The organism is Methylovulum sp. (assembly GCF_028687615.1).
Classification (GTDB): Bacteria; Pseudomonadota; Gammaproteobacteria; order Methylococcales; family Methylomonadaceae; genus Methylovulum.
Genome location: NZ_JAQTZU010000005.1, coordinates 1 through 115,343 on the forward strand (window position 1 = coordinate 1; position 115,343 = coordinate 115,343).

The 115,343-nt window shown below is 49.7% G+C and carries 84 protein-coding genes (1 of these 84 running past the window's edge); 42 read left to right on the forward strand and 42 right to left on the reverse strand.

Going from position 1 to position 115,343, the window contains the following annotated elements:
- Nucleotides 1–81: 81 nt before the first annotated feature.
- Both PHH59_RS03995 and PHH59_RS04000 read right to left on the reverse strand, forming a co-directional pair.
- Nucleotides 82–744: an ABC transporter ATP-binding protein gene (locus tag PHH59_RS03995; protein ID WP_300011589.1), complete on the reverse strand. Its 663-nt coding sequence runs from the start codon at nt 742–744 to the stop codon at nt 82–84.
- On the reverse strand, nt 741–1,544 hold the full coding sequence (locus tag PHH59_RS04000) for an ABC transporter permease (protein ID WP_300011592.1): 804 nt from the start codon (nt 1,542–1,544) through the stop codon (nt 741–743). The genes PHH59_RS03995 and PHH59_RS04000 overlap by 4 nt, the downstream gene beginning before the upstream one ends.
- 1,583 nt (nt 1,545–3,127) lie before the next feature.
- Here PHH59_RS04000 and PHH59_RS04005 point away from each other — a divergent pair.
- From PHH59_RS04005 to rnr, 6 genes are all read left to right on the forward strand, one after another.
- Complete coding sequence (locus tag PHH59_RS04005) at nt 3,128–4,036, forward strand: response regulator (protein WP_300011595.1); 909 nt, start codon at nt 3,128–3,130, stop codon at nt 4,034–4,036.
- A gap of 73 nt (nt 4,037–4,109) precedes the next feature.
- Nucleotides 4,110–4,472 (forward strand): response regulator, encoded by a 363-nt coding sequence (locus PHH59_RS04010; protein ID WP_300011598.1) that lies wholly within the window; start codon nt 4,110–4,112, stop codon nt 4,470–4,472.
- 60 nt (nt 4,473–4,532) lie between these two features.
- Nucleotides 4,533–5,039 (forward strand): chemotaxis protein CheW, encoded by a 507-nt coding sequence (locus PHH59_RS04015; protein ID WP_300011601.1) that lies wholly within the window; start codon nt 4,533–4,535, stop codon nt 5,037–5,039.
- The gene (locus tag PHH59_RS04020) at nt 5,036–8,710 is read left to right on the forward strand and encodes a response regulator (protein WP_300011604.1); all 3,675 of its coding nucleotides are present in this window, start codon (nt 5,036–5,038) and stop codon (nt 8,708–8,710) included. The genes PHH59_RS04015 and PHH59_RS04020 overlap by 4 nt, the downstream gene beginning before the upstream one ends.
- Before the next feature lie 117 nt (nt 8,711–8,827).
- Nucleotides 8,828–11,038, forward strand: coding sequence for a methyl-accepting chemotaxis protein (locus PHH59_RS04025; RefSeq protein WP_300011607.1), 2,211 nt, complete (start codon nt 8,828–8,830; stop codon nt 11,036–11,038).
- 370 nt (nt 11,039–11,408) lie between these two features.
- Nucleotides 11,409–13,694, forward strand: coding sequence for a ribonuclease R (rnr, locus tag PHH59_RS04030; protein WP_300011610.1), 2,286 nt, complete (start codon nt 11,409–11,411; stop codon nt 13,692–13,694).
- 332 nt (nt 13,695–14,026) lie between these two features.
- Here the strand turns inward: rnr and PHH59_RS04035 are convergent, their stop codons facing one another.
- The 5 genes from PHH59_RS04035 to PHH59_RS04055 form a co-directional block, all read right to left on the reverse strand.
- Nucleotides 14,027–14,452 carry a desulfoferrodoxin family protein gene (locus PHH59_RS04035; protein WP_300011613.1) on the reverse strand — a complete coding sequence of 142 codons (426 nt, stop codon included), beginning with the start codon at nt 14,450–14,452 and terminating at the stop codon, nt 14,027–14,029.
- A 115-nt stretch (nt 14,453–14,567) separates the two neighbouring features.
- Nucleotides 14,568–15,350 carry a hypothetical protein gene (locus PHH59_RS04040; protein WP_300011616.1) on the reverse strand — a complete coding sequence of 261 codons (783 nt, stop codon included), beginning with the start codon at nt 15,348–15,350 and terminating at the stop codon, nt 14,568–14,570.
- A gap of 20 nt (nt 15,351–15,370) precedes the next feature.
- Nucleotides 15,371–15,796, reverse strand: coding sequence for a YqaA family protein (locus tag PHH59_RS04045; protein WP_300011619.1), 426 nt, complete (start codon nt 15,794–15,796; stop codon nt 15,371–15,373).
- Nucleotides 15,797–15,877: 81 nt separating this feature from the next.
- Complete coding sequence (locus PHH59_RS04050) at nt 15,878–16,792, reverse strand: copper oxidase (RefSeq protein ID WP_300011622.1); 915 nt, start codon at nt 16,790–16,792, stop codon at nt 15,878–15,880.
- A 102-nt stretch (nt 16,793–16,894) separates the two neighbouring features.
- Nucleotides 16,895–17,485 carry a hypothetical protein gene (locus PHH59_RS04055; protein WP_300011625.1) on the reverse strand — a complete coding sequence of 197 codons (591 nt, stop codon included), beginning with the start codon at nt 17,483–17,485 and terminating at the stop codon, nt 16,895–16,897.
- 277 nt (nt 17,486–17,762) lie between these two features.
- Here PHH59_RS04055 and pgi point away from each other — a divergent pair, with 277 nt between their 5' ends.
- Nucleotides 17,763–19,400: a glucose-6-phosphate isomerase gene (pgi, locus tag PHH59_RS04060; protein ID WP_300011628.1), complete on the forward strand. Its 1,638-nt coding sequence runs from the start codon at nt 17,763–17,765 to the stop codon at nt 19,398–19,400.
- A 37-nt stretch (nt 19,401–19,437) separates the two neighbouring features.
- Here the strand turns inward: pgi and tadA are convergent, their stop codons facing one another.
- The 7 genes from tadA to PHH59_RS04095 all read right to left on the reverse strand — a co-directional run bounded on the left by tadA (nt 19,438) and on the right by PHH59_RS04095 (nt 25,821).
- Entirely contained in the window at nt 19,438–19,941 is a 504-nt protein-coding gene (gene tadA / locus PHH59_RS04065) for a tRNA adenosine(34) deaminase TadA (protein ID WP_300011631.1), read from the reverse strand.
- A 192-nt stretch (nt 19,942–20,133) separates the two neighbouring features.
- Nucleotides 20,134–21,717, reverse strand: a complete 1,584-nt coding sequence (gene guaA / locus PHH59_RS04070) for a glutamine-hydrolyzing GMP synthase (protein WP_300011634.1) — start codon at nt 21,715–21,717, stop codon at nt 20,134–20,136.
- A 159-nt stretch (nt 21,718–21,876) separates the two neighbouring features.
- Nucleotides 21,877–22,272, reverse strand: a complete 396-nt coding sequence (locus tag PHH59_RS04075; RefSeq protein WP_300011637.1) for a glycine zipper family protein — start codon at nt 22,270–22,272, stop codon at nt 21,877–21,879.
- A 393-nt stretch (nt 22,273–22,665) separates the two neighbouring features.
- Nucleotides 22,666–23,394 carry a DUF2914 domain-containing protein gene (locus PHH59_RS04080; RefSeq protein ID WP_300011639.1) on the reverse strand — a complete coding sequence of 243 codons (729 nt, stop codon included), beginning with the start codon at nt 23,392–23,394 and terminating at the stop codon, nt 22,666–22,668.
- Between the two features lie 47 nt (nt 23,395–23,441).
- Nucleotides 23,442–24,242: an indole-3-glycerol phosphate synthase TrpC gene (trpC, locus tag PHH59_RS04085; protein WP_300011642.1), complete on the reverse strand. Its 801-nt coding sequence runs from the start codon at nt 24,240–24,242 to the stop codon at nt 23,442–23,444.
- Nucleotides 24,243–24,300: 58 nt separating this feature from the next.
- Nucleotides 24,301–25,332 carry an anthranilate phosphoribosyltransferase gene (gene trpD, locus PHH59_RS04090; RefSeq protein ID WP_300011645.1) on the reverse strand — a complete coding sequence of 344 codons (1,032 nt, stop codon included), beginning with the start codon at nt 25,330–25,332 and terminating at the stop codon, nt 24,301–24,303.
- A gap of 12 nt (nt 25,333–25,344) precedes the next feature.
- The gene (locus PHH59_RS04095) at nt 25,345–25,821 is read right to left on the reverse strand and encodes a hypothetical protein (protein ID WP_300011648.1); all 477 of its coding nucleotides are present in this window, start codon (nt 25,819–25,821) and stop codon (nt 25,345–25,347) included.
- Nucleotides 25,822–26,047: 226 nt separating this feature from the next.
- Here PHH59_RS04095 and guaB point away from each other — a divergent pair, with 226 nt between their 5' ends.
- From guaB to PHH59_RS04135, 8 genes are all read left to right on the forward strand, one after another.
- On the forward strand, nt 26,048–27,511 hold the full coding sequence (gene guaB, locus PHH59_RS04100) for an IMP dehydrogenase (RefSeq protein WP_300011651.1): 1,464 nt from the start codon (nt 26,048–26,050) through the stop codon (nt 27,509–27,511).
- 497 nt (nt 27,512–28,008) lie between these two features.
- A complete protein-coding gene (locus PHH59_RS04105; protein WP_300011654.1) occupies nt 28,009–29,481 on the forward strand; it encodes an NADH-quinone oxidoreductase subunit M in 1,473 nt (490 codons plus the stop codon).
- An 8-nt stretch (nt 29,482–29,489) separates the two neighbouring features.
- On the forward strand, nt 29,490–31,322 hold the full coding sequence (locus PHH59_RS04110) for a putative inorganic carbon transporter subunit DabA (protein ID WP_300011657.1): 1,833 nt from the start codon (nt 29,490–29,492) through the stop codon (nt 31,320–31,322).
- A gap of 470 nt (nt 31,323–31,792) precedes the next feature.
- Complete coding sequence (gene msrB / locus PHH59_RS04115) at nt 31,793–32,209, forward strand: peptide-methionine (R)-S-oxide reductase MsrB (protein WP_300011660.1); 417 nt, start codon at nt 31,793–31,795, stop codon at nt 32,207–32,209.
- On the forward strand, nt 32,206–33,507 hold the full coding sequence (locus PHH59_RS04120) for a M18 family aminopeptidase (RefSeq protein ID WP_300011663.1): 1,302 nt from the start codon (nt 32,206–32,208) through the stop codon (nt 33,505–33,507). Before msrB ends, PHH59_RS04120 begins: the two co-directional genes overlap by 4 nt.
- A 121-nt stretch (nt 33,508–33,628) precedes the next feature.
- Nucleotides 33,629–34,153 carry a YfiR family protein gene (locus tag PHH59_RS04125; protein ID WP_300011666.1) on the forward strand — a complete coding sequence of 175 codons (525 nt, stop codon included), beginning with the start codon at nt 33,629–33,631 and terminating at the stop codon, nt 34,151–34,153.
- Nucleotides 34,146–36,551, forward strand: coding sequence for an EAL domain-containing protein (locus tag PHH59_RS04130; RefSeq protein WP_300011669.1), 2,406 nt, complete (start codon nt 34,146–34,148; stop codon nt 36,549–36,551). Before PHH59_RS04125 ends, PHH59_RS04130 begins: the two co-directional genes overlap by 8 nt.
- Nucleotides 36,548–38,683 (forward strand): TonB-dependent receptor, encoded by a 2,136-nt coding sequence (locus tag PHH59_RS04135; RefSeq protein ID WP_300011672.1) that lies wholly within the window; start codon nt 36,548–36,550, stop codon nt 38,681–38,683. The genes PHH59_RS04130 and PHH59_RS04135 overlap by 4 nt, the downstream gene beginning before the upstream one ends.
- Nucleotides 38,684–38,700: 17 nt before the next feature.
- On the opposite strand, the gene PHH59_RS04140 is transcribed toward PHH59_RS04135, so the two are convergent.
- Nucleotides 38,701–39,420 carry a PEP-CTERM/exosortase system-associated acyltransferase gene (locus PHH59_RS04140; RefSeq protein ID WP_300011674.1) on the reverse strand — a complete coding sequence of 240 codons (720 nt, stop codon included), beginning with the start codon at nt 39,418–39,420 and terminating at the stop codon, nt 38,701–38,703.
- 7 nt (nt 39,421–39,427) lie between these two features.
- On the reverse strand, nt 39,428–40,060 hold the full coding sequence (locus PHH59_RS04145) for an iron-containing redox enzyme family protein (RefSeq protein ID WP_300011677.1): 633 nt from the start codon (nt 40,058–40,060) through the stop codon (nt 39,428–39,430).
- Between the two features lie 344 nt (nt 40,061–40,404).
- On the opposite strand from PHH59_RS04145, the gene PHH59_RS04150 reads away from it, so the two are divergent.
- Nucleotides 40,405–41,190, forward strand: coding sequence for a methyltransferase domain-containing protein (locus tag PHH59_RS04150; RefSeq protein ID WP_300011681.1), 786 nt, complete (start codon nt 40,405–40,407; stop codon nt 41,188–41,190).
- 192 nt (nt 41,191–41,382) lie between these two features.
- Here the strand turns inward: PHH59_RS04150 and PHH59_RS04155 are convergent, their stop codons facing one another.
- The 3 genes from PHH59_RS04155 to PHH59_RS04165 form a co-directional block, all read right to left on the reverse strand.
- Entirely contained in the window at nt 41,383–41,574 is a 192-nt protein-coding gene (locus PHH59_RS04155; protein WP_300011684.1) for a hypothetical protein, read from the reverse strand.
- Between the two features lie 490 nt (nt 41,575–42,064).
- On the reverse strand, nt 42,065–43,213 hold the full coding sequence (locus PHH59_RS04160) for a hypothetical protein (RefSeq protein ID WP_300011687.1): 1,149 nt from the start codon (nt 43,211–43,213) through the stop codon (nt 42,065–42,067).
- 127 nt (nt 43,214–43,340) lie between these two features.
- Complete coding sequence (locus tag PHH59_RS04165) at nt 43,341–43,733, reverse strand: hypothetical protein (protein ID WP_300011690.1); 393 nt, start codon at nt 43,731–43,733, stop codon at nt 43,341–43,343.
- Nucleotides 43,734–44,094: 361 nt separating this feature from the next.
- Here PHH59_RS04165 and PHH59_RS04170 point away from each other — a divergent pair, with 361 nt between their 5' ends.
- From PHH59_RS04170 to PHH59_RS04200, 7 genes are all read left to right on the forward strand, one after another.
- Nucleotides 44,095–44,397 (forward strand): SMR family transporter, encoded by a 303-nt coding sequence (locus PHH59_RS04170; protein WP_300011998.1) that lies wholly within the window; start codon nt 44,095–44,097, stop codon nt 44,395–44,397.
- 469 nt (nt 44,398–44,866) lie between these two features.
- On the forward strand, nt 44,867–45,400 hold the full coding sequence (locus PHH59_RS04175; protein WP_300011693.1) for a DsbE family thiol:disulfide interchange protein: 534 nt from the start codon (nt 44,867–44,869) through the stop codon (nt 45,398–45,400).
- Nucleotides 45,397–45,909 carry a cytochrome c-type biogenesis protein gene (locus tag PHH59_RS04180; RefSeq protein ID WP_300011695.1) on the forward strand — a complete coding sequence of 171 codons (513 nt, stop codon included), beginning with the start codon at nt 45,397–45,399 and terminating at the stop codon, nt 45,907–45,909. Before PHH59_RS04175 ends, PHH59_RS04180 begins: the two co-directional genes overlap by 4 nt.
- Complete coding sequence (ccmI, locus tag PHH59_RS04185) at nt 45,906–47,147, forward strand: c-type cytochrome biogenesis protein CcmI (protein WP_300011698.1); 1,242 nt, start codon at nt 45,906–45,908, stop codon at nt 47,145–47,147. The genes PHH59_RS04180 and ccmI overlap by 4 nt, the downstream gene beginning before the upstream one ends.
- Entirely contained in the window at nt 47,144–47,362 is a 219-nt protein-coding gene (locus PHH59_RS04190; RefSeq protein WP_300011702.1) for a SlyX family protein, read from the forward strand. Before ccmI ends, PHH59_RS04190 begins: the two co-directional genes overlap by 4 nt.
- 220 nt (nt 47,363–47,582) lie before the next feature.
- Nucleotides 47,583–48,518, forward strand: a complete 936-nt coding sequence (locus PHH59_RS04195; protein WP_300011705.1) for a DUF523 and DUF1722 domain-containing protein — start codon at nt 47,583–47,585, stop codon at nt 48,516–48,518.
- 134 nt (nt 48,519–48,652) lie between these two features.
- Nucleotides 48,653–49,303, forward strand: a complete 651-nt coding sequence (locus tag PHH59_RS04200) for an inorganic pyrophosphatase (RefSeq protein ID WP_300011707.1) — start codon at nt 48,653–48,655, stop codon at nt 49,301–49,303.
- 97 nt (nt 49,304–49,400) lie between these two features.
- Here PHH59_RS04200 and PHH59_RS04205 read toward each other — a convergent pair whose 3' ends face one another.
- From PHH59_RS04205 to nifJ, 15 genes are all read right to left on the reverse strand, one after another.
- Nucleotides 49,401–50,351: a ZIP family metal transporter gene (locus tag PHH59_RS04205; protein ID WP_300011710.1), complete on the reverse strand. Its 951-nt coding sequence runs from the start codon at nt 50,349–50,351 to the stop codon at nt 49,401–49,403.
- 251 nt (nt 50,352–50,602) lie between these two features.
- Nucleotides 50,603–53,284, reverse strand: a complete 2,682-nt coding sequence (locus PHH59_RS04210; RefSeq protein ID WP_300011713.1) for a bifunctional acetyl coenzyme A synthetase (ADP forming), alpha domain/GNAT family N-acetyltransferase — start codon at nt 53,282–53,284, stop codon at nt 50,603–50,605.
- 62 nt (nt 53,285–53,346) lie between these two features.
- Nucleotides 53,347–53,844 (reverse strand): hydrogenase maturation protease, encoded by a 498-nt coding sequence (locus PHH59_RS04215; protein ID WP_300011715.1) that lies wholly within the window; start codon nt 53,842–53,844, stop codon nt 53,347–53,349.
- Nucleotides 53,837–55,330: a Ni/Fe hydrogenase subunit alpha gene (locus PHH59_RS04220; protein WP_300011718.1), complete on the reverse strand. Its 1,494-nt coding sequence runs from the start codon at nt 55,328–55,330 to the stop codon at nt 53,837–53,839. Before PHH59_RS04220 ends, PHH59_RS04215 begins: the two co-directional genes overlap by 8 nt.
- Nucleotides 55,331–55,495: 165 nt before the next feature.
- On the reverse strand, nt 55,496–56,278 hold the full coding sequence (locus tag PHH59_RS04225; protein WP_300011720.1) for a hypothetical protein: 783 nt from the start codon (nt 56,276–56,278) through the stop codon (nt 55,496–55,498).
- Between the two features lie 78 nt (nt 56,279–56,356).
- Nucleotides 56,357–56,896: an NADP oxidoreductase gene (locus PHH59_RS04230; RefSeq protein WP_300011722.1), complete on the reverse strand. Its 540-nt coding sequence runs from the start codon at nt 56,894–56,896 to the stop codon at nt 56,357–56,359.
- Complete coding sequence (locus tag PHH59_RS04235; protein WP_300011725.1) at nt 56,886–57,704, reverse strand: 2Fe-2S iron-sulfur cluster-binding protein; 819 nt, start codon at nt 57,702–57,704, stop codon at nt 56,886–56,888. Before PHH59_RS04235 ends, PHH59_RS04230 begins: the two co-directional genes overlap by 11 nt.
- On the reverse strand, nt 57,697–58,185 hold the full coding sequence (locus tag PHH59_RS04240; RefSeq protein ID WP_300011728.1) for a hypothetical protein: 489 nt from the start codon (nt 58,183–58,185) through the stop codon (nt 57,697–57,699). Before PHH59_RS04240 ends, PHH59_RS04235 begins: the two co-directional genes overlap by 8 nt.
- A gap of 38 nt (nt 58,186–58,223) precedes the next feature.
- Nucleotides 58,224–58,634, reverse strand: coding sequence for a type II toxin-antitoxin system VapC family toxin (locus PHH59_RS04245; RefSeq protein ID WP_300011731.1), 411 nt, complete (start codon nt 58,632–58,634; stop codon nt 58,224–58,226).
- Complete coding sequence (locus tag PHH59_RS04250; RefSeq protein ID WP_300011734.1) at nt 58,619–58,858, reverse strand: hypothetical protein; 240 nt, start codon at nt 58,856–58,858, stop codon at nt 58,619–58,621. Before PHH59_RS04250 ends, PHH59_RS04245 begins: the two co-directional genes overlap by 16 nt.
- Nucleotides 58,859–58,878: 20 nt before the next feature.
- Nucleotides 58,879–60,693 carry an NAD(P)H-dependent oxidoreductase subunit E gene (locus PHH59_RS04255; protein ID WP_300011737.1) on the reverse strand — a complete coding sequence of 605 codons (1,815 nt, stop codon included), beginning with the start codon at nt 60,691–60,693 and terminating at the stop codon, nt 58,879–58,881.
- Nucleotides 60,694–60,826: 133 nt separating this feature from the next.
- A complete protein-coding gene (locus PHH59_RS04260) occupies nt 60,827–61,696 on the reverse strand; it encodes a class I SAM-dependent methyltransferase (RefSeq protein ID WP_300011740.1) in 870 nt (289 codons plus the stop codon).
- Between the two features lie 211 nt (nt 61,697–61,907).
- Nucleotides 61,908–64,322, reverse strand: coding sequence for a phosphoenolpyruvate synthase (gene ppsA, locus PHH59_RS04265; RefSeq protein WP_300011743.1), 2,415 nt, complete (start codon nt 64,320–64,322; stop codon nt 61,908–61,910).
- 81 nt (nt 64,323–64,403) lie between these two features.
- A complete protein-coding gene (locus PHH59_RS04270) occupies nt 64,404–65,432 on the reverse strand; it encodes a dihydroorotate dehydrogenase-like protein (RefSeq protein ID WP_300011746.1) in 1,029 nt (342 codons plus the stop codon).
- A gap of 225 nt (nt 65,433–65,657) precedes the next feature.
- Nucleotides 65,658–69,305: a pyruvate:ferredoxin (flavodoxin) oxidoreductase gene (gene nifJ / locus PHH59_RS04275; RefSeq protein ID WP_300011749.1), complete on the reverse strand. Its 3,648-nt coding sequence runs from the start codon at nt 69,303–69,305 to the stop codon at nt 65,658–65,660.
- A gap of 472 nt (nt 69,306–69,777) precedes the next feature.
- Between nifJ and PHH59_RS04280 the strand changes: the two genes are divergently transcribed.
- Nucleotides 69,778–73,527 (forward strand): HAD-IC family P-type ATPase, encoded by a 3,750-nt coding sequence (locus PHH59_RS04280; protein ID WP_300011752.1) that lies wholly within the window; start codon nt 69,778–69,780, stop codon nt 73,525–73,527.
- Between the two features lie 149 nt (nt 73,528–73,676).
- On the forward strand, nt 73,677–75,263 hold the full coding sequence (locus PHH59_RS04285) for an ABC-F family ATPase (protein WP_300011755.1): 1,587 nt from the start codon (nt 73,677–73,679) through the stop codon (nt 75,261–75,263).
- A gap of 88 nt (nt 75,264–75,351) precedes the next feature.
- Here PHH59_RS04285 and PHH59_RS04290 read toward each other — a convergent pair whose 3' ends face one another.
- A complete protein-coding gene (locus PHH59_RS04290; protein WP_300011757.1) occupies nt 75,352–76,089 on the reverse strand; it encodes a hypothetical protein in 738 nt (245 codons plus the stop codon).
- A 109-nt stretch (nt 76,090–76,198) separates the two neighbouring features.
- A complete protein-coding gene (gene pdxJ / locus PHH59_RS04295; RefSeq protein ID WP_300011760.1) occupies nt 76,199–76,942 on the reverse strand; it encodes a pyridoxine 5'-phosphate synthase in 744 nt (247 codons plus the stop codon).
- A gap of 1,633 nt (nt 76,943–78,575) precedes the next feature.
- Here pdxJ and PHH59_RS04300 point away from each other — a divergent pair.
- From PHH59_RS04300 to PHH59_RS04335, 8 genes are all read left to right on the forward strand, one after another.
- Nucleotides 78,576–84,611 (forward strand): Ig-like domain-containing alpha-2-macroglobulin family protein, encoded by a 6,036-nt coding sequence (locus tag PHH59_RS04300; RefSeq protein WP_300011763.1) that lies wholly within the window; start codon nt 78,576–78,578, stop codon nt 84,609–84,611.
- A 223-nt stretch (nt 84,612–84,834) separates the two neighbouring features.
- A complete protein-coding gene (locus PHH59_RS04305; RefSeq protein ID WP_300011766.1) occupies nt 84,835–87,033 on the forward strand; it encodes a transglycosylase domain-containing protein in 2,199 nt (732 codons plus the stop codon).
- A gap of 129 nt (nt 87,034–87,162) precedes the next feature.
- On the forward strand, nt 87,163–87,351 hold the full coding sequence (locus PHH59_RS04310; protein ID WP_300011769.1) for an IS3 family transposase: 189 nt from the start codon (nt 87,163–87,165) through the stop codon (nt 87,349–87,351).
- 283 nt (nt 87,352–87,634) lie between these two features.
- Nucleotides 87,635–88,681: a hypothetical protein gene (locus tag PHH59_RS04315; RefSeq protein WP_300011772.1), complete on the forward strand. Its 1,047-nt coding sequence runs from the start codon at nt 87,635–87,637 to the stop codon at nt 88,679–88,681.
- 179 nt (nt 88,682–88,860) lie between these two features.
- Complete coding sequence (locus tag PHH59_RS04320) at nt 88,861–89,493, forward strand: transposase (protein WP_366904548.1); 633 nt, start codon at nt 88,861–88,863, stop codon at nt 89,491–89,493.
- Between the two features lie 403 nt (nt 89,494–89,896).
- Entirely contained in the window at nt 89,897–90,583 is a 687-nt protein-coding gene (locus PHH59_RS04325; RefSeq protein ID WP_300011774.1) for a hypothetical protein, read from the forward strand.
- Between the two features lie 8 nt (nt 90,584–90,591).
- Entirely contained in the window at nt 90,592–91,671 is a 1,080-nt protein-coding gene (locus PHH59_RS04330) for a GSCFA domain-containing protein (RefSeq protein ID WP_300011777.1), read from the forward strand.
- A gap of 205 nt (nt 91,672–91,876) precedes the next feature.
- The gene (locus PHH59_RS04335; RefSeq protein ID WP_300011780.1) at nt 91,877–92,383 is read left to right on the forward strand and encodes a transposase; all 507 of its coding nucleotides are present in this window, start codon (nt 91,877–91,879) and stop codon (nt 92,381–92,383) included.
- Between the two features lie 154 nt (nt 92,384–92,537).
- Here PHH59_RS04335 and PHH59_RS04340 read toward each other — a convergent pair whose 3' ends face one another.
- The 4 genes from PHH59_RS04340 to uvrD all read right to left on the reverse strand — a co-directional run bounded on the left by PHH59_RS04340 (nt 92,538) and on the right by uvrD (nt 97,716).
- The gene (locus PHH59_RS04340; RefSeq protein ID WP_300011783.1) at nt 92,538–93,509 is read right to left on the reverse strand and encodes a polysaccharide deacetylase family protein; all 972 of its coding nucleotides are present in this window, start codon (nt 93,507–93,509) and stop codon (nt 92,538–92,540) included.
- A 194-nt stretch (nt 93,510–93,703) separates the two neighbouring features.
- Nucleotides 93,704–94,903 (reverse strand): tetratricopeptide repeat protein, encoded by a 1,200-nt coding sequence (locus tag PHH59_RS04345; protein ID WP_300011786.1) that lies wholly within the window; start codon nt 94,901–94,903, stop codon nt 93,704–93,706.
- A gap of 267 nt (nt 94,904–95,170) precedes the next feature.
- Nucleotides 95,171–95,548: a hypothetical protein gene (locus tag PHH59_RS04350; protein ID WP_300011789.1), complete on the reverse strand. Its 378-nt coding sequence runs from the start codon at nt 95,546–95,548 to the stop codon at nt 95,171–95,173.
- Nucleotides 95,545–97,716 carry a DNA helicase II gene (gene uvrD, locus PHH59_RS04355; RefSeq protein ID WP_300011792.1) on the reverse strand — a complete coding sequence of 724 codons (2,172 nt, stop codon included), beginning with the start codon at nt 97,714–97,716 and terminating at the stop codon, nt 95,545–95,547. Before uvrD ends, PHH59_RS04350 begins: the two co-directional genes overlap by 4 nt.
- Before the next feature lie 116 nt (nt 97,717–97,832).
- On the opposite strand from uvrD, the gene PHH59_RS04360 reads away from it, so the two are divergent.
- Nucleotides 97,833–98,096 (forward strand): DUF2892 domain-containing protein, encoded by a 264-nt coding sequence (locus PHH59_RS04360; protein ID WP_300011795.1) that lies wholly within the window; start codon nt 97,833–97,835, stop codon nt 98,094–98,096.
- A 39-nt stretch (nt 98,097–98,135) separates the two neighbouring features.
- On the opposite strand, the gene PHH59_RS04365 is transcribed toward PHH59_RS04360, so the two are convergent.
- A complete protein-coding gene (locus PHH59_RS04365; protein ID WP_300011798.1) occupies nt 98,136–98,576 on the reverse strand; it encodes an FxsA family protein in 441 nt (146 codons plus the stop codon).
- Nucleotides 98,577–98,687: 111 nt separating this feature from the next.
- Here PHH59_RS04365 and cutA point away from each other — a divergent pair, with 111 nt between their 5' ends.
- From cutA to PHH59_RS04405, 8 genes are all read left to right on the forward strand, one after another.
- Nucleotides 98,688–99,014: a divalent-cation tolerance protein CutA gene (gene cutA / locus PHH59_RS04370; protein WP_300011801.1), complete on the forward strand. Its 327-nt coding sequence runs from the start codon at nt 98,688–98,690 to the stop codon at nt 99,012–99,014.
- Nucleotides 98,996–101,224, forward strand: coding sequence for a protein-disulfide reductase DsbD (locus PHH59_RS04375; protein WP_300011804.1), 2,229 nt, complete (start codon nt 98,996–98,998; stop codon nt 101,222–101,224). The genes cutA and PHH59_RS04375 overlap by 19 nt, the downstream gene beginning before the upstream one ends.
- Nucleotides 101,225–101,237: 13 nt before the next feature.
- On the forward strand, nt 101,238–101,762 hold the full coding sequence (locus PHH59_RS04380) for a TlpA disulfide reductase family protein (RefSeq protein WP_300011807.1): 525 nt from the start codon (nt 101,238–101,240) through the stop codon (nt 101,760–101,762).
- Nucleotides 101,763–102,472: 710 nt separating this feature from the next.
- On the forward strand, nt 102,473–110,101 hold the full coding sequence (locus tag PHH59_RS04385; protein ID WP_300011810.1) for a type I polyketide synthase: 7,629 nt from the start codon (nt 102,473–102,475) through the stop codon (nt 110,099–110,101).
- A 2-nt stretch (nt 110,102–110,103) separates the two neighbouring features.
- Nucleotides 110,104–111,432, forward strand: a complete 1,329-nt coding sequence (locus PHH59_RS04390; protein WP_300011813.1) for an aminotransferase class I/II-fold pyridoxal phosphate-dependent enzyme — start codon at nt 110,104–110,106, stop codon at nt 111,430–111,432.
- Nucleotides 111,429–112,700: a capsular biosynthesis protein gene (locus PHH59_RS04395; RefSeq protein WP_300011816.1), complete on the forward strand. Its 1,272-nt coding sequence runs from the start codon at nt 111,429–111,431 to the stop codon at nt 112,698–112,700. The genes PHH59_RS04390 and PHH59_RS04395 overlap by 4 nt, the downstream gene beginning before the upstream one ends.
- Entirely contained in the window at nt 112,700–113,467 is a 768-nt protein-coding gene (locus tag PHH59_RS04400; protein ID WP_300011819.1) for an SDR family NAD(P)-dependent oxidoreductase, read from the forward strand. Before PHH59_RS04395 ends, PHH59_RS04400 begins: the two co-directional genes overlap by 1 nt.
- An 82-nt stretch (nt 113,468–113,549) precedes the next feature.
- Nucleotides 113,550–115,067, forward strand: coding sequence for an LTA synthase family protein (locus PHH59_RS04405; protein WP_300011822.1), 1,518 nt, complete (start codon nt 113,550–113,552; stop codon nt 115,065–115,067).
- A 9-nt stretch (nt 115,068–115,076) separates the two neighbouring features.
- Here the strand turns inward: PHH59_RS04405 and PHH59_RS04410 are convergent, their stop codons facing one another.
- On the reverse strand, nt 115,077–115,343 hold the final stretch of the coding sequence (locus PHH59_RS04410) for a sugar kinase (protein ID WP_300011825.1). It continues 660 nt past the right edge of the window; 267 of the gene's 927 nt are visible here — the last part of the coding sequence; its start codon lies beyond the right edge, outside the window — the gene reads right to left on this strand; it ends in the stop codon at nt 115,077–115,079.

Consider the following 115,343-nt stretch of genomic DNA (forward strand, 5'->3'; position numbering starts at 1 on the left):
ACAGGGACATGCCCAGCAGGGCCGTCGCCATCACCGGGCGTTTCTTGATCGGCCCCAGCAGGCCGGGCTTGTGCTTTAGTTTCATTTCTTGATGCTGTCTTTGTAGGCGCTCAGCGCGTCGTCTAGGGCGTCAAACCAAACCGCCCGTCCTTTGTTTATAAAAATTCCTGAAGTGCAAAATTCTTTTAAAGCACCTTCACCGTGCGCAGCCATAATCAAGCTGGCTTGGCCGACCATGTTTTTAAACGCATCGGAAGCCTTTTGCCTGAAACTGGCATCACCGGCTGAAGTCGCTTCATCAGAAATATAGACTTCGAATTTAAAGGCCAAGGAAATCCCAAATTGGAGACGTGATTTCATGCCAGGTGAATAAGTCCTTACCGGTTCGTCAAAAAGACTTCCAATTTCAGCAAAATCCTGGATAAAAGCCAGCCGCTCAGGAATATCGTCTTCATGGCCGTGGATACGACAGAGAAATTTAGCATTTTGCCGTCCAGTAAGTGACGGTTGCATATTGGCAGAGCCAATAGGCCAGGACATTCGGCAATGGCGTTCAATACGCCCGCGACTGGGTTGGTCAACCCCCCCAATAATCCGTAATAAAGTGCTTTTTCCGGCCCCATTGCCACCGACGATGCCAACACTGACATTGCGGGGAATGACAAAAGACACATCTTCCAATACCCATTTGCCTGGCCCGTGGTCTGTTTGATAGCGTTTAGAGATATTTTCAACAATTATCATTTGATTAGGATTCTTCGCGCAAAATGAATTTGTAAGGCCAAACCAAAAAAAATGGAAACAAGTGCGCATTGATACAAATACGTCAGATTCGTTCCATTGACCACGTGATAGTAAGATGACACCCCCAAGCGGGCAACTTCCAATCCATGCGCGAGAGGATTGTAAAGCACCCAGCCAAGATAAGGCTGAGGGATACTGTGTAAAGGGAATATGGCCCCCGAGGTAAAATAAATAGGCATCCCTAACAAACCAATGACCTTACCAAATTCAGGAACCAATTCAACGGTCACAGAACAAATCATCCCATATCCTAAGCCCATAAGCCAAAGCCCGAAAAATGCCGACAACATCATGCCGGCATCATCAGGTATCAAGTCAACATTGATCAGAAAGATGGCGCCGGCAGAAGTGATAATTATGACAAGCAACGCTATAAAACCTTCAAGAAAAGCGCGTGTCAGCAAGGTGTCGATGGGCTTGACTTGCCGATAACCAAACAGGGTCTTGTTGGCACTGATGGCGTTCTGCACTTGTGAGGATGTCCGCTTATAAACCGAGATGAAGGTTAAACCCACGATCAACCAAGCCAGTACGTCTATGCCGCTGACGACTTTCATACGAATGACCGTGAAAATAACCAGCATGACGGCTACATTAAGGATCGGTTCGCCGAGCAGCCACACCGCAGCTCCACGCCCAGATGATAATCGGGTTACCGCTTCCCGCAAGAATAGCGCATTCCATACTGACAAGGTGACAGCCAGAGGTGTTCTTAAACGCTCATTAGAGGGGGTTGTCATAATGGATAGGTTGTTTGGACAAAATTAATTATGGGGGTAAATCTTTTTGATATTGAAAAACCGGAATCGCCAGATGCTATGGATGCTATGGCTACAAACGGATTCTAACTTGGTGACCGCAGATGGCGAAATATCAATATATAACAAACGGGCGTTAGTTATTATGTTGGAAATAACGGCTTACTACTTCGGTTACGAGTCTATCACGCCGTGAGCAACGTGATCAATAGCCAGCCCTGCAAACCCAATAGCCCAGCTCATTTAAAGCCGATCTTATATACCAGCAGCTATCTTTTGATGGTAGTTCCGCAATCGGAATGATAATAGATTTGTCAATAAAATATTGCGATGACTGTACGCCTTGAAGTACGGGCATTCGACCCAATAAATCGGTAGGCTTGACTTTTTACAAATCATTCCGATTGCAGGACTACCCTTTTGATAACATGACAAAAATAATGTCGCAGGAGTTATTCCACATAAATCCCAATTCTTGTTTAGGGTTCGGTAAAAAACAACTTTCCGATTTGAATTAGGATACAGGAAGCCAGTAGGGGCGAATCCATTCGCCCTAGGGATTAAAATCACCCCTACAAAATGTACCCGTCAAAATTTAAGGAAGCTATTTTTAGCCAAATCCTTATCAAGATGTTGCGTTTATGATTGTTATTTCTGGTTAATGGTACTGTTTAAAATTAATTTTGTTTGTGAAAAATTACCCAAATTTTAAATACGCCAAAATCTTTAGGAACGGACAAATATCGCTAGCGGTTAAATTCGGGCTGTTTTTTAAACAAATTCAACTTACAAGGATGGGAAAAAGATTGTTAATCCGCCCCTACCTAGAAGGTCACTGCCAATAAGTTAAGAACGTGTTTTAAAAGCTGCTACACGGTTCGATTGCTGCGTTGCGCGGTGCTCGAAATCCTCATGTACTCCAGTACACTCCGATTTCTCCGCTCCGTGCGCCTTGCACTCGAACCGCTCGCTACGCTTTTAAAACACGTTCTAAGAAAAACTTCTAACAATTATAGTGTTATAAATAATTGATTGAGCCTGGATAGTAGGATGTGCTGTATCCGGGCATAAAAGGTACGAAGCGCATCTATCGAGTTTTCCCGCGATGGACGCCCCTCCTGTCATCGGCACATCCTATAGCTATCTCATTGAAATATAATGAGAAAACATTAACTTAATGGCAGTGGCCTAGAAGATGGCAATTGACTATTATCCATCATCTGGACACATAGAATTAACATATCTTTTTCTTTATGCGTCGACCCAATAATTTATAATTTTTTAGTGCTAATCGTATTTTTTGCAAGATTTAACCTAATCGTGCAAAAGCATTGCAAATTTTGTATAGTTATAACTGTTTGACGTTGACAAGTTGTTAATATTATTTAAAATCGAGTTCAGCCTCAAACATCCGTTCCTAATGTCATTTATGGTATATTGATTTTGCCAAATCTTTAGGAGCCGCAAAATCCACTGCATAATCAGCACCCCCCCATCCCAAAAGCTAAAACGCACCCACCTCCGTTTCAGGATTAGAAACACATAAAATCGCAATGGTTGACTCTATGATGGCACAAAATATTTCACCCTCTGAAAATAAAGAAAAACATGACGATCAGCAACTTCGGGTGGTCATTTTAGGATTTGAATCCGCAGATGAAGAAAGGCTTATCCGTACATTTCAATGTGACCGGACTGAAGGGCGAAGATACTTCCCTAGCAAATCTTTAGAAGAAAAAAGCAACGGCATTGTTATTGTCAATTATGACAACCCCTTAGCCCTACGGGAAAAAGATGCGATTCTGGAAGCCTATCCTCAATCCCAAGTGATGGCGGTAAGCCGTGGCCCCCTGAAGGAAGCGCCTGCCCATCACCTACGCGGAATGTTAATTGCCGCCAGAGTGTTTAGTGTGCTCGACAAAGTGCCAGTAGAGCCCTCTTGTGGCGACACCTTAGCCCCACAACCAATAATTGCCGGCACGCCATTGCAAGTGGTTGCCATAAAGCCACTGGCATCCACACCAACGGCCCCTATCGAAAAGCCAGTAGCACCAGTCATTTCAACATCGCCCAACAACGCTGGCTTCCGTGCCTTAGTGGTGGATGACAGCCTTGCCATCCAAAAGTCTTTGGAACTTAATCTTGCCACCTTGCCGCAAATCCAAGGCATTGATTTTGCCAATAACGGCGAAATTGCCATAGAGAAAGCTGAAGCCCAACAATATGACCTCATTTTCTTGGATATTATGATGCCGGGCATTGACGGTTACGAAACCTGTGGTCTTTTACGAAAAAAACCGGAGTACAAAAAAACGCCCATTATTATGGTGTCAGGAAAAAACTCACCTTTGGACGAGGTTAAAGGCGTGGTAGCCGGCTGTACGACTTATTTGACAAAACCGATACAGCCGGAGGCGTTTCAAAAACTCGGCACCAGGTTGATTTCTTGGCTAGAAAAGCAAAAAAAACCGTAACCATCATCTTGTCTTGCTGAGGCAACGGTTTCGGCAATCTTTAAATTCCAACCTAATTTAGGTAAAGCCCCCCATGCCCATACAAAAAATTTTAATCTGTGACGATTCCCAAACCGATTTAATGAACCTGAGAAACTCGTTAGCAGACGCCAATTGCCTGTTTATTACGGCAAGTAATGGTGATGAAGCGGTTAAAAAGGCAAAATCTGAACAACCTGATGTCATTTTTTTGGACATTGTCATGCCAGGTATGGATGGTTATGCCGCTTGCCGCACCTTGCGGGATGACCCTGAAACCAAGCACATCCCTGTTATTTTCGTCAGCAGTAAAAGCCAAAAAGCGGATCGTGTTTGGGCGCAAATGCAGGGGGCAAAAGATTTAATCGCTAAACCATATAATGCAAAAGAAATTGCCGATAAATTAGCCAATCTCTAAGTAATTATTTTATATACCTTAATTTTGGAGCATCACTCAATGGAAATAGCAGGGTTTAAGATGTCCGGCCTAGTCGACACTGGATTTCCGTTAGTGCCGCAAGCAGAAACCCAAATAGAAAGCGTTTTTGGCATTCGCATCGGAAGCCTGGGCTTTTTAATATCTACGGCGGTTTATTGTGAAGTGCTCGATAAAGTTCAAGTCAGCGCGATGCCTAATGTGCATCCTTGGATAAGCGGGTTATTAAATTTGCGCGGCAATTTGGTGCCGGTTTTCGATTTGCACAGGGTATTGGAAGAAAAAGCGGCTGATCCCAAAAAACGCCGTCTATTTGCCATTGACCGTGGCGATAAAGCGGCTGCACTGTGGATAGATAGTTTTCCTGAGATCAAAAACAGCGCGTCCTTGCTGCCTCTTGAAGAGCTTCCCTTGCTAGCGCCTATTTTGCAAGCATTTGTCACCGGTGCTTATGAACAAGACGGGCAAGTTTGGCTTAAGCCCCAGTTTGAAGATTTTTTTAAAGTGCTAGGGCATCACCAGCATAAAACAGAGGAAACGGTGACATGACAGAAATAGCCCAGATCACGCCGGAATCAAAAAAAGATGGGGATCCTGCCTCTGTTCTTGGGCAGCTTGCCGACTTGTCGGCGCAGGAAGGCTATTATGGGCTACAGGATGCCAACCTGGTGCTCGTCGATGTGATAAGCGGGCTTCCGGCAGCAACGGATTTAAACTCATTGCTTACCGCTTGGACTTTACTGGCGGAACAATATCTGGCCCAACCGACAACCCAATCGGCAAAAGCAATAATCGCTTATCTTCGTCGTCCAGAATTGGGCATCCCGATGGAAGACGAAGAATTTGCCATGCTCGAACAACAGCTTTGTTTTGACGCAAATGCTCCCGATGCGGAAGAAACAGCCGCCGAAATCCAACCAGATCCGCAAGCTACCGAAACACCCTCCATCCTGGATACTTCCAGCATCGCACTAACCCGGCAATCTTTGGATGCACACATCGCCAACATGGAAATGCTTGCCGATCAAGCCGCTGCTGATGGGTTTTATGGTCTCCAGGATGCCAATCTTTTATTGGCAGAAGCCCTGCGGGAAACAGACCTGGAAGCCGTCGGCGCAGATGTGGTGTCCATGCTTGCCTATTGGTCCGAACTGAACAAGCTTTACAACAAGCAGCCCAACGAAGCCATAAATGCGATCATTGCTTTCCTTCGCCAACCCACATTGAATATCCCTATGGGCGAGGATGAATTTGCCTTGTTGGAAGAGCAAATGACTATCGCCGCCGATGGTAACGGGCCTGATCAAGCCGCCAACGAAAACCGGGATGATTTGCCATCGGCCTTTATCCCAAGCCGTGCCGATGACGACACTTTTTCAGAAGCTTTTTCAGAAGATTTTTCAGAAGCTTTGTCACCCGTGACGCAGGAACTGGTCGGCTTATTGCTGCTGGAAACCCGGCAAGTCTGTTCCTGCCTAGAAAATATAACCATCGGCAACAGCAGCTCGGTGTTGGAGAGCTTGCAGCAAACCTCAGAGGAACTGGAACGTTTCGCCAATGCCGCCAAGACAGCGGGATTTACCGGGCTAGGGCAAATTTGCCTCCATATCAATCAAAACTTGCATCGTTTTCTTAAACAAATCGATTTGTTCACCGCCGAAAATTTAGAATTGTTGCTGGAATGGCTTGCTCAAGTCCAAGACTATTTACCGTCATTCAATGACCGTAGTGCGGCGCAACTGATCGTCAGTGGCTTGGCTGATGAGCAATGGCCCGTGCCAATGGCACTCGAAGAATTGTCGGGCATCCTGATGCAAATTCGCGCGGAAAGTTCTTCCGTAGAGGATCAATCCGAAGCTGAACGTGAGCAAGCGGCGCGTAGCGGTACCGCAACCGATGAAGATGTGTCGCTCGCCTTGCCAGGCGATGTCAATCAGGAACTATTGGAAATTTTACTGCAAGAATTGCCAATACAGACCCAGCAATTCTCCGAAGCCGTGCAACGTATGCAAACTGGCAGCAGCGAGGCTCTGGAAATTGCCCAGCGGGTCGCCCATACCCTCAAAGGTTCGGCAAACACCGTTGGCATTAAAGGCATTGCCGTATTGACGCACAATTTGGAAGATATTTTGACCGTCTGCGCCAATGGGCAAAAATTGCCAGGACGTACCTTGAGCAACGCCTTGGTCAATGCCGCAGATTGTTTGGAAGCCATGAGCGAGGCCCTCATGGGCTTTAGTCCGCCGCCTGATGACGCCAAGGCGGTATTGCAGGAAATCCTCGATTGGGCCAACCGGATTGATAAGGATGGCATACCGGATTCCGACACAGAAGGAAACGAAATAACAGCCACCATTGATTCCGGTGCTGGGCTTGAGTCGGTCGAAAAACCCGTTCCGGCAGCCGCCCCAATCACCATGATGCGGGTTCCTGCCAATCAAATTGAAAACTTGTTCAGGCTTTCAGGCGAAAACATCATCCTTAACAGCCAGGCGAACGAAACCCTGCGCCGCATGAAAAAGCAGTTACAGACCATACAGTTACAATTCTCGCACTTACAACAATTGAGTGCTGAATTGGAACAATTGGTTGATCTTAAGGATTTGTCCGGCCAGGCCGTAACGTCAACAGGCCCGGATTTTGATGCCTTGGAAATGGATCAGTATAACGAACTGCATACCGCCAGCCGCCGTTTGATCGAAGCGGCGGTCGATGCCCGGGAGATGAGCCTTGATGTCCAAAAAGAACTGGAACAAATGGACGAGGTTCTGGATTATCAGCAACGCTTGATGCTTGAAACCCAAGAATCCATCATGAAGACCCGCTTGGTCTCGGTGGCGACCATCAGCCCGCGTTTGCAGCGGGCGTTACGGCAAACTTGCCGACTGACCGGCAAGCAAAGCGATTTGAGCCTATCCGGTGAAGAGCTGTTGATTGACAGCGATATGCTACATTCTATGGTTGATCCGCTGATGCACTTGTTGCGTAATGCCGTCGACCACGGCATTGAAAACGAAGCGGACCGCCTACAACTCGGCAAAGCTGCTCAGGGCCACATATCCATCCGCTTTGAGCGGGAAGGCAATAATATCTTGGTGAGCTGCCAAGACGATGGCCAGGGCCTGGATTTCAACGCCATCCGTGCCGCCGCCGAAAGGCGCGGTGTGCTGGCACCCGATCAAGAAGCCTCAGAAGATGACTTAAAGCGTTTTATCCTGCGCCCCAATTTTTCCACCCGCACCCAATCTACCCAGACCTCAGGACGCGGAGTCGGTATGGATGTCGTGTATTTCCAGGTTGTAAACCTTGGCGGGACGCTCGGCTTGCATTCCCGTAGAGGCCAGGGCTTGACCGTTGAACTGCGGATGCCTTTGCCATTAAGCCGGTCACACGCACTCTTGGCGAATGCCGGCCCGTATCGGGTGGCAATTGCCAGCAAAGGCATCAAGCAAGTTTTATATTCTGGACCCGATGACTTTGCCACCAGCGATGGACAAGCCATGCTCCGCCTGGAAGATAAGGCTTATCCGGTACTATCGCTGAACACGCTGTTGCATGTCCCGCAAAATCCCCGGCAAATGCACACGAATGGTGTTGTCCTGCTGGTGCAAAACGGTGATGACATCACGGCTGTCTTGCTGGATAGCGTTACTGACAGCCTGGATATCGTCATAAAAAACTTTGGCTATTACCTCAAGAAAATACCAGGTTACCTGGGCGCGGCAATTATGGGCGATGGTCTAGTCGCTCCCGTGTTGGACGTACCTGAACTGCTCAGGACTTCCGTTGCGGCTTGGAATTTGGACACGATTGAAGCCATCGAAATAGAGGAGCCAAAATCGCTGTTGCCAACTATCCTGCTAGTGGATGATTCCCTCAGCCAGCGTCGCGCCCTTGAGCAACTGCTGGAAGACGCGGGCTTCAACACCATCTCGGCGCGTGACGGTATCGAAGCCGTCAACCTGCTGCAACAGATCAAACCGGATTTGGTGCTCACCGATTTGGAAATGCCCAGAATGAACGGCATAGAACTCACCGCGCATATCCGCTCGAAAGCCGCGATAAAAACCTTGCCGGTCATCATGATCACGTCACGGACCACGCAAAAACACCGCATGATGGCTGAAGGTGCCGGGATCAATTTTTATCTCGTCAAACCGGTACGGGAAGACGAGCTGCTCGCGAAGATGCAAATGTTGATGGAAGCAAGCGTATCGTAGCAAGCGCACTGGCATCCAATTTAGAAACACACAAAATTTTAGCCCATGATTTCGGAGCTAAATCCGAAATTGGCTTGCAGATGATCTTTGATGATCTTTAATTAAGGGAAACATAAAATGAAACAAAACAAGGCAAGTCTGTTTAGTCGGCTACTGCTGTGGCAAAAGTTTGCGATATTGGGTGTCATCGCCATTGTTTTGGTGGTTTTGCCGTTTGGCTTTTATCTTGTCGGTGCGCAAAATGGCATTACGGTGACGCAAAAAGAAATCGACGGCATAAAGCCATCGGGCAATATGATAAAAATTGTCCAAATGACGCAGGAATACCGTAGCTTGGCGTCACGGGCCTTAGGAGGCGACAAGTCCAATATCGCTAATCTTGAGCTTAAGGCCAAAGAAATTGATGATGCTATTGCGGCGATGGACAACTTGCTCAAAAAAAGCGTCAGGGACCAAGCCACGGTCAAAAATTGGGGTATTGCCAAAGAACACTGGCAAACGTTGGCTGAGCAAGTAAAAAGCCATAAGCTCACCGCTTTGCAAGCATTAAAGGCACAAACCGATTTAATCGCGGAATACTTTGTGATCATTGATAAATTGGCCGACTTTTATTTGCTATCGTTTGATCCTGAAGCCGGTTCCTATTTCATGATCCGCTCGGCGTTATACGCCATGCCGCAATTGACGGAAACACTGGATAAAATACGCAGCTTAGGTACCGGCATATTGATGGGCAATAAAACCGATACCGCCGGGACCGCGTTCCTTAGCTCGTTTATTTCGGAGGCTAAAAGCCATCAACAAGAATCATCGTCCCAATTACAAAAAACGATGGCTCTCGTACCGAACGTGAAAACTAAATTGCAAACGCCGATGCAAGCCGCCTTCACCGCAGTCGACAACGTCTTTAAGCTAACTGAAACTGAAATAATTGCTAAAGAATCAATTGATTATGACCACAAGGATTTTTTTAATGCCTATACAACGGCAATCAACGGTGTTTTCGACTTGAACACCCAGTCCATCGTTGCATTGAAACAATTGCTTGAAGACCGGAAAAACCGTTTGCTGACAGAATTGTTCACCGTGAGCAGCGGCATTTTCTTCCTGTTTGTCGTCGGTGCGGTCATTGCTTTTTATGTCTCGCGTAGCATTACCGTGCCTGTCAAACATTTGGTAAGCGTTATGCGCAAACTTTCTGAAGGAGATAGCAGCGTTCGCTCCAATTTAGGAAACCTCGATGAAATTGGCGTGATGGGCCGCCAATTCGATGCCTTGGTTGACCAACGCGAAATGATTAGCGTCACCATCCAAAAAGAAAATGAAAACCTCAATAACTCCATCATTGAATTGCTTTATGCGGTGGCAAAACTGTCGCAAAGGGATCTGACTGCCAAAGCGACGGTGGCCGAAGACGTGACCGGCCCGGTGGCGGATGCCTTGAACCTGCTCGCCAATGAAATGGCAAAAGTATTAAACCGTGTCGTGCAAATCGCACATGACGTTGCGGACGTGTCCGGTCAGGTGCAAACCCAAGCAGCCACGGTCATTAATCTGGCGGCGGATGAAAAGCAAGATGTCGAACAAGCGGCCCTTGAACTTAACGAAGCCTCGGTTGCCATGAAAGATATTGCCAAATTGGCATTTTCATGCAACGAAGCGGCACAGAAAGCCATTGAGAACACCAACAAGGCGCAAGAGTCGGTAATCGACACGGTACAAGGCATCACGACCATCCGCGACACCATCCGCGAAACTGAAAAACGGATCAAACGCCTCGGTGAACGCTCACAAGAAATCGGCGGCGTCGTGAACTTGATCAACGAAATTTCTGAACGCACCCACATCCTCGCGCTCAACGCCTCCATGCACGCCGCCTCGGCCGGTGAAGCCGGACGTGGCTTCGCGGTGGTTGCCAACGAAGTGCAAAAACTGGCGGAAAACTCGCGTGAAGCGACATCAAAAATCGCCGCGCTAGTCAACAATATCCAGGTGGAAACGGCAGATACGGTAATCACGATGAACGATGCGATCAGCCAAGTGGTACGCGGGACTGACCTCGCCCAACAAGCCGGTAATGAAATGCGCGAAACCCGCGACACTACCTCGGAGTTGGTGCAATTGGTCAAACGGATTGCCGAAAGCTCGACCACCCAGTCGGAAACCTCGTTACGTCTGGTGGAACGCGCCCAACAAATCCAAAAAAGCACTAACCAAACTTATGACCAATTGCAGGAGCAAGGCCGGCAAACTGACCTTTTGGTGGATTTGTCCAATAACCTGGTGTCATCGGTTGGAGTATTCACTTTGCCTAAAACGGTCGGCTAGCATCGCTAACTGGACAGGTTCTAAGGCTCAAACGGAACTTAGAACCTGCGGGGGCTTGGACACCAACTAAAACGTACCCGCACCGGCGAATCCCCCACTTCCACCCCACCTTTGACTTAAATACACTTATCCAGACAAAGCCGCCGTTACATACCCTATTCTTTGTAGCCCCAAAGCCCACTAAATCAGAGTCCATCAAACCTTCTGCTTGGACGAAAATATTCCCCTAACTAGCCATAAGCCTTTTATTGGCTAAAGATATTCGACCAACAAGCTTTTTATGGATGATTTTAAATTCTAATCAATAGCCTAAGCATGTATCATATAAACATCAGCTTTATTATAGCCATTACCATTATTTCATTATTAAATGCCCTTGAAGTCTAAAAAAGACGTTGATTTCAGTTCAACAAAAGACCCATACGCCCAGCGCGAAGCTGAGAAGTATGAAAAACCCATCCCCAGCCGCGAACTTATCCTCCAGTTAATCGAACATGCCGGCAAGCCCTTGTTACGCAAGGAAATTGCCGAAGCGTTCACAATGGAGAGCGAAGACGAGCTGGAAGCTTTGCGCCGCCGCCTACGCGCGATGGAGCGCGACGGGCAATTGCTGTTCAACCGCGAACAACGCTACTGCCTAGTCAACAACAAAGATTTGCTTGTCGGGCGCATCATCGGCCATGCCGACGGCTTTGGCTTTATCCGCCCCGATGATGGCTCGGACGATTTGTTCCTGTCGCCACGCGAAATGAACCCGCTGCTACACAATGACCGCGCGATGGTGCGTATCGTCGGCATCGACAAGAAAGGCCGCCGCGAAGGCGCAGTTGTGGAGATACTGGAGCGTAACACCCACCAAATCGTCGGACGGCTCTACAAAGAAGACGGCTTCACCTACGTCATCCCCGACAACAAAAACATTTCGCAAACTGTTTTGCTGCAAAAAGACGGCGTCGGCAAGGCCAAGCAAGGCCAGATCGTCGTCGCCGAAATTGTCGAACAACCCACCAAACTGCGCCAACCGATAGGCCGCATCATTGAAGTGCTAGGTGACCATCTTGCGCCAGGCATGGAAATTGAAATGGCGTTGCGCTCACACGATTTGCCGCATCGTTGGCCTGACGAGGTATTGGAAGAAATCAAACCGCTGACACCGGAAGTGCCGGAAGCCGCCAAAGCAGGCCGCGTCGATTTGCGTAGCATTCCGCTAGTCACCATCGACGGCGAAGATGCCCGCGATTTTGACGATGCCGTCTACGCCAAAAAAACCCCTACTGGCTGGAAGTTGTTGGTCGCCATCGCCGATGTTTCGCATTATGTGCAGATCAACACGGCATTGGATAACGAAGCCAAAAACCGTAGCACGTCGGTGTATTTCCCCGAAAACGTCATCCCGATGTTGCCGGAAATTTTGTCCAACGGCCTGTGTTCGTTAAACCCGCATGTTGACCGCTTGTGCATGGTCTGCGAAATGCTCATCGACCACGACGGCAACGTCACCCGCGCCAAATTTATGGAAGCGGTGATGAATTCCCACGCCCGCATGACTTACACCGAAGTGGCGAAAATCTTGGTGGAAGATGATGCGGCATTGAAAGAAAAATACAAACCGCTACTCAAGCATTTAAAAGAGCTGTACGCGCTCTACCAAGTGCTGCGCATGAAACGCGAACAACGCGGCGCGATGGATTTTGACACCCAAGAGACGCGCATCGTGTTTGGCGACAACCGTAAGATCAGCAAAATCGTCCCCGTCACCCGCAACGATGCCCACAAGCTGATTGAAGAGTGCATGATCACCGCCAACAGCGTTGCGGCGAAGTATCTGAACGGCAAAAAAATGCCTAAGTTGTTGCGTATCCACGAAGGGCCCAGCGCGGACAAGTTGTTTAATCTGAAAACCTTTTTGGGCGAGTTGGGCTTACGGCTGGGCGGCGACTCAGAACCAAAACCCTTGGACTACATGCACTTGGTCAACAGCATCAAAGGCCGCCCTGACGCACATCTGATCCAAACCGTGTTGTTACGCTCGCTCTCGCAAGCCGTCTACAGCCCTGAATTAAAAGGCCATTTCGGCTTGGCGCTGGAAGCTTACGCGCATTTCACTTCGCCTATCCGCCGCTATCCCGACTTGCTTGTCCATCGCGCCATCCGCCACTGTCTGCAAGGCAAAAAAGCTGACAGCTTTTACTACGGCGTGCCCGATATGGTCATGCTGGGCGAACATTGCTCCGCCAACGAACGCCGCGCCGACGATGCTACCCGCGATGTCGTCAGTTGGCTGAAATGCGAATACATGATGGATAAAATCGGCGACGAATTCAGCGGCATCATCTCCGCCGTCACCTCGTTCGGTTTCTTCGTCGAACTGGCGGAAATTTACGTCGAAGGTTTGGTGCATATCAGCAACCTAGGTCAAGACTATTTCCACTTCGACCCCACCAGCCACCGCCTCTTAGGTGAGCGCACCAACACCACCTACCGTTTGGGCGATAGTGTCAAAATAAAAGTCGTGCGTGTGGATTTGGATGAAAAGAAAATGGATTTTGAGCTGGTGTTGAAAGAGGCTTCGGTTAAGAAAGCGGGAGATGCGCCAGCCAAATCGGCTAAGCCTAAGAAGAAGCGGAAGAGAAAACCGAAGTCCAAAAATGATTGATTTTAGTCGTGGTTTGCAAAGTATAACGAGAGCCTAAACGGGTTTGTTCCAACAATAGGTGCCTTAAGCGAGCCGTTCCGTAACGTTTTCAGTACCTATAGCGATTTTGAAACCTGGTCCCGCCCTATTACCCATGTTAAAAATTTTTGCATCGCTACTTAGGAACGGGCATGAAATAATTTCCGCACCAGCCCGTCAGACCAGTCAGGTTTTGATACCCTCCGGGGCACAAGAAACCTGACAGGTCTTGATCCGCGAATTTATTCCATGCTCATTTCTTAGTTGCCAATTGTTGTGCTGGGAGACGCATGGGAAAGTCGTGTAAGAACGGGTTAAACTTCTACCGAACTCAACCACAAGTCGTGTTTGTTGCATAAACTCAACGCATACAAGGTGCCGCTATAGCTGTCGAGTGTAAATGTAGATATGGGGGCTTTGTCTTCCATAGGGTTGAACATTTTTTCGGCGATGAATTGATGGTTTTTATCTAACAACACATGTTTGACGATGTAATGTTCGTAGCCTTTCATTTCATGGGCGGTGACGACTTTAACAACCACTTTACCATCGGCTTTGCCCACTTCAATGTTTGGCAAATGCGTTGCAGCTTTACCGCTCCAGCGGCCAGACGATTCTTTGGTGTAATAAATGTCCGCAGTGGCAACGGTTTGGCTGCTTTCGGCTTGTGCCATTGTTGGTGCAATCAGGCTGGTTGCCAGACCTGTTGCGCTTAATTGGATAAAATCACGACGTTTCATAGTGCTCCTCGTTTATTGGTAATTGCGTCATTGGCTTGCCACTTAAGCGGCGACGTGTTTAGCCACGCCCGTATCCTAGCTTAAGCAGGCATCGGAATTGCTTTTTTGTGCCGGTTTAATCATTGGCACCTTGATAAACATTTTTTCGGAGTTTTTGTGATTTGACATAGCCTCGCACCGTAGCAGCGAACCCCATGACCCAGGGAGATCCGCCGATGGCGACGGCATCGACCAGACAATACCACGCTGCGACACCGCTAGGCGGGTTGCCCTGGGGCAGGTGCAGGACAGGGTCGATAGCCGCCCATTTCCAGGTACCGGCCGCCGTGCCAATCAGCTCCAGCCAAGTGGTGATAAAAAACGCCGCCAAATAGACCATAGGCGAGCGGCCTTTAAACAAGTAGGCCAAAAATACGGCAAACAACAATGCGCCAACATAGTCGCCTTGTGCAGGTATGCCGCTGACACCCCATAATGACCACAACCCGCAAACAAGCACCACAAAAGCGGCAATTTGTCTGGCATAAGCTAAAAAGAATCCTGAACGCGCCAATGCGACCGCAGTTAAATAGACCATGCCGTGACCAGGTGGTACATAAGCCGGCACATTGCCAAAGCGGTAGGTGTAGCCGCCCATGTAAGGGGAGGCGAAATGTTCGCCGATGGTGGCAAACATCACGGCGATCAAGACTTGCACCCTGACGTCTTTACTTTCGCCCAGCAACAGGCCGGTCAAAAACACCCAACCACAAACGCCCAAGGCATTTTGCTTTGCCATATCGGCGTTGGCATCGCTTATCAAACAAACGGCGACGCAAAAAAAGGTAAATGCCGCGATGAAATAATCTCTTTTTTTGTGGAGATAATCTGAATTTATTTCAGGAAAATGCCGTAGCACAAGCACCTCATTTCTTATTATTAATTAAAAACCCAGGCTATTGCGGCATATCTGCCCAGTTTACCCAACATGATCATTAAACAGGCGGGCCAAAAAGACAGTCTTAACCAGCCACCAGCAAAACAAAGGGCATCACCCAAAACCGGTAGCCACGAAAACAAAAGTATCCACACGCCCGCTTTTCTGATGATAACCAGGGCTTTTTGTTGGTTTGCCGGTAAAAGTCCAGCAACAGAAACTTTTGTAGCCGCCAACGCACCTAATCCCCATGTCGTCATTGCCCCTAGGGTATTGCCCAGTGTTGCAACTATGAGCAATTGTCCAATCGGGTAATGCCTTTGGTTGACCAGTAAAGCCAAAACGACCTCGGAACCGCCAGGTGCGACGGTTGATGAAATAAAGGCGCTGATAAACAATCCTGACAATCCGGCAATGCTTTCCTGCATCAATAAAACTCCCTCTGGGCCTGACCATCGTTTCCATAGAAAAACCTGTGTTTGAAAACACAGGTTTTTTATCCTTCAGCTTTATGACTTTGGCAACATTTTGTTTTTACCACTTAAAATCAGTTTTAACAGGGAAGAGCAAAGCTTGGTTACACGATCAATTGCCAAAGCCAGCCATTCGAAAATGGTGGCAATAATTTCTGATGCGCTCATGCCTTTAAACTTACGAGCTAAAAACGGTGCGGCTACTAAGCCCAAGGCCAAACCGATAACCGTCATACCAGTAAAAAAACCTTCCTGTTGCGGCGGAAGCGTTTTTGTCACCGATTTGGCTGCTGCCAATGCCACAACCGGTGTTTGGGCGGCTATTTTCGCTTCTGCTTCAGCCGTGGCAATTAATTCGGGTAAGCTGACTTTATAATCATCGACCACAACATTGGCGGTAACGCCCGGAATACTTGGCAAATCTCCGTCGCCTTCTCCTACCTTGAGCTGGGCTTTCATGCCTTTTTCCATGTGCTGGGCAATATCGCAATGGACAAGATAAGTTTTATCTCCCGGAGGTAAAATCAAGGTGCCGGATATTTTTGCAGGCCCTGATATTTCCAGATGGAACATGCCCTTAGGATATAGATATTTGGGCAGGCCATGCATCATCCATTGATGGCGGATTTTGTCTTCATTGACAAAATGAACAGTCAGTTTAGTACAAGGTTTGAAGCGGAATTCTTGGGTGTCAAAAGCAAACATCCGTCCAGGAAACTTTTCGGCATATTTATGGCCCGCGTGGACAGTAATTTCCTTGGTTTCAGAAATGCTATCGCAACCGCCGGGCAGGACATCGGCATTTTGCCCCATGACCATTCCACCTGCCATGTCCATCAAGTGCCCATCACCGTGGTTCATGAGTATGCCATCATGTTCCATATAATCCACTGCTACCACAGGTGCAGAAAAAACAACTGCCAGCAGACCCACCGATAAGAACTTCACCATTCTTTGCCTCCTCATTTGGTTAAAACCAATCGGCTAAAGCAGGACTGGCTGAACATTTCGCGGACGATATGTTCAGCCAGCCACTCTTAGCCAAGTTATCGACTATTTTTTAATTGCTGCAATGGCATTGTCAATTGTCTTTTTAAACCCTGCATGGGAAAGATAGAACACATATAAACCAGCGAATACAAAGAATACATACAACAAGATATTGCTTTTGCCAATTGCCGGGCCTGTACCCGCTTTAAAGCTCATGTGGGCATCCAATCTTTCGCCTTGGTCAGGTACCAGGGTGATGTGGATTAAATATTTACCGGCTTCGGGAACGCCATTTGGCAATTCAAGATTGACCGAGCCGGCTTTATGTTTTGCCGCTGGCAGGAAGAATACGCGGGTGCCTTCCGGCTCCTTGGTGACTTCAAATTCTATTGTCATGTTTCTATAGCGCATGTCCTGATAATCGAACACTAATTGGGTTCTGGTGTTGTAGCCTGGCAGACTGCCGCAAAATTCTTGGGCTGAATAGGCTACGGGCTGATAAGCCGTATAATGGATCCAATGCGATGGCTCCAGTTCGAATTTACATTGATCCGTATCTGTACCGGCGGCGCCACCGTGGGCCCATAAAGAAGCGGAAAAAAACAATCCCAACAGAAACCAACAAGCTTTTCTAAAAATATGTGCGGTTTTCATAATACCTTCCCGTCTTGATAAATAATAATTATTATATAAACATTAATTGCCCTTTTTAAGGTGTGGGCCAACCGGAAACAACCTTTCTTCGCCATAGATTGACTGATAGCAATTGTCAACTCTAGCATATCAAGCCCACCAAATAAAGGTCTCAATGAAAGCAAGCTTACCACTAAATATAGCATTAGCAAATTCTCATACTATTACTGTTCTATTGCTATACTTTCTGTCATTTCGTAGACTTAAGCCATTATCACAATAACGGAGCCTCCCCAACATGTCATCTTTGACTACTTCAAAAGCGTGGACTGCATTGCAAGACCATTACCATCAGATTAAAAATTTTGCCTTACGCGACGCTTTTGAACAGGATCCCCAACGCCACGCCAAATTATCACTGACTTTCAACGACATTCTGTTCGATTACTCAAAAAACCGAATTACCGAAGCGACCTTGCCCTTATTAATAGAGCTGGCAAAAGAGGTGAAGCTTGAAGAAAAAATCGAAGCCATGTTTTCAGGTGCCATGATCAACACCACTGAACAACGTGCGGTTTTGCATACCGCCTTACGCAACCGCAGCAATAAACCTGTTTATGTTGACGGCAAAGACGTGATGCCGGACATCAATCGGGTGTTGGCCAAAATGCGCATGTTTTGCGATTCAGTGCGTTCCGGTAATTGGAAAGGTTACACTGGCAAGGCCATTACCGACGTGGTCAATATCGGCATAGGCGGCTCCGGCCTGGGTCCGAAAATGGTGTCTATGGCCTTGACTCCTTACAGCACAGAGGCTTTAAAAGTCCATTATGTTTCAAATGTTGATCAAACCGATGTTGTTGAAAAACTGAAGCCGCTCAATCCTGAAACCACCTTGTTCATTATTGCTTCGAAAATATTCAACACCCAAGAAACCATGATGAACGCCAAATCCGCGAAAAACTGGTTTCTGGCGAAAGCACAAGACCCTAACGCCGTCGCCAAGCACTTCGTCGCCATTTCCACCCATGCGGAAAATGTTGCCGCCTTCGGCATCGATACCGACAACATGTTTGAATTCTGGGATTGGGTCGGCGGACGATTCTCGTTGTGGTCAGCCGTGGGTTTGTCCATCGCCTTGTACATTGGCATGGACAATTTCGAAGAGTTGCTGCAAGGCGCACATGAGGTGGATGGACATTTCCGCTCCACGCCGTTTGAAAAAAATATCCCCGTCATCATGGCCTTATTAGGCGTTTGGTATAACAACTTTTTCGACGCTGATTCCCACGCTTTACTGCCGTATGACCAGTCCATGCGCTATTTTGCCGATTATTTCCAGCAAGGCGATATGGAAAGCAACGGCAAAAGCATCACCATGACAGGTGAAAAAGTCAACTACAGCACCGGCCCGATTATCTGGGGCCAGCCCGGCACGAACGGGCAACATGCGTTTTTCCAGCTTATCCACCAAGGCACCAAACTGATACCCTGTGATTTTCTGGTTGCCGCCAACAGCCATTATAATTTGCCGGAACACCACGATATTCTGGTTTCCAACTTCCTTGCCCAACCGGAAGCGTTGATGAAAGGCCGGACGCTTGAAGAGGTCAAACAGGAATTGACACCTGCCGAATGTGAAGACCCTGTCTTGGTTGCGTCCAAAGTCTTTGAAGGCAACAAACCCTCGAATTCATTTTTGTGCAAAAAAATGACCCCGAAAACATTAGGTTCATTGTTAGCATTTTATGAGCATAAGATTTTTGTCCAAGGCGTGATTTGGAATATCAACTCGTTTGACCAAATGGGCGTGGAATTGGGTAAAGTGTTGGCGAAAGTCATTTTGCCGGAATTGCAAAATGACGAAGTCATCAGCAGCCATGACAGTTCCACCAATGGGTTGATTAATGCCTATAAACGTTTGAAATCTTCGTAATTGACCCGGAACTGGCGCATTGCCGAAATGTTATGCGTCAGCGTCTGGCCCGAAAAAAATCCCGCAATAATTCCCCGCAAGCCTCCTCCAGCACCCCGCCATGCCATTCCACGCTATGGTTTAAAAATGGCGCATCCGTTAAATGCAAGGCATGGCAGACCGCCCCGCGTTTCGGATCAAACGCGCCAAACACCAGCCGTTTAACCCGCGCATGACTGATCGCGCCCATGCACATCACGCAGGGTTCCAGCGTGACGTACAAGCTTGCGTCAATGAGCCGGTAGTTTTGTAAAGACAACCCTGCCTGGCGCAGGGCGATGATTTCCGCGTGGGCGGTGGGGTCGTGATTGGCTATCGGCATGTTCCAGCCTTCGGCGATGCAACGGTCATTTTTGACAACAAGTGCGCCAACCGGCACTTCACCTTGGGCTTCGGCGCGTTGTGCCAAGCGGATGGCGTGACGCATCCAGGCTTCGTCAGCCAATACGGTTTGCCGGTCTACAGGGTCATCAGAATGAGGGTTACATGTCAAGTTACGCATGATTTTTTTGTCCACGAACGGCGCGAACAGCACGAAAAAGCAGGGCAAAGGTAGTTGGATGGGGCTTATCCGACATTTACCTATCCCTGGACGGGCAGTCGTGCTTCAGGCCCAACAACCCCGCCATCGCTCTGATCGTAGAACCCCCGTGTCGTTTCAAAATCAATTTTTCGTGCTTTTCGTGGACACCTTTTATTCCCATTCAATCGTCGCAGGCGGTTTGCCGGAAATGTCGTAAGTGACACGGGAAATGCCCGCCACTTCGTTGATGATGCGGCGGGAAATCAAATCCAAAAACTCGTAAGGCAGATGCGCCCAACGGGCGGTCATAAAATCAATGGTTTCGACAGCGCGGATGGCGATGACATAATCGTACCGCCGCCCATCGCCCATGACACCGACAGATTTGACGGGCAGGAACACGGCAAATGCCTGGCTGACTTTATCGTACAAATCATGACGGTACAGCTCTTCGATAAAAATTGCATCGGCAAGTCTTAACAAATCAGCGTATTCCTTTTTGACTTCACCTAAAATCCGCACGCCCAAACCAGGGCCGGGGAAGGGGTGGCGGAACACCATTTCGGCGGGCAGGCCCAATTCCAAACCAATTTTGCGCACTTCGTCCTTAAACAATTCACGCAATGGCTCGACCAGTTTCAATGTCATATTGTCCGGCAAACCGCCGACATTATGGTGGGATTTGATCAAATGCGCCTTGCCGCTTTTCGCGCCCGCCGATTCAATTACGTCAGGATAAATCGTGCCTTGTGCCAGCCAACGGGCATCGGTCAGTTTGGCGGCTTCTTGGTCGAAAATTTCGATGAACAAGTTACCGATGATTTTGCGTTTTTGCTCCGGGTCGCAGACACCCGCCAAGGCCGCCAAATAGCGCGCTTCGGCATTGACGCGGATGACTTTCACGCCCAGATGTTCGGCAAACACGACCATGACCTGGTCGCCTTCGTGCAGGCGCAACAGCCCGGTATCGACAAACACGCAAGTCAATTGAGTGCCAATCGCTTTGTGTAACAAGGCCGCGACAACGGACGAATCGACGCCGCCCGACAAACCTAAAATCACATGGTCGCTACCGACTTTGGTACGCACGGTCTGGATGCTGCCTTCAATGATGTGGCCTGCCGTCCATAACGCTTCGCAGCCGCAAATGTCCAAGACAAAACGCGACAAGATACGTCCGCCTTGTTGGGTGTGCGTCACTTCGGGATGGAATTGCAGGGCGTAAAAACGGTTGGTTTCGTCGGCGATACCGGCAATCGGCGCACCCTCGGAACTGGCGATGAGCATGAATCCTTCGGGGAGAACCGTCACGCGGTCGCCGTGGCTCATCCAGACATCCAGCAAGCCATAGCCTTCGGGCGACAAATGGTCTTCAATACCGTTCAGTAATTTGGAATGCCCACGGGCGCGGATTTGCGCGTAGCCAAATTCGCGGTGGCTGGAGCTTTCGACTTTGCCGCCCAGTTGTTCCGCCATCGTCTGCATTCCGTAGCATATCCCCAGCACGGGTACGCCCAGTTCAAACACGATCTGCGGGACGCGGGGCGTGTCATTGCTGGTGACGGTTTCCGGCCCACCGGAGAGGATGATGCCGTTGGGCGCGAAATTTTGCACTTCGTCGGCAGGGCATTCGCAGGAATAAATTTCGCAATAAACGCCAATTTCGCGGATGCGGCGGGCGATGAGCTGCGTATATTGGGAGCCAAAATCCAGGATCAGGATTTTGTGTGCGTGGATGTCGGTTGTTTGCGTCACGGTTGCACTCGGTTCGATGGGTGTGGTTTGTCCAAAAATAAAAAGGGGTTCACAAAGAACCCCTCGAATCAATCTATCATATCGTTACCGCTTTAACATTCCAAGGCCAAGAAAATGGCTTTTTTGAAAATTAACGGCTCGATATTGAACAAGGCAAGATTAACGGATGACATGGTGTCCACGTCCGCTCATGCAGTTGTTATAAGCATTTTTATAGCGTTCTTCGGCTGTAAAGCCCTGTTTGGCTGCGCCACCCAAACCGCCAGCCGCCGCACCTATCGCAGCACCCATGCCCGGATTGCCGGTGAATGCACCGACCACGGCCCCGCTAGCACCGCCGACTAAGCCACCTACGCCGGCACCGATAGCCGTTTCTTTTGCCGTGCCACCTGAGGCTTGCGAGGCCAGTTGTTTGCATTCCGCCATATCCTGGTTAATACGGAAGGCATTAGGGTCATTATAGCTATCAACGGTAGGCGTCCATCCCGTTTGGCTCGCACATCCAGAAAGCGCCAATATTCCTACAACAGCCAGCTTGATCGATAATTTTTTCATGTAAATTTCCTTTATTGTTAATGTAACAGGCATTCCAGTTTATTTAAGGCATTCTGAATCAATCCTGAATTTCAGTTTATCTAACATACACCCTAAAACTAAAAATCTTGGGACGTAATTATACTTAGGATTTGGCTAAAAATAACTTCCCGGAACCATTCTTGAAACCCTAGACCTGACAGGTTTCAAAAACCTGTCAGGTCTTAATATCGGGAAGTTATTAATGGTCAAACCCTTAACAGGTTCAATCATGTTTTTGGTTTTTGGAGCGCGGTCATCTTGACCGCAACTGGCGGGCAGGATGCCCGCGCTCCCCCCAGTTTGCAACGTCCCACTAAAAACCGAAAACTTGACCGCTTGAAGTATACCTAACAGGTTCAATCATGTTTTGGCTTATTCTTGTTCTGTGATGAGTTCCAAATATTTTTCATCCAACAAATTGCCGTGGTCATCAACCAGCCTGACCGTCCAGTTGCCGCCGGCTTGCCCATCCAACGTGCGATGCGTGGTCACGCGCCAACGGTCGGCACTGACTAGTAGCGGCTCTTTGGCGACCTGGATGCCATCACGCAGCCATTCATGGTAAAGGGTTTTTCCGTTCATCCCCCTCAACTCAGTGAAATAATACACCGTGACCGGCTTGTCAGGTTTTACGCGTAAGGCCTGGGGTGCTTCATTGGCCGGCTCCTTATTTAGGACCCGCATGGTCAGCAAGGCCCGGCGTACCCGTGGTGATTCTTTTGATGACGGTGCAACTTGAGAAATACCAACCTGTTTGTTGATGCTTAACGGTTCCTTTTCGTTGCTCATTCTGGAATCGACAGGCGCGGCATTATGGTTTTCAGGGCTTGCCACGGCTTGCGTTTTAGCAGGGCTTGCCACCGAAGTTTGCGAAATGCCCCCACTCTCCCTAGCTTTGGCAACAACGGCAACCGGTTTTCCATCGCCTCCGCTAAAAATATAAACCAGCAACACTAGCAAACCAAGCAACAGCCCTGCCGCCAAGCCAATTCGCCGGACATTCCAAACCGTTATGACTTGGGCGGTCGGCTGTGATCCGTCACCTGCCTTTGTAGCAGTCGGATACTTAACTTTAATCACCAGATTTCTTTTCTCAGCCATAACGATCACTCAAAGTCGGTTTAACTAGCAATAGCCTGTTTATTTTTTTACAGCATAAACAATTCACGCATTTTTTGGCCAGGACTGTCCGCACGCATAAATGCCTCGCCAACCAAAAAACTGTAAATGCCGTTGTCCAGCATCAACCTGACATCTTCCGGCGTATGGATACCGCTTTCGGTGATGATGATGCGTCCCGCCGGGACTTGTGCCTGTAAATCCAGAGTCGTTTGCAAAGCCGTATCAAATGTACGCAAATTTCGGTTATTGATGCCCAGCAACGGGGTGTCCAAGACCAGGGCGCGGGCCAGTTCTTCGGTATTATGCACTTCCACTAGCACATCCATGCTTAATTGCTTGGCGATAGCTTCCAGTTCGTGCATCAGGCTATCTTCCAACGCGGCGACAATCAGCAAGATGCAGTCGGCCCCTAAAGCACGGGCTTCGTAGATTTGGTAAGGATCGACCATAAAATCTTTCCTCAGTACGGGTAGCGGGCAACGTTCCCTAACCATTTGCAGATACACTTCGGAACCTTGGAAAAATTCCTTATCGGTCAATACCGACAAACACGTCGCGCCATTCATCGCATAATCTTGGGCGATGCTGACGGGTTCAAAGTTTTCGCGGATCACGCCTTTGCTAGGAGAGGCTTTTTTGATTTCGGCAATAATTGCCGCTTGTTTGGCGGCGACTTTTCTTTGCAAAGCCTCGGCAAAACCGCGCGGCTTAGTGACGGTTTCGGCAATGTCTTCCAGGTTGGCAATCGACCTTGATTGTTTGCGCTTGGCGACTTCGAGCGTTTTTTGGTCAAGGATTTTTTGTAAAATATCAGGGGGATTGGTCATATTGCAGTCAACAAATGGCGGTGGTTATGGGGATTGGGTGGCGGCATCATTGCAACAGTCAAGCACCCGGCGCAGTGAACTGTTGGCTAAATTCAATCAAGGCGGTCATTTTGCCACGGGCAGCGCCGCTGGCTATGGCTTGCCGCGCCTTTGCCACGCCGGTTGCAATTGAATCGGCGAGATTGGCTGCGTACAGGGCGGCCCCTGCGTTCAGCAAGACAATATCCCGTGCCGCCCCAGGCTGGTCGTCCAGCACACTTTTAACCATAGCCAAACTGGATGCCGCATCGGTGACGGCCAATCCGGCAAGGCTGGCCCGTTCCAAGCCGAATTGTTCCGGGGTGAGCGTGTAGGTGAAAATTTGACCATCGCGTAATTCGGCAACACTTGATGCCGAGGCAATGCTGAGTTCATCCAAACCATCATCGGCATGGACGACCAAAACATGCCGGCTACCGAGTTTTTTCAACACTTCCGCCAAGGGCACCAGCCATTCTTTGCCAAACACGCCGATTAACTGGTTGGGCGCGGCGGCTGGATTAACCAGCGGCCCCAGGACATTAAACAGCGTCCTAACGCCCATTTCTTTGCGTACCTGGCGGGTATGCCTCATCGCGCCGTGATGGTTGGGCGCGAACAAGAAGCCTACGCCTAGGTTATTGACGCATGAGGCGACTTGCGCGGCGGTCAAGTTGAGGTTGACCCCCGCCGCTTCCAGCACGTCGGCACTGCCACAAGTGCTGGAGACCGAGCGGTTGCCGTGTTTGGCGACTTGCCCGCCCGCCGCCGCGACGACAAACGCGCAAGTCGTGGAAATATTGAAGGTGTTGGCGCCATCGCCGCCGGTACCGCAGGTGTCGATAACATGTTCGCCGTTGACCGTGATTTTGTCCGCTAATTCGCGCATCACTTCGGCGGCGGCGGTGATTTCATCAACACTTTCGCCCTTGCAACGTAAAGCGACCAAAAAACCACCTAGTTGTGCGTCGGTGGCTTTGCCTGCCATGATCTCGCGCATCACGCCGCGCATGGCTTCAAGACAGAGGTCTTGCCGCTCCAATACCGCTTGTAGCGCGTTTCTAATGTCCATCGTGCCTATTAATTAAGGCGCGGCCGCAGGTGCTGGGTGCGAGAAATTTGGCTCTTTGGGCGGTACGTTTTCTTGCAAACAATGGTAGGCGGCGTTTTCGTATTTGATTCGTAAGGATTGCGGGTTTTCATGTTCATCCAAAAACTTTTCCGCTTCTTGCGCGGTTAGGTCTTTCATCAAAAACGTGGCGATACAGGTGCAGGGACGTTCAAAACGCTTTTTGTCTTCATCTTTATTGTCCGAGTTTTTTGTTTCCCGCTCAACACATTGCGCCGCAAATACTTGCTCAAATTTTTGCTTTTCATTCTCAGTGACTTTAGCCTCGCCGGAATGGTCAAACGGGTTGGGGTTATGGGTGGGTTTGCTTTTAGTTGCCACCGGTTTTTCTTTCTTATCTGAATTATCTGAACAGCCACTGACCGACAAGGCCAAGACACCACACACCATCGCTGCAAAAATAATTTTTGAGGTCAATTGTAAAGTTTTCATAAGGTTTGGACGCATGAATAATGTTAAGAAGACGCACAGTTTGCTTATATTCCAAGCCTGTGGCTTATGCAGGAAAGTTTCAGACTTTATCATTTTATTCAACGGCATTCTACTTTCTTGCATGTCCTCGGACGGCTCATGACCGTAAGTCCATCATTTAAGGTTACTAAATACTCAGGCTCACCGTATAATAGAGAGTTATTTTATTGCCTGTAAGGTGTGGTTTATGCAAATTATTCAGGAAGCCCTCACGTTTGATGATGTTTTATTGGTCCCTGCACACTCTACCGTGTTGCCGCGCGACGTAGAACTAAAAACCCAACTGACCCGTGGAATCACGCTCAATATTCCGCTAGTTTCCGCCGCTATGGACACGGTGACTGAAGCGCGGCTCGCCATCGCCATCGCCCAGGAAGGCGGGATCGGCATTATTCACAAAAATATGACTATCGAGCAACAGGCGCGTGAAGTCCGTCATGTCAAAAAATATGAAAGCGGCGTCATTAAAGACCCGATCACGGTATCGCCCGACACCAGCATCCGTGATGTCATTAATTTGACCCGCGCCAAAAATATTTCCGGCGTACCGGTTGTCATTGGCGACGAATTGGTCGGCATTGTCACCAGCCGCGATTTACGCTTTGAGACCCGCTTTGATGAAGCCGTCTCTAAAGTGATGACGCCCAAGGAACGCTTGATTACCGTCAGTGAACACGCCGACCCTAAAGAAGCCGTGGCTTTGCTGCATGAACACCGCATTGAAAAAGTGCTGGTCATCGACGATGCGTTTCACTTGCGGGGCATGATTACCGTCAAAGACATCCAAAAAGCCAAAGATTACCCGCAAGCTTGCAAAGACAGCCAGGAACGTCTGCGCGTCGGCGCGGCAGTCGGCACCGGCCCGGACACGAACGAGAGGGTTGGCGCGTTGGTTGCTGCGGGGGTCGATGTCATTATTGTCGATACCGCCCACGGGCATTCGCAAGGCGTATTGGATAAAGTCCGGTGGGTCAAACAGAACTACCCTGGTGTGCAAGTGATCGGTGGCAATATCGCCACTGCGTCCGCCGCGTTGGCACTGGTCGAGGCCGGTGCGGATGGCGTTAAAGTCGGCATCGGCCCTGGTTCGATCTGCACTACGCGCATCATTGCGGGGGTCGGTGTGCCACAAATCACCGCCGTCAGCGATGTTGCCGACGCGCTGAAAGGCACGGGCGTGCCACTGATTGCCGATGGCGGTATCCGCTATTCGGGGGACGTTGCCAAAGCCTTGGCGGCAGGGGCATACTCGGTGATGCTGGGCAGTTTGTTTGCCGGTACGGAAGAAGCGCCAGGTGAAGTGGAGTTGTTCCAGGGGCGTTCCTACAAATCTTACCGGGGCATGGGTTCATTGGGTGCTATGTCACAACAGCAAGGTTCCAGTGACCGTTATTTCCAGGAATCCAATGCGGTCGAAAAATTGGTGCCGGAAGGCATTGAAGGCCGTGTGCCGTACAAAGGCAGTTTGCTGGCGGTCATCCATCAATTGCTGGGCGGCATCCGGGCCAGCATGGGTTATACGGGTAGCAGCAACATCCAGATCATGCACGAAAAAGCCCAGTTTGTGCGTGTGACCAGTGCCGGAATGCGCGAAAGCCATGTCCATGATGTCACGATCACCAAAGAAGCGCCTAACTACCGGACGGAATAATTTCCTCGGGATTGTTAAGACCGATTGCCTTCACGCAAACTGTTTGGCAATGAATTAATGGCTTTGCTCGCCCAATAACCAACCGGCCGCCAATGTGTATGCCCCTAATTTATTGTAAGTGGCGGGCTATTAAGATAATGTACTTAAGAATAGGCATGAAATAACTTGAACATTTGATTTCCCTCACCCTAGCCCTCTCCCGGTGGGAGAGGGAACAAGTTGTCGATGTTATTTCATGCCCGTTCCTTAGGTGGTTTTCGATAAAGAACATACCATCAAAAATACTTTTTCGTAGAAAAACTAAAGTCCACGAAAATCACGAAAAAGATAACTTGGAGACGTTTTTTTCGTGTTTTTTGTGTCGCCTAATGCGCCTACTGTTGGCTTTCGTGGACAGATTTTTTGGTAAATTCATTGCAGGAAATCGCCTTAGCTTGACGAAAACCCTCCTGCCTTCATACATCGGCTGACCATATCAGACTTAAGGGTACAACATCATGGGGATGCTCAGCCTATTGCTCTGGACTCCGGCTATTGGCAGCTTGCTGCTGATATGGATTCCCGGACAAAATATCAGCCAAGTGCGTCTGGTTGCCAACCTGTCCACAACGGCAACCTTATTGCTCAGTGCTTGGCTGCTTAGCCAATATGCCCCCCATGACCCCGCCTTGCAATTCACCGAGTTTTTTGCCATCAACCCGGCTTTGGGCAGTGCTTATTCACTGGGTGTTGATGGTTTGTCCATGCCCTTGCTAATGCTTTGCACCTTGCTTTCATCAGCCGCCATGTTGGCTTCGCTAAACCTGGGCATACATGCCAAAGCCTTTCATCTCTGCTTGCTGGTTTTGGAATTCGGTATGCTGGGCGTATTGCTCGCCCAAGATTGGGTGTTGTTTTATATTTTTTGGGAAATCAGTTTAATTCCGCTGTTCTTTTTGATTGGTCGTTGGGGCGGCAACCGTAGCCATGCCGCCAGCCTCAATTTTGTCTTCTACGCGCTAGTAGGCTCCGTGTCCATGTTGATCAGTTTGCTGGCCCTTAGCCAGTACCATCTTGAACATAGCGGTTCGTTAATGACATCGATCCAGAACTCGGCGAAAGCGATGCCAGTCCAGCAACAAGTTTGGGTGCTGCTGGGCTTTTTGCTTGGTTTTGGCATCAAATTGCCGATTTTCCCTTTACACGGCTGGCTACCGCTGGCGTTTGTCAAAGCTCCAGTGGCGGTCAGTTTGTTATTGTCAGGCGTGTTATTCAAAATGGCGGCTTATGGCTTGCTCAGGGTCTTGGTCATCCTGCCGGACGCGGCGCATATCCTGCAACCCTTGCTGGTGTTGCTGGCACTGACCGGTATGTTGTATGGCTGCTTGCTGGCTTGGCGGCAAAGCCATCTGAAAGCCATGATCGCTTATGCTTCCATCAGCCAAATGGGAGTGGTGCTTTTGGGCATCAGCAACCTGAATCAAGCGGGCATTCAGAGTGCGGTACTGCAAATGACCGCCCACAGCTTGACTGCCGGGGCGTTGTTGTTGTTGACCGAGCAACTGTACCAACGCACCCATAGCCGCTTAGTCCAAGATTATGGCGGCCTGATACCCTTGATGCCGCGCTGGTCTGGCCTGATGATTATCAGCCTGTTCGCCGCAATGAATTTGCCAGGGACTATCGGTTTTATTGCCGAATTGCAAACCCTGGCGGCTTTTTATCCGCAATGGGGATGGCTATGGGTTTTTATCGCATTTAGCCTATTGATTACCGCCGCTTACCTCATCCGCACCCTTAGCCTGTTGTTTATTGGCGAAATTCCACCGCCCCGCCAAGCACTGGAGGATTCGCGTCCGTTAGAAGCGCTGGTGGCGGGGATCATGGTCACGGCTATCGTGGCCTTGGGCTTGTTACCTGAATCATTGCTTGATTTGTCAGCCAGCACGATTTCGCACCTGCATCATTTGCTCAATCCCCTGGCTTTATAGGTTCAAGCATGTCCATACCTGCCGAAAAACTCGCCTTCTTCCGCTCCCAGGTTATTGGGATTGTCGATGGTTTGGTCAACGACCCGTCCTGGCGGAATAGTCAGGCATTGCCCGTTTCTGAAGGGCATTGCCGCCAACTTTATCAGCAAGGACGGATTAACGATGCCAATTTGTCCGCCGCATTCGATGAGCTTGCCGATTTACAGGCAAAACAGCCCGTTTGTAGTATTGGTGGTAGCATTGGTGGCCGCATCATCACCCGTGGGGATATTTACCGTATCGCCCTGTTGTTTGATATGTCCGCCGTCAACGCTGGCCCGTTGGCCTGGTGGCGTGATGAAATGTCCGCCTTCAGCAAAATGCAGCCCGATTTGCCTGATCCTGTGCGCCAAAAGTTACTCGCAGATGCCAAGGAGTCCGATGTTATACAGGATTTGTGGATGGCGTTGCTTGGCATCCTGGATTTGCCTGATGATGCGTCTGAGTACATCGCGCCTAGCATGTCTGGCTCAAATACGGAGCCAGAAAACACGGGTTTGGGTTGCGCCCCTTTTAATTTGAGGAACGTAGCCGCAACGGATCTGCCAAAAAGCTGGCTGGATGGCAACGATGTCCATAACGCGCTCAGACACCTAGCGGGTGCAGAACTTGACCGCCTATTGGCGTTGTTGGGCGTAACGCTTAGCCTGCGGGATTTGCTGCGATCCTTAAGCGGCGTTGATATTCTCGAGGCGATCAACCAGCAATTGCAGCGCATTGATGGGCTACAGGTGGATGCCGGGGTTTCCGCATGGTCTACCGCCGCACATCAAAACCCCGGTTTATATGGATTATGGCGTACATTGGCAGGTCATGATGCCGGTCTTTTTTTACATCAACTCCCTGATTGGCAAAATATAATCACCGAATTGCCTGAAGATGCGGTATCGACAATCATCCTGCAACTGCAACGCTTTGATATTCCACCTAGCCAATGGCAAGCGTATTTGCACCGCTTGGCCTTGGAATCACCCCATTGGCTACAAGCCCACCATCCATCCCGCCACGCGCCAACACCGGCACTGGCTGATTTGCTGGCAATACGCCTGACGCTGGACAGGCTCTGGCTGAACCAGGTTTGTCATGAGCTGTGGAAAATCGAAGCCAAAATCAGCTCCTTGCAAGCGTATTTCCGTAAAAATTTATCCGAATTCTGGGTACGCCTACAGCTTTATCAGGGCAATTTGCCGGAACATCTCACCCAGCAAGCCGAAGCCCTGATCATCCGCTCAGGCTCCGAACGCCAGTGCCGGACAGACTGGCAACATCTGGCGGATATGGCATTGTTAGTTCAGTTCCAGCCATGCACCCAGCCCACTCGGCAAAGCCAGGAAAATAACAGCGGTTGGCGATTGTTCCGGCTGTTCCAACATTTAGGATGTGATGCCGGACATGTCCAAACTTTAGACAAAACGGACTTACATGCGCTACTATCCGTGCTGGATGGTTTTAATTTGACAGAACGCCAAAAGATTTGGCGTCATGCCGTGTGGCATCATGATCAGGAAGCGACGCTTGCAAGCAGCCATAGCGAACAGGAAACGACTGGGGCAAAGTCTGGAGTAAAGCCTCTATTCGGCTTGCTTGATCGTGGTGAAAATCCTACGGATGCAAGCGGGCGGCTTGCGCATCCTGCGAGCCATCGTTTCAATCTGGACAATAGGTTTGGGGACAGTTTACGCGGCTCCCTTTTGTTGGCTTATCTGTGGGTTTTCATCAGTGCGCCGTTGCTGCTAGGCAATATCCTAATCAAAACTTTCTTGCCGCAACTGCATCGCCGGCTGCATTCAACAAGCAATTGAGCCATTCTATCTTTAGGTTAGCTTAGGTGATTTTAGAAGCAACAATCTAAAACAATCTAGGCTCTATATGGGTTTCAGGGTCTTTTGTCCATTAATCAATATAGCGACCATAAATACATCCGTCATTCCGGCAGGGATTGCCGGAATCCAGTTCACAGGGAGGTGAACGGTTACAATTATGCCCAAAAATAGATATTCGACTATTTTTAAACGCTTGTTGTGACACAGATGCCATCCCTAGCATCTGGATTCCGGCAATCCCTGCCGGAATGACGCATATTTTGGAGGTTGCCATGCTTATTGACAGTTTAGCTTACGCCTTTAGTAAAAAGACCCCAAAACCCATATAGAGCCACAATCTAAATAGTAGTCCGCCTGAAAATCCAATGACTTGTCAAACACCTCTTTTGCCCTATATCGTAAGGTCAGCGTACTGGTTTCCAGCCGCCCTTACTCCCAGGAATATGCACATGACCGAAAAACCACACCCAAACGAAAAACCAAGCCCCGGCGTCCAGGAAGAGATCGACAGGCTCACGCCTGAACAATTCAGCATTTGCCGTTTAAAAGCCACGGAACCGCCGTTTACCGGCAAATATGTCGATTGCAAAAAAGTCGGGACTTATCATTGTGTTTGCTGCGGCAACGCCTTATTTGCATCGGCAACTAAATTTGATTCTGGCTCAGGCTGGCCAAGTTTTTGGGATGTGCTGTCCGGCACCAGCGTCGCCGAACACGCGGACAGCAGTTATGGTATGCGCCGTGTTGAAGTCACCTGCAAAAGCTGTGCAGCCCATTTGGGCCATGTTTTTACTGACGGCCCCGCACCGACAGGCTTGCGTTACTGCATCAATTCCGCCGCCCTTGATCTGCACGAAACCTTATGAACGGACACTTGCACACCCAACAATTGCTGGATTTTATCGATGCCAGCCCCAGTCCCTGGCATGTGGTGGCAAACATGGTCGAACGCCTCGGCCATCATGGCTTCCAGGCCCTGGATGAAACCGAGCATTGGCAATTACAGGCAGGTGGACGCTATTATGTTGTCAGGGGGGATTCCTCCCTCATCGCCTTTAGGTTGGGGCAAAAGCCGTTGTCTAGCACGGGCTTTAAAATTATCGGCGCCCATACCGATTCGCCCGGGCTACGCATCAGGCCAAATGCCGGCAGTTGTTTGGACGGATTTGTACGTTTGGGCGTGGAAATTTATGGCGGCCCAATCCTCGCAACCTTTACCGACCGTGATTTAGGTTTGGCTGGACGACTCAGCTATAAAACCTCGCAAGGTTCCATCGCCAATACGCTGGTGTGCTTTGACCGCCCCTTGCTTAGATTGCCGAATCTGGCCATCCACTTGAACCGGGGTGTCAATGATGATGGTCTCAAATTGCAAAAACAAAACGAGCTGCCTTTGCTGTTGGCGCGATGGACGCAGGAACAACTGCCGCCCGATTATTTCCAGTCACTTTTGGCACAACAGGCCGGGATAACGGGCGAGCGGATTTTGGCTTGGGATTTGGCGGTTTATGACACCCAGCCCGGCGCGTTCTGGGGGGCAAACCAAGAATTTTATGCCGACAGCCAATTGGATAATCTGGCATCTTGCCATGCCGGGCTGACCGCCTTGCTTGATGATGCGGTGCTGGAAAATGATGGCACACAGGTTTGTGCGTTTTTTGATCATGAGGAAATCGGCAGTGAAAGCCATAAAGGCGCGGCGGGCAGTTTTCTCCCCGATATTCTCCAGCGCATCGCCATCGCCACGGACACTGGATTGCAGGCATATCACCAAACCCTGGCAAAAAGCGTCATGATCAGTGCTGATATGGCCCATGCGTATCAACCGAATTTTCCTTTGGCTTACGAGCCCGAACACAAGGCCATTGTCAATAACGGCCCGGTCATTAAAGTCAATGCCAGCCGCCGTTACAGCAGCGAAAGTGGTTCAGAAGCCTTATTTGCCCATTATTGCCAAGAAGCGGGCGTCCCTTACCAATATTATTCGCACCGTTGTGACTTGCCTTGCGGCAGCACCATAGGCCCGATAGTGTCCGCAAAATTGGGCATAGCTTGCGTGGATGTCGGCAACCCACTATGGGCGATGCACAGTATCCGTGAAAGCGCGGGGGTACTAGACCACAATTATATGATCCTGGTACTTAAAAGGTTTTTTTGTGGTTAGCAATGTGTCTATACTAGGCCATCACCATTTTTATAGTTAATTATCCAGGGCAGGCCGATTGCATCCGCTATTCTTGTATTACCTGCGCTCCTCTCAGGTTACGAAAATAAACTTTATAAAATTGCCTTGGGTTTTAGTGGGCTTTTGTTGCCTGCTATTTTCGCAACCGCTTTATGCAGATGCCGTTGAATATAAAATTAAAGCGGGGTATCTTTATAATTTCACTAAATTTATCACCTGGCCCGAAGATAAATCGGCAAGCTTTAATCTGTGCATTTTGGGGGATGACCCGTTTGGCGCATTGATCGAACCCATTGAGCAGCGCACGGCCTTTGGCAAACCGATTAAACTGTTCAGGCTTGATAATATCAACACACTGCTCCGCATCAGCAAAACAACCCTTTGCCATATTCTCTTCGTCAGTTCGTCTATCCCCATCCCGCCATCAATCCATAAAGACAAAAACATTTTGATGGTCGGCGAAAGTGAAAATTTTGCCCGCAATGGCGGCATGGTCGGCTTTATCACCGAGGACAGCCGGATAAAATTACAAATCAACCGAAAAGCATTTCAAGAAAGTGAACTAAAAGTCAGTGCGAAATTAATGGAAGTTTCCGAACTAATTGATGGTGATAGCCATGATTGACAAAATCCGCCGTCTTTCCATTCGTGGCAAACTGTTGTCGACGATCTTGTTTCCCAGCCTAATTTCTTTGTTATTTGCGGGCATCGTTTTGATTGCGCTGGAAACGGTCGAATTTAAAAAAGTTGTCGAGAACGACCTGACCACACTGGCGACCGTGATAGGCAACCGTAGCACCGCCGCACTGATGTTCGGCGACCCTGATTTAGCCAAGGAGAATTTGGCGGCGCTAAATATCCAGCCGGCAGTGCAAGCGGCCTGTGTCTACAATAAACCAGGCCAGCTTTTCGCGCAGTTCCTAAAAGCCCCCCTAAACGCCGTCTGGATCTGTCCGCCTAACATTGCCGGACAGTCCAGCCATTTTGAAAACAATCTGTTTTGGGTCGTGGTACCCATTGTTGATAAAGGGGAGCATGAGGGTTCCATCCTCGTACACGCCGATTTTTCCGACGCTTACGGACGCAAGATACAGTTCACCCTGATGGTGTTTTTGGTGATTGCCGCTTGTTCAATCATCGCTTTCTTTTTAACGGCACCGTTTATTAAACTGATCGCCTTGCCGGTAAAAAAACTGGTGGCAACGGTTAAGGCCATTTCTGATACCAAAGATTTTTCATTACGCGCCGAAAAACATTATAACGACGAACTAGGCGTCTTGGTCGATGCCTTCAATGGCTTGATAGAGCGCGTGGAAAACCAAAACCGGGCATTGACTCGTGCCAAAGACCGCTATCTGGCCTTGTACGATGACAACCCAACGATGATTTTTAACCTGGGCGAAACCGGACTGATTATGTCAGCCAACCTGACAGGGGCAAATCACTTAGGCTTAAGCGTCAATGCCCTGGAAGATTGCTCGATCTTGGATTTTGTACATCCTGCCGATTTGGCGTTGATGAGCGAATTAATCGTGGAATGCCTTGCCAGCCCATCGACTGTCCACAAGCAGGAGCTGCGGCAAGTCTGCGATAACGGCCGCATTATTTGGGTCAGGGCCACCGCCCGGATGGCCGGTTATGATGGGCAACAAAACAATTTGTTGCTGGTCTGTGAGGATGTCACGGAGACCCACAAGCTCAGCCAACAAATTGCCTATCAAGCCAGCCATGATGCCTTGACCGGCCTGGCTAACCGCAGTGAATTTGATAAAGCGGTAAAAAACGCCATTGCCCTGGCGAATACCGACAATTCTGAACACGCCTTGTGTTATCTGGATTTGGACCAGTTTAAAATCGTCAATGACACCTCCGGGCATTTGGCCGGCGATGAATTGCTCCGGCAATTGGGCGATTTGCTGAAAAAACATTTGCGCCGCAATGATTTCATCGCCCGTCTAGGAGGGGACGAATTTGGTGTGCTGATGTATCACTGCACACTCGATGAAGCGGTTGTCGCCAGTGAAAAAATACGCGATGCCATCAGGGATTTTCATTTTGCCTGGGAAGGACGGCGTTTTTCAGTCGGCGTCAGTATCGGGATTGCCTCCATTAAGGACACTAGCGGCAATGCCGTCAACCTGCTCAAAGAAGCCGATGCCGCCTGCTATGCCGCCAAAGACAAAGGCCGCAACCGCGTCCATGTGTTTCGGCCTGATGATGAAGAACTGGCAATTCGGCATGGTGAAATGCAATGGGTGCAAAAAATCCAGCAAGGTTTGGAACAGGATTTATTTTGTTTGTATGGACAACCCATAGCAGGCATAGCCAAACCAGATGAAAAACTGCATTTTGAAACCCTGGTGCGTTATAAAGAGGCCAAAGGCACCATCATCCCGCCAGGCGCTTTTTTGCCGGCCGCCGAGCGTTACAATCTGGCTCCGGCGATGGATAGATGGGTGATAAAGAATCTGTTTGCATGGATCGCCGAAACCCCTAACTTTCTTGAACAGCTCGAACTCTGTTCAATCAATCTATCAGGTTTGTCGCTCTCTGATGATGACCTGTTCAATTTTATCCTTGAGCAGTTTACGTTTTGGAATATTCCTACCCAGAAAATCTGTTTCGAGATTACCGAAACCGCCGCGATTGGCAATCTGACCAGCGCCACCCGTTTTATTCATAAACTCAGGGACAAGGGCTGTTCGTTTTCGCTGGATGATTTTGGCAGTGGCTTGTCGTCGTTTGCCTATTTAAAAAACCTGCCAGTGGATTTTTTAAAGATTGATGGCTTGTTCGTCAAAGATATTCTCGATGATAAAATCGACCTTGCTATGGTTAAGGCCATTAATGAAGTCGGGCAAATGATGGGCAAAAAAACCATTGCCGAATTTGTAGAAAACGAAAAAATATTTAACTTGCTTAAAGAGTTAGGCGTGGATTACGCTCAAGGCTACGGTATTGGCAAACCCGTGCCCTTGCAGGATCTCAAGTTGATAATACCTTTTAAACGTGACACGCAATGAATATCAAAGCCATAACGTCTGTTAGCTTTCTACTTTTTACTTTCTGCCCTGGCAAGGTCTTGGCTGAAGCCGAAGTGGAAATGGAAGATTATTTTGCGATGTCACCTGCTGAACTCGCCAATATCCCGGTCACCATAGCCACCGGCACCCCAAAACCCGTGTTCCAGTCCGCCGCCATCACCAGTGTCATCACCGCTGACCAGATCAAATCTATGGGCGCGACCGAGCTGCATGAAGTCCTGGAAACTGTTCCTGGTGTTCATGCCAGTATTAAAGAAGGGGATTATGACTATAGTTACAGTATGCGGGGCATTAGCAATAACGCCAATTCACAAGTTCTGATTTTGCTAAACGGCACCCGCATTACCACGCCTTTTGGTGGCACATTGATGACGGGCACAGAAATGCCATTGGAAGCTATCCAGCGCGTAGAGGTGATCCGTGGCCCTGGTTCCGCATTATACGGTGCCGATGCTTTTGCTGGCGTCATTAATATAATCACTAAAAAAGCGGGTGACATTAATGGTACCCGGGCAGGTGTGCGTGCCGGCAACTGGGATACCCAAAGCACTTGGGGGCAGCATAGCACCGAACTGGCAGGCTGGAATATTGGCACTAGCCTGCAATATCAACATACCCAAGGTGATGACGGGCGTGTTATGGATGCCGACGCCCAAACAGCATTCGACAATGCACTTCAAACTCATGCCTCACATGCACCAGGGGCTTTAAACTCACGCTATGAAACCTTGAACGGGCATCTTAACTTACAGCGCAAGCACTGGAATATTGGCTTCTGGGGGTTTAATTCAATGGATGCCGGGACACGTGCAGGTATTGCTGGCGCCTTAGACCCTAAGGGCATCGCTAACGGCGAACAATATTTAGGTGATGTGCGGTTTTCCACAGAAGATTGGCTGGATGATTGGGAATTGACCGCCCACGCAAGTTATCTACGCACTAATTTTCTCGCGCAACTGCAACTATTTCCTGATAAAACCAGATTACCTATAGGCCCTGATGGCAATATCAATACTTCGGATTTTTCATTGATAAACTTTCCTGATGGTGTGAATGCCAATGTCGGACGTTTAGAAAAAATCCCCTCCTTTGAATTAACGTCAATTTTCCGTGGTTTAAATCAGCATGTCGTGCGCTTGAACACGGGGTTTCGCCATGAAGCAATTTCAACTACGGAAAGTATAAATATAGGCACGGGGGTGATAACGGACAATACCCAAACCGTAGTAAACGGGCAGCTAACCAACCTTACCGGAACGCCTTTTGTCTACTTGGCTGATACCAATCGCTCAATTTGGTCATTAGTCGCCCAAGATGAATGGCAAATCGCCAAAAACTGGCAACTGGCTTCAGGTGTGCGTTATGACAATTATTCTGATTTTGGCGGCACATTAAATCCGCGTTTGGCTCTGGTTTGGGATATTAATAAGCGGTTAACCGGAAAACTGTTATATGGCAGGGCGTTCAGGGCGCCCAATTTTTCAGAACAAGGCACACAAAACAATCCTGTCGTACTGGGCAATAAATACCTGAAACCTGAAACCATCAACACCACTGAGCTGGCCTTTGATTATCGTCCCTTATTGTCACTGCATACGACACTAAACATATATTATTATGAGATTAGCAACCTTATATCCACTGTGCCAATGACCGATGGCTTAAGCCAATATCAAAACAACGGCAATCAAAACGGTTATGGTTCTGAATTTGAGTGGGACTGGCAATGGGGCCAACAGTGGAATATAAAAGGCAATTATGCTTGGCAGAATGCAACCAACGCGGCAACCGATAAGCGGATATCAGGCGTACCGGAACACCATATTTATGTCGCTTTAGGCTGGCATTTTTCGCCTCAATGGAACATACAACCCCAACTTAACTGGATAGGAGGAAGGACTCGCGCATTAGGCGACCAACGCCAGCTAGACGATTATGAGACCGTTGATCTCACACTGCGCGGTAAAAAATTATTTAAACATTTAAATCTTGCCGCTTCTTTACGAAATGCTTTTGATGGGCATCCTCTTGAACCTGCGGCTTTGCAATTACCACAAAATTTGCCTTTGGCTGGCAGAAGTTTTTATTTTGAAGCCTCCATCGATTTTTGACCCCACGACTTGATTAATTAATAATTTCCTTTTTCAGTCAACATACCCCATAACTGCTGGTTTTCATTCGCTATGTTCTCAACTAACTCCTCGATTTTAATGATACACGGCCATCTCTCCCCGTGATAATCCAGCAACGGGCCTATTTTTATAAAATGAACCCCCGCCGATGACAAAAAACGGAACCACGCAGGTTCCAACGTTCCAAAAAGATATTCAATATTATGTTCATAACAACTTTTTATTAAGCAGGTTATCAACGCAAAACTCATATGAGGAAGCGCCCGACGTTCTAGCAAAGAGAAATACTCCCGGTTTTCACAAACACCTTCGTTTATTGCCACCAAGGTGTTTGATTCATTCTTTCTTCTTTTAAACGCTTTGGATATGCAAAATCGGGACGCTTCTGCCAAGTTAGCCCGGTTAATTTGTTGCATCAGAGCGGTATTGTCGATTTCACAATTGACTTCAATTGGAAATAACTCTTCTGGGAACGTAACATTAGGCAAGACAAGCCGGGTAGTGGCGGCATAGTCCCCAGAGCTCCGATGGCGGATTAAATAATGCACGGAGTGTTGGTCAAATTCATCATATTCCATCTTGTCAGGATAATCATCAGGACTAAAAACGCCCATTTCGAAACAATAAACTTGATAACGGAGCTTATATACTTCATTTTTAAGCTCTTTTGAAATGGCAGGGACCATTTCAAAATACTGATTAAAAGCGTCAATCATACTAAACCTAATGGCTATTAAAATCAGTAAAAACACTTATCCAGGAACCACACATCATCTTTCCCCCTTCGAGACAAGCAACCGGGTTATTATCAAAATAGCGTGAGCATAAGTCGATAATTTCTTCACCATGTATCAGATCAGCTTCTAAATGAATGGCAACCCAGCGTTTTTGTTTTTTATTTAACCCTAAGCGTTCAAAAAAAACGTTACCTTCCATCTGTAAATGTTTGGCTATATTTTCAAAAACATAAACTGCGCCTAAGTAAGGATAGATGTTGTCACCTAAATTAAACCATCTGGCATGAAAGTTTTTAACTGATTGGGGTATTGCTTCAGAAACATCATCCCCTAACTCCCTTAGATCTTCCCTGGCTAAAATATAATGTGCCTGTTCCTCACTAACCATGTGGTTAAAATATTTCTTTAACTCTTCGTTATGGGCAATATTGCCCGCATGTCTTATCATCTCACCGCTTCTGGCCGTGTAATGATACATGGTGTTTAAAAACTGTTTGTATTGCTCCAAATCGAAACCATTAGCTCCTAAAAACGGCTTAAAGGTATTTGCCGCTTTTTCAGCAAGCACTTCAAGCTCTTGGATAGCGTACACTTCATCAGATATTGAGGGATTTTTCATTGATCAACCTATGTGTTTACTATCGAAATTTATTGACTATTTTTAGCCGTCATTTTTGAGTGAAGCAGAAGATTTTGTGAAAAAATAGCTTGGGAGTTTCATTTTTAGTCAATAATGTGGTTTAACTCCATTTTCAGAACCCTCCCCAACACACCATTGTCCAGAATTAAACTGAATGCCTCACATTTGGCAAATATATGGGAATTATTGCCTAATTCTTTACAAACGCGTTGAGATTAACCCACCATTCCGCTTTTTGGCAATTATTTTGATAACAACAGACCTTTTTACAGTCAATTCTAACCGGTCAATAAGCCACCCATACCACAGGCTAAGGATAATTCATGTCACTCCCTAAAGGCTATTTAGATACCGAAGCCCTCGATATTTTTGCCAAACTGCTCAATAACATCAAACAGCGTAGCTACGATGCCATGTCCATTAAAAAAGGCCATAAGGTATTAGACTTGGGCTGTGGCCCAGGTACTGACACCGTCCCTCTAGGGTTATTGGTCGGCAACCAGGGCCAAGTCATCGGTGTGGATTACGATTTGGCGATGCTGGCCGAAGCCAATCAACGCGCGGAGCAAGCGGGTGTAAGCGCGTGGGTCAAGCATCAGCAAACCGATGCCGCATCCCTGCCTTTTGATAGCAATTATTTCGATGCCTGCCGCAGTGACCGGCTCTTTCAACATTTGCCTAATCCGGTACAATCCTTGTCAGAAATGGTCAGGGCAACAAAATCCGCTGGCAGGGTAGTTATCGTGGATACTGACTGGGGATCCTTATCCATTGATACTGACGAAATTGACATTGAGCGGCGATATGCACGGTTTGTCGCCTGTTCCGCCTTGCATAACGGTTATTCAGGACGCACATTATGCCGGCTCTTCAAACAACAAAACTTAACGGATATTAGCTTTGAAGTTTTTCCGGTTGCAGTTACCCGAAGCATGTTGATCCGCCAGGCAACACAAGCGGACAGGACGGAACAAGATGCCGTTGCCGCCGGAGTCCTCTCTACTGAAGAGGTGCAACGCTGGCGTGGCAGCCAAGCACAGGCGGATGCCGAAGGCGTGTATTTTGCCAGTGTCAATATTTTCCTAGTTACTGGCCGCAAACCCGAATGATTTGGCTAAACAATCGCCTTGCGGCCAAGTTTTTGCCACGCCCGAACTCTTAACGGTCATGGGTAGTCCTGCAATCGGAATGATTTGTAAAAAGTCAAGCCTACCGATTTATTGGGTCGAATGCCCGTACTTCAAGGCGTACGGTCATCGCAATATTTTATTGACAAATCTATTATCATTCCGATTGCAGGACTACCAAAAATTGTAGAGGATGATGTTTTCATATTCCAAACCCTTGGCTTCCTGAATGGTGAACACCAGTGGCGTACGGAAATGCTGTTGCGCGGCGGGTTTTTGCTCGACGGTCATGACGATGACCGCAAACAGTGTTGACGCACGGGTTTTGGAGTCCAGTTCCTCGCGGATGGCGGCGGTGTCCTGCAAAAACAGCACTTCGCCTTGGTTATGACCGTTGCTTTCGACCAGATAATGGCTTTCCTTGTCTATCGAGCCGAAGCGTTGGTTTTTGATTTTTAAAATGGCTCTATATGGGTTTTAAGGTCTTTTGCTAAAAATATACGTTAAGTCATTAATAAGCGTGGTTATCTCCAAAATACCCGTCATTCCGGCATACCCTCTGGGGCATAAAGGGATTGCCGGAATCCAGATGCCAAGGATGGCATCTGGGTCACAACGGGCATTTAAAAACAGTCAACCATCTATTTTTTGTCCTAATTGTAACCGTTCACGTCCTTGTGAACTGGATTCCGGCAATCCCTTTATGCCCCAGAGGGTATGCCGGAATGACGGGGGTATTTATGGCCGCTATATTTATTAACGGACAAAAGACCTTAAAACCCATATAGAGCCAAAATTAATTGGTGATCTGAATGAAGCAACGCGAAACTCAGGAAAATCCGTATGGCGGTTCCTGTTACTTGTTCTGTGTTGTTGGCCGGGGATGGCTGCGCACATAGTCGATGCACCTTAGGATTTCTGGCGCACCGTTATGTTGATACCTCCCTGTTTGTTCCTGGGCCCACTGGTAAAAGCCTTCGCATAACGCTTCCAAACCCGGATTCCCCGCCAGGTAGGCAGCAATGATTTTCACCATTCCATATCCGAACTTGCCAATCTCAAAGAGAGAAGAAGCTTCTTCGAGGGTATTAAAATGGTATTCAAAGCTTGATAAGGTTTTGTATTGCGCCAGCGCTGGCAATAGATAAGCCTGTAATTTCATGGTTAGCTGCGCCACGACCGCATCAATTTGTTCAAACCGTTTAATATAATATCGCCCTCCCATTCCCCCCACTTCAAATTCATCAGTCCCTTCAATCCACTTATCCGAGTTCAAAGAAAGCGTGGACATTTTCGCCACATCTTCTAGAGATTTGTCTGGATAGGCATGTTCACAAATTAGGTCTGAAATGGCATGGCAACGTAGTGTCGTTACAATGCCGAGCTCGGCAAAAAGCGGCAAACCATAACACCCTGGAGACCAAAGCATAATTTCACACCAGCTTTCTGGATGGATTTGTTTGAACAGGTGTTTATTTTTGTAAGCTGTGTAACCGTGTTCGAGCATAAGCGGAGCCAGGCGCTCAAAAACGATGTCCAGCACTTCTTCGTTTGTCGGTTGCTTTATTGTGGATGAAGCAGGGGTGGTTTTGCCCGGCATCCTCAATACGTTGCCGTCTGGCAAATACACCTCTCCCGCTTGCTCATCCATCACGCAAAGCCCTAACTCAGCGGCTTCCTGCATCACAAACGGGCGGACTTCGTCAAACAAATCATTTAGGTTAAGCCCTAAACCATAAACCGCATCAAAGGTTTTACCATTGAGTGGCGAATCAGTCCAAGCCAATTCGGACAAATCAAAATCATCATCCCCGTCTTCATCAAACGGCACCGAATCCATATCTGGATAGCGTTGTTTAAGCCGCTCGGCCAGGGCGATGAATTTCGGGTTAAACTCACTTAACTGACAAGACTGCAAAGTTTCAAGAAGCTGCAAAGCAGCATCAATGCTCACGGGAAAAGGTTTATTTACGGGATTATCCCAAATTTGTACGACATAGCTCATAGGTATTTTTCTCTGTTAAGGTTTGGTCGGCTAATGACACTGATTTTATTAAAATGGATGACGGCAATTAGGGTTGCTTTCCGTGCCGACTCTATCTTTAGCGCGGGCACATCCGGTTAGGGTCAATTCAAACTTTATTAAAAATTTCAATGCTGGCTAGGAAAAATAAACCGGCCGTTATCGCCGCTAAAATCTTCAATTGCTGAAGAAGCTTGGCCATATCGGCATCCTTAATAACCATGATTGAAAACACCAATGTCATTGGGATTAACAGGATAAGCCTAGTAATCAAAATCGTATCGTATAATTCATCGATATGGGGGCCGATACACGCATCGGTTGTTGCTGACGCTCTGGCTGGACAACTAAAAAAATATAGTCTGGAATAAAATTCCCAGTGGGCAAAACCACGAGAAATACCATGATGCCGATAAAAATACGCAGAAAGAAGTGTTTTGTATTCATTTTTGGTTTTTTCCTTAACTGAACGCTTTAAGTTGAGTGAGCTTGCAACATCCATCGCAAGCCTAATTTCCAAGCTCTTAGATGATGGAGTATCGCTATGGCTTAATCATTTATGCACTTAACCGATTCAAAACGATGAACTCGACAAAACACACTCGGAGAAATTATGCCACGGGTATAGCCTTCTTTCCTGCACTTATCGGTTGCGCTTTCAACTCCCTGCCGGCCAATAGGATCCGCGTAGTTCCTGTCAAAAACAGTTTCAATACTAGCCACATAGAGCCATTTTTTTAATGCGTAACTTCATATAATTGATAACCTATGCCCCATCCCATTTTATGGGCATTACAAACTAAGCAACTACTGGCCCTAGCTTAGTATAATGCGTCTTTTTTATGATGACGAAAGAGGTGCATGTGGCGAGGTTATTGTTGTTTCCTGCAGGGTTTGTGGAAATAATTTTTGCGTTAAGCCTTAAGTATAACGAAGGATTCACCAAGCTTTGGCCTAGTGTGGCAACGATGATCTCAGGCGTCGGTAGTTTTTATTTGCTGATGTTGGCAATTAAAACCTTAATTGGCAACGGAGCTTTCTGCTCCCGTCCCACTTTGAAAACGTACAACCTTGAAATAAGGAAACATCTTCTAAATCAAAGCTTATCTCTCTATAAAGGTATGCGGTTTTTCAGTCAGATGGGAGTAGATACAAACAATAAATAGACGAAATATTTCAGTTTTGAGCTGGACGGCGAAGTGATTCCGCATCCAAGCCTGAATCAGCCAGATGTCGGGAAAGCCGCGCACACTGTAAGTTTTAAATCTCAATTGCTTGCGCCTTAAGCGGTTGCGTGAGGACAGCATCACCCAGCTTTACCAAATTACCAGCGAATTGCAACATGACACCGAAGCCTTGAGGCAATTTTTACTGCTGGAACTTCAAGAAACTAAAAGTTTCATTAATGCGCGTAAACAATAGTTTGGTTAATTTGAAAGTGGGCTTGGTATGGGTAAATATTTTGAACCCTTTAGGAAGCCAAAATGAAAACGCTATGGCAAACGTAACTATTGAAGATATTAAGTGTCCAATTTTTTCGGCTGTATCCAAATCCGTTTATACTTTTTTAAACGATGATATCTGGGAAGGCGACGATCATGACCATTATTTGTAAGCCATTAAAAAATAACCACAATGCTTAAATACCTCATCCCCCTAATCCTGTTCATCGTCATGGCGGTTTTCCTCGCTATCGGTTTGAACTTAAAGCCTAACGAAATCCCTTCGCCATTGCTAAACAAGCCATCGCCCGCTTTCGCCGCGCCTAAGCTGCAAGCACCAAACGAAAAACTGGCGACCGCCGACCTAAAAGGCCAAGTCTGGTTGTTCAATGTCTGGGCTTCGTGGTGTGTGTCCTGCCGTGAAGAGCATCCGGTGTTAAATGAATTTGCTAAACAAAAAGCAGTGACGATTATCGGCTTGAATTACAAAGACGACCCCGCCGCCGCGAAAACTTGGCTGGATACCTTGGGCAATCCGTACAATGTCAGCATTATGGATCAGGACGGGCGCATCGGTTTGGATTGGGGCGTTTATGGTGTACCGGAAACCTTTGTAATGGATAAAAAAGGCATTGTGCGTTACAAACACACGGGGCCGGTGATGCCGGACGATGTCCAAAACGTTTTCCTGCCCCTGATCGCCCAACTGCAAGCGGAGGCTCCATGAAACCCGGCATACTGATGTTATTACTGCTATTATCGCCATTCGCCGCCGATGCCATTGACTCGCGGCAGTTCGCCAATCCTGAGCAACAGGAAGCTTACGAAACGCTGACTTCGGAACTGCGTTGCTTGGTTTGCCAAAATCAAACCATCGCCGATTCCAACGCCGAACTGGCTGCGGATTTGCGTAGGCAAGTCCAAGAAATGTTGGAGCAAGGCAAATCGCGCGAGGAGATTGTGCGGTTTATGACCGACCGCTACGGGGATTTTGTGTTGTACAAACCGCCGTTTAAATTAAAAACGGGCTTGCTCTGGTTGGGGCCGATAGTGTTTTTGCTGCTAGGTTTAGTGGCGGTATTTTTTGTCATCCGCCAGCGCCAGCCCCGTTCCCAACGGGACTTTGGCATACACACCCTCCCTGGCGATAAAAAAAGGGATGCTGATGTAGAAAATACACAAACCGAAAAATTGGCGAAAATCCGCCGTTTGTTAGATGAAGGGGATGCTTCTTGATTACCTTGTTTTGGCTGCTGGTCGGCCTACTGATACTCATCGCCTTGGCGATTATTTTGCCACCGCTGTGGCGGCAACGCACGGTGCTTGCCGCCGATATGGACACGCGTAATATCGTGATTGCCAAAACGCGGCTGGCGGAATTAAAAGATCAATTACAATCCGGCGCACTGACGCAAGCGCAATACGAAGATCAACGCACCGAGCTGGAATTGGCTTTGGCAGATGATTTGGACATCACCACTGCAAACGCTACGCCCGCGCAGGGCCGCTGGTTGGCTTATGTGTTGGCGATGTTGCTGCCGTTGTCGGCATTGGCTTTATACGCAGGCTTAGGCACTTATCAAGCCATTACGCCCACACCGGAAATGCTAGGCGCTGCCCAACCTGCCACGCCGAACGTCGAAGACATCAACAAAATGGTCGCCAAACTCGCCGGGCGTATGAAGACCAACCCCACCGATGCCGAAGGCTGGACGATGCTGGGCAAGTCTTACAAATACCTGCAACAATTCCCCAAAGCCGCCGATGCGTTTGCGAAGGCTTATGCCTTATTGGGCGAGCAATCGGAGATTATGTTGTTATACGCCGACGCGCTCGCCTTTGCCAATAACGAGCAAATGGCGGGCAAGCCGGCGGAACTGGTGTTTAAAGTCCTGGCTCATGAGCCGGACAACATCACCGCCTTGTGGTACGGCGGCATGGCGAAAGCGCAAACGGGCGAAGCGGCGGAAGGCGTAAAATTATGGCGTAAGTTATTGACTTTATTGCCACCGGATTCACCAGCACAACAGGAAGTGAAGACATTGTTAAGCAAATTGGAGGCGGCTGCGCCAGGTGGTGTTGCTGGCGGTGCGCCAACTGAAACGGTAACCGCCGCGCAAGCTCCCCCTATCGCGCTGGAAATCCAAGTCAGCCTTGCACCTGAATTGCAAGCGTCGGTTACGCCTAATGATACGGTGTTCATTTACGCCCAAGCCCTAACGGGTTCCCGTGTGCCGCTGGCGATCATCCGCAAGCAAGTCTCGGATTTGCCATTGACCGTGACCTTGACCGATGCGCTGGCGATGATGCCAAACATGAAGCTGTCAAACTTTGCCGACGTGAAATTATTGGCGCGGGTGTCCAAATCCGGCAATGCCATGTCGCAGCCAGGGGATTTGATTGGCACGGTGGAATCGGCGGCAACGTCCGACAAAAATAACCACGCCATCGTCATCAATTCTCAGGTCAAATGACGGTGGAAGAGCGGATTATCGAGCTGGAAATCAAAGCCGCGTATCAGGAAGATTTGTTACAGGCATTGAACCATATCGTCAGCCAGCAACAGCAGCAAATTGACCGTTTGGAAATGACTTGTACATTGCTTAATGAGCGCATCAAAAGTATTTCAACCCAGCGGCAAGAGGATGAAAATCTGAGCAATGCCCATGAAATACCGCCGCATTATTAATTGATGATGCACACGACCAGCCGCTGTCCACGACCCGTAAGAGCGCGAAGCGAAAAACCCGAAAGGCGCGAAAAATAAGTTTTGGATCAATGGCATGAAGGGTAAGGAAGCGGTTCCGTAACGTTTTTTTGCGTGCCTTTCGTGATTTTTGTGGGCAAGTCCGCCACATAACATTCAAACCTGAAAATAGCGTCCTTTACTCATAACACTGTAAACGTTAATGAAAAAAATCCCCGTCGGTATCAGCAGTTGCCTCTTGGGTGAAAATGTCCGTTTTGATGGCGGCCATAAGCGTGATTCCTATATCGTTGGGACATTGGGCGAATATTTTGATTTCCGCCCGTTTTGCCCCGAAGTGGCGATTGGCTTAGGCATACCCCGGCCAACAGTGCATCTGGTGAAAATCAACCGGCAAATCCGGTGCGTAGGCGGTAAAGATACGGATAATGACGTGACGGAGCGTTTACAGGTTTACGCCTCGCAAGAACAAGCTGCATTTGCGGATTTATGTGGTTATATTTTAAAAAAAGATTCGCCTAGCTGCGGTATGGAGCGCGTAAAAGTGTTCACTGGCGGACAGCCGCGCAAAGAAGGCGTGGGCATTTATGCGGCGGAGATGATGCGTAATAATCCGCTTTTGCCCGTGGAAGAAGAAGGCCGCCTAGGCGATGCCAATTTGCGCGGGAACTTTATCCAGCGCGTAACTATTTTTTACCGCTGGAAACAATTGTTGGCAAAAGGCCTCACGGTGAATAGTTTGATGACCTTTCATACCCGGCATAAATTGATTATCATGAGCCACGCCGACGACCGTGAGTTAGGCCACAAACTGGCAGGTATTACGAAAGACAATCTCGCCGCCGTAGCGGGGCAATACATCTCCCAGGTAATGGCATTGCTGAAAATTGTGGTTAATCGCGGCAATCATGTCAATGTCTTGCAGCATATCCAGGGTTATCTGAAAAAGGAGCTGTCCGCTGATGACAAAGCCGAATTGTGTGGACTCATCGAGCGTTACCGCAACGGTGAAGTGCCTCTGATCGTGCCGCTAACTTTACTCAAGCACAATTTCCGCAAGTCGCCAGACCCGTATATTGAAAATTCTTATTACCTGTCGCCCTATCCACAGGAATTACGTTTGCTTAACCCATTATGAGCCAACCTACACTTTAAAGCTTGCGTGAACTCCATCACAAAAACCTCATTAGCTGCTTTTTACACCGCCGGTTGGCATACCGGCATGATACATTTCATTTTTCTCTCCTCTCTAGTTGAAAGTCTTTAAATATTATGAATATACAACAAAAAGCACACCCTTGGCATGGTATCAGTTCAGGCGATAATCCACCGGTGATTGTGACCGCCTTTATCGAAATAGTCCCTTCAGATACCGTCAAGTATGAAATTGACAAAATCAGTGGTTATTTGAAAATTGACCGACCACAAAAATTTTCCAACACCGTCCCTACCCTTTACGGCTTTATCCCACAAACCTATTGTGCGGAAGAAGTTGCCGAATTCGCCGAATTAAAATCCGGCAAGCAGGTGGCTAAAGGTGACGGCGATCCCTTGGATATTTGCGTCCTCAGCGAGCGCACGGTCACGCATGGCAATATCATTTTGCAGGCGATCCCTATCGGCGGTTTCCGGTTGCTGGATAAAGGCGAAGCGGACGACAAAATCATCGCCGTCATGAAAGGCGATGAATTTTATCGCCAATGGAGCGATGTTTCAGACTGTCCTGAATCGTATATCAACCGTTTGAAACATTATTTTTTGACCTATAAAAACCTGCCAGGCGAACATAGCTCCTGTGAAATCACCAATGTCTATGGTCGTGAAGAAGCGCATGAAGTGATACGCCGTTCTATGCAGGATTATCAAAACCACTATGGTTGCAGCCCTTGGATTAAAAGGCGTTCTTCAGATAGCGTCGCTTAAGGGGATACAAAACCGGAACTTGGTTGGCAAATTGTAGAGGGCATCCACTCAAAACAGGATACCCGCTCAATTGCCATCCAGGAAACACTGGTTGACATTAACCCAGCGCGTTATCTAGAAGCATCATGATGATAAAGCCGATCATCAGGGCAAAGGTCGCATAACGCGAACGTCCATTGGCATGGGTTTCGGGGATGATTTCTTCACTGATGACAAACAACATGGCCCCGGCGGCAAAGCCCATTGCGATGGGCAATATCGGTTCAAAAATAGTCACCATCGTTATGCCCAGCAAACCGCCAACGGGTTCGACCAAGCCGGTCAACGTGGCAATCCCTACCGCCCGCCAGCGGTTATAGCCCAATCCCACTAGCGGCAAAGCCACCGCCAAACCTTCGGGAATGTTTTGCAAGGCAATCGCCACGGCTAAAACCACGCCGTTGTTCATTTCCCCAGAACCAAAGCTGACCCCGACTGACATGCCTTCAGGGAAATTGTGGATGGTGATGGCGATAATGAACAGCCAGATTTTTTGCAATGAATTCACTTGCGTGTCAGAAACGCTGTCAAAATGCACATGCGGTAATTGACGGTCGGCATAATGCAGAAATAACGCCCCGACCAACATGCCAATGGAAACCACATAAATGCCATTGCCGGGCCAAATCAAATTACCGTAATTCATGCCCGGGACCAGCAACGAAAACGCCGTTGCCGCCAACATGACCCCCGCCGCCGCCCCCAACATCGTGTTGAAAAGATTGTTGGAGATATTTTTAAAAAACAGCGCGGGCAATGCCCCTACACCCGTTGCCAAACCAGCGAGTATGCTGGCAAAAAAACCTATCACGACAATTCTGCCGAACATCAGGTAAAGGCTGCCGAACACCACTATTTGCGATAGCAAAAACAAGCCCGCCACCGTCGCCCAACGCTTTATGGGCGGCATAGCCAGCAGTTGTTGGTAATACGCAGTGGCTTGCAGCCGGACGATTTGGGTTTGCAGATAGCGTTGGCAATGGCTTGCCGTGTCGGTTATGAATGTCATGGTATTACCTGTGTGGACGTGGGTTGGGCTAACGGGGCATTATATCCAAATACCTGGGTTTGATGCGGTTATTGATGTCCAGGACGGCAAGCGTGGGATTACAACGCTGGGACGCGGTAAATGTTGCTCTGAGCAGGACAGGGTTTTGTAACCCCGTCCTAAACTTTTTAAGGTGCCGGTACCCCATTGAAACCTTAATGGAACGGGTAACAAACCCGTTCCAGCGTGGGGCATATAGTTTTACATCTGATCTAAACCCGCAAATCCTTCACCACCCGCACCACCTCGACCGTATCAGCCACGGTTTCGACACTAAAGCCCAGTTTTTTCAGCAGCGACAACATGCCTGCGTTAGTCGCCAAGACTTCCGCTTCAAAAAACGTGATGCCTTTGTTTTTGGCGGTCTGCATCAAGGCGTTCATGAGTTTTGTGCCTATGCCTAAGCAATGGCAATCGTCCGCCACCACCAAGGCAAATTCGACCGAATGCCCGTCAGGATTTTTGATATAACGCCCCACGCCCAGTTCGTTGGGCATATTGGCATCTTCGGTCACGGCGACAAACGCCATTTCGCGGTCATAATCAATTTGCGTGAAGCGCACGATCATTTCCGGTGTCAATTCATGCAAGGCTTGGCGGAAACGGAAGTGTTTGGTTTTTTCCGACAAACGGCTGACAAAATCCTTTTCCATCACGGCGTCTTCGGGGCGGATGGGGCGGATGGTGATGTTGGTGCCGTTGGTCAGTTGGTGATGCTGGGCCAGTTCATGCGGATAAGGATGTATCGCCATGTGCGCGTAACGGGTCAGTTGGTGCGAGACTTCGGCTTTGATACGCGCATCGACGGCAACCGCGCCGTGTTCGTCAACAATCAGCGGGTTGATGTCCAGCTCCAAGATCTCCGGCAATTCGCTGACCATCGTTGAGACATTCAGCAACACGTCGACCAAGGCTTGGGGGTTAGCGGGCGGCAGTTGCCGGAAAGCTTGCAAATATTTTGCGGCTTTGGTTTTCGCCAGCATTTGCTCGACCATGTAAGCGTTCAACGGCGGCAACGCGACCGCGCTGTCTTTTAAGATTTCCACCATCGTGCCGCCCAGACCGACGCTGATGGCCGGGCCGAACACCGGATCCCTGACCACGCCTATCATGATTTCCCGTCCGCTAGTCGATTTGAACATCGGCTCGACCGTCATGCCGACTTCTGTGATTTCAGGATGCTTTTGTTTGATGGCGGCTTCCATTTCGACGAAGTGGCGCGATATGTCCAGCACGCTGCCGATGTTCAGGCGCACACCGCCAATATCGGATTTATGGCTGAATTCCGCCATATTGACTTTCAGCACCACCGGAAAACCCATCGTTTCGGCGGCGATCATCGCGTCTTTGGCACTGGAGACTTTGATAGTTTGCGTCACTTTGATATGGAACGCCGCCAATACCGCTTTCGCTTCCTGTGCGGTCAGCACTTGGCGGCCTTCTGACAACACGCGCTCGATGATCAACCTCGCCCCTGCCACATCCGGCGTTGCCAGATCGTCGCCCGGCATAGGGATTTGTTTCAAGAGGATTTGGTTTTGCATGTAATGCGCCAGAAAAGAAAACGCATCCACCGCCACTTCCGGCGTACTGAAGTGCGCGACATTGCTGTTGGCGAACAGGTTGCGGCCTTCCTGCACCCGCGCCCCGCCTGTCCAGGTCGCCAATACCGGTTTTGTGCTGGCTTTCGCGCCGTCGATAATGCTGTGCGCGACTTGGGTGGGGTTGGTCATCGCTTGCGGGGTCAGTATCACCAGAATGCCGTCGATGTTGTCATCGGCGAGGCACACGTCCAAGGCTTGTTGGTAACGTTCGGACGTGGCGTCGCCCAGAATATCGACCGGATTGGCGTGTGACCAATGCGGCGGCAACACGGCGTTTAGGGCGGTGATGCTGGCTTCGCCCAGTTCCGCCATTTTCACGCCGACATCTTCGGCGCGGTCGGTCGCCATCACGCCGGGGCCGCCCGCGTTGGTGATGATGGCGAGACGGTTGTCCTTCACGACATAGTTGTTCGCCAAAATCCGCGCCGCCGAAAACAGTTCGGTGATGCTATAGGCCCGCACCACGCCGGCCCTTGCAATCGCCGCATCGAACACATGGTCGCCGCCGACCATCGCCCCCGTATGTGACATCGCCGCCTTGCAACCCGCTTCGTGGCGGCCGGATTTGATCAGGATCACGGGCTTCAAACGCGCCGCCGCTTTAAGGCCGCTCAAGAAGCGGCGGGCATCGCGTATGCCTTCGACGTACATCAAAATCCCTGTGGTTTTGCTGTCGGTCGCCAGATAATCCAACACCTCGCCAAAATCAATATCCGCCGCCCCACCCATGGACACCACGGTGGAAAAGCCGATGTCCTGGGATTTGGCCCAATCCAAAATTGCCGTACATACCGCACCGGATTGCGATAACAGGGCCAAACTACCGTCTTTAACAACGCCGTCGCCAAACGTGGCGTTCAGGTGCCCGCTAGGACGGACAACCCCCAAACAGTTAGGGCCGATGAGGCGGATGCTGTAACGGTGGGCAATATCCAGCACTTCCTGTTGCAGGCGTTTGCCTTCGTCGCCCAGTTCGCCAAAGCCGGCGGTGATGATGATGATGGAGGTGACGTTTTTTTCGCCGCATTGGCGGACTATGCCGGGTACGCTGGGCGCGGGTGTGGCGATTACGACCAAATCCAAGTCTTCGGGGACGGACATCAAGTCAGGATAGGCTTTTAAACCCAACAACGTCTCGCGTTTATTGTTGACCGGATACAGCCCGCCTTTGAATTCGGCTTCCAGCATATTCAGCAACAGCCGATAGCCCACGCTGTCTTCGCGCTCGGATGCACCAACGATGGCGACAGTTTTAGGGGTAAAGAAACGGCTTAAATAATGTGGGCCCATGGTTGCTCCGTAATAAAAAGGGTAAATGAATTAAGGGTAGCATTTTTGTGGTTTTTGCCGGATTAAATTTTAACGTTTGTATATTGCCGCCACACCGAAACATCCAAATCAGCCAACAATTTTTCGACAAACGTGCAAGCCGCCGCCAAATGCCGCGCCGCCGCCACGCTCAATCCCTCACCCAACTCAAACGACTCACCTTTGATGCTCAACAAAAAACACGGCGGGGGAGCTTGTTTTTTTATGTTTTGGTAAACATCCAATACGGCCGCCGGATTCATGGCATGAGTGGTATAACTGTCGTCCCTGGCAGGTGCAAGTTCAGTAAAATCAAAGGCATTGGTGCAAGCCACCGACGCATCGACAAACAATACCAACCCACGATGTTCCAAATCCAATGCGTGTTCAATCTGCAATTGAAAATCTGACAAAATATCCACGAAGCGCGAAACCTGTTGTGCATTTTCTTCAAGATATTCCAACAACAACGGCCCTAAGGCATCATCGCCACGGCTGAGGTTGCCGTAGCCAAAAATTAAAACCGGCTTGGTTTCAGACACGCTCAATGTCGCCGTTGCCGTGTTTGACCAATTTGTCGATTAACGCGCCACCCGCATCTATCAATTCCAATTGCAAGGGCATTTTGCCAACCGCATGGGTGGCGCAAGACAAGCACGGGTCATAGGCCCGTATCGCCACTTCCAGATTGTTCAGCAGCGGCTCGGTCAATTCCCGCCCGGACAGATATTCCGCCGCGACCTGGCGCACAGATTCGTTCATGCCCATATTGTTGCTGGTCGTCGAGACAATCAGGTTGGCTTTAGTGACGATGTCGTTTTCATCGACTTGGTAATGGTGGAACAAGGTGCCGCGCGGGGCTTCGATCACGCCTATGCCTTCGTAACGTTTTTCGCCGTGAGCCACCAGTTCGCCGCCCAACAGATCGGCATCGTGCAACAGTCCCTTGATGCTTTCCGCGCAATGCAGGAGTTCAATCAAGCGCGCCCAATGGAAGGCCAAGGTACTGTGTACCATCGCCTCGGGGCTATGGGCTTTAAATTCCATCCGCGCCGCTTCCGCCAATGGTGTATTGATATAATCGCAGTTGTTCACCCGAGCCAAGGGCCCGACGCGGTACCAACCTTCTTCCTTGCCCAGCGACAACAGGTAAGGGAATTTCATATACGTCCACGAACGCACTTCCTCGTGTATCAAGTCGTTATAACGGCAATAATCGAAATGGTCGGTGATGGTTCCGCCAGCGGCATTTTTGGCGCGGATACCGCCGTGGTACAGTTCCAACGCACCGTCTGGCTTGACCAATCCCAGGTAATTGCTGCGGATGGTCGCAAAATCATCGTAATACGGCAGATTGGCACAGTGGACTTTTTTGATCAAAGCCACCGAATCAACAGCCCATTGGATGATTTGATCAATATCCGCCAGCAGATAATCGCGCTCTTCTTTGCTCAAGGCCTTGTTCATGCCGCCCGCAATCGCGCCCGTGCCATGCACCCGTTTGCCGGACACCATACGGATCACTTCCTGCCCGTATTTGCGCATCTTCACGCCTTGTACGCCAATATCGGGATAATCCGCCAACACCGCGATGATGTTGCGCTTGCCGATGTCGCTTTCAAACCCGAACAATAAATCCGGGCTGGACAAATGGAAAAAATGCAGCGCGTGCGATTGCAACACTTGCCCGAAATGCAGCAAACGGCGCAGTTTGTCGGCGGATACGGGCAGGTTTTCCGGGTCAACGCCGACCAATTGGTCGATGGCTTTTGCCGCAGCCAAATGATGGCTGACCGGGCAAATCCCGCATAAACGCTGGACTAAAACCGGCAATTCCCAATACGGGCGGCCCTGGATAAAACGCTCGAAGCCACGGAATTCCACAATATGCAGACGGGCTTGCTGGACTTTGTTGTTTTCGTCCAGCAACAAGCTGACTTTGCCATGCCCTTCCACGCGCGAGACAGGATCAACAACGACACGTTTCAAATTGTCACGGTTTGGGGCGGTTTCTAAATGTTCGTACATGGTTGTTTCTTCCGGTTAGTGGTCGCAACCCAATATCTTATAGTTAAGATTTAATTGGATTTAAATTCATTTTCAATAGGATAATTAGTTATCCAGTGCCATTTGGATCAAAACTTATACTTTATATAAAAGCATTATGGCTTCTCATAGCCGACAATGTAACTGTCATAGCAATTCTGAAAAAATTCCAAGCATCCTATCCATTAAAGGCCTTGCCCATTCCAATGACCCATCAATTTCCAAATCAATCTGTTTACAACGGTGCACATAACATTCGACGCCACTGCTTAATTTTTGCTGTGATGAAAAATCACCCTTCAGAAGTTGTTCCAAAAATATAGTCGATGTTGGATTTTTATTAGTTACCGACCAGTATTCGTTAATGATTTTTTTTGAATTTCGACTCTCCAAAAAACCATCGGCACCGCCGTGTTGTGATACGGTAATAAAATTCTCAGGCGTTTTAGCAAGATACTGCCCGGTAATTGCGTAATTGTTGGTGAAGCAATAGCCATCAATATTACGCCGCACTATGATTTTTTCTCTATGCGTACCAAAGGCGACAGATCCCCAAACAATGCCACCAACTTGATCGCTATGGTCAACATTTGCTAAAAGGCTGGTGATTTTTGGGTGGACCCAATCATCATCATCGGTAAAAAAATAAAAACTTTTCTCAGAAACCAAAGACTCAGGTGGTTCAAGGCCATTGAACAACTCAGCATCTTCAACCATAGCGAAGTTGGATAAAGCAATTTCTTTTATTTCTTGACGGATATCGATAAAAGAACGTTTGAAGGTTTTATTCCAAAGGTCTGCCGACAGGTTCACCTGTTCAGGCGGACGCCCCATGAGAGCACAAAACTCCCGTGATTGTTTTCTAAATTCGCTATCTGAAATAGATTTCCAATCTGGACTTTGGCGCAAAAAAATATAGGTTTTTGACATGAAAATGGCCTATTTTATTTTTTGTTCAAGCCCTTCTCCTTGAAAAAAGGGAAGGGCTTGAGAGTTGCCACTAAAACCTCAATCATAATGCACCAACTCATAATCCAATTCCGGCTCCCTGCCTTCCAACAAATCGGTCAAAAACTTCCAGAACACATCGGCAGATGGCGGACAGCCGGGCAGGTAGTAGTCAATTTTCACCACTTCATGAATCGGGCGCACTTTGTCCAACAATAAGGGCAATTCCACATCGCTGGGGATTTGCGGGTTTTCGACACCTATGCCGTCCAGATAAGCTTCGTTCAGGCATTCTTCCAGCGGGATGAAATTGCGCATCGCAGGCAGGCCGCCGTTGATGGCGCACGCCCCCACCGCAACCAGAATTTTGCAGTTTTTGCGGAATTCGCGCAGGGTATGGACGTTTTCGGAATTGCACACGCCGCCTTCAATCAGGCCGATGTCGCAATTACTGGCGTGTTCAATGTCGGTGATCGGCGAGCGGTCGAATTCGACCAATTCGGCGAGGGCGACCAGGCGTTCGTCCAAATCCAGAAACGACATGTGGCAGCCGAAGCAGCCCGCCAGTGAGGTGGTTGCGACGCGGATTTTATTCGCCATGATGTTGCTCCGAGACGACTGCCAAGGATGGTGGCCGCGACTGCTCCCGGCAGTCGTCGGCATTTCCTTCATCCATGAAGGTCAGAAGTGCCTCATCCGGTCGGGAACCGGATGAGGCCAGGCTGATTTCGTCAATTTGCTGATGGTCGTACAGACGCTGGCCTATCGGCACTTGGTAGCCGGTACGTTTGATTAAAATCGCGCCGGTCGGGCAGACATGCGCGGCTTGGTCGTTCTTGTCCAAATTGGTGTCTTTCAAGTGGCCGCTTATCGAGTTGACGATCAGGTGCTTGTTGATGCCGCGCCCTGCAATAGCGAACACGTCTTTGCCGTCGTGCTCGCGGCTGGCACGCACGCACAGGGTGCAAAAGATGCAGCGGTTGTGGTCGATGAGCACATCGGGATGCGATGCGTCCACTTCGCGGTGCGGATAAAACAGCGGGAAATGGTCATCGAGCATGTTCAAATGATAGGCCACGGCTTGCAGTTGGCAGTTGCCGGATTTTTCACAGGACGGGCAAAAATGGTTGCCTTCAACGAACAACATTTGGGTGATTTTTTTGCGGTCATCGGTCAGTTCTTTGGTGTTGTTCAACACGTCCTGGCCTTCGGCGGCGGGGAAGGTGCAGGCGGAACAGTTGCGTCCGTTGACTTTGACGGTGCAGAGTTTGCAACTGCCATGCGGCGTGAATTCGGGATGGTGGCAAAGATGCGGGATGTACACGCCCGCCGCCGTTGCCGCCTGCATGATGGTTTGCCCGTCTTCAAACGGGATGGTTTTGCCGTCTAGGGTGATGGTTTTAGTCATGTTCTGCCTCTGTTGGCTGTAAATACGCTGGGGTTTGGGAATATTTCCGCAGGGCGGTTGCAAATTGCGCTAAAACGGGTCCGCATTTCTCACGGCTGCCTTCTGCCAATTCGATGTCCCGACCATCCGCCATTGTGATCCGCGTGGTGAAATGCGGGTCGCCTTCGGAATCTTTTGATTCGACAAGGCGCATATCCCGGACTTGGTCGTGGCGATAATCAAGCCGTAAGATCTTTAACGGGTAGCGCAAGACTAGCCTGATGCCCGTGGCTTCCAGCCATAAGGACACGCAAGGCTTGCTGTACGCATAGCTACCGATCATGGCGGCCAGTGTCAGCAAAGCCAGCGCGGAAACCGCTTTAAACATCGGGTCGATATTGGGATCGCCGCCAAAGCTGAGCGAGGCTATCGCTAATGCCACCGTTATCATAAAAGTCGCCAAAACCCAGATGGCAATCGGTAAATTGTGTTTGAATTCCATGATGCTTGCTCTCACGATAAAATCAGCAATCCCGCCAATCAGATAAAAGGATTCAGCAAACGGACACCGCTACGCTCAACGTCACGGACATTGCGGGTGACTAAGGTCAAATCGTGTTCCAAGGCGGTAGCTGCCAACAGGCCATCAATGGCGGGTAAAAGATTAGGGACATTCAATCTTCCCCAGCGGTCGGCAATCGTTTTATTGACTGGCAAAACCTGTTGGGTGACGTTATTTTCAATTTGTTGTAGCCATTGTTCAAGTGACTGTCCGGCAATCGGGTCACGCAAGCGAATTTGTTCCACTCCACGACGAATTTCTCCTAAAATCAAAACGGAGACATAAAGTTCATCACTATTAGTTTGCGAAAACCAAGCGGATACGCCGCCGTTGCATTTGTTGCCTTTGCGTAATTCGGACAGGATGTTGGTATCTAACAAATATCCCATGATTCGTCCCTACCCTGATCCAAAGGCCGCAAGAAATCTTCGTCTTCGCCGACATTGGGCATTGCCGACAACAGGCTTTTCCAGTCTTTTTCATTCACGTCTTGATTGCTGGTGTGCTGGTTATCCAGCAAAAGCAACACGCGGACGGGGGTTCCGTCAGTCAAATGTTCGGGGATATGAATTTGTTGCTGCTGGATGGTAGTTTCAAATTCTATGGCTTGCATGATTGTTGTTTCCTATGGATTTATTCCTCAACCTGTGCCAAATGCGCCGCCGCATCATTACGGCCCGCCATGCGCCGCGCCGTTTCCAGGGCGGCATCCAAATCAAACCCCGGCTCGTAACTGATTTTTTTCAGTTGCGCTTGGTACAGCTCCGGGTAACGCTCCAAGGTCGTGATGATGGGATTGGCGGCGGTTTGCCCCAAGCCGCAATGGCTATGGTTTTTGACCAAACGGCACAGCTCTTCCAAAGCCACCACATCACCCGCCGAGCCGTGGCCTTCGATGATTTTATCGAGTTGTTTTTTCAATAAGGACGTGCCGACACGGCAAGGCGTACAAAATCCGCAGCTTTCATGGGCGAAAAAGTGCGTGAAATTATTGACTATGGCTAGGATATTGCGGCTGTTGTTGAAGATGATGAACGAGCCGCCGGTGGCCAGGTCTTCAAAGGCCAGTTTGCGGTGGAATTCCTGATTGGAAATAAATGTGCCGGATGGCCCGCCAATTTGTACGCCCAGCACGTCGTCAGCACCGCAGCCATCCAAGATGGTCTGTATGCTTGTGCCGAACGGATATTCATAAACGCCGGGACGGGCGCAATCGCCGCTGATGCTGAGGATTTTTGTGCCTTTGGATTTTTCCGTGCCAATGTTGGCGAACCACGCGCCGCCGTGCACGGCAATCGCCGCCGCCGCCAAAAACGTCTCGACATTGTTGACCACCGTGGGTTTGCCCAGATAACCCTGGGTGACCGGATACGGCGGGCGGTTGCGCGGGATGCCCATTTTGCCTTCCAGCGATTCGATCAAGGCCGATTCTTCGCCGCATATATACGCCCCTGCGCCCAAGCAGATTTCAATATCGAAATCAAAGCCTTTGCCCAAAATGTTGGTGCCCAGCAAACCGGTGTCGCGCCGTTGTTGCAACACCGCTTGTAGTTTGTCGAACAGGAACAGATATTCACCACGCAGATATAAAAAGCCTTGCTCCGCGCCGATGATGGACGCGCACACCGTCATGCCTTCAAACACTTGGTCGGCGTAACTGTTCAGCAACACGCGGTCTTTAAATGTGCCGGGCTCCCCTTCGTCGGCGTTGCAAATCACATAGCGTTGGGGCTTTTTTTGTGCGCCCACATCGCAGAATGCATCTTCTTCCGGTACTTCATAACACAAATGCCATTTCCAGCCCGTGGTGTAGCCTGCCCCACCTCTGCCGCGCAAACCGGATTGGGTGATTTCCGCCAACGTTTCCTGCAAGCCGCGTTTAAATGTCGCCGCCAAGGCGGCACCCTGAGTGATGGGCTGGCCCAGCAATAAGCCGGGCTGATAAATGTTATCGGCCACCTGAAATAATTCGGCGGGCCATTGCTCCAGCGGTTTTTGCTGGTCAATCAACCCGGCAATCAAGTCAATTTTCGTGACATCCAGCCGCGTCAACGCATAGCCATTGACCAAACCTGCCGGCCCTTGGTCGCACAGGCCGGTGCATGAGGTGTTGTCCAGGCTGACCACGCCATCGCCACGCACCCCGCCGACTGTAAGCTTTAATTTTTCAGCCAGATAGCCCATTAACTGATGCTTGCCTAGGATATGGTCGGTAATCGAATCACTAATCAGCAATTCATACTGGCCTCTGGGCTGCAAATGGAAAAAGCTGTAAAACTCCACCACACCGATAACTTGGGTACGGGGGATATGCAAGCATTCAGCCAATTGCCCTATCGCCTCTTCAGGCACATGGCGATAACGGGATTGAACCGCCCTTAGCATGGCTAGCAAATGCGTGGACTGATAGCCATGTTTTGCTGCGAGATCCTGGATAAATTGTCTCATGGGGTACGCTGCCTTAAATTTATAAAGTTACAAATTATTTCTAATGAGGGGGCCGCTGGCTGCTATGGTTTAATCTTACCTGCTTGAATGCCCATTAGTATGGTGATGATAACTCGATACTATTATCGGACGATTAAATAGTTTTTTGCATCCAAAAACTCCCTCCGCCAAGCAATTGACCATCAAAGCGTTGTTTTACCTGGGCCGGAAAAACATAATGCATATAGGCACAGCCAAAAACCACGCGAAAAGCCGATGAAAACATCAGCAAAGCCCGGAGCACGTATTGCTCATTCCAGCTACGGTTATGTTTTATAACCCATTCCCTTGGATAATCGCGGGGGAAAAAAATGTCGTGGATATGGATAAACACACCGGCTTTTAAGCGTGGCAAGATATTAAAATAAAGATAATTGACATCGCTGCCGGTTTTGGCGACATGGGAAGAATCAATGAATAAAATATCGCCGCCCTCTAATTGATCAAAAAATTCCAAGTCAATCTGCTCTACTTTTGATTCAATCACTTGATGCAGCCCGGCAATTTTCTCTTTTAAAAACGGACGGGGAAAAGGCTCAATGCAGGTGAAGGTTAATTGCCCGTCTAAAAAACGGCGGTTCACGTCGGCGGTCAATAAAGATGAAAATCCTGAGCCAACTTCAATCATGCGCTTAGGTTTTAATTTACGTAACATCGCAAATAAAGCCACCGCATCCAGGCCGCTAAATAAACCGTTGGCAAGAAAAAACTGGTCTTCAGGCAAACCGTCTTGAGCCGACGGATAATCAAAATCTTTCAAGACCTTGGCAATATCCGTTTGGAGGAACTCCAGTTGTTGGCTTTCATTAAAATCAATGCCCAGTAACGTAGGCAATTCTCTAGGCCAAATCTCATCAGCCCGTGCTTCCAACTCAATATTGTTCACAATAGGCGAATAAAAATGCCCTAGAGGAAATGAAGTCGTGATGGGTTGCCGCTTTGGATTTACATTTTCAGTCGCCATCTTATTGCCTGTCAGTTTTATGTATAAGTCTCTATGTAAATTAAAATTTTTTTGGTGCCTGCAATAGCCCAAGCAATTCCATTGCCCTACAGACTCCCATCCCAGTCTACAATATTTCGGCTACAAAGCCTCTCATTTCAATTTCTCGTGGCCTTAGACTTTCGATATTCCAACCGAAATGACGCTATTTTCAATAAAGCTTTCGATAAAACTAAACTTTCCCCAAACGTTGCTCGGTATCCAACACCAACTGCGTGGTCTGCAACACGGTGTCAGGATTCAGGCTCATCGAATCAATGCCGATTTCGACCAGATATTCCGCCATTTCAGGATAATCCGACGGGGCTTGTCCGCATAATCCGCAATGTCTATGGTTGCGGTGCGCCCCGGTCACGGCCAGGCGGATCATTTCCTTAACGCCTGCATCGCGCTCGTCAAAATCAGCGGCGACGATGGCCGAATCGCGGTCCACACCCAAGGTCAATTGCGTCAAATCGTTGGAGCCGATAGAAAAGCCGTCGAAATGTTCGGAAAACGCGTCAATCAGGATGACGTTGTTCGGAATTTCGCACATGACGTAGATTTCCAAGCCGTTGTCGCCGCGCTTTAAACCGAGTTCCGCCATGTAAGCCAACACGCGTTTAGCTTCGTCGATACGGCGGCAGAACGGGATCATCAGGGTCACGTTGGTCAATCCCATATCCTCCCGCACCCGCTTCATCGCGGCGCATTCCAAGGCGAAGCCTTCGGCATACGCCGGATGGCTGTAGCGGGATGCGCCACGGAAGCCGATCATGGGGTTTTCTTCGTTGAATTCAAACCATTTTCCGCCCAACAAGGTGGCGTATTCATTGGTTTTGAAGTCGGACATCCGCACCACCACCGGCTTGGGATAAAACGCGGCGGCAATCGTCGCGACGCCCTCGGACAATCGCTGGATGAAAAAATCGGCGGCGGTGGCATGGTTGCGCGTCAGTTCGGTCAGTTGCTCCAGTTCATCGGCATCTTGCACCCGCTCAGGATGCAGCAGGGCCATTGGATGCGCCTTGATGTATTCAGTGATGATAAACTCCATACGCGCCAGCCCCACGCCGTCATTGGGCAGGAAGCTGGTCTTGAACGCCAGCTCGGGGTTGCCGATGTTGAGCATGATCTTGGTTTTGGGGCGTTGCAGGCCGGACAAATCCGTGGTTTGGATTTCAAAAGCCAGCGTGCCTTCGTACACTTTGCCGTTATCGCCTTCGGCACAGGACACGGTCACGGGCGTGTTGTTTTTGATGGTGGTCGTGGCGTTGTCACAGCCGATGACCGCTGGAACACCCAATTCGCGCGAAATGATCGCCGCATGGCACGTCCTACCGCCACGGTTGGTGACGATAGCCGAGGCGATTTTCATGATCGGCTCCCAGTCCGGCGTGGTCATGTCGGCGACCAGCACATCGCCCGCCTTAAAACTGCCCAATTGCCCGACATGCTCGATAATCCGCGCATTGCCCGTGGCAATTTTGCTGCCCACGGCATGACCGGTGACGATGGCAGTGCCTTTGTCTTTTAGCACATATTGCTCCAAGATCATGCCGCTCAATTGCGACACCACCGTCTCAGGCCGCGCTTGCACGATGTAGAGCTTGCCGTCGATGCCGTCTTTCGCCCATTCCATATCCATCGGTTTGGCGTGTCCGGCCTTGTCGCTGTAATGCTTTTCGATTTTTAAAGCGTAATCGGCGAGGGTCAGGACATCGGCATCATCCAGGCAAAAGCGTTGGCGTTCTTCTTCAGACGTGACGATATTGCGGGTGGGTTCGCGGGTGCGCCCGTCGCTGTACACCATCTTGATTTTTTTCGCACCCAAGGTGCGCTTCAACACGGCGCGGTGGCCTTGGCGGAAGGTGGGTTTGTGGACATAAAATTCATCGGGGTCCACCGCGCCTTGCACGACGTTTTCGCCCAAACCATAAGCCCCGGTGATGAACACGACATCGCTGAAACCGGATTCGGTGTCCAACGAGAACATCACGCCGCTGGCATCCAAATCCGAACGCACCATTTTCATGATGCCGATGGACAGGGCCAGTTTGAAGTGGTCGAAGCCTTGGTCGATGCGGTAGTGGATGGCACGGTCGGTGAACAGGCTGGCAAAACAGCGTTTGCAGGCTTCCAGCAGGGCTTGCTCGCCGCGTATGTTCAGGTAAGTGTCTTGCTGGCCTGCGAAACTGGCGGTCGGTAAATCCTCGGCGGTGGCCGAACTACGCACGGCAACGCTTAAATCTTCGCCGTATTGTTGTTGCAATTGCGCGTAAGCCGCGAGGATTTGTTTTACCAGATCGTCGGGCAACGGCGCGGCGTAGATAATCTCGCGGGCTTTCAGGGCGCGTTTGGCGAGGTCGTTGACATCGCCGGGGTTTAAATCATCCAAGGCCTGATGCAAACCTGTCCAGCCATCGGCCTTGTCCAGCACATAACGGTAAGCCTCGGCGGTGATGGCAAAACCGTTAGGGATGAGGATGCCTTGTGGCGTCAGTTCTTGGTACATTTCCCCTAGCGAAGCGTTTTTGCCGCCGACTAATGGAACGTCATCTATGTTCAGTTCGTTGAACCAGCGGATGTAGTTGTTATTATTGGGCATTTTGGTTCTCCTGTTTATTTTTTAAAGACTGGGGGATAAAAAACCTTGTCCACCGGACTTATGCCATTCGGATGGGATGACTTATCTCAAAACACCCGCCGGACAAGAATAGTTATCCAGCACCTGCACATAATTCGCCCGTTCATAGGCACTAGGGTCTATCGCATGTTGTTGGCTGACACTGCCTTTTAGCTGGCTGATGGATTCGTATTCATGCTCGACCAGCCAATTTTCCAGCTCGACCAGCAGCTCGCGCAAGCGTTCCGGGCCGTGCGCCAGCAAGACGCTGCATAGTTGCACAATGTCCGCCCCTGCCAGCAAGGCTTTGACAATCTCCGGCGTGTTGTGGAAGCCGCCCGTGACCGCCAGCGACAGCTTGACGCGCCCATACATCAACGCCGTCCAGCGTATGCGTAGCAAGGCTTCGGTAGGCGTGGACAATTCCAGTTTCGGCACGACTTGCAGGGTTTCCAGATCAATATCGGGTTGGTAAAAACGGTTGAACAGCACGATGCCGTCGGCTCCGGCTTGTTCCAGGCGTTTGGCAAAATGTATGGGCGAGCTGAATTGTGCGGATAGTTTCAGCGTCACGGGGATGCACAAATTGCTTTTGAGGGTTTGCAATAGATCCAAATAACGTTGCTCGACCGCCGCGCTGTCCTCGTCGCCATTCGCTGCGATGTAATAGGCGTTTACTTCCAGCGCATCTGCACCAGCTTGTTGCAACGCCAGTCCGTAATCCAGCCAGCCATTTAACGAGGTGCCGTTCAGGCTGGCAATCACCGGAATGTCCAGACGGCTTTTCAGCTTGTCCAGTAGGGCCAAATACTGCTCCTGGTACGATTTCACCGTATCCGGGACTGGATGGAAAGAATCCGCCTCGCCGTGACCAATCGCCTGCTGGAAAAAAAACCTCGCCATGTTCAAGTTTTCGGCGGTAATTTTTTCCTCGAACAGCGAGTGCATGACGATGGCGGCCGCCCCCGCTTCTTCCAGCCGTAATGCGCTAGTCAGGTCTTTGCTTAATGGCGAGGCGGACGGCACCAGGGGATTGGCCAGTTTTAGGCCCAGGTAGTGGGTGCTTAAATCAACACTTGTTAAATCAATCATGGTTGGCCTTCTTATTTTGTTGCGCTTGGGGTTGGCGATAAGGTCTATGCGGGACGGGGTTTTCAGCCCCGTCTTTAAGATTTCAATTTGCTGGTTCCCAAGCTCCGGCTTGGAAACCCAAGTCTCAGAAGCTCTAGCTTCGAGAATGACAGGAAGCTAGAGCTTCCGCATTCCTAAGCAGGAGCTTGGGAACGGGCAGAAACCCGTTCCGGTGCAGTTTTTACATCACCCATTGCTTGCCTCCGCCTTAACCTGCGCCTTCACCGCCGAAACCGAGGTGTTTTCATCCCAAGCCAATTCAGACAGTTGTTTATAGTAGTGATAGCGGTGTTTGACATCCTGCTGCGCCTGTTTCAAAAACGCTTCCGCCGCTTCCGGTTGGCTTTGCCATAACATGCTGAAACGGGTTTCGCTCATGACAAATTCGCGGTAGGGGATGGACGGTTCGGCGGAATCTAGGTGCATGGGATTTTTACCTTGCTGGATTTTGCCGGGGTCAAACCGGAATAACGGCCAATGCCCGCTTTTCACCGCCAGATTTTGCTGGCGATGGTTGTTGGACAAATCCACGCCATGCGCGATACACGGCGCGTAGGCGATGATGATGGACGGCCCGTCGTGGGCTTCGGCTTCCAAAAATGCGCTTAAAGTTTGTGTGTCTTTGCCTGCATAGGCGACATGGGCGACGTAGACGTTCGGGTAATCCATCGCCAACAAGGCCAAATCTTTTTTCGCCGTAGCTTTGCCACCTGCGGAAAATTTCGCCACCGCACCCAGCGGCGTGGATTTGGAGGTTTGCCCGCCGGTATTGGAATAGACTTCGGTGTCCAGCACCAAAATATTGACATTGCGCCCGCTCGCCAGAACGTGGTCGAGACCACCAAAGCCGATGTCGTAAGCCCAGCCATCGCCACCGATGATCCAGACGCTTTTTTTGCAGAGATTGTCGGCAAGTTCCAGTAAAGTAAGGGCTTTGCTGTCGGTCAGTGCCGCCAAGCGTTGTTTCAAGTCGGCGACCCGTTCGCGTTGTTCGTAGATTCCCGCTTCATCGGATTGGTCGGCATTCAGGATGGCATCAACAACATCTGCACCTAAAGCTTCGCGCAACGCTTCGAGCAATTCCTGGGTGTATTCGGTTTTTTTGTCGATGGCGACGCGGATACCTAAGCCGAATTCAGCATTGTCTTCAAACAGCGAGTTGTTCCAAGCCGGGCCGCGTCCTTCGGCGTTTTTCGTCCACGGCGTGGTCGGTAAATTGCCGCCATAAATTGACGAACAGCCCGTGGCGTTGGCGATGACCATGCGGTCGCCGAACAATTGCGAGGCCAGTTTCAGGTACGGTGTCTCGCCGCAACCGACACACGCACCGGAAAATTCAAATAAGGGCTGCAACACCATCGAACCTTTGATGGTGTTGGTTTTCAGCAAGCGGCGGTCATATTCGGGGATGTTTAAAAAGAACTCCCAATTGACTTTCTCGGCCTCGCGCAACGGAGCTTGCGGCAACATGTTCAGGGCTTTGCGGCTGGCGTTGGATTTGTCGCGGATCGGGCATATATCCACACACAGCGTACAGCCGGTGCAATCTTCCGGCGATACCTGATAGCTCATCGCCAAGCCTGCGGGAAAATCCTTGCCCAGCATCGCCGCGTGTTTGAAGCTGTCCGGCGCGTTGTCCAGCACCTCGGTTTCGTAGATTTTGCTACGGATCACGCCGTGCGGGCAAACCATCACGCATTTTCCGCATTGGGTGCATAAGTCGGTTTCCCAAACGGGGATTTCCAGCGCGAGATTGCGTTTTTCGTAAGCCGCTGTGCCGGTGGGGTAAGTGCCGTCTATCGGCATGACGCTGACGGGCAGCAGGTCGCCGTGTCCGGCGATAATTTCGGCGGTGACGCGCTGGACAAAATCGGGGGCGGTGGCGGGGATGCGTGAAGGGATTTTTATGGCTGCGGATGTGATGGTACGCGCAGTGTACCTTACTTCATACAGATTGGCTAAAGTCTCATCTATCGCCTTGAAATTCAGGTCAACTATGCGTTGGCCTTTTTTGCCGTAGGTTTTTTCCACCGCGTGTTTGATCGCGGCAATCGCGTCTTTTTTCGGCAACACGCCGGAGATGGCGAAAAAGCAGGTCTGCATGATGGTGTTGATATGTTTGCCCATGCCGCATAATCCGGCGACTTTGTAACCATCAATCACATAAAACCGGATATTTTTGGCGAGCATTTGCGCTTGCATCCGTGCGGGCAGCGACTCCCAAACCGTATCAGCGGCTTGCGGCGTATTCAGCAAAAACACGGCCTTGTCCGCCGCGTTTTTGAGCATATCGTAGCGTTCCAGGAAAATCGTCTGATGGCAGCCGATAAACTGGGCGTCGTTGTCGGCGATCAAGTAAGTGGAGCGAATCGGCTTGGAACCAAAACGTAGATGGGAAACCGTGATGGCACCGGATTTTTTCGAGTCGTAGACAAAATAGCCTTGCGCGTATAAATCCGTTTCTTCGCCGATGATTTTGATGGTGTTTTTGTTCGCGCCCACGGTACCGTCACTGCCCAAACCGTAAAACATCGCTTGAAACGTGTCGCTGTGGACATCGGTGCGGTAATTGTCATCCCACGCCAAACTGGTGTTCGTGACATCATCGTGGATGCCGATGGTGAACTGGTCTTTCGGTTGGGTTTGTTTCAATTCGTCAAAAACCGCCTTGATCATGCCGGGCGTGAATTCTTTCGATGACAAGCCATAGCGTCCGCCAACGATGACCGGGAATTTTGCAAACTTAGCAAACTTGGCAGACTTGGCAAACTTAGCATGGTTTTGGGCGATTGCCGTCACAATGTCTTTATACAATGGTTCGCCATCCGCGCCAGGTTCTTTAGTGCGGTCCAGCACGGCTAATTTTTTGCAGCTCTCAGGTAAGGCAGCCAGCAAGCTTGCAGAATCAAAAGGCCGGAACAAGCGCACTTTCAGCACACCGACGGCTTCACCGTTACGGTTCAGATAATCAACGGTTTCATGCACGGCTTCCGCGCCAGAACCCATCAGCACGATGACCCGTTCGGCATTTGCCGCGCCGACATACTCAAATAACCGATATTGGCGGCCCGTCAAGCCAGCAAACTTATCCATCGCATCCTGGACGATCTGTGGCAGGGCTTGGTAGTAACCATTCACCGCTTCCCGCGCCTGGAAATAGACATCAGGATTTTGTGCCGTACCCCGCAAAACAGGGTTATCAGGCGACAAACCGCGCTGACGGTGTGCGTGCAAGCATTCATCATCAATCATGGCTTTCAACACGCTATCATCCAGCATCTGGATTTTGGCGATTTCGTGCGAGGTACGGAAGCCATCAAAAAAGTGCATCACCGGAATGCGGCCAACTAAGGTGGCCGCTTGGGCAATCAGCGCAAAATCTTGCACTTCCTGCGGCGAGTTGGAGCACAGCATTGCAAACCCCGTCATCCGTGCCGACATCACATCGCTATGGTCGCCGAAAATCGACAAGGCCTGGCAGGCCAGCGAGCGGGCGGCGATATGGAACACGGTGGGCGTCAGTTCGCCGGCGATTTTGTACATATTCGGCAACATCAGCAACAAGCCTTGCGAGGCCGTGAACGTCGTCGCCATCGCCCCCGCCTGCAAAGCTCCGTGTATCGCGCCTGCCGCGCCCGCTTCGCTTTGCATTTCGATGACTTGCGGCACCGTTCCCCATAAATTGAGTTGCCCCTTTGCCGACCATTCATCAGCCCATTCGCCCATCGGTGAGGCGGGCGTGATCGGGTAAATGGCAATCACTTCATTGAGTTTGTGGGCGATGGTCGCGGCGGCTTGATTGCCGTCGATAGTCGCTGTAGGTTGATGTTGCATAAGACACCTCTGGAAATGAGCAAAAATACAGTGCTATAAATCTATACTTTAAGCGGTCATATTTTCGGTTTTTTTCAGTAAGGTATGCTGTACCCTACAGGGAATTGAAAAATCGAAAACTTGACCGTCCAAAGCATACCTATCAAAAAATACAATCCTATTAACCGCCTCACACGCCTTGTGCATATTGCCATCAAGCTAGGCGTTGTGTATTAGACAACGCACACGCCAAGCTAAACACCCTGAGTGACGTTTTCGCTAAAATTGGTTTGGTGATAAGGTAAGTAAATCCTAATGATCTTAATCCTAATAAGGGATTTATTCGAGCATAATTTTTCGCCTTGTGCTTCATAACCGGCTATGCTTGGATAATGAAGAACGTCAACGGAACCGTGTGCAAAAAAGCCCTCCACTTTATGAAAATATTACCCCCACAGTGACGGTTATGAATCATTTCTTAGGCACAAGCCCCATGCGCTATCTCATTCCCAGTGTTTTCTTAACTGGACTTTTGCTGTTGAGTTACCGCGTGTTAAGCGGTTTTTTGATCAGCATTATCTGGGCGTTTATTATTGCTTACGTCACATGGCCTTTGTATAACCGCTTGCGGCGACAAATCAAAATCAATGCCACGCTCAGCGCCGCGCTGATGACGGCGATCATTACCGTCGCCATCTCCTTGATTATTTTCTGGCTGGTGGCGATGCTCCAAGATGAGGTCAAATTTGCCTACCAGGGATTGGCTGCCAACTTTAACCAACAACATTACCAACTACCCGATGGCATCAGGAAAATCCGCTGGTTGGCGGATTATGCCCAACCTTGGGTTGACCGCTTAAATACTGACCGTAGCGGCTTAATCGCCCAAATCATCGAATCGGCAAAACAGTGGCTGGGGCATTTTGCCCAGTTCCTTGGCGGTATCGGGCATTATGTGATGAACCTGGGCTTTACCTTGGTGACGGTTTTCTTTTGTTTCCGTGACGGTGATGCGGCGATACGGCAATTGCGGCGGGGATTGATCCATTTTCTCGGCGAATACCAAAATGTCTATCTGCAAGCGGCGGGCGACACCACCCGTGCCGTGGTTTATGGTCTGGTGCTGGCGGCAATGGGGCAAGGCTTTGTCGCCGGCTTGGGGTATGTGGTTGCTGGCGTGGACGCACCGGTACTGTTTGGCGTGATCACCGCCTTGCTGGCGATGGTGCCTATGGGTGCGATGATGGTTTGGATACCGATAGGCATCTCGCTCTTGCTCAACGACCAGTTAATTGCCGGAACGGGTTTGTTGCTGTGGGGCTTTCTTGCCATCAGCACCATCGACAATGTCATCCGCCCGCTAGTCATCAGCGGCACCGGCCAGGTGCCTTTTCTGGTGGTGATGTTTGGCGTGTTTGGGGGCTTGACCGCATTCGGGCCGATAGGCTTGTTTTTAGGGCCGGTGATTTTGTCGGTGTTGCTGTCGGTGTGGGAAGCCTGGCTGAAATTGCAACCCGATGAATTGGCGGCAACAGCCGGGTCGGTAAAAATCCATGACTGGCATAACTTGACTGCCGATGAAGCCTTGCATAGACAGCTTTCGAATTTGGCAGAGGGCTTAAGCCAATGCGAAGCGGACCAGCGTCTACAGCACCACGGACTCAATAAATTGACGGAAAAACCACCGCGTTCCGCCTGGTATTTGTTGTTTTCCCAATTCAAGAGTTTCCTGATTTTAGTCTTAGTCGCCGCCGCCGCCATTGCCGCGACTATCGGCGACGTCGTTGATGGCATCGTCATCATGGTGGTGGTCATCATCAACGCCCTGCTGGGCTTTTATCAAGAATTCCAAGCCGAACAATCCCTGTCGGCATTAAAAAAGATGCTGGCGTTACAGGCCAAAGTCCGCCGCGACGGGCGCACGCTTGAAATTCCTGCCGAGCACCTCGTGCCTGGCGATATTGTGGTTTTGGAAGCGGGCAATAAAATTCCCGCCGACGGGCGAATTATCATTGCCCGAAGTGTGGAAGCGGACGAATCGTCGTTGACGGGCGAATCGCTTCCGACCGGCAAACAGGAACAGGCCCTCCACACCAAAGCCGTACCGCTCGCCGAACGTAGCAATATGCTGTACATGAACAACGCCGTGACCCGTGGACGCGCGGAAATGGTCGTCACGGCAACGGGCATGGACACGGAAATCGGCAAACTGGCGGACTTGTTGTCGCAAACCGAAGACGGGGAAACGCCTTTGCAAATCCAACTGGCAAGCGTCGGCAAACGCCTCGCCTTGCTTGCCCTGGTGGTGGTGGCCATTGTGTTTGCCGGCGCTTTATGGCGCGGCGAAGCCCTTGCCGAAGCCGCTTTCACCGCCATCGCCCTGGCGGTTGCCGCCATCCCCGAAGGTTTGCCCGCCGTGGTGACGGTCACGCTGGCTTTGGGTATGCACCGCATGGCTAAACAACAGGCGCTGGTCAAACGTCTGGCGGCAGTGGAAACCTTGGGCTGCACGTCGGTGATTTGCACCGACAAAACCGGCACCTTGACCGTCAATCAAATGACGGCCAGGGCTTTGTTTTATAAAGGCCAGCGTTATCAAATCAGCGGCGAAGGCTACCAAACGCATGGCATTATCAAACCCGAAGCGGGTGGAAACGCATCTGCCGATTTGACGGAGGCCTTGTTGCCATTGGCGTTGTGCAATGACAGTGAATTGCAAGGGACTAAAGTCATCGGCGACCCGATGGAAGGCGCGTTGCTGGTACTGGCGGCTAAAGGCGGCCTCAGCAAGCAACAGGCGAGTGCACAATACCCACGCATCGCCGAAATTCCTTTCGATGCGGAGCATAAATTCATGGCGACCTTCCATCGCCAAGAGGATGGGATCACCGTGTTTGTCAAAGGTGCGCCGGAAGTGTTGTTGACGTTATGCACATTTACCTTGGATGCTCAAGGTGCCACCGTCGCCATCCCAGCAGAAACCATCCTGCAACAAAACGCCGATATGGCAAGCACCGGACAGCGGGTGTTGGGGGTTGCCGTCACGCACATCAAATTATCCGGCGACACCGATACTCAAGGACAAGACGGCCTTGCATTGGCAGAAGATTTATTTGGCTACTTGCAAAACCTGACTTTTGTCGCGCTAGTCGGCTTGATGGACCCACCCAGGGCCGAAGCCAAATTAGCCATCGCGCTTTGCCAACAAGCCGGTATTGCCGTGAAAATGATCACCGGCGACCAAACCATCACGGCAGCCGCCATTGCCAAAGAGTTGGGCTTGCTGGGTGAAGTCATCAACGGCGCGGAATTGGCGGCGATGGACGATGATGTGTTGGCAACCTGCATCAATGACATCGCCGTGTTCGCCCGCACCGCGCCAGAACAAAAAGTCAGGATCATCAAAGCCTTAAAGTTATCCGGGCATATAGTCGCAATGACCGGCGATGGCGTGAACGACGCCCCCGCGTTAAAAACGGCGGATATGGGCATAGCGATGGGCATCACCGGCACCCATGTCGCCCAAGAAGCCGCCGCAATGATCCTGACCGACGACAATTTCGCCACGATAGTCAAAGCCGTCAAGGAAGGCCGCGGCATTTACGAAAACATGGTCAAATTCATCCGCTTCCAACTATCCACCAACATCGGCGCGATTTTGACCGTCACCTGCGCCCCGTTACTGGGCCTGCCCGTGCCCTTCACCGCCGTGCAATTGCTCTGGATCAACATCATCATGGACGGCCCGCCCGCCATGTCGCTAGGCGTTGATCCCATCCATGCCAACAGCATGAAAGCCCCGCCACGCGATCCCGAAGCACGGATATTGTCCTGGCAACGGCTAGGCAATCTGTTCAGCTATGGCCTGACGATGGCTATCGGAACCCTGGGTGTATTGTTTTACGGCTTGCAGACCGGCACGGCGGCACATGCCAGCACCTGGGCATTCAATACCTTTGTGCTGTTCCAAGTGTTCAACGTTTTTAATGCCCGTGCGGAAAAAGGCAGCGCGTTCAATTGCCATTTTTTTGCCAACTACTGGTTTTGGCTGGCACTGGTCTCGGTGCTGTTATTGCAAATAGTGATCATCCAGTGGTCGCCCGCCGAAGCCATCTTCCATACCACGGCATTGACCAGCACCGATTGGCTGATTGCCACTGGCATTGCGGCATCGGTGTTGGTTTTTGAAGAATTACGCAAATTGTTGAATAGGTTGTTGAATAGGTTGTTGAAGTGGAAATAAGTTGACATTGGAATGTTTTAAATACGGATGTTACACATCTGTCCACGAAAAACACAAAAAACACGAAACAGCTACGATTACAACAATGCCCACTTAACAATACGCTAAACTATACCATTAAATTTCAACCAACCCTTTGGGACACACTTTTGATCTCTACAGCAAACATCACCATGCAATTTGGGGCCAAGCCCTTGTTTGAAAACGTCTCTGTCAAATTCGGCGACGGCAACCGTTACGGCTTGATAGGCGCGAACGGTTGCGGCAAATCCACGTTTATGAAAATTCTCAGCGGCGATTTGGAGCCGTCGGCGGGCAACGTCAGCGTCACGCCGAATGAGCGGCTAGGTAATTTGCGCCAAGACCAATTTGCCTATGAAAACTACCGCGTGCTGGATGTGGTGCTGATGGGCCATGCCGAAATGTGGGCGGCCATGTCCGAACGCGATGCCATTTACGCCAACCTGGAAGCCACCGAAGACGACTACATGCACGCCGCCGAACTGGAATCGGTGTTTGCCGAATTTGGCGGCTACACCGCCGAAGCCCGCGCCGGGGAAATCTTGCTAGGCCTGGACATCCCGTTAGAACAACATCAAGGCCCGATGAGCGCGGTCGCGCCCGGCTGGAAGCTGCGCGTGTTGCTGGCGCAAGCCCTGTTCGCCAACCCCGACATCATGCTCTTGGACGAGCCGACCAACAACTTGGACATCAACACCATCCGTTGGCTGGAAAACATCCTCAACGAGCGCGATTGCACCATGGTCATCATCTCGCATGACCGCCATTTTTTAAACAGCGTCTGCACCCACATGGCGGACATGGATTATGGCGAATTGCGCGTCTATCCGGGCAATTATGATGATTACATGGTCGCCGTCACCGAAGTGCGCGAACGCTTGCTGGCGGGCAATGCCAAGAAAAAAGCCCAAATCGCCGAATTGCAAACCTTCGTTAGCCGCTTTTCTGCGAACGCTTCCAAAGCCAAACAGGCCACCTCCCGCGCCAAACAACTGGACAAAATCAAGTTGGATGAAGTGAAACCGTCCAGCCGTGTCAACCCCTTCATCCGCTTTGACCAAAGCAAAAAACTGCACCGCTTGGCCTTGGAAGTGGAAGGTTTGGGCAAAGGCTACGGCGGCGAACCGCTGTTTAAAAACCTCAAACTGATGATTGCCGTCGGCGAGCGCGTCGCCGTGATCGGGCCTAACGGTATTGGTAAGTCAACTTTACTCAAAACGCTGGTGGGTGAATTAACGCCTGACACAGGTGTTGTGAAATGGTCAGAAAACTCCGAAGTCGGCTATTTCGCGCAAGACCACGCCGACGATTTTGCCGAAGACTTGATGCTGATCGAATGGATGGGGCAATGGCGCAAAGAATCGGATGATGACCAGACCATACGCGGCACTTTAGGGCGGCTGTTATTTTCCAGCGATGACATTAACAAATCCGTCAAAGTGCTGTCGGGTGGCGAACAAGGCCGGATGCTGTTCGGTAAACTAATCCTGCAAAAAAACAACATCATGGTGATGGACGAGCCGACCAACCATTTGGACATGGAGTCGATTGAATCGCTGAACACGGCGTTGGAAAATTATCCGGGTACGTTAATTTTTGTCAGCCACGACCGTGAATTTGTGTCTTCGTTGGCGACGCGGATTATCGAACTGACACCGCATGGGATTGTTGATTTTAACGGCAATTATGAGGATTATTTGAACAGCCAGGCGTAAGGCGGAACCCAATGTAATCCGCAAGTAGGTCGTATACGGCGATAGCGGCATACGGCCTACTAATGACAAATTATTCCGCAACGGATTTTCAGTAATGCCATCCAGGTATGCCCAAATTGGCATCCACATCATCTGCCGACGGCCTTACCGTCACGGTAAAGCCAGCGCCACATGCAGGGTCAAGCGGATTTTTCACCAGATTACGTTTGACTTGGAGCACGGGCGGTTCTCCCAGTCCATCCACGCCTTGCGCTTTTCCTAACAACGCATATTGCGAGCCATTTTCAGGTATCCACAAATTCACCTTATGGGCGCGGATGGTCGGCGCCGTTAAAATGCAAATATCGGCAATCGCCACTTCAATTTTTAAGGCGGTGGCGCAACTTGATTTAACGAAAGAAGGTGCGACGAATTGGAATGGCACACGGCCTTGCAAATTGGCCTGCAAGTTTCCATTCGTGCCAAAAAAACCGATGGTGTTGCCCAAATTATCGTGTTTTTCATCCTGGGCTTGAAAAATATTCTTGTCTTGTATCAAATCCGCCTGCCCGGCATATAAGCTAGCACCGATAATCTCGCTAAGATCGGCGATTTTGTGGCCGTCGGAGGCGATCAATTCGGGATTCAAGGTCGGGAACACCACGCTTTGTGCGCGGATCGGTTTTTCCCTCGCTTCACAACCATGCCCGATGACGATGGCATTGTCACCACCGGTACCTTCCAATATCGACCGCACTTTAATCTCGTCATGCGCAAAAGCTTGCCGACCTGCTAAAAACAGACCGACGGTTACGGTGCAACAGGCTAAATTCTTTAATGTTTTCATGTTAGTCCTCCTTAGGACGCTTAGGTGTTTATGCCGACTGGTTTATTGACGCGGTAAATCACAATGATGATAAACGATATATCTGTGCAATCCAATGATAATGCGGCAGCTACGCATCCATCCTGGCTTGCCGCATCAATGCCTTCAAATCCTTGACCGTCTGCGCCAATCCCGAAAACACCGCTTGGGCGATGATCGAATGCCCGATGTTCAGCTCGACGATTTGCGGGATGGCACAAATCGCTTCGACATTATTGAAGTTCAAGCCATGTCCGGCATTTACCTGCAATCCGGCAGCGTGCGCGTATTCGGCGGCAGTTTTTATGCGAGCCAATTCCCTGCTTTGCATTGCCGGGATATGGGCATCGGCGTAGCTGCCGGTATGCAGTTCGATCACGGGGGCGCCGACGGTGATAGCGGCATCAATTTGGGCGTGGTCTGGCGCAATGAACAGCGAGACTTCAATGCCTGCATCCGCCAATATTGCACAGGCTTCTTTAAGTCGGGACAGATTGCCAACGACATCCAACCCACCTTCCGTCGTCAGCTCGCTGCGTTTTTCGGGCACCAAGCAACAGGCAAAAGGCCGGACTTCAGCGGCGATGCCGAGCATTTCCTCGGTCACCGCCATTTCCAGATTCAAGCGCGATTGTAGCAAGTCTTTGAGCAAGAAAATGTCGCGGTCTTGGATATGGCGGCGGTCTTCGCGCAAATGGGCGGTGATGCCGTCAGCCCCGGCTTGTTCGGCGACCAACGCGGCTTGGATGGGGTCTGGGTAACGGGTTCCCCGGGCTTGCCGTAAGGTGGCGACGTGGTCGATGTTGACGCCTAACAGGATGGGTTGTTTGTTCATGACTCTACTCTGGTAAAAGGTTTTTGATTGGTTTTTTCAACGAAATACACGAAAAAAGTTGTGTAAAAGCGACACTGTCACTTTAGATTCTGCTGACATTTGATAAAAATACTTAGGAATGAGCATGAAATAACTTATGCAAATGCGTTCGGTGCAGGTGCGGATAAATCCGACACTTACATGTCGAACTTATTTCATGCCCATTGCTTATTTTATCAATCAGATATAGTTTTACCTTGCATTCATAACGGATTGTTTTTTAATATCTATTACTGAAATATCAACAGAGCACAGAAACATGTGGATCCCTTTTATATTGATTTTATGATGTTTTTTTAAGGTACGCATAGTGTGTCGCACCTAAAAAAACCGAAACTATGGCCGCAAAAGTATACTTTATTCTTAACACTGGGCTTTGGAAAGACAGAATCAAACTATAACCTTGGATGGTCATATTTTCTGACTTTTATAGCCAATACGATATAAATTGATGATGCCCAAAAGTCGGTAGGAAGGACGCGCAGTCCTCATCAGCTTATATTGGATTAGCTATGCTATCCATCCAATATCTGTTCGGCTCTTTGAAAATAGGGGTTATTGATCAAAAGGCCATAAAGAGGTATCTTTTAATTAAATCCCCCCTCGCCCCATATTTTTCAAATGGCGATAATAAAAAACGTGGGTTTAATCACATAAATATCGGCAGAATTGACAAGTAGATGCTAATTCATAGCAAACTCTGGGTTTTTTACATTGCCAGCTTTTATGCGTTGCTTGGCGGGCATCAATGGCTTGTAGGTTGGCATCGTGCCTATGCCGTCCTGATGATCAACCAAAGTGCGCGGACTTTAGGTATATTTTTGTGGTTTTTACGAAGGCTTGGATGGTTATGGCACGGTATCAGGCGTTACAGATAAAGCAATCAGTTACTTTAGCAAGCTATTACGGTTTTTTCAGACGGTTATGGTTAAGCAGGGTGACACACATCTAGGTGGTTTTGGTTTTGGTTTTGGTTTTGGTTTTGGTTTTGATTAGCCTTAGTTTTCAGTTATTCCCCGCATAGACAGGGCTACCTCATTAAAATATTTTTATAAAACAATTGGTTATATATTTTCGTTTTATCGATTTAACGCCAGTGATTTTTTGCAATTTGTAACTTATTGTATTCACCAATGAATTGCTTATAGATTTAGAAACGGTTTAAAAAACCCATATTTGAACACAAACTGCAAATTTTTAAATAGCTGATTATATTTATATTTTTAATGAGGTGGCCCTGCCCGCATAGAGCCTTTTTCTGATCATTCCTTCCGGTTTCGTTATACTTAGAAGTTACGCAGAAGTTACGCATTGACAGATAGACTTTTTTGAAAACCCTGCCAATATGAAATTATGTAAACATTTTTATCATAGTAAAATGAACGTATTAGTAATCGTAATTTAGAGGTTTCCTTTAAATTATGCACAGCAAATGTTTTTAATAAATTAGGCATAAGTAAATGATTTTTTTGATGTTACCGCTATCAATGCGTAACTTCTAATACTTTGATAAGGCATCATCTTTGGCGCTTGGCGAAGGATGACGGATTATTTTCTATTTTCAAGCTGTGATACAACCTAGCGGTGGCTTTTTATGTGCTTTAATCGTCAAGTATTAACATGTGTTGTCGCCCTATCAATATTTTGGTTAGCCGCCGATGTCCATGCTGCATACGATTCAGCGGCTATCCCTGAATTCAAGGGACTTCAGGTCATAAGGATTACGCCGGATGGCGAAGATGTGCCTGCGGGTAAACAAATTGTCATTCAGTTTGACCGCCCCGTTGTTCCTATCGGGAAGATGGAGCGTCCGTCTTCCGAAATTCCTGTCATCATCACCCCGGCCCTTGCCTGCGAATGGCGCTGGCTTAACACCTCGGCATTGGCCTGTAATCTGCCGGATAAGGCGGCGCTCAAAGAGGCGACGCGTTACACGCTGGAAATCGAACCCGGAATTAAGGCCGAAGATGGCGCGACTATTCCTGATAGCTTCCATCATGGCTTTATCACTCAGCGCCCTGATGTGAACTACCATGAATTCCGGGAGTGGAAATCACCAGGGCATCCCGTTATTCGGCTGGTATTCAATCAGGCGGTGGATAAGGAATCGGTCGCACAGCATGTCTTTTGGAACGTCGGCGACAAGGCCGAGCGGGTTGCCGTGCAGGTTAGCGCCGACTCGGCAGATCATGAGCCGCCTCAGTGGATGCCCATTCCGGGAGAAAATGCCCTGCTATTTTTTAACAAACAGCCCCTACAAAAAAGCGACGATGACCTTCATAAAAGCTCAGGAAAGGAAGCGCGTAGGATTTGGCTAGTTGAGCCTGTGCAAGAACTGCCGTTAGATACCCACATTATTCTTAAAACGGAGCCAGGGCTGATGTCCGCGCTGGGGCCTGAACCCGGCGTGAGTTCCAGTCCTGTGGCGGAACTCGACACCTACCCGGAATTTACATTTCTCGGCATTAAATGCACGGTCAACAGCGGTGAAGAGTTGTGGATACCCGCCGGTCAAAAGCCTAGCGGAAAATGTGATCCGATGCGGCCGGTGGATCTTTCTTTCAGTACGCCGGTGGAGCGCGGCACCCTGGGCGACAGGGTGATATTCAACCCGCCTGTGGGTGGTTGGAAGAAAATCTCAGAAGCAGAAACAATAACTCAAGAGCCGGAAGAGGGCGGGGACAATGCTGAAGTCGGTTATCAATTTAGCCAACCGCATAGCAAGGGTGCCGTTTATGACGTATGGCTTCCAGGTGGCCTGAAGGTCGCTCAAGACTATACCGTACATTCACAGGCGGCAACGACTTTTTTTGAGCGGCTATGGCACTGGCTGCAATCTTGGTTTAAGCCCGCTGCCCCTGTTATTGTTGAAGTACAGGACATCTTTGACCGTAAGCTGCAACAGCCTATTGCCGCAAGCTTTGCGACCGCACATCGAAATCCCAATTTTGTCCTCGATTACTCCGATGCCGTACTGGAGAAGGGCGTGGACAGCGAAGTCCCTTTTTACGTCAATAACTTGAATAATTACCGCTTCGACTACCGCGCTGTAACAGCCCAAGGCGCTGACAAACAACAAACTTTCCGCAAAGCGATTCCGCGTGTTGAAGATGTGCAATTCGCCGTACCGTTTGGAGTGCGCGAGATGCTCGATGGCCGGACGGGTGCGCTATTCGGCACTTTGCAAACCGATCCCGTTATCAATAATAGCTATTTTCCACGCCTGTTTGCCCAAGTAACGCCTTATCAAGTCCATTACAAACTCGGCCACTTCAATAGCCTGGTTTGGGTCACTGACATGGCGACTGGCCAACCGGTGGCGGATGCCAGGGTCAGCTTATACCAAGATGCCTTTACCACCCTGCATACCGCGACTGACATCAGCGCGAAGGCAAGCACTGACACTTCAGGCGTGGCGCTATTGCCGGGAACAGATACGCTAGACCCTGATCTCTCGATTACGACACGTTACCAAGATGAAGCCAGCCGCTATTTCCTGAGCGTGGAAAAAGACGATGACATGGCGCTGCTGCCCATAGCGCAATCGTTTACCATTGATACTTACCGTGCTTCGGGCAGTGTAGCGGTGTATCCCTACAAACAGATGCGCTATGGCCATACACACGCTTGGGGTACGACCGCCCAAGGCATTTACCGTGCGGGTGACATCATTCAATATAAAATCTATGTCCGTAATCAGGACAACAACGGTTTTATACCGCCGCCCGCTGGCAGTTATCGGCTGAAAATCATCGACCCTATGGGCAAAGAAGTGCATGAGCGCAAGGATATTAGCTTATCGGCGTTTGGCGGGACCAGCGGGGAATTCACCGTCCCCAAAGCAGGCGCGGTCGGCTGGTATCAATTCAAGCTCATCGGTGACTTTGCCAAAAAACCTGAAAATGCCCAAGAAACCAACCAACATCAACCAGATACTGACAATGACAGTGCCGACAAAAAAACCTGGCTGCCGATGCGCGTCCTGGTCAGCGACTTTACGCCATCCCCTTTCCGGGTCAGCAACCAGCTGAATGGCGACCTGTTTCATGCAGGTGAGCAGGTGAACGTGGCGACCCATGCCGAACTGCATTCGGGTGGCGCCTACACCGATGCCGCCACGCGGGTCACCGCACTATTGGAAAGTGCGCCATTTAGTGCGAAACATCCGTTAGCCAAAAACTTCCAATTCGATAGCTACCAAAATGAAACGCCATCCCAGCAAATTTTTCAGAAAATCGACAAGGTAAATGACAAGGGTGAAAGCGCCCTTCATTTTGCCACCGGAACACCCCAGGTGGTCTACGGCAAACTTTTGGTGGAAAGCGCGGTTGCCGATGACCGTGGCAAATACATCAGCAGCCAAGCCCGAGCCGATTATCTGGGGGTGGACCGCCTGGTCGGCCTTTATAGCAGCGAATGGCTATACCAAGTCGGCAAAGCGGGCAAGCTGCAATATATCGTTGTTGATGAGCGGGGCAACCCCGCCAAAGGCACGGCGGTGGAGATTGCGTTAGAGCACCAAACCACCAAAGCGGCGCGGGTCAAGGGTGCTGGCAATGCCTACCTGACCGAATATCATAACGAATGGGAAACAGCTGGGCATTGTCAAGGGCTATCGGCAGAGGCTCCGCTTGATTGCCGCTTTACGCCAGCTAAAGCGGGCGTTTATCGGGCCATCGCAACTATTAAGGACACCAAAGGCAAGGCTCACTCCACGACACTGAGCACTTATGCCGTCGGTGATGATTTTGTGGTCTGGAACAATGAAAACGATAGCGGCCTGACTATCGTGCCTGAAAGCACGTCTTATAAAATTGGCGATACCGCCCGTTATCTGGTGAAAAACCCCTATCCGAACGCCAAGGCGTTGATCACCATCGAGCGTTACGGGGTCATCGACCATTTCGTGCAAACGTTCACCACCTCCACGCCCGTGGTCGAATTCAAAATCAAACCGGAGCACTTGCCGGGGTTTTATCTTTCCGTAGTCATTGTGTCGCCGCGTGTGGACAAACCATTGGATTTGGGTCAAGTTGACCTGGGCAAACCTACTTACCGTATGGGTTATGTGACCGTGCCGGTAAAAGACCCGTATAAAGAAATGCGGATTACCGCCCAAACCGACCGGGAGATTTACAAGCCCCGCGACAAAGTGACCGTCAAGCTTCATGCCGAACCGCGCATGAAGGATAAAAACGAGCCTATCGAATTGGCGGTAGCGGTGCTTGATGAATCGGTGTTTGACCTTATCGCAGGCGGCAAAAGCTATTACGATCCCTACCAGGGCTTCTACACGTTGGACAGCCTGGACCTTGGCAATTACAGCTTGCTGACCCGGCTGGTGGGGCGGCAACGCTTTGAGAAAAAAGGCGCGAATCCGGGGGGCGATGGCGGCGCCAATTTAAGTATGCGCTCGTTGTTCAAATTCATCAGTTATTGGAACGCGGAACTTAAAACCGACAACAAAGGCGATGCGACCATCAGCTTTGATGCGCCGGATAATCTGACGGGCTGGCGTATTCTGGCGATTGCGACCACGCCGACCGACCGTTTTGGTTTAGGCGATGCCAATTTTAAAGTCAACCGTCCGACCGAAGTGCGCCCAGTGTTGCCCAATCAAGTCATGGAAGGCGATCACTTCGATGCCGGTTTCAGCGTCATGAACCGTACCGACAAACCGCGTACCCTGAAAGTAAGCATCCACGCCGAAGGCCAGCTTGATGCGGCTAAAACGCCTGCCGACCTGACTAAGACTGTCACCATCGAACCTTACAAACGAGTCACGGTATCGATGCCAATCCAAACCACGGCAGTGGCGCAAACGCGCGATACCCAAGCAGGCAATTTGCGCTTTACCATCACGGCGGGGGATAGGCTGGACAGCGACGGCCTGGTGCATAGTCTGCCGGTCAATAAGCGCCGCAGCCTCAATGTCGCAGCGAATTACGGCACCACGACCCAAAATAAGATTGACGAAGCTATCCAGTTCCCCAAAGACATGCTGCCGGATATTGGCAGTGTCAGCGTTATTGCTTCGCCGACCGTTATTGGCAATGTCTCAGGCGCATTTAAGTACATGCGCGATTACCCGTATCTGTGCTGGGAGCAAAAGCTCAGTAAAGGGGTCATGGCGGCACATTATAAGAACCTAAAAGCCTACCTGCCCGATTCGTTGCAATGGGAAGGCAGCGAGTCCCTGTCGCAAACAACGCTGGAGCAAGCGGCAAGTTTTCAAGCGGCAAACGGTGGCATGACCTATTTTGTCGCCCAAGACCGCTATGTGGATCCTTACCTAAGCGCTTATACGGCGATTGCCTTTAACTGGCTGCGTAAAAGTGGCTATACGATTCCTGATGAGGTGGAAAACAAGCTGCACACCTATTTGGGTAATTTGCTTAAGAATGATGCCGTGCCTGATTTTTATTCCGAAGGCATGACCTCCACGGTACGCGCCGTGGCTTTGGCGGCATTGGCAGAACGTGGAAAAGTCAGCCTATCGGATCTGGAACGCTACCAGCCGCATGTGAAGAAAATGTCCTTGTTTGGCAAGAGCCACTTCTTGCAAGCGGCGTTAGCGGTCAAAGATGGTGAAAAATATGCGCCGGAGGTGGCGAACATGATACTGGCCACTGCCAATCAAACAGGCGGCAAATTTGTATTCAGCGAAACCTGGGATGACAGCTATACCCGTATTTTGGCGTCGCCCCTTCGCGAAAACTGTGCCGTGCTGGACGCTTTCACGGCCTATGGCGAACGCGGAAGCGGCAAGAATCTGGTTGGCGATGTCCCGTTTAAATTGGTACGCGCGATTACGCAGAGCCGCAAGAACCGCGACCATTGGGAAAACACCCAGGAAAACATGTTCTGTATGAATGCGCTGATTGAATTCGCACGGATTTATGAAAAGGATAAACCGGACATGACCGTGACTGCCGCCATGGACAGGGTCAGTTTTGGCAAGGCGGTTTTCAAGGATGTCCGCGACCCGGCGGCACAATTGGAGCGACCTGTCAAAGCCGGTGATGCAGGCCGTAAAACTTCCGTGCAAATCCAGCGCATAGGCCAGGGACGGCTTTACTTTGCGACACGCCTGGCTTACGCGCTGCCATCGGCACTGGACAACGCCGCCAATGCCGGCATTGAAGTGCACCGTGAATACAGCGTTGAGCGGGCGGGAAAATGGGAGCTGCTGAAAACCCCGTTACAGATTAAACGTGGCGAGCTAATCCGCGTCGATCTTTATGTTTCAGTCCCGGCGGCGCGTAATTTTGTCGTGGTCGATGATGCGGTGGCTGGTGGCTTGGAGCCCGTGAACCGCGACCTGGCGACAGCTTCTGAAGTCGATGCCAAAAAAGGCGATTTCAACGCGGCGGGCGGGGCTTTTTGGTTTAAATATTCAGACTGGACCGATTTCGGCGCCAGCTTCTGGAGTTTCTACCATCAGGAAATACGCCATGATTCCGTGCGTTTTTACTCCGATTACCTGCCAGCCGGAAATTATCATCTGTCTTATACGGCGCAGGCTATTGCCACGGGTGCATTCAGTGTATTACCGGCAATGGCCCAGGAAATGTATGATCCTGATGTTTATGGCAAGACAGAGGCGATAAACCTTCAGGTTGGCGAATAAGTAATGGGGCATAAGTTTTTTAACAAAATGAAAAAACTATTTGCCCCCTTCTTATTTACCACGAAGGGCACGAAGAACACGAAGTTAATTATTTTTCTTCGTGATCTTCGTACCCTCGGCACACCGCTACGCTGCTCCTGCATTGCCCTACCTCCTGCATCCATGCAGTCGTTCGTGGTGAGTAAAAAATATTAAAAGACTTTTTAAAGGCTGCTTATTTGTTATGGCAACTAGACGCTACGGCAAAATGGCGCTCCGCACAACCCTAGCGGTGCTTGCGCTGCTGGTGTTGAAAACGCTATGGGATATTGAGACGCCGAGCTTATCGTTGCGTACCGCCAGTTCCGGTACACAGCGTTTTCAGGTGCTGGATCGCCAAGGCAAGCCGTTGGGAATTTCTTACCAAAACCGTTTCAATACGATGGCTATCGTCCCCTTACATGCCATACCCGAATGGTTAAGACAGGCGTTTGTCACCTCGGAAGACAGGCAGTTCTTTGAGCACCATGGGGTAAACTGGACGGCACGGGCTAGCGCCCTATGGCAAAACCTTCGGGCTGGTAAGTCTGTGCGTGGCGCCAGCACGATTACCGAGCAAGTTGTGCGCATTATCCATCCGCGCCCGCGCACGCTTTGGTCACGCTGGCTTGAAGGCTTCGAAGCGGCATTGCTGGAGAACCATGCCAGCAAAGGTGAACTGCTTGAATTCTACCTCAATCAAGTGCCTTATGCCGCTAACCGCCGGGGTGTCGCACAAGCGGCCCGCTATTATTTCAACCGCGATCTGGGCACATTAACCCATAAAGAAATGCTGGCATTGGCTGTGCTGCCCCGTGCGCCGTCAGCACTCGACCTCTATAAAAATTCTGATGCCATTGAGCCTGCCATGACAAGATTAGCGCAAGCGATGGCTGATCGCGGCGAATTACCTGCGCAGGAACGGCAACAACTGGCCGCGCAAAAATTAGCCCTAGAGCCGCCGTTACCACCGTTAAACGCCAGCCATTTCATCAATTACATCCGCGAAACCATCCCCTATCATTTAAGCGACAACGGTGTGCTGCTAACCACACTGGATGGCGATTTGCAGCATAAAGCACAAGATTTCCTGGATGAGCGCATCAAAGCATTACAGCGAAAACAAGTGCGCAACGGTGCTGTCATGGTCGTGGATCATCGCACAGGCGAAATTCTGGTTTGGGCGGTCGGCGGGGCTATTAATGATCATGTTAACAATGCAACTCCTGGCGGTGCTATTGATGCCGTGCGCGCACCGCGCCAACCGGGTTCGTCAATGAAACCGTTCTTATATGCGCTGGCGCTTGACGCTGGCTGGTCGCCAGCAACAGAGTTAAATGACGCGCCTATGGCTGAGGCCATCGGTTCAGGCTTGCATGATTTCCACAATTACAGCCATCTGTTTTACGGCAAAATTTCCCTGAGAGAAGCACTCGGTAATTCGCTCAATATTCCGGCATTACAAACGATTGCTTTTGTCACACCAACACGCTATTTGGATACGCTACATGCGCTGGGCTTTGCCAGCCTGATACAGCCCGTTGAATTTTATAAGGAAGGCCTTGCGCTGGGCAATGGCGAAGTGACGTTATTCGAAATGGTGCAAGCCTATAGCGCCTTGGCCAGTCGCGGTGTATTCCGGTCTCTCACGCCGTTACCGCAGTCGCCCTTCACACGCAAAAACAGCCGCGTCTATTCGCCAGAAGCCGCCTCGCTGATTGCCAACATCCTCTCCGACCCGTTTGCCCGCAGACGTGAATTCGGCGCGGAAAGTGTGCTTAACCTTCCCGTACAAACCGCAGTTAAGACGGGCACATCGACCGATTATCACGATGCCTGGGTGCTTGGTTTTGATTCGCACTACGCGGTAGGTGTGTGGCTTGGCAATTTGGACCAAACGCCGATGGACGGGATTACCGGATCAACCGGCCCTGCTTTGGTGCTGCACAGCCTATTTTCCGAGCTTGCAGGACGCGAAAAACCGGAGCCGCTTTATTTAAGCCCCAAATTAACCCAGCAGGAAATATGCACCCATTACGACCAAGCTACCGGAAAAAATAACTGTTTTCCACGCACAGAATATTTCATCATTGGCAGCGAACCGAACCTTACGCAACCTGCACAGCCTTCGGGACGCCTTGAATTGCTCAGACCAACCCAAGGCTTGCAAATTGCCTACGACCCACGGATTCCTGCTAATGTGCAAGCATTCGAATTTGTCGCAGACGGTATGAGAGCAGGCCGTAACCTTGAGTGGCTACTTAATGGCAAAGCCATCGCCACAACACAAACCGGTCATTTCTTGTGGCCCATTAAACCAGGCTATTATTCCCTACGGGCCAAAGAAACGGGTGATAAGGAAAAAACGCTTGTTTCCGATATTGTTCTTTTTAATGTGAAGTAAACCCGATACTTTTATGTCTGACGAATACCCAAAAATCATGCCTTATAATCTGAATTGGGTGGTTTTTATGTTGGATTCCATCGGGATGGGTATTGCTGAAAGTCCAGCCGTCGCCAATAAATTGCCAAAATGATCGGGCCAGCCCAGTGCGCCCAAAAAACGCCACAGCTATTCAGCCGTGACCGCCATCAAACCCAAGACGAGATGGTATGGGCGGTGAAGAAATACATCCATTTCTACAATACCGAACGGATACATTCCTCGATTAGTTCGGTTTCACCCAACCAATGTGAACAGGTTTTTCTAAAACAGGCTTAACGGATTGTCCAAATTTACTTGACCATTACAGGCTTGTGTGGTCATGTCGATTTTCCCCAAGTATGGGATGAAAAGTTCGTTCGCAATAAATAGCGATGTTCCGTTGGCAGTCTTTTTACTGAGGCGATGACAGGACATTTTTTTATATCGGATTAGCCATACCTTTACACCATTCCGCCAAGGGAACTATCATTAAACCGTAACCAAAATGTCATTTTTTTGTAACTATTGATTGTTAGCCTTGCAAATCCAATTACAACATTTGTTAATCTAGAGGTTATTCATGAATAAAAAAGTAAAATTACTGAGCTATGCGGCACTTGGCTTAATTGTGAATTTATCGGCATCAACCATCGTACATGCCGGCTCATTCTCATTTGGCCTGTGGGGCGACATGCCCTATGCCAAAAATGGTGACGGTCTTAAAACTGGCGATAAAATGACCCGCTTGGTTGATAGCATGAACGCTTCAAACCTTGCCTTCACTATATTTGATGGCGACACCAAAGACGGTAGTTCAGTATGTACTGACAGCGCACTTGGACAAGAGTCCATTGATTTCTTTAATAGCGTTAAAGCACCAACTGTCTATGTATTGGGCGACAATGAATGGACTGACTGTCACCGCATCAATAACGGCGGCTATAACAACTTGGAACGCCTTAACTACCTGCGCCAAACCATGTTTGTTGATGACTACAGCTTTGGTCAAACAAAAATGAAACTGCGTCGCCAAGGCCACGCACAAGGGCTTTATTCAGAAAACAGCTTGTGGGCGCATAGAGGCGTCGTATTTGTAACCTTGAACGTTCCTGGCAGCAACAACAACAAAGTAAATGACGGTGAGTGCATTAATGCCAAAAGCGTCCGCACCCAAGCCGAGTGTGATGCTGACAATGCTGAATATGCAGCACGCGACACCGCCAATATTGAATTTTTGCACAAGTCTTTTGAAATTGCCAAAAGACGCAATGCCATTGGCTTGATGGTTGCCATACAAGCAGATCCTGTTTTTGATATACCAGAAACAGAGACTGTTGACGAAAGAAATACTGTAGTTGATGGTCTGCCACCGCATGAAGGCTATGATGCTTTCTTAGCCGCATTAACAGAAGAAACTAATGCGTTTAAAGGTCAAGTTGTGTTGGTACATGGTGACACGCACTTTTATAAAATTGACAAGCCACTGATCAATCAAGCCAATTTAATCAAAAACTTCACTCGTGTTGAAACTTTCGGTAGCCCAAACTTGCATTGGATTAAAGTCACTGTAGATGCTAACAATCCAAATGTGTTCACCTTCCAGCCTATGATTGTCCCAGGAAACTAAACGTTTCTTCTTCTGAAAAACTGGGCGGCACAGCCTGTGTGCTGCCCAGCACACTAACCCCAATGGTTCAAAATACTTTCGTTTGAAATACCGATTTGATGGTAAGGAAAAAATGTTGGCGCGTAGGATGCGGCGAGGTACGAACCGCATCATTCGGGAGACACGGCTCCATTTAAACCATGACCGAATACCGCCGTTTCCGACATCCCGGAACCACTTGGTTTTTCACGCTGAACTTGGCCGGACGCCGGGGAAACCGGTTGTTGACTGACCGAACAGACCTGTTGCGGGCGGCCTTCCCCCATGTAAAAGTCAAGCATCCCTATGGGATTGATGCCAGCAGCGTGGTTTTGCCCGACCACCTGCATTGCATTTTGCCCTTGCCGGACGGGGATTCCGATTTCTCTACCCGCTGGGGATTAATCAAAGCCCATTTTTCCCGTCATCTTGAAAAACTGAGCGGATTTCAAAAAGCCGTGCAAAACGGGGCGGGCGAGGCGTGTACCCACGGGGCATGGCAAAGGCGTTTTGGGGAACACTTGATCCGCGACGAAGCCGATTACCGGCAACATATCGGCTACATCCATTGGAACCCCGTCGATCATGGCTGGACGCAAAGTGTTAAGGATTGGCCGTATTCCAGTTTTCACCGCTATGTGCGTCGCGGGGTGCATCCAGAGAATTGGGCTAATGATGTCAATGTCTCCAACGTTACGGCGGGGGGGAGTGACGCGAACGATGCGATGCGGTTCGTACCTCACCGCATCCTAGGGACTCCTTGTGCAGCATCTGCCCCCGGCACCTTGGAATAAACACTACATGATATTTGCGCTCCCACTTGGAGTGGCTTAGACTTTCGGTCGTTCATCAGGATTCTCCTCAATTGTGTGCTTGGCGGTTCACGATTTCAAAGGTCTTGATAGTCTCCCCTTAATGTCAAACTTTTGCTGTCTCCCCGGCAAAGCCGAGGATTTCCTATAATTGGTTAATTTAGAAAAATAATTAACATGATCTAAAATACCGTGGGTTCAAAAAGCAAAAGTTGGCTGAACACACCAAAGCGCACCAGCTCCAGTCTGGACTCATTACAAGCACATTACTTTACTGATGTTACGCAGAGCTACAAGATTATGGTTAGAAACTCCGATATTGAAACAGTATATCTTGTGGAAAAAATTGGTTTCTGCATAACATCAGTTACTTTAGATAAATTAAATGAAAAAGGTTTTGGTAGTCGGACATAGTCATATACTAGCACTAAAACGGGCTGCTTCAGCTGACGAGTCATTTGAGTTTTATAGCATTCAAGAAAAAGGAATGGATGAGATATTAAACGCAAATGCCGATGCTTACCTGTCTATTGCCCTTTTAATTAGAGGCAATCACCACAACAATTTGGGGCTAATCAATCATCCTCAACCGTTTGATTTTTATTTGCCTGAAAATACCAATTTGCCGATAAGGCCAAACGCACAGCTATTACCGGTCAGTCTCGTTGCCAATGCTATGAAAGACCATATGAAGCAAAGCCTTTTTTTTGACATGACCTCTAATATAGTAGAGGCATTTAGAAATATCCCCATTTATCAAATCTGCTCCCCTCCCCCATTACCTGAAATGCACATTAGAAAACACCCCAGTACATTCAAAGAAAAAATAGACGAACTGGGTGTCTCACCTGCCATATTCCGCTACAAGTTATGGCACTTGTACTGGACGATAGCACACGCAAATTGCGCCAAATTAGGCATCACTTTTGTTGATGTACCCAAAACAGTACAAAATAAAAATGGATTATTGCATTTGGAATACTGTAATACTGACCCAACCCATGCCAATGACGTTTATGGAAACCTAGTGCTCAATCAAATCCGCGCCCTAAACAACATGGACATTAAGTAGGTATCACTATGAAAATTACCCCTTACACCAATTTGCCTGACCATTGTTTTTGGAAACGTAGCGTAACAAGCGTTAATCCTTCCGAATTTGATCCTATTGTCTCTGTCCCTTTTCAAATCACCCAACAAGATAAAGTAGCCACTGCTGGCAGCTGTTTTGCCCAACATATAGCCCGCTATTTGCGCAATTCCGGTTTTCATTTTTTAATTACCGAGCAGGCACATCCCATTATCAGCCACGAAAACGCGTTTATTTACAATTACGGCACATTCACGGCACGCTACGGCAATCTTTATACCACCCGACAATTGTTACAACTTTTCAAACGTGCTTATGGCAACTTCACGCCAAGGGACAACAAGTGGATAGGTAAAAAAGGGCAATTGATTGATCCTTTCCGACCACAAATCCAACCAAATGGATTTGCCAGCCTAGCCGAATTTGAAGCCGATCGGCAACAGCATTTAGCGGCAGTTCGCACGGCTTTTGAAACACTAGATGTTTTCGTGTTTACACTTGGATTAACCGAATGCTGGGAAGCAATTGCTGATGATGCCGTTTTCCCGCTTTGTCCAGGTGTTGCCGGTGGCGAGTTTGATGCTAAAAAATACAGATTACACAACTTTACCGTATCAGAAGTAGTAGCAGATATGTTGGATTTTATTGATTTAATAAGATCAGTGAATGAAAAAGCAAAAATTATTCTCACCGTTTCACCCGTACCGTTAATAGCAACCGCTTCGGCTTCACAACATGTCTTGACAGCAACCACTTATTCCAAATCTGTATTACGCGTTGCTTGCGAGGAAATCGCTGGCCAGCGTAACCAAGTTGCCTATTTTCCTTCTTATGAAATAATTACTGGAAATTATGCTCGCGGTGCCTACTTTGCATCAAATTGCCGATCAGTCCTTGAAAATGGCGTAGCTCATGTCATGCGGATTTTCCTGAAACATTTTGCAAACGTAGAACTCAGCACAGAAACAACTGACAACCCCGGTATGCCCATAAAAAATACCGAATACTTGCATCTTAAACAAATGGAAAAGCTGATTGAAGTCAATTGTGATGAAGAAGCAATACGCTGAAACCCGTAAGGCAATGGGATGGATATCTCCCACCTATCGGCATCGAGGTGCCAGCCGGATAAGGTACGCTGCGCGTACCTTATCTTTATGCCCCGCCATGTTTCACGATAAATGGCAATGTCAATCGTAATAACGGTACGCACAGCGCGTAGGATGCGGCGAGGTACGAACCGCATCATTCGGGAGACACGGCTCCATTTAAACCATGACCGAATACCGCCGTTTCCGACATCCCGGAACCACTTGGTTTTTCACGCTGAACTTGGCCGGACGCCGGGGAAACCGGTTGTTGACTGACCGAACAGACCTGTTGCGGGCGGCCTTCCCCCATGTAAAAGTCAAGCATCCCTATGGGATTGATGCCAGCAGCGTGGTTTTGCCCGACCACCTGCATTGCATTTTGCCCTTGCCGGACGGGGATTCCGATTTCTCTACCCGCTGGGGATTAATCAAAGCCCATTTTTCCCGTCATCTTGAAAAACTGAGCGGATTTCAAAAAGCCGTGCAAAACGGGGCGGGCGAGGCGTGTACCCACGGGGCATGGCAAAGGCGTTTTGGGGAACACTTGATAGGCGGGAAACGGTCTGGTGAAATATTTTTTAAGTTGAATGTCCATGTCGTTAGGATGACAGGACGATGTGCAGGGCAAATGGAGAGGCTAAGGTTTTTTTGTGGAATTTATGTGCAGATACTAAGGTTATGTTCCCGTTAATTATGGAATCTTTGAGAAGTAAAGCAAAGCGGAGTAAGCGGCGAGGTCTGACCCCGGCGGAGAGCAGGGTCAGGAATCAGAGCCCGCATACGATTTGTATCAGTGTTTGTGAGGCTCTTTCTTTACTTCCTATTTTAACTGATGCCGAAGATATTCAATTGCCTTTGGCATCATGGGTAGCCAGTAAATGACAATCGCCCCAGGTAACTGCATTGCCCAGTTCATTAAATAATACCGGCAAAGCGGCCTTCGCCTTGGCATGAACGTCATGAAACAGCAACACACCGTGCCTTTTAATCAGCATCAGCACCATCATGCGGTTGATAATATCATCCACATCGATATGAGCGTTCCAGTCTTGCGAATCGAGATTCCATAAAGCGACTCGCAAGGACTGCGCTTGAAAAAATGCGCCGCTGTCGGCTTTGCGTTGGCCGTAAGGCGGGCGGAATAAAGGCAGAAAATTTTCTTTGGCGATAACGGACGTTATCAGGGCTTGGGTACGTTTTATCGAATCCTGCCATTGCGCCCATTTGGCATGGGATTGGTGTTCCCAGCCGTGGGAGGCGACGCATTGGTGTTTATAAATCCCGGACAGGGTATTTGCATCGGTCTTATGCAATCGGGCTTGGAAATTTTCTCCCAGCACAAAAAATACCGCGTTTTTGTGGTTCTCCTCCAGCATGGCCAGCACATCATCGCTAGTTCCGTGAACGGCGCTAGGGCCGTCATCGAAACTGAGAAAAAACTGACGGTCGGCAAATTCGTCGCCGTTCCATTCTTTATCATTAAAAAGGTCAATCTCGCTGCTGACCTTTGGAAACAAGGCCGCCAACCGCATTTGTTCGGCAATATAGGCGAGCGAGAAGTCTGCTAGATTATCGCGCCAAGCCAGCATCTGAGGCGGTATTGTTGCCCGCCATATTTGCGCTTTGGCCAATAAATCCGCTGTGCTGCTAATATTGCCTGGACAAGTCCAGTCGCTGCTGCCGCAATCTTTTGCCGCTTGTTGATAATTTAGCAAAGATAAAGCCAGTTCTTTATTGAACCACTTGACAACAGATGCGCGATTGATGCTCTTGATTTTGAACGCTGCCAGCAAGTCGGCATCAGACGGTTTTTGCATGTCTTGCAGCGCCAGCGCATAAACCAGCAGCGCTGCGCGCGAAGCCTTGTCAAAGGCATTCGGGGAATTGACCCGTTCATGCCAAAGCTGTCGATCTGCTTTAGCAATGACAGCGGGACCTGCCGAATTTACCGTTGTTGTGTGCGATAACAACGCTAGGCCGATTGAGACAAGAACAACGCGCCAGCCAGACATTATTTAGCCCCTTTTTGCTGCATGCGTTTAATCGCTTTATCGTAAACGGTATTGTCTTTTTCGCGCTTGGCATAGTGATATTCACGCAAGGCGTCATTCCATTGCCCGGCTGCTTCGTATATCTTGCCGTTGTTGTAGTGGGAACTGGCTCTTACTGTAGCTGCCGTAGCACCGTTAGCCAGGGCTATCGCTTTTCTGTTGGCCCAGAGCGCCTCTGCTACGTTGCCGGCTTTTTGGAAAGCCAGGCCTAAATTGCTGTAAGCTTGCCCATAGTTGCCGTCGAGTTCGATAGCACTTTGATACAAACGTATCGCTTCGGCATAATTTCCGGCATGGTACGCCCGCTCGCCTTCAGCGTTCAGATCCTTGGCGTTTTGCTGACTGTCTGCGCTGTAATCGGTAAGCTGTACCGTGGAATTATCAATAATGCCCTGGAATTCGGAAGTTTGCAGGCGGTCATGGCTGGTTACGCCTTTAATGGTATTAAAATCCTGGAAATCACCCGATTCTGTTACGGCAAAAACTGTCCATAAATTACCGGTCTGATTTTTGGGGACATAGTAAGTTTTAACCAGCGTCTGGCCGACATAAACGAATACCTTGGCATGACTGGCCGATAAACGCGTAGAATCCGGTTCACTGCCATCGGTAAAATTATGCACCGCATAAACATAGCGTTCGCCATCATGCTTGCGATCAATAGTAATGGTTTCCGGGCCGTAGCTGGTCGTGTCGTCAACGTCTAATAAGGCATCGGTTCCGGTCATATTGGAAAAATAGACATGATTGTTTGGGTAAACAATATGCGAGTCCAAATCTTCCGGTTTCTGCCCCCAATTTAAGACGATACGCATGCCGTCCAGATTTTTCATCACCGGACTGACGGCATAGGTCATGCCGGCGCAAGGGCATTTGACGACTAAATCGGAATAGCCTGGTTTTTTTACAATTAATAATGCCGACGGGTCATTGACAAATGCGCTATTCAGGTTGACCTGGCCTTGGGCATTCGTCGCAGCAGTCACTGATTGTTCGCCATTTTTTTGCAAGGTGACGCTGGCACCGGCAATTTTTTGATCTTTTACCGTGGCGCTTAAAATTTGTATGCCTCCGGTATCTTCCGCGAGAATAGGCAAGGCTTGGAACAACAAAGACAATGCGGTCAATTGCAAAAAATTAGTTTTCAATTGCTCGTTCATATTTCCTCCAGGTTAACTGAGATTAGCAGGGGTCGTGGTACAGGCTTAAATTTGTTCAGTTCGGCTTTTTCAGCAGACTATTTTAGACGATAAAACACCGATGAATGTTGGGTTCATCAAAATGCTGGAGAATATACAGGATTTCGCTTGCTAGTGATGGACGAGATCGTCACTATCAATTAATAACTGAACGGCTGTATGGTAATACCTGGCTGAATGAATGCAGATTTTATCATGACGGTGGATAGCGGTGAGATATTTGATAATTCACTTTAAACCGCTGGTCGGTGCCAAACAGCACCCCGTTTTACCATCAATATGCAGCCAAAGTTCCTTGCCGGAAAACCCCGGCACATCGCCCACTGTCGAAGACCCGAACCCCTCCATTTGGTAAACTCCATTATGGTTATAGAGGTTTTTTAGCCTGTCATAAAACCTCTTCGCCTCTACCGGATCATCAAACATGCCCCGCGTTGACAATCCCTTATGCTGGCGTATCGGCGGTGCGTTCTTGACCGCATCGTTCAGCAGCCGGGTAGGTAGGTCGGGTATGCTGTTTATGCCCGACGCTCCACCGTCCGATAATTGACGGGCAACGATACGGCTGTTGCCCGACCTATCTGGCTGAGAAGGACAATAATTCAAACCGCTTCCAGTTTGGCAAACGCCAGCATCAGCCATTTGCTGCCTTCGGGGAATTTGATTTGCACCCGTTCTTTCGCGCCTTCGCCTTCGGTTTGTAAAATCGTGCCGATGCCGAATTTTTCGTGTTTGACTTTTTGTCCGGCCTTAAAGCTATGGCCTTGAGCCAGCATCGCCGGTTTGGCGGCGACGCTGATTTGCGCGACCGGACGTTGCACTTGCGCCCGTTGCCGCACTTCCTGGATGGTGTCGGCGGGAATTTCACGCAAGAACCGCGACGGCCTGGGGTAGCTTTCGCGCCCGTACAATTGCCGCGATTCGCTGTAAGTGATGTAAAGCTGGCGCATGGCGCGGGTGATGCCGACGTAACAGAGGCGGCGTTCTTCTTCCAAACGGGCGATGTCGTCCACGGATTGTTGCGACGGGAACAGCCCTTCTTCCAAACCGACCAGAAACACCAGCTTGAATTCCAAGCCCTTGGCGGAATGCAAGGTCATCAATTGCACGCAATCTTCAAATTCTTCCGCCTGCATGTCGCCGGATTCCAGCGCGGCGTGGGACAGGAAGCGGTCTAGCTCGGTGATTGTGTCTTCGTCGTCCGGCAGGTTGGCGGTTTCAAAATGGCGGGCGGCGTTGACCAACTCTTCCAGGTTTTCGACTTTTTCTTCGGCTTTATCCTTGTCTTTCTTGTAAAAATCTTTCAAGCCGCTGCTTTCAATAACAGTTTTGACTTTTTCATGCAGGGTGGAATCCGCCGTGTCGTCGCCCAGTTTTTTGATGAGCAGCAGGAAACTGTTTAAGGTGTTGGCGGCGCGGGCCGACAGTTGCCCGCTTTGCAGCAACAAAATTGCCGCTGACCACAAGGAGACGGTTTGCCCACGGGCAAGGTTGCGGATGTCATCCAGGGATTTTGCACCGATGCCGCGCGTGGGCGTGTTGATGACGCGCTCGAATGAGGCGTCGTCATGGCGGTTGGCCATCAGGCGCAAATAGGCGAGGGCGGTCTTGATTTCGGCGCGGTCGAAAAAGCGTAGGCCGCCGTAGACGCGGTACGGCGTCCCGGCCTGCATCAGGCGTTCTTCAAATTGCCGTGATTGCGCGTTGGAGCGGTACAAAATCGCCACGTCGCTACGCATACCGCCGTCGTTGACCCAGGCGCGTATGCGTTCGACGACAAAATAGGCTTCGTCCTGTTCGTTGAAGGCGACGTACAACAAGATCGGCTCGCCGGTGCCGGATTCGGTCCACAATTCCTTGCCCATGCGCCCGCCGTTGTTGGCGATGATTTTGTTGGCGGCGGCGAGGATATTGCCCGTCGAGCGGTAATTTTGTTCCAGCTTAATGACTTGGTGGCCCGGATTGTCTTTCTGGAAGCGGTAAATGTTTTCGATTTTCGCACCGCGCCAACCGTAAATGGATTGGTCATCGTCACCGACCACGAACAAATTATTGCTATCCTGCGTCAATAGCCGTAGCCACGCGTATTGGATGCTATTGGTGTCTTGGAACTCATCGACATGGACGTGCTGGAAACGCTGGCGGTAATGCGCCAGGATGTCGGCATTGTCACGCAGCAGTTCATGGGCGCGGAGCAGCAGTTCGGCAAAATCAACCAGACCGGAACGCTCGCACAGTTGTTCGTAAGCAAGGTAGATTTGCAGCATCGTGCGCTGGTACACGTCGCCGACATCGGCGGTATGGCGGGCGCGTATGCCTTCGTCTTTTTGTGCGTTGATATGCCATTGCACTTGCTTGGCCGGCCATTTGGCCTCGTCATAGCCAAGCGAAGCCAAAATCCGCTTGATGACGCGGAGTTGGTCGGCGGAATCCATAACTTGGAAAGTGTCAGGCAAACGCGCTTCGGCGGTGTGGCGGCGTAACAGGCGGTGTGCGAGGCCGTGGAACGTGCCTATCCAAAGGCTGTGTGCGGACATATTCAGCAGGGTTTCGATACGGCTACGCATTTCGCGGGCGGCTTTGTTGGTGAACGTCACCGCGAGCAGGCTGTGCGGTGCGTGTTGTCCGGCGACGATTTGCCACGCCATGCGATGCACCAGGACGCGGGTTTTGCCGCTGCCGGCGCCCGCCAACACCAGCATGGCTTGCGGGTCGGCGGTGACGGCCAGGCGTTGCGCGTCATTCAAAGGTTCGATGATTGCGGTGACATCCATAAAAATTATATCGCTTGCAGAATTTTGGGAGCTGTGTATATTTGTTCCGGCTCTATCGAGCCATAAGCTATTGCTGGCAATAGATAATAACAACTACATAGAGAGAGGATTTTAAGATGAGTTTTGATTTTAAACGTATGCTTAAGTTTGAACACAATGTCGGTGAAAAAGAAAAAAAATACCGTTTGTATGCAGGTGCGGCCCTGTTGGTTATTGCCGTGTTCACCGCCCAAATCGCCTTGTTATTGGTCGGTTTGGTATTGGTCGCCACCGGTTTTTCCGGTTGGTGCCCAGCTTATTCGGGAATGAACAAAAACACCTGCACGGCGGCTAGCGAAACCCCAGAAGCACCTGCCGACGATAGCTCGACAAACAGCTAAACTCCGAAAAAACTACAAGGACGTAGTTCTTTTGACGCATCAATCCTCTTTACGGAATTCCCCTTCCAACACATCGCGGTCAGCGGGTTTACCCTGTCCAAAGCCACCGTTTACAGCCTGGATCAAATGGTTTTCCAAGATATATTGGGCGATCCGCCTGCGTAAGGAAGGGATCAAACACGCGATGCCAAGGATGTCAGTGAGAAAACCCGGCGTCAACAGCAATGCCCCGCCCAGCAAAATAATCGGCCCTTCGATCATTTCATACGCCGGCACTTCGCCTTGCGCCAGACTGACCTGAAAGCGTTGAAAAGTCGCCAAGCCCTGCTGTTTTAGCAGAAAGGCCCCCAGCACCGCCGTGGCAACCACCAATAATATCGTCGGCAAAGCACCGATGACGCCACCCACTTGTAGCAGCAGATAGATTTCTATAAAAGGCACTATCAGCACTATCAGAAACAATAGTTGGATTATTTTCATGTCATTCTCTTTAAGTTGCGTCATTATCTTTGCTGTCTTTGACAATATAAGGGTAATCGCCGTTAATTTCTAGGATAATATCCGCCCTCAAGTTTTTAGTGAGTAGCCACCATGCCATCCGCTTTCGAATTGATCCTTTGCACTTGTCCTGACAAGGATACGGCAAAAAAGCTCGCCCATCTGTTGATCAGCAAAAATTTGGCTGCTTGTGTGAACATTTTGCCAGGCATCATCTCTGTATACAGTTGGGAGGGGCAAATAGAATCGGTGTCGGAATATTTGCTATTGATCAAATCCAGCAAAGAAAATTACAGTGCGATTGAAATCACCCTCTTCAAACATCACCCTTACGAAATCCCTGAAATTATCGCCCTACCGATAGATCATGGCTTACCCGAATATCTGGATTGGATGACTACATGTCTTTCTACAAATTAATTTTTTTCTGTTGGCTGGCAGTTTCCGGGCAAGCCGCCTTGGCCTTTGATGAGCAAGATTTGTTGCCGCCGGCACAAGCTTTCAAACTATCCGCGCTGGCCTTGGATGCGGGGCGTTTACAACTGACCTGGGACATTGCCGAAGGTTATTCAGTGTACCGCAACAATATGCGCCTGCAATCGAAAACCGACGGCGTGGATTTAGGCAAGCCCACTTACCCCGATGGCAATATCAAACATGATGAATTATTGGGCGATATTGAGCATTACCATGACTTGTTGCAGGTGCAGTTACCTTTAAAAAATAACGCCGGTGTGCAAACCATGCAGTTGTTTGTGCAATATCAGGCCTGTGCAGATCGAGGGATTTGTTATCCGCCACAGAAACAAACCATTGATATTCAATTAGCTGGTGCGAAACCGGCGGTGCTTGCCAGTTCAAGCAACCCGCTCTTGCAATTGGCGAAAAGTTTTTCAGGTTTCACCCAGCCAGCCCCGGAGTTATTGCCGCCGGACCAGGCGTTCCAGTTTTTTGCATCAGTTAAAGATGCCAATACCTTGCATGTCAATTGGGAAATCGCCGAAGACTATTATTTGTACCGCGAAAAAGTCCAGCTTGCCCTAACCAGTGCTGACGGCACTAGGCTAGGCACTTACACGATTCCCAACGGAACCCCCAAACACGATGAAGCGTTTGGGCAAGTGGAAATTTTCCATAATGAACTAAGCTTCGATGTGCCCTTGATACGCGGCGGCACGGCGGCACAGACGGTGACGTTGGAAGCCAAATACCAAGGCTGTGCCGACCGGGGCGTGTGTTATCCGCCCATGACCAAAAGCATTGATTTGGAATTGTTATTGGCGCAAAACCTAAATCCCGCACCGGCACCGCAAGTGGCATCCACCGTGTCCGAGCAAGATGCCATCGTGCAATCCTTGCATAAAGACAGTTGGGCCATGACTTTAGTGAGCTTTTTTGGCTTTGGGTTGTTGCTGGCGTTCACGCCGTGCATTTTCCCGATGATCCCGATTTTGTCGGGCATTATCGTTGGGCATGGCAACCATATTTCCACTTTGCGGGCATTTTTGCTGTCCTTGAGCTATGTATTGGCTTCCGCCTGTATGTACACGGTGTTTGGCGTACTGGCCGCCTTGTTCGGGCATAATTTGCAGGCCACGTTCCAGCAACCGTGGATCATTGTCCTGTTCAGTGCCGTTTTTGTGTTGCTGTCCTTGTCCATGTTCGGTTTTTACCATCTGGAACTGCCCGCTTCGTTCCGTTCACGTTTGCATGATTCGAGCGAGCGGCATCGGAACGGTTCGATAGTGGGCGCGGCGATTATGGGGGCCTTGTCATCGTTGATTGTCGGGCCATGTGTCGCCGCACCCTTGGCGGGCGCATTGATTTTTATCAGCCAAACCGGCGACGCCCTGCTAGGCGGGGCCGCCTTGTTCTTCATGGGGCTGGGCATGGGCTTGCCGTTGCTGGCCTTAGGCGCATCAGCACGGCATTTATTACCGAAAGCGGGCGACTGGCTGAATGCCACTAAAGCCGTGTTCGGCGTGATTATGCTGGCAATGGCGGTGTGGATGCTGAATCGTATTTTGCCTGCCGAAGTCAGCATGATACTGTGGGCGATGCTGCTGATTTTGCCATCGGTTTATCTCAACGCCCTGGACCCACTGCCCGAACACTGCTCTGGTTGGCGTAAGTTATGGAAAGGCTTAGGGTTGATGATGCTGACCTATGGGCTATTGTTGCTGGTCGGCGTGGGTATGGGCAACAGCAACCCGCTAAAACCCTTGCAGGGCTTCGCCGCCAACCCTAGCCAAGCGGCGGATACCGGGCTTAAATTCACTAGAGTCCGCTCACTTGCCGATTTGGAAGCCCGTGTTGCCCAAGCATCGGCTAACCATCAGCCGGTCATGGTGGATTTTTATGCCGATTGGTGCATTTCCTGTAAAGAAATGGAAGCCTATACCCTTACTGACCCGCGCGTGAAACAGGCTTTGTCCAACACGGTCTTGTTACAAGCCGATGTCACCGAAAATAATGCCGATGACCAAGCCTTATTAAGCAAATTTAATTTGATCGGGCCGCCAGCCATTTTGTTTTTTGACACTGAGCGCAACGAAAAATCCAAGCAGCGCGTCATTGGCTTTCAAGATGCTGAAACTTTTGTAAAAACATTGGCCTCCGTCAAACCATAACCTAGTTTACTTTATGAAAAAATCCGGGCTTTATTTACTTGCCGGCCTGTTCGCGCTGGCTTGTGGCATTTTGGCGAAACATTTTTTGACCTCGCTGGAAAACACCCGCCCCTCCCCCATGCCGACGTTTACATTGCCCGACTTGGCAGGCAAACAACACAGCAGTGCAGAATGGCAAGGAAAAATACTCGTCATTAATTTCTGGGCGACCTGGTGCCCGCCCTGCCGTAAGGAAATTCCTGAATTTATGGCATTGCAAACAGAATTGGCGGCACAAGGCGTGGTGTTTATTGGCATTGCCATCGACGATAAAAAAGCCGTGAAAAATTACCAAGAAGATACGGCTTTCAATTATCCAATCCTGATTGCCAGCGAAACCGGCATTGCCCTGGCCCATAAGTTTGGCGACAGCATGGAAGCCGTGCCTTACACTGCGGTTATCAATCGCCAAGGGGAAATTGTTTTTCGGCAGCCGGGCGAAGTTTCCAAAATTCAACTCATGTCAATTATTAAGCCTTTGTTGCAAAGCGCAAAATAATTGCATTGGAAGCCAATAATTTAGCAAACACATATAAATTTTTCACTTCTGATAATCAACTGGTTTTTTATTTTAAAGTGAACCTTATCAATTTTATCTTATTGATTTTCAATACTTAGTTTCACTCGCCAACCCGCGTCTTGTAGCGCTTGGAAAATCATTAAAATATCCAATAAATCCCAGATCAAATTATCAATCATTAAGCTGAAATTTATATCAAACTGCGATATTAGACATTGAATTTGACGGCGTCAGTATTTTATTCACCAGCACATTTTGTTTATGCTATCGACTGATGGACGATTACACAGTAAACTGCATACTTCGCCGCTAACTAAAAAGGGCTTTATTTTCGTTTTTGCGACCTCACGCGCTGTACGTCAATAAACCCCAAATCAAATAACTTACAAAGCTTCAACTGGCAACTTTGTATCCATGCCAATTTACAGCCTACTCAATCCGTAAACCTAAAAAAGCCTTGTCAAGATTTTTTGGGGAATTTTTTATGGTGAATAGTTACCTTGTTATGAAAAATAAACCCCTATATAGTACATTTAAGTTTTTGAATTATCTTAAATTTATATTCTGTTCAAGAGTAATGCCGAAATTTGCGTTTGAATCCATTGACACCGATAGCCCGGCTGTTTTGTCAAGCCATCAGCACCACTATATCGATCCAATAACTTTAGCAAAAGGACAGATTTTTTAGGATGAATAACCGTGTTGCACTGATAGCTTATTCCGTGCGTTTCCCAGGCACAGATACCCAACGATTCTGGGGCGATTTGCTGGCTCAAAAAGATTTGGTCACGGGTGTTGATCCAACACGCTGGTGCCAAGATACCTTCCTTCATCCCGACAAGCGCCATCCCGGCACCAGCTACAGTTTTGCAGCAGGCAGTATCGGCGATATTTCCGGTTTCGATGCCGCTTTTTTTGGTATCTCCCCCCGTGAGGCGACGCTGATAGATCCCCAACAAAGGATTTTGCTGGAACTGGTCTGGGAAACGTTTGAAAATGCGGGCATCATCCCGTCGTCGTTACGGGGTAGTGACTGCGGGGTGTATATTGGTGTTTCCAATGTCGATTACGCCTATCGAATGCTTGATGACCTTGCGGCGATAGAAGCTGCTGCGGCAACTGGCATCATTTCCAGCATTGCCGCCAACCGTATTTCTTATGTCTTCGATTTGCATGGCCCAAGCATTTCTATGGATACGGCCTGCTCTTCATCTCTAGTGGCATTCCATCAGGCTTGCCAAGCCATACGTTCAGGGGAAATCAGCCTGGCCTTGGCGGGCGGCATCAACCTGCACCTGCATCCTTGCGCGTTTGTTTCATTTTCAAAAGCGACCATGCTATCCAAGAGCGGGCATTGCCAAGTTTTTGGTGAAAATGCTGATGGTTATGTCCGCTCTGAAGGCGGTGGCCTGTTCCTGCTTAAAAATTATGACCAGGCTATCGCCGACAATGATCAAATTCTCGCCGTAGTTGCCGGTAGTGCCATCAACACCGACGGGCATAAAACCGGACTGACCATCCCTAACCCGCTCGCGCAAGCGGCATTAATGGCTGCGGTCTATGAGAAGGCAGGGATAGACCCTGGCACGATTGATTACTTTGAGGCGCATGGCACCGGTACAGCCGTCGGCGATCCTATCGAAACCCACGCCATTGGTTTGGCCTTAGGGCAAAAAAGGACCCAACCTTTGTTAATCGGTTCGGTGAAAAGCAACTTGGGGCATTTGGAATCGGCATCAGGTGTCGCTGGTTTGGCGAAGGCATTGAATTGTCTAAAACATCGCGCAATTCCGGCAACAATTAGTGCTAAAAAACCGAACCCTAATATTAAATTTGCGGACTGGAATATCCGGGTGGTCACCGACACGCTCCCGTTAAAAGCCCAAGGCGAGTTGACCATCGGTATCAATTCGTTCGGTTTTGGCGGTGCGAACGCCCATGTCATTTTACAATCACCACCAACACCTAAGCCTCTGAAAAAATCGCCGGGGCAACTTTCGTCAACTCCCGCCCTACCGCTAATTTTATCGGCTAAAGATCAGCCTGCACTACAACAATCGGCGCAAGAACTGGCTGATTTTATTGCCGAAAATCCAGGGCGGCCTTTTTACGATTTGGCGCATAGTGCTTTTTTTAACCGTGAACGCCATCCCCACGGCATAGCGGTTTTTGCCGCAACCCCTGAAGAAGCTATCCAGCAGTTCAAGCATTTCGCCAACCAGCAATCCCCACCAGATAAAAATCAAGCCACTGCGCCCCGCGCTTATAAAGGAACGCATCTTGCCGATGCCAAAGGCCCGGCTTTTGTGTATTCAGGCAACGGTTGCCAATGGCAGGGCATGGGCAAGCAATTGCTGGAACAATCGCCTGTTTTTCGCCGTGCCGTCAGTGACGTGGACGCACTGTTTCAAAACTATGCAGATTTTTCCTTGCTAGACGAACTGGCAGGTCGCAATGGCGCAGGCCGTTACCAACGCACTGAAATTGCCCAACCGGCATTATTTGCTTTGCAAGTGGGCATTACCGAAGTGTTGCGGGAACATGGCTTCCAGGCGGCCGCCGTCATCGGCCACAGCGTCGGCGAAGTGGCGGCGGCATGGGCCAGTGGTGCGTTGTCCCTAGCCGCCGCCGTTAAAGTCATTTATTACCGCAGCCATCATCAAGGCAAAACCCAAAGCTCAGGCGGGATGACCGCCGTGGGCCTTAATGCCGAGGATATGGGCAAACTGCTGGCGGACAGTGGTTTAGATGAGGTTTGTCTGGCGGGCGTCAACAGCCACCGGGGCGTGACTATTGCCGGGGACGTGGCGCAACTGTCCCAGATTGAAAGCCAATTGGCGGCCAATAATACGTTTTTTAAACGTCTGGATTTGGATTACGCTTTCCATAGCCCGGCAATGGATACCATCGAAGCAGGTGTGCTCTCGGATTTGGCGGAACTTGCCGTCAATGAACCAGCAATCCCATTTTTCTCGACGGTTACCGGGGACTTACTGCTGGCGGACAAGCTGGATGCACAGTATTGGTGGCACAATATCCGCAAACCGGTACAGTTTGACAGCGGGGTCAATGCCTTGCTAGCCACCGGCATCAACACCCTGGTCGAAATCGGCGCACATACGGTCTTGCAAGCTTATTTGCATGACTGCCTCAAAGCAGGCAGCCACAACGGTATCGTGGTTCCGACCATAAAGCGCAACAATGATACGGCGGCGCAACTTTTAAACAGCACGGCACAATTGATGATTGCCGGTGTTGAATTCAATCATAAACGCTGGTTTCCGGTAACCGGGCAATTTATCGGCTTGCCCAACTACCCCTGGCAACGGGAAAAACTGTGGCATCCGGTCACGTCAGAATCGCAAGGCTTGCTTTACCGTACCAAAAACCATCCCTTATTAGGCTACGCTTTAAAGCAACACGCGCTGATTTGGGAAAACCAGTTGGATACCCAGTCACACCCTTTTTTGGCGGATCATAACGTCGGCGGGGCGGTGGTTTTTCCTGGAGCGGGTTTTGCTGAGTTGGCACTGGCTGCCGCACATCAGGCCCATGCCAGCGATTTTATTGAAATTGAAGATCTGGAAATCCGCTCGCCACTGCTTCTCAGCCATGATCACAGCAAAGTTATCCGCTTTAGCCTGGATGCCGCCGATGGGCGCTTTAATTTGCAAAGCCGCGAGCTAGGCAAAGCCTCTGAATGGTTGCAGCATAGCTTGGGACGCGTCCTTGGCGAAGCCACAGGCTATCAATTAGCCCTAACCGCCCCTGAGCTACCGAATCGGGCTCCAGATTTTGACCAACACAGCCATGCGCAACTGACCGATAGTGTCGGGCTGGAATACGGCGCGGCTTTTCAGGCAATCCGGCACGGCTGGGTCGATGGCGACTCTGCTTTGGGTGTTTTTGCAATACCCGATACGATACTGGCGGGTTTTGACCGCTATTATCTGCATCCCTCGCTGCTGGATTGTGCCTTCCAACTGGTTTTTCAAATCCTCAAAGACGAATTGCACCAGCATGACGACATTGCCTTCGTTCCGGTCAAAATCGGCAGGCTGCATGTGCGTAGCAGCAAAGCGGTTCCGGTTTTAGCCAAAGCCAGCTTGCTCCATCGAGGCTCCCATTCTTTAAAAGCTGAATTCGTGCTTTACGATGCCCAAGGCCAGGCCATTGCCGTTGTCCATGATGCCCGTTTCCGCGCCGTCAGATTGCACAAAGCCCAAGTGCAAGCCTTGAGTTTCCTGGATTACCACCTGACTGCCTCGCCCCTGTTGGCGGCAGATTCACCATTGGGCCTAGCCTCAAACCTTGTCAGCGCCTGTATTTCCGCCACGGACCGTGATGTGGCAAGCAGACGTTACACCAGCGAAGTTGAACCCTTGCTGGACAGTCTCAGCCAACAATTCATTGCCGAAGCTTTGGGCAGTTTTGCGGACGGGCAAGGTCTATTAAGCTCAGCCTGGTTTGCCGGTCATTGTCATGACTATCCTGGCTCGGCGGAACTATTACGCACCTTGCTAAGCATCGCCACCGACAATCAGTCCTTGTTTTTTGAAGAAGGGCTAGGTTGGCAGTTGAGCCTGGAACATTTGGAAAACGATATTCCAGCGACCGCGATCTGGAACACCCTGATACAAGATTACCCTGATTATTTTTACCTGACGCATTTGGCAGGGCGCGTCGGTATGCAGCTTGACCGTTTGTTGCGTTGCGAAATCGACGCGAACGAACTAGGTGTCAATCCAACGCACTACGCGCTTATCAGCAACCATATTTTCGAGCGCACCCAAAAGAAAATCTTAAGTGACACCCTGCTGGAGCAATATGCAGAAATGATGCGCTATTTACCGGCAGGCCAGCGTTTGCGTATTTTGGAAATCAGCGCCCACGCACCGCAATTTGCCCCCCTGCTTTGTCCGCAATTGGATTTCAATCAGGCGGATTATTGTTTTGCCGGTTTATGTGACCGTGCCATTAACGTAGCGGCCGGTTTGCGCGAGCATTTCCCCTTATTGCACAGCTTCCGGTGGAATTCGGATACACAAACCAATCGTCTGGCCCTGGATAAACCGGCCAATTTCGCCATTATCCACTTGAATTCAGGGCGTTCCCAAGACGTACAAGAAGTGCTGGGCCAACTATCCGGGCTACTATTGCCCGGCAGTCCAGTTTGGATAGTCGGCCTACATCCGGTCCGTTGGATTGATGCCGTGCTGGGCATTGCACCGGACTGGTGGCCTAGCCATTCTGCGCATGTGCAAATGTCGCCGCAACTATTGGCAAAAGATGTGGCAAACCAACTGCAAACATTGGGTTTTAGCGGAATAAACACGGAAGAAAAGCCGGCGGATAGCTATTCGGGCACTTACTTGCTGACCGCCCAAAGTGCGGATAGCCCTATTGTCCAAGTAGCGGTCAATCCGCAGAATTGGCTGATCCTCGCCGACCCAATTGAACCAGAACAGACACTGGCACAAAGCCTTGCCGGACAATTACGCAAGCAAGGCCAACAGGTTTTCGTAGCACAAGCCGGTCACGAACGCTTGCCAGCATTATTGGCTGATGCCCAAACCATCAACAGCAAGGCTTATGACCATATCATCCATCTGTCCGGTTTCGGTCAGGATGATGCACAGATTCAAACTGGGCGTTGCTGGCTGGCAGCCTGTATCATCCGGGCTTGTGAGGGCACCGCGACTGACGCCACCATCTGGTTATTGACCTCCCAAGTGGCGGCATTGTTTGTGTGCGACCAAAGCGACGCCTTGGCTGGCTCTTTAAAACGGGGAGCTATCGCCCATGATGCGGCATTATGGGGTTTTGGCCGCTGTTTAATGAATGAAGCCAGCAATTATCGTGTGCAATTGCTGGACATCAATGGCGACACGCCGGCCGTGTCCCATGCCGTCATCACCGAGTTGCTGCATGGTGATGCCGAACAGGAAGTGGTCTTGAACCAACATGGCAAACGCTTTGCGGCGCGGCTGCGTAGCAGGGATAGTCTGGTTGACGGCAAATCACTGCCAGATCCCGGCTTAGGCCAAGAGCCGACCCTGCGCTTGTCTTTCAAATTGCCAGGCCAGTTGCGTAATCTGCAATGGCAGGCAGTCCCGACCCGAACCCCTTCAGAAGACGAGATTGAAATCGAAGTCAAAGCCACCGGCCTTAACTTCCGTGATGTCATGTATACGCTGGGTTTGTTGTCAGATGAAGCCGTTGAAAATGGTTTTGTCGGGCCTACGCTGGGGCTGGAGTTTGCCGGCCTAGTCACCCGGATTGGCACCAACGTCCACGGCTTCAAGCCCGGCGATAAAGTGGTCGGCTTAGGTCCCGCCAGTTTCAGCAACCGGGTTTTGACCAAAGCCAATGCGATTACGCAGATACCGGAACATCTGGATTATGCCGCCGCCGCGACCATTCCCAGCACTTTCTTTACGGTTTATTACGCCCTGCATTATCAGGCGCGTCTGCAAGCGGGCGAGAAAGTGCTGATACACGGTGCGGCGGGCGGTGTCGGTATCGCCGCCATCCAAATCGCCGTGTGGTTGGGGGCGGAAATTTATGCCACGGTCGGCTCGGATGACAAACGTGATTTTCTGCGTTTGCTGGGCATTAAGCATATCTACGATTCCAGATCCTTACGTTTTGCAGAAGAAATTCTTGCCGAAACCGACCAGCGCGGTGTCGATGTCGTGCTGAATTCATTGGCTGGCGAGGCGATTAACCGCAATTTCCAGGTACTGAAACCTTTCGGCCGCTTCCTGGAATTGGGCAAACGTGACTTTTACGAAAACACGCATATCGGTTTGCGGCCTTTCCGCAATAATATCAGCTACTTCGGTATAGATGCCGACCAGCTTATGCAGGAACGTCCTGAACTGACGCAAAAGCTGTTTGCCGACATGATGGAATTGTTCCATAACGGTGTGCTGCATCCTCTGCCCTACACCACGTTCGACGCCAACCAAGTGGTCGATGCTTTCCGTTATATGCAGCAATCCAAGCAAATCGGCAAAATCGTCGTGACCTACCAGCATGGCATACAGGCCAAGCCGACGGCAAAACATCCGCCACTACCGTCCACTGTAAATTTATCATCGGACAAATGTTATTTTGTCACAGGTGGATTGAGCGGTTTCGGTTTAAGATCTGCCCAATGGTTAGTGGAAAAGGGTGCGAAGCATCTCATTTTAATCAGCCGTACCGGAGCCAAATCATCTGAAGCCAAAACGGCACTGGCGGCATTTGCCGCCCAAGGCGTCAATGTCCATGCCGCCGCCGTCGATGTCACCGATAAAACCGCGTTGACGGCATTGCTAACATATTGCGGGGCTATTATGCCGCCGTTATCAGGGATCATCCATGCGGCGGCGGTGATTGATGACAGTTTGGCGCGGAACCTCACCAAAACGCAATTGGCCAAGGTGCTGGAACCCAAAATTCAAGGCGCATTGAACCTGCATGAATTGACGCGGGATAAACCACTGGATTTCTTTGTGCTTTATTCGTCGGTGACGACCTTATTCGGCAACCCAGGGCAAAGCAATTATGTCGCGGCAAATTGTTGGCTGGAAGCCCTGGCGGCAAGCCGTAGGCAACTGGGTTTGCCGGTGAACTGCATAGGTTGGGGGGCGATTGACGACGTGGGTTTCTTGGCGCGCAATGAAAAAATCAAGGAAGCTTTGCAAAACCGTTTGGGCGGGGCGGCCTTATCTTCCGAACTGGCTTTGGCGCAGCTTGATACGATTTTGCAAACCCATAGCCCGACGGTGGCGATTATGGCATTTGATTGGCGCAACTTAAGCAGCTTTTTGCCTAGTTCGCGTTCACCGAAATTTTTGGAACTGGCGGCCCACGCGCCCAATGCCGACCAAGGTGACGATCATGACACCGACATCAAGCGGTTGCTGGAGGAATTGCCTGATGACGCATTGAAGGCGACATTCATCGAGATGCTGAAAGAAGAATTGGGCCAAATCCTGCTCGTCAACAAAGACAAGATTGATGCCAACCATTCCATGTATGACATGGGCTTGGATTCACTGATGGGCGTGGAACTGATGATCGCCATTGAATCGCGGTTCAGAGTGCAAATTCCGGTCATGGTCTTAAGCGACGCGTCCAGTTTAAGCAAACTGGCTGACCACTTAATTGGGCATTTGCGGGGCGGCCCTGACTCCAGCATTAACGGCAATGAGTTACAGGCCACTATTCATGACGTGTCCAAACGGCATGATTTGGCATTTACCGCTGAACAAACGACCGCGCTTACCAAAGAACTCGAAAACCACGGAACCAGCAGGATAATTACTTGACCATGACCGGCAAAAGTCTTTCGGGACACCTTAAAAATAAGCTTATTCAAAAGGCCCTCGAACACAAGCTGAAACAAGTTGAGCAATCTGCTTCCGGTTTTAGTCCGCTGTCCAGCCGTGCGGATATTCCTGATGCGTGGTGCCGCTTCGACCAGCAAGCCGGTTACAAACAAATCCAAATTATCTATAAAGGCGGGGCGCAACTGGGAGTCGGCAACCCGTTCTTCCGCTTGCATGAAGGCATCGCCGGTGCCACCACCCGCATCGACGGACAAACGTATATTAATTTTGCCAGTTACAATTATCTGGGTCTGTCTGGCGATGCACGGGTGTCGCAAGCGGCGAAAGAGGCGATAGACCAATACGGAACTTCCGTTTCTGCAAGCCGCCTGGTGTCCGGCGAACGTCCGATACACCGGCAATTGGAAACGGCTATCGCAGAAACCTATGGCGTTGACGATGCCGTCGTGATGGTCAGCGGTCATGCGACCAATGTGACCACGATAGGCTATTTGTTCGGTGCGAATGACCTGATTTTGCACGATGAATTGATCCACAACAGCTCCCTGGTAGGGGCGCAATTATCAGGGGCCAAGCGTTTATCGTTTCCGCATAACGATTACGCCGCGCTGGATAAGTTGTTGACGGAACAACGCCATCATTATGAACGGGTGCTGGTGGTCTTGGAAGGCTTGTACAGCATGGATGGCGATTATCCTGACTTGCCGGAATTCATCGCCATCAAGCAAAAACACAAAGTCTTTTTGATGGTGGATGAAGCGCATTCGCTGGGTGTACTGGGCAAAACGGGCTTAGGCGTCCGTGAACATTTTGATATTGACGGCAAAGACGTTGATATTTGGATGGGGACGCTCAGCAAATCCCTGGCGGGCTGCGGCGGTTTTATCGCGGGCGAATCGGCACTGGTTGAGCATCTGAAATTTTTGGCACCGGGTTTTTTATACAGTGTCGGAATGCCGCCGCAAGTCGCCGCACCCGCGCTTGCTGCTTTGAATATCATCAAACAGGAACCGGCACGGGTGCGCCGTTTGCAGGAGTTGTCCCGGTATTTTTTAAGTAAGGCCCAAGCCGCAGGCATGGATACCGGACACAGCCAAGGGATTGCGATTATTGCCGCAATAACCGGCAGTTCGTTAAGCGCGGCGCGATTGTCAGAAGCATTGTTTTATAGAGGTATTAACGTCCAACCGATTTTATATCCTGCTGTCCCTGAAAAATGTGCGCGATTGCGGTTTTTTATTTCCTGCGAACATACGGAAGGACAGATAGACCAAACTATTCAAGCTTACTGTGAGGAGTACAGATCATGATCTTCATTAAAGCCCAGGTACACCGGAATACCGTCGTCAATACCGGCAAGCGGTCTTTTCTTTTTCTGCAAGGGCCGTGCTCACCATTGTTTGCGAAACTGGCTGACCATTTGCATTCACAGGGCCATGCCGTCCACAAAATCAACTTCACTGGCGGTGATGTTGCTTACTGGACTCCCCGCAAAGCCACGCTGTTTCGCGGGGAACTCGGCTCCCTGCCTGAAGTGCTGGAAGCCGTCAGAAAGAAATATGCCATCACCGACCAAATCCTGTTTGGTGACTGCCGCCCAATCCATGTGGCCGCCAAGCAATACGCCAGACAACACGGCATCCGCACCCATGTGTTTGAAGAAGGTTATTTCCGCCCTTACTGGATGACGCTTGAGCGCGAAGGCGTCAACGGCCATTCCATGCTGCCCAGAGATCCGGATTGGTACAGGCGCATCGGCAAATACGTCCCCTCAGCGGACGACAAGCAGATTTTTCACGCGCCTTTTAAAGTCCGGGCAACCCATGATGTGATCTACCATGTCGCCGGGCTTGGTAATCGGCTGGTGTTCCGTCATTACAAAAGCCACGCACCCGACCCGGTCGCTTTGGAATATGCCGGTTATGTCAACCGTTTTGTCAGGCTGCATTTAACTAAAAAGCAAGATAACGAAAACATCCAACATCTGCTCCGCAAAAAAATTCCTTATTATCTGCTGCCTCTGCAATTGAATAGTGACTCGCAAATCCAAGTGCACTCGACTTTTACCAATATGGTCGAAGTGATTGATTTGGTGATGCGCTCGTTCGCCGAACATGCAGCCACCCGCTCTTGGTTAGTGATTAAAACCCATCCATTGGATGCCGGATTGCTGAATTACGGCAAAATCATCGAAAAGCAGGCCCGGCAATTGGGTTTGAATGGCCGAATCCTATTCTTACAATCCGGCAATCTGAATACCTTAGTGGCCCATGCCCGTGGCTTGGTCACTGTCAACAGCACGGCTGGTGGCCTGGCTTTGGAATTGGATTGCCCTACCGTCACACTCAACAATCCCATTTACAATTTGTCTGGGCTGACTTTTCAAGGTGGCCTGAATGCTTTTTGGTGCAATAGCGAAAAACCCGACCAGGAATTATTCCGCTGTTTCCGCAACACCGTCATACACACGACGCAAGTCAACGGTAGTTTGTACAGCAAACCGGGCATTGACCTGGCTGTTAAAAATGCCAGCCGCTTTTTCGATACTGACAAATCGCCGCTGGAAACTTTTTTATAATGCCCACCGCACCAAAAACCATACTCATCACCGGTGCGACCGGTGCCATTGGTGGTGCCTTGGCCCGGCATTATGCAAAACCTAATGTTTGTTTGATCTTGCAAGGCCGTAATGCCGCCGCCCTGAAAGACATCGCCAATACCTGCACCCAAGCCGGTGCGGTGGTTGTCACACAACAGTTGGATTTGCGTGACATTCCGGCATTGCAACAGTGGTTGGCAGAACTCGCGGACAAACAATTGCCCGACTTGGTAATCGCCAATGCCGGTATCAATATTGCCCATGACCAACAGACTGGTGAACAATGGCAGGACGTGGAAGCCCTGCTTGATGTCAATATCAAGTCCACCCTGGCCTTAGTCCATAGCTTGGTGCCAACCATGCGCCAACGTCGCAGCGGGCAGATTGCCTTGATCAGCTCATTGGCGGCATATTATGGGTTGCCGGTAACACCGAGTTACTGCGCCAGCAAAGCCGCCATCAAAACCTACGGTGAAGCCATGCGCGGCTGGCTCAAATGCGATAACGTGCAGATTAATGTCGTCATGCCAGGCTATGTCAAATCGGATATGGCGGATGCCATGCGCGGCCCGAAACCGTTTTTATGGACTCCAGAACGGGCGGCGCAAGTTATCGCAAAAGGTTTGGAAAAAAATCAAGCCAGGATCAGTTTCCCTTTCCCATTAAATTTAGGCACTTGGTTTCTGGCGGTATTGCCCGCGCCACTGCCGCAATGGATTTTATCGCTGCTCGGTTACGGCGGTTAAATTTATGGGAAAATGACAGCCACCTAGCACTTTCCGCTTAAACCCGGTCGTTTCGTTTTCTGGTAACATTGGTAAGCAATCTATGATGGTCTCTCTCGTTTTGCCGCCGTTAATCGCAAGTATCATCCTATCCTTCCCACTGGAACAATGGCTGGTCCCCAAACCGCTACCCGTCTGGCGGCGTCCCACGGCAGCGGCATTCCTACATATCGGTCTCTGGAGCGTCTGCTTCGCCATCTTGCTATTATTGCTGCAACGCCCGTGGTTTGCCGTTGTGAATCTATTGGCATTCCAACTATTATTACTCTTGGTCAATCAAGCCAAATATGACAGTTTGCGCGAACCGTTCATCTTCCAAGATTTTGAATACTTTACCGACGCCATCAAGCACCCCAGATTGTATTTGCCTTTTTTTGGCATCGCCCGGACTATCGCCGCAACAATTGGCTTCGTTAGCGCGTTTGTTATCGGCCTAGTCTTGGAAACCCCGCTGACCGACACGCTAACAACACCTGTTTTTATCCTGCTGTCCGTGCTGCTGGCTGGAATTGGCCTGCAATTGGTTCGTTTCAGCTTAAAAAACTGTCCGGCTATCACCTATAATCCTGCCGAAGATTTAATCACGTTAGGACAACTGGCTTTTTTTTGTTGCTATTGGAATAAGGAGCGGATAACCCGGCAACTGGAACATGGCAATTCGCCTTTTCAATCCCCGATTACACAGCCAGCCCAAGCCCTGCCACATATTGTCGTGATCCAAAGCGAATCATTTTTTGACCCGCGCAGCCTGTCAACCAACATCAAAGCGTCAGTCCTGGAACAATACGACGCCACCCAAAGGGAATCCTGCCAATTCGGACGCTTGCAAGTCCCTGCCTGGGGAGCCAACACCGTCCGTACCGAATGCGGATTTTTGACCGCCCTAACCCCCGAACAAATGGGCATACACCAGTTCAACCCCTACCGTTTGCTGGCAAACCACAGCATCCCGAATCTAGCGGGCCACCTTAAACAAGCGGGATACCGGACGCTTTGCATCCATCCTTACCACAGCACTTTTTACCTGCGCAATAAAGTTTTTCCGCGTATGGGATTCGATGGATTCATCGACCTAAGCAGTTTTGACGAAGCGCAAAAATGCGGGCAATTCATCGGCGATTTGGCGATTGCCGACAAAATCCAAGAATTGCTAAATGCCGAATCCGAACAACCACTGTTCATCTTCGTCATCACGATGGAAAACCACGGCCCCTTGCATCTTGAACAACCCAATCCCGACACGCTGGAACAGTGTTATCACAGCGCACCAGAACAAGCCTGTGATGATTTGACAGTCTATCTGCAACATCTGCAAAACGCCGATTTGATGATAAAGCAGCTCAAGGACAAACTGCTGGCCAACCAACGTGAAGGCTTGTTATGCTGGTTTGGCGACCATGTGCCGATTATGGAGAATATCTACCAACGCTTTGGCGAACCGGACGGCTTGACGGATTATTTTGTTTGGAAAACGTCAGGGAAAAAAGCGGGGAATTTGGCAGATAAGCAAGATTTGGCGATACACGAATTGGCGGCTTTATTACTAAAATTATGCAACTAGGTTATAAAGTCATCCAGCGGTAACCAGCTTTGCTTTTTCTTTTGCCACACCAATAGTCGCAACTGAACCGGAATTGAAATGTAGAAAGTCCGATTCAATGCCATCCGAAAATATCACGCCATTAATTGGCATATATGACTCTAAAACCAGTTTGGTTTGGCCTGCTAATATGCCGGCAACGAGGTTTGATTGTGTTTTCTGGCTTTGAAAGGGTTCCCGGACGGCGAAGAATAATTGCCCGTCTTTAAGTTTGACCACTTTCTTTTTGGCGTCGTC

What these genes read in the sequence shown, in the direction of transcription:
- PHH59_RS03995 (WP_300011589.1), bottom strand. Translation starts at nt 744, where the DNA reads ATGATAATTGTTGAAAATATCTCTAAACGCTATCAAACAGACCACGGG.
- PHH59_RS04000 (WP_300011592.1), bottom strand. Translation starts at nt 1,544, where the DNA reads ATGACAACCCCCTCTAATGAGCGTTTAAGAACACCTCTGGCTGTCACC.
- PHH59_RS04005 (WP_300011595.1), top strand. Translation starts at nt 3,128, where the DNA reads ATGATGGCACAAAATATTTCACCCTCTGAAAATAAAGAAAAACATGAC.
- PHH59_RS04010 (WP_300011598.1), top strand. Translation starts at nt 4,110, where the DNA reads ATGCCCATACAAAAAATTTTAATCTGTGACGATTCCCAAACCGATTTA.
- PHH59_RS04015 (WP_300011601.1), top strand. Translation starts at nt 4,533, where the DNA reads ATGTCCGGCCTAGTCGACACTGGATTTCCGTTAGTGCCGCAAGCAGAA.
- PHH59_RS04020 (WP_300011604.1), top strand. Translation starts at nt 5,036, where the DNA reads ATGACAGAAATAGCCCAGATCACGCCGGAATCAAAAAAAGATGGGGAT.
- PHH59_RS04025 (WP_300011607.1), top strand. Translation starts at nt 8,828, where the DNA reads ATGAAACAAAACAAGGCAAGTCTGTTTAGTCGGCTACTGCTGTGGCAA.
- rnr (WP_300011610.1), top strand. Translation starts at nt 11,409, where the DNA reads ATGCCCTTGAAGTCTAAAAAAGACGTTGATTTCAGTTCAACAAAAGAC.
- PHH59_RS04035 (WP_300011613.1), bottom strand. Translation starts at nt 14,452, where the DNA reads ATGAAACGTCGTGATTTTATCCAATTAAGCGCAACAGGTCTGGCAACC.
- PHH59_RS04045 (WP_300011619.1), bottom strand. Translation starts at nt 15,796, where the DNA reads ATGCAGGAAAGCATTGCCGGATTGTCAGGATTGTTTATCAGCGCCTTT.
- PHH59_RS04050 (WP_300011622.1), bottom strand. Translation starts at nt 16,792, where the DNA reads ATGGTGAAGTTCTTATCGGTGGGTCTGCTGGCAGTTGTTTTTTCTGCA.
- PHH59_RS04055 (WP_300011625.1), bottom strand. Translation starts at nt 17,485, where the DNA reads ATGAAAACCGCACATATTTTTAGAAAAGCTTGTTGGTTTCTGTTGGGA.
- pgi (WP_300011628.1), top strand. Translation starts at nt 17,763, where the DNA reads ATGTCATCTTTGACTACTTCAAAAGCGTGGACTGCATTGCAAGACCAT.
- tadA (WP_300011631.1), bottom strand. Translation starts at nt 19,941, where the DNA reads ATGCGTAACTTGACATGTAACCCTCATTCTGATGACCCTGTAGACCGG.
- PHH59_RS04075 (WP_300011637.1), bottom strand. Translation starts at nt 22,272, where the DNA reads ATGAAAAAATTATCGATCAAGCTGGCTGTTGTAGGAATATTGGCGCTT.
- PHH59_RS04080 (WP_300011639.1), bottom strand. Translation starts at nt 23,394, where the DNA reads ATGGCTGAGAAAAGAAATCTGGTGATTAAAGTTAAGTATCCGACTGCT.
- trpC (WP_300011642.1), bottom strand. Translation starts at nt 24,242, where the DNA reads ATGACCAATCCCCCTGATATTTTACAAAAAATCCTTGACCAAAAAACG.
- trpD (WP_300011645.1), bottom strand. Translation starts at nt 25,332, where the DNA reads ATGGACATTAGAAACGCGCTACAAGCGGTATTGGAGCGGCAAGACCTC.
- PHH59_RS04095 (WP_300011648.1), bottom strand. Translation starts at nt 25,821, where the DNA reads ATGAAAACTTTACAATTGACCTCAAAAATTATTTTTGCAGCGATGGTG.
- guaB (WP_300011651.1), top strand. Translation starts at nt 26,048, where the DNA reads ATGCAAATTATTCAGGAAGCCCTCACGTTTGATGATGTTTTATTGGTC.
- PHH59_RS04105 (WP_300011654.1), top strand. Translation starts at nt 28,009, where the DNA reads ATGGGGATGCTCAGCCTATTGCTCTGGACTCCGGCTATTGGCAGCTTG.
- PHH59_RS04110 (WP_300011657.1), top strand. Translation starts at nt 29,490, where the DNA reads ATGTCCATACCTGCCGAAAAACTCGCCTTCTTCCGCTCCCAGGTTATT.
- msrB (WP_300011660.1), top strand. Translation starts at nt 31,793, where the DNA reads ATGACCGAAAAACCACACCCAAACGAAAAACCAAGCCCCGGCGTCCAG.
- PHH59_RS04120 (WP_300011663.1), top strand. Translation starts at nt 32,206, where the DNA reads ATGAACGGACACTTGCACACCCAACAATTGCTGGATTTTATCGATGCC.
- PHH59_RS04130 (WP_300011669.1), top strand. Translation starts at nt 34,146, where the DNA reads ATGATTGACAAAATCCGCCGTCTTTCCATTCGTGGCAAACTGTTGTCG.
- PHH59_RS04135 (WP_300011672.1), top strand. Translation starts at nt 36,548, where the DNA reads ATGAATATCAAAGCCATAACGTCTGTTAGCTTTCTACTTTTTACTTTC.
- PHH59_RS04140 (WP_300011674.1), bottom strand. Translation starts at nt 39,420, where the DNA reads ATGATTGACGCTTTTAATCAGTATTTTGAAATGGTCCCTGCCATTTCA.
- PHH59_RS04145 (WP_300011677.1), bottom strand. Translation starts at nt 40,060, where the DNA reads ATGAAAAATCCCTCAATATCTGATGAAGTGTACGCTATCCAAGAGCTT.
- PHH59_RS04150 (WP_300011681.1), top strand. Translation starts at nt 40,405, where the DNA reads ATGTCACTCCCTAAAGGCTATTTAGATACCGAAGCCCTCGATATTTTT.
- PHH59_RS04160 (WP_300011687.1), bottom strand. Translation starts at nt 43,213, where the DNA reads ATGAGCTATGTCGTACAAATTTGGGATAATCCCGTAAATAAACCTTTT.
- PHH59_RS04165 (WP_300011690.1), bottom strand. Translation starts at nt 43,733, where the DNA reads ATGGATGTTGCAAGCTCACTCAACTTAAAGCGTTCAGTTAAGGAAAAA.
- PHH59_RS04175 (WP_300011693.1), top strand. Translation starts at nt 44,867, where the DNA reads ATGCTTAAATACCTCATCCCCCTAATCCTGTTCATCGTCATGGCGGTT.
- PHH59_RS04180 (WP_300011695.1), top strand. Translation starts at nt 45,397, where the DNA reads ATGAAACCCGGCATACTGATGTTATTACTGCTATTATCGCCATTCGCC.
- PHH59_RS04190 (WP_300011702.1), top strand. Translation starts at nt 47,144, where the DNA reads ATGACGGTGGAAGAGCGGATTATCGAGCTGGAAATCAAAGCCGCGTAT.
- PHH59_RS04195 (WP_300011705.1), top strand. Translation starts at nt 47,583, where the DNA reads ATGAAAAAAATCCCCGTCGGTATCAGCAGTTGCCTCTTGGGTGAAAAT.
- PHH59_RS04200 (WP_300011707.1), top strand. Translation starts at nt 48,653, where the DNA reads ATGAATATACAACAAAAAGCACACCCTTGGCATGGTATCAGTTCAGGC.
- PHH59_RS04205 (WP_300011710.1), bottom strand. Translation starts at nt 50,351, where the DNA reads ATGACATTCATAACCGACACGGCAAGCCATTGCCAACGCTATCTGCAA.
- PHH59_RS04210 (WP_300011713.1), bottom strand. Translation starts at nt 53,284, where the DNA reads ATGGGCCCACATTATTTAAGCCGTTTCTTTACCCCTAAAACTGTCGCC.
- PHH59_RS04220 (WP_300011718.1), bottom strand. Translation starts at nt 55,330, where the DNA reads ATGTACGAACATTTAGAAACCGCCCCAAACCGTGACAATTTGAAACGT.
- PHH59_RS04225 (WP_300011720.1), bottom strand. Translation starts at nt 56,278, where the DNA reads ATGTCAAAAACCTATATTTTTTTGCGCCAAAGTCCAGATTGGAAATCT.
- PHH59_RS04230 (WP_300011722.1), bottom strand. Translation starts at nt 56,896, where the DNA reads ATGGCGAATAAAATCCGCGTCGCAACCACCTCACTGGCGGGCTGCTTC.
- PHH59_RS04235 (WP_300011725.1), bottom strand. Translation starts at nt 57,704, where the DNA reads ATGACTAAAACCATCACCCTAGACGGCAAAACCATCCCGTTTGAAGAC.
- PHH59_RS04240 (WP_300011728.1), bottom strand. Translation starts at nt 58,185, where the DNA reads ATGGAATTCAAACACAATTTACCGATTGCCATCTGGGTTTTGGCGACT.
- PHH59_RS04245 (WP_300011731.1), bottom strand. Translation starts at nt 58,634, where the DNA reads ATGGGATATTTGTTAGATACCAACATCCTGTCCGAATTACGCAAAGGC.
- PHH59_RS04250 (WP_300011734.1), bottom strand. Translation starts at nt 58,858, where the DNA reads ATGCAAGCCATAGAATTTGAAACTACCATCCAGCAGCAACAAATTCAT.
- PHH59_RS04255 (WP_300011737.1), bottom strand. Translation starts at nt 60,693, where the DNA reads ATGAGACAATTTATCCAGGATCTCGCAGCAAAACATGGCTATCAGTCC.
- PHH59_RS04260 (WP_300011740.1), bottom strand. Translation starts at nt 61,696, where the DNA reads ATGGCGACTGAAAATGTAAATCCAAAGCGGCAACCCATCACGACTTCA.
- ppsA (WP_300011743.1), bottom strand. Translation starts at nt 64,322, where the DNA reads ATGCCCAATAATAACAACTACATCCGCTGGTTCAACGAACTGAACATA.
- PHH59_RS04270 (WP_300011746.1), bottom strand. Translation starts at nt 65,432, where the DNA reads ATGATTGATTTAACAAGTGTTGATTTAAGCACCCACTACCTGGGCCTA.
- nifJ (WP_300011749.1), bottom strand. Translation starts at nt 69,305, where the DNA reads ATGCAACATCAACCTACAGCGACTATCGACGGCAATCAAGCCGCCGCG.
- PHH59_RS04280 (WP_300011752.1), top strand. Translation starts at nt 69,778, where the DNA reads ATGCGCTATCTCATTCCCAGTGTTTTCTTAACTGGACTTTTGCTGTTG.
- PHH59_RS04290 (WP_300011757.1), bottom strand. Translation starts at nt 76,089, where the DNA reads ATGAAAACATTAAAGAATTTAGCCTGTTGCACCGTAACCGTCGGTCTG.
- pdxJ (WP_300011760.1), bottom strand. Translation starts at nt 76,942, where the DNA reads ATGAACAAACAACCCATCCTGTTAGGCGTCAACATCGACCACGTCGCC.
- PHH59_RS04300 (WP_300011763.1), top strand. Translation starts at nt 78,576, where the DNA reads ATGTGCTTTAATCGTCAAGTATTAACATGTGTTGTCGCCCTATCAATA.
- PHH59_RS04305 (WP_300011766.1), top strand. Translation starts at nt 84,835, where the DNA reads ATGGCAACTAGACGCTACGGCAAAATGGCGCTCCGCACAACCCTAGCG.
- PHH59_RS04310 (WP_300011769.1), top strand. Translation starts at nt 87,163, where the DNA reads ATGATCGGGCCAGCCCAGTGCGCCCAAAAAACGCCACAGCTATTCAGC.
- PHH59_RS04315 (WP_300011772.1), top strand. Translation starts at nt 87,635, where the DNA reads ATGAATAAAAAAGTAAAATTACTGAGCTATGCGGCACTTGGCTTAATT.
- PHH59_RS04320 (WP_366904548.1), top strand. Translation starts at nt 88,861, where the DNA reads ATGACCGAATACCGCCGTTTCCGACATCCCGGAACCACTTGGTTTTTC.
- PHH59_RS04325 (WP_300011774.1), top strand. Translation starts at nt 89,897, where the DNA reads ATGAAAAAGGTTTTGGTAGTCGGACATAGTCATATACTAGCACTAAAA.
- PHH59_RS04330 (WP_300011777.1), top strand. Translation starts at nt 90,592, where the DNA reads ATGAAAATTACCCCTTACACCAATTTGCCTGACCATTGTTTTTGGAAA.
- PHH59_RS04335 (WP_300011780.1), top strand. Translation starts at nt 91,877, where the DNA reads ATGACCGAATACCGCCGTTTCCGACATCCCGGAACCACTTGGTTTTTC.
- PHH59_RS04340 (WP_300011783.1), bottom strand. Translation starts at nt 93,509, where the DNA reads ATGCAAAAACCGTCTGATGCCGACTTGCTGGCAGCGTTCAAAATCAAG.
- PHH59_RS04345 (WP_300011786.1), bottom strand. Translation starts at nt 94,903, where the DNA reads ATGAACGAGCAATTGAAAACTAATTTTTTGCAATTGACCGCATTGTCT.
- uvrD (WP_300011792.1), bottom strand. Translation starts at nt 97,716, where the DNA reads ATGGATGTCACCGCAATCATCGAACCTTTGAATGACGCGCAACGCCTG.
- PHH59_RS04360 (WP_300011795.1), top strand. Translation starts at nt 97,833, where the DNA reads ATGAGTTTTGATTTTAAACGTATGCTTAAGTTTGAACACAATGTCGGT.
- PHH59_RS04365 (WP_300011798.1), bottom strand. Translation starts at nt 98,576, where the DNA reads ATGAAAATAATCCAACTATTGTTTCTGATAGTGCTGATAGTGCCTTTT.
- cutA (WP_300011801.1), top strand. Translation starts at nt 98,688, where the DNA reads ATGCCATCCGCTTTCGAATTGATCCTTTGCACTTGTCCTGACAAGGAT.
- PHH59_RS04375 (WP_300011804.1), top strand. Translation starts at nt 98,996, where the DNA reads ATGTCTTTCTACAAATTAATTTTTTTCTGTTGGCTGGCAGTTTCCGGG.
- PHH59_RS04380 (WP_300011807.1), top strand. Translation starts at nt 101,238, where the DNA reads ATGAAAAAATCCGGGCTTTATTTACTTGCCGGCCTGTTCGCGCTGGCT.
- PHH59_RS04385 (WP_300011810.1), top strand. Translation starts at nt 102,473, where the DNA reads ATGAATAACCGTGTTGCACTGATAGCTTATTCCGTGCGTTTCCCAGGC.
- PHH59_RS04390 (WP_300011813.1), top strand. Translation starts at nt 110,104, where the DNA reads ATGACCGGCAAAAGTCTTTCGGGACACCTTAAAAATAAGCTTATTCAA.
- PHH59_RS04395 (WP_300011816.1), top strand. Translation starts at nt 111,429, where the DNA reads ATGATCTTCATTAAAGCCCAGGTACACCGGAATACCGTCGTCAATACC.
- PHH59_RS04400 (WP_300011819.1), top strand. Translation starts at nt 112,700, where the DNA reads ATGCCCACCGCACCAAAAACCATACTCATCACCGGTGCGACCGGTGCC.
- PHH59_RS04405 (WP_300011822.1), top strand. Translation starts at nt 113,550, where the DNA reads ATGATGGTCTCTCTCGTTTTGCCGCCGTTAATCGCAAGTATCATCCTA.